Below are 115343 nucleotides of genomic sequence, written 5' to 3' on the forward strand. Positions count from 1 at the left end.
CCGTGATAACCACCGCAAAGTTCGGCACAAACTACGGGATATGTACCTGGTTTAGTGGCCACAAAACTCAGTTGAGTGGGTATACCAGGAATTGCGTCTTGCTTGATGCGGAATTGGGGAACCCAAAATGAGTGAATCACATCCTGTGCGGCAAGATTAAGTTGCACAGCCGCACCAACAGGAACGTGTAACTCACCCGCAGAAACGCCCTGATGGGGATAGTCAAATAGCCAAGCAAACTGCATACCAGTGACATTCACTACCAAATCGGCCGTTTTAGCTGGATGATTAGGAGCTGTACCGATGCCAATGCTGGGAGCAGTTTGAGTTGTTGAAGTATTGTCTAGGGTAGCAGCAATGGCTGTTCCAGAAGCATGAGCCACATGGGATGTAGCATGGGGATGGCTCCCTGGCTCTAAACCTCCCATTTGGTTATAGACATCCACACTGTAAATCCCCAGGCAAATCACAATCAATGATGGAATTGCTGTCCAGAAGATTTCTAGGGGAACATTCCCTTCTATGGCTACACCATCAGTGTTGTCACCGCGACGACGACGATATTTGATCAAAAAAATCAAAATCGTGCCTTGCACTACTAAAAACAGTGCGATCGCAATGGTAAACATAATATTAAAAAAGCCGTCTACCAAAGGTGCTTGTTGTGACGCTGCAACTGGCAATAATGTGTGATGTTGACCCATCCAAAGACTGACTCCTCCAATTACTATTCCAGCAATCAGAGTCCATAGTGAAACAGGAATTTGTTGCATACATACTACCTAATTTTTTAGTTATAGGTATTGGGTACTAGGCTTTGGCTATTGGTTATAAGTAATTAATATTACCTATTACTTATTCCCTCATCACTAGCTCCCAGATCCTAGTAAATCCTGCGCGATTGATATATACCTATCGGCTTTTACATTTTCACAGGATAGTTTTTGGATTTCACTTATTAACGTTTTAACTTACTGCCATAAAAATTGGGGGATTTTTTCCAGATATCTTCATATCTGTCCCCCAAAACTTAACAATAGATTTTCCATCTTTAACAAGGAGGTTTTTGCCTTATAAAAGCTTGTAGCATCATTGAGAACACCATTAGTTTTAACAGCAAGTATGAGTTTGTTAATAATTAACAATTAGTGATTTACACATTTGTTTACCGTGAACTTTTAAGCTACGGTAAATATCTAAATATTCCCCTCTATTTACCTTGCTGAGTATATTTTTTACTGCTAACAGTGTTCTCTGATGAAGATTCAAGGCTTAATTTTCCAATGCAGCGTGAGTGTAGCAATTCTTAGGACAAATCCGCGCACAAGCTTCACAACCTACGCAGTTTTCTGGATGGGCAACTACCATAACTTTGCGCTCGATTTCATCATCATCTTCATCATCTACAAATTCACCTTCTTCATTAAGTGCTTTTAGATCCAGTACAGGATGACCACATACTTTAATACATCTGCCACATCCGATACATTTGTCTTTGTCAATTGATTGAGCAAACTTAGGTGTCCAAGTTTTGCCTCCAAAGGTCACTCCTGTGAGTACGGCCATGAAATAACTCCCGGCTATTCTGCCAATAAACTTGTTGGTACTTTGAACATTATCTTACTTTAATTTTATCTACCAATTTTGTTATTCAGCGATTAATTTTTGGGACTAAAAAATATGTTTTTATACAAAAAATATTGAGAGATAACCATATTTGCCAGTAAATGAAAATCTTTATTATTAATAAATAATAAGCCTCGAATTCAATAAAATATCGATGTCTATTTGTTGATACATTATTCTCAATATTAAACTTATATAAATATTTAATTGCCGCAACCCCTAAGTTTATTAATGTTTAAATCGATACTTTTAATTACCCAAAAAACCTCCAGATAGCCATATTTTTCCAAGTTTTAATGATATTAATTTGCAACTAATTGATATTAATTAACTTGATACAAAATAGTATTCATATATACAAATAATAGTTTTTGATATTTATACCTTTATACTTTTCTTTCGCTTGATTTTTGCTAAGTAATTATACAAGTTAACTTATATTGATTACTAAAAATTTTGAAAAATAATGGTTATATCATCACCAATAAAGTTTGTAGCCGTTATAACAGATTATTAATTTGGGTTAAACTTTAAAATTATTAATAAACCCAATAAAGAAAATAATTATGGTCATGAATATTCAACAAAAATCCTTTGGCTAAGGTTTTAAGGTGAAATGAAAATGTTCGTAAACTAAGTATTTATTGAATTATTAAAAACATTTTCTAAGCTCATTGTGAACAAATTTATAAAAATATTTATGAAATCTTTATTTAATGAAGAAACTATTTTGGGTTCCTATTAATAACCTAAAACAGCTTCCGATTGGGTGCAAAGTCTAAATATGGATGTGGAAAATTATTGCAGCAAGAATGATTTTTCTTTCTCAATAAATAATTGGGTAGCCAATGAAAAATACACAGGACACATCCAGGGGAGACTTAAGCCGAACATCTCAACGATTCCAGTGGGAAAAGAGCCATATGCCTTACACAATTCCTAACAACAGTTGCGTTGGATGTGACAACTGCCGTCCCCAATGTCCTACGGGTGCAATCAAAATAGAAAATAATGAATATTGGATAGATCCTTTACTTTGTAATAACTGTGAAGGCTACTATCCTGAGCCAAAATGTGTCATTGCTTGTCCAACTAAATCTCCCATACCGTGGCAGGCGAAGAAAGGGAGATGTAAAGTTGAGCCGAGAGATGCTACCAGTCCGGACTTGTTTTCTAATGGCAAAAATAACCCATTTGCTTCTGCAATTGTTATTTGGGAAGCTTGCAATGTACTAGCGCAACGTACATCATTGAATTGGGAAACCGACGCAACAGGCTACCTATGCCATAGCAGAAAAGTCAACCAAGGAAAAGGTGCGATCGCCTTTCACATCCAAGATCCGTTTCAAGTCAGCGAATTTGCCAAAGATATCAGTGCAATTGAAGTGCTGGATATTCGAGCCGCTTGTATCCACTTAATTTTTGCTGCCCATGCTACAGCCTTGGATCAGCCCTGGGAACAAGAATTTGCCATTGATGAACGACAGCTAGAGAAATATTTAGGGCTAGAAAAACGTAAAGACTTAAATAAAACCGCTAAACTAGCCTTAATGAAAAACCTTGTCCAACAAGCTTGCTCACTCAGTATTTCTATAGACTGGCCCCAACAAGGTAGAGTCAAAGGATTTTCCGTCCAAAATAGCCGCTTGTGGCACTTAGTCAACATTCAACATCACTTTCAAGAAGATGATCTAGGCTGCAAATATCTGATTGGACTCACCTTCAAAATTCGAGCCGGGATATGGGCGCAGCACTTCTTGAATAAACAAGCTTGTAAGGAACGTAACGCCTTCTATCAATATGGCAGTCTGCCCAAAACCTTATTAACTACAGTCATGAGCATTTGGCAGCAACACGAAGGCGCAGTCAGACTCATGCTGTGGTTGCTGTTTAAAACCAAAATGGGTAAGGAACAACGCATCACTATTCCTACCTTGCTCCGCATTGCCTACGGCGAAGAAAAAGTTACCCTTGCTTCTAGGCATAGAGAAGAACGCAAGCGCCTATTAAGAACGTTTGAAAATGACTTAGAAATCCTTAATCATCTGGGAATTAAACCTATTTTTGATCCAATTACCTATCCTCTAGAAATTCAACCCCTGTGGGCGAAGTTAATGGATATTCCCGAAGATCCAGATGAAGCCTTAGAGTTTTGGATTAATGATGCTGGTGGAGAAACTCGCCTGACAGATAGCGGCCCTCGCGGTAAATGGAATTTGTTAATGAATGCACGGATTTTAGCTTTTGAATTGCCTCCAGAATGGGAAAGGCAAATATCTGAATCCGAAAAAAAACAACGGCGAACTGCTAGAGTGAGACGTAAATCTCCAACCACAGGTGATTTAATGGGTGAGCAGATTTTGCAGGCACGAAAAACTTTAAATCTCTCTCAAAGGGAGTTAGCAAAGCTCACAGGTAAAAGCCAAAGCTGGATTCGAGATGTAGAAAATGGTCGCTTAAAGGCTAAGTCAGAGGATCAAGCAATATTACGGAAAGTGTTAAATATTGCTTAAATTGTCGGAATGATTTTATAGTTTATCAACCGCCGATATATAAATAATTGGTGTTAATTGATTAACCTTAATCGGCGGTTACAGTTGTTTCTTGTCGGCAAATTTGAATTTTTACTTGATACCGTTTCTTTATGAAGATGCAATTTATAGGTTGTTGTAGAGACGTTGCATGCAACGTCTCTACAGAGTTTATTTGGTGCAGCTTCTCATAGACTTGGTATGAGTCAATAGATTAATTTTAAACGCGGAGTGGCGCAGAGGTTTACGCGGAGAAACGCAGAGTATTTGGTTGTTAATTTTTATTCGTCAAGCTATTAGGATTAATATTAATCAATGGTAGGGAAGCATTTCCGCCCATCACCATTGGAAACTTGCCATCCCATTTCTCTATTGCTTGCTTTTGTAATAATTCCGATGTCAAAGTTAACCTTTGTAATCGTTGTGCCTCAGCTTGTCCTTTAGCTCGATTGATTTCTGCTTGGGCTTCCTGAGTTGCCTTCTTAGCAATAAATTCGGCTTGTTTAGCTTCTTGTTCAGCTATTTGTTTAGACTCAATTGCTCTACTAAATTCTGGAGAAAAGGAAAAGTTTACTAAAGAAACATCATCAACTATCAAACCATAAGCTTGTAGCCTATCTTTCAAATTATTATCAATTTCCGCCTTTAATTCTGTTCTCCTGGTGATAATTTCTTCTGCTGTTTTTTTGGCAGTTGCAGCCTTTAAAACTTCAGATACAGCAGGAGTAATGATACCTGTAACTATCTGTTCTTGATCCCCAACTTGTTGAAACACTTTATTCACTTTCATGGGGTCAACGTGCCAGTTGACAGCTAATTCAGTTTTGACTTGTTGCAGATCTTTAGAAGCAGCATCAGCTTGAAAAGTATTTTGTTGCACCCGCACACTAATTCTTCTTACTGATGTCACAATGGGCATAACGGTATGTAGTCCCTCATCTAAAACCTGATCTTGGACTTTGCCAAATTGCATAACTACGCCACGTTCGCCAGCATTAACAATTGTAAATGGACGAAACATCATGGCTAATAATAGGAAAATTATCCCTCCAGTCAGATAAAAACCATACTGGAATTTAGTGGCAGCACTATTTTGGAGATTAGGCATATTCTTATTCACTGATTGATATATAAACAAAATACACTTTCTGGAGAAAGTACAAACAAATTACAATTAATCACAACAGTAGATACACAGTCATCTCTAACTTTTTCAAAAATAAATTTTTAATTATTACTTAAAAACATGAAGATTTATCAACCTCATGCTTGGCCTCAAACTTTAGAGGAAGCTATAAATATTCAAGAAAAATTAAGGGAGCAAGTGATCACAAATGATCAACTTCCACAACCTGTGAAGTATGTTGCTGGCGTTGATATGGGTTTTGCAGCTGATGGTACGATTAGCCGTGCAGCTGTAGCGGTGCTGAGTTTTCCTGATTTGCAAGTTATTGAAACTCAATTAGCCTATCGTCCAACTTCATTTCCTTACATTCCTGGTTTCTTATCATTCCGAGAAATCCCAGCCATACTTGATGCTTTAGAAAAAATTCAAACCACGCCAGATATCATCTTGTGTGATGGACAAGGTATTGCTCATCCTCGCCGTTTGGGTATAGCTAGCCACTTAGGGGTGATTATCAATCTACCGACGATTGGCGTAGCTAAATCATTACTTATTGGTAAGCATGAAGAATTACCAGATACTAAAGGCAGTTGGCAACCATTAATCCATAAAGGTGAAACTATAGGTGCAGTTTTACGGACTCGTGCTGGTGTTAAGCCTGTATATGTTTCCAGTGGTCATAAAATCAGTTTACTGACAGCAATTGATTACGTACTGCGTTGCACACCCAAGTATCGTTTACCAGAAACTACCCGCGTGGCTGATAAACTAGCATCTAATAGATGAAAAACTGGGCTTTTTACTCCCCTTCCCTTGTAGGGAAGGGGTTGGGGGTTAGGTTTGAGAGAAAGTTGCACACGGCGTGGGATAGGGAATTGGTACTGAAAATACCTCATGTCCATATTGCCAGATTTAACCCTGAGCAATTACACTGAAATTGATTAAGCTTCTCAGGGTTTATACTCATCTTGAACACGCTGGCGGGACGCTACGAAATCATCAAGTTACTAGGTGGCGGTGGTTTTGCTGTCACATATCTGGCTAGGGATAATTTCCAACCTAGTAAACCTTTGTGTGTTGTTAAACAACTACGTCCCAACCAAACCGAAACCCGTGTTATTGAATTTTTTGAAAAAGAAGCCGCTATCCTCGAAAGACTAGGGAAACATCCTCAAATTCCGCAACTACTGGCACACTTTAACCAAGACCAGAATCTTTACATAGTACAAGAGTTTATCGAAGGACAGGATTTAAGTCGAGAAATCTTCTCTGGTAAGCGACTGAGTGAAGGTTATGTCACCAAACTTTTACAAGATGCCCTAGAAATCCTCTCCTTTGTCCATCAACAGGGAGTAATTCACCGCGACATCAAACCCCAGAACTTGATGCGTCGCCAAGATGGCAAGATTATCTTAATTGACTTTGGCGCAGTTAAAGAATTAGGGACATTAATGATTAATAGCCAAGGTGAAATCAATTCTAGCGTGGTGATTGGTACACCTGGTTATATGTCTTATGAACAATATCGCGGTAAACCTTGTTTTGGTAGCGATATTTATGCGTTAGGGGTAATGGCTATTCAAGCCTTGACTGGTGTTTTGCCTTCAGAATTAGAAGAAGACAGCCAAACAGGGGAAATTATCTGGCAAAATCGAGTCCAGGTGAGCAATCATTTAGCTGAAGTGTTAACTAAAATGGTGCGTCATCACTTCAGTATGCGCTACCTTAACGCTACAGAAGCATTACAAGCTTTAATCTCAGTAACAGCACCATTACCAGCGACAGTTTTATCTGAGGTTAACAAGGAATTATATCTGCAAGAAGTTACAAGTCGCGCCCAGGAAAGCCAGGGTAATTTTTCTGTGTTTGCCTTGAGAATATTAGAATCAAGGCGCGTTGAGTTGGGGTTATCGGAACAGGAAGCCAGAGAAATTCAACAGCAAGTTTTGCAACCTTATCGTGAGTATCAACGCAAGTTACAAGAGTATGAACAGGCGTTAATTGATGCGGTGAAGCAAGAATATCCCTTTAGCCAGCGAACCCAAAAAGATTTACAAGACTATCAGCAATATTTGGGACTGCGGAATGAAGATATTGCAGCGATAGAAGCACGGGTGTTTGCGCCACTACAGTCAGAATCACAACGACAGCAGCAGGAAACTGAAAAATTACGTCAACAGCAGCAACGACAACAGCAAGCTGAGTATTTTAGAGAAAACTTAGGTAATGGTGTTGTTTTAGATATGCTGCCAATTCCTGGTGGTAAATTTTTCATGGGTTCACCAGAAAATGAACCAGGACGATATGATTCTGAAAGTCCACAGCATCAAGTTAATGTAAAACCCTTTTTCATGGGTAAATTTCCTATCACTCAAGCTCAATGGCAAGCTGTTGCTGGTTTTGCTAAGGTGAATATTGATCTAAATCCCAAACCATCGCATTTTAAAGGTGCTAACCGTCCGGTGGAAAAGGTTTCTTGGGATGAGGCGGTGGAGTTTTGCGCGAGATTATCTCAAAAAACTGGGAGAATTTATCGTTTACCGAGTGAAGCGGAATGGGAATATGCTTGTCGCGCGGGGACGACTACTCCATATTACTTTGGTGAGACAATTACCAAAGATTTAGCGAATTACGGCAATATTTACCAACAAACAAGTGAAGTGGGGGCATTTCCTGCAAACCCCTTTGGTTTATTTGATATGTGTGGTAATATATGCGAATGGTGTCAGGATGAGTGGCACGACAATTATAATCCAGCCCCTAATGATGGTAGTGCGTGGGCTAGTAGTAGAAGTAAAGATAGGGTGCTGCGTGGCGGTAGTTGGGATCGAAGTCCCAGGAATTGCCGTTCTGCCTATCGCGGCTGGTACGCGCGCGCGATTTGTGTCAACTATGTTGGGTTTCGTGTGGTGGCGGTGTCCGTGGCGTGAGGATTACTTACCCTTTACACTGTTGCCCTTTTGCTCTCTACATTTCTTTCTCTTTTCTCTTCTTAAACCTTAGCGCACAGCGCGATCAGGTTTTTTCAATTTTTTTTATAAATCAGTGTTAGCATACACCATAACAAAAATTATAGCAAGTAGTATAAAAAAATGTAAGGTGCGTCAGTGCGAGAGAACCTAACTATACCGAGAAATTATTCATACTGACGCACCCTACCAAAGTGTAAATATGGGTTGAGGATGCGATCGCGTAACTGCCCAGGGTAGCTGATCACCTAAAATTTAAATAAAGATATATCTTTTGATTATGAGTCCAGTAGACATAATTCGTACAGAACGAGGTTTAGCGATCGCAGGGACACGCATCACGATTTATGATGTGTTGGACTATGTAAAAGCTCATTATCCGCCTAAGTTCATCAGCAGTTTATTGGAATTGACAGATGAGCAAATTAACGCGGCTCTATCTTACATTGAGGAAAATCGTCACACAGTCGAAGCAGAATACAATATTGTTCTCAAACAAGCCGAAGAAAATCGCCAATATTGGGAAGAACGCAATCGTCAGCATCTAGCACATATGGCAACGATATCACCCCAGCCAGGCAAAGAGAAACTTTGGGCTAAACTCCAAGCACAAAAAGCTAGACACGCAGGCGAGACATGAATTTTCTCATTGACCATAATTTGGGAGGACACGCACAAATACTATTAGGTAATATTGCTACTCAAGGCTGGTTAGAACTGCTACCAATTCGGTTTTTTACGTTCAAAGAGATCAATTTATCAATTGATAGCAGTGACCGTGTTGTTTGGCAAATTGCTCAGAATAATCAGATGATTTTGCTGACAGCTAATCGAAGTATGAAAGGTGAAGATTCGCTAGAGCAAGTTTTACGTGAGGAAAATAAACTCAATTCGTTTCCTGTGATTACAATTAGTAATCCTGAGCGATTTTTAGAAGACCGAATTTATCGAAATCGATGTGTAGATCGTATTTTAGAGATTGTAATTGACATCGAAAACTTTATGGGTATGGGTCGTGTTTTTATCCCATAATATAATTTGATGTAGCATAAAGTTTGTAGAAATCTAAGGTGCGTCAGTGCGAGAGAAGCTAACTATACCCGGAAATTATTCATACTGACGCACCCTACCAAACTGTAAATATGGGTTGGGGTTGCGATCGCGTGACCGCCCAGGGTAGCTAATCGGCTAAAATTTCAGACACTCATATCATCATTTGACGAATTTTAGATGGCGAGATAAGTATAAATTCTACATCTTCCCCAGCCACGCCAGTCCGCACCCCTTCGGGGAAGCAAGCTACAAGTCGGGAAACCCGCCCACGCGGCTGGCTCCCCAATCCCCAATCCGTATTAATTTGTTGAAGTTTGTTCTCAAAACTTGCCTGCTACCACTTAATCGTGTTAGGAATCGCACAGAGAAAAGTTGAAGTAGCTAAATTAAGAGATACCCAAGTTAGACCAATGAACGCACTAACTTTACAGTGGCACGATGCAGGTCAAAATAAAACTCAGCAAATTTACGAACAACAGCGCAGTAAAAATCCTGGTACTGTCCGCATCGGTAGAGATCCACTCCGGTGTGACATTGTTTTGACTAACCCGACTGTATCAGGTCTGCACGTAGAAATATTTTTTAATTCTCAGCAACAAAGTTTTTATATCAGAAATTTGCGATCGCCAAATCCCCCACTTATAGATGGACAACAACTCATCCAGGGAGAAAGACCGCTCAATCAAGGCAGCATCATCTACTTGGGACAACTACAACTCCAAGTGACTGCTGTTAATATTAATACCATTGCTGCCACAGTTTTAACCCCACCCCAACCATTCACACCCTACCAACGACAACAGCCAGCCAATCAAAATAACTCAGTAACATCCCCTGTACATAACCATCCACCAACACCAGTACAAGGAACTTATGGTTTAGAGTGTCCTAAATGTCATAAAGTATCCCCAGTGGAAGATTTACAAGTAGGTTGCCGTTGGTGTGGTACATCTTTAGCTGCGGCTGTCAGCGTGTTGGTAGCACCGGGGAATTGAGGATGAGGAAGCAGGGGAGCAGGGGAGAAAAACCATTGCCTATTGCCTAATTGCCTATTGCCTATTGCCTATTAACTAATCATGACTAACATACAAATTCAATTAACTTGGGAAGACCCAACAACGGGGGAACGGCGAGAACCAAAGTTAGATGTACCTATAGCTTTTGGTCGAGAATTTGCTCGTTTACCTGCGGAAGTAGACGGACAGCGCGTGGCGCGGATGCTGTTAAACAGTAATGAAGTATCTCGCTATCATGCTTTAATTACCTGGGAAAACAATCAACTTGTAGTGATTGACCAAGGTAGTGTGAATGGTGTGATTGTTAATGGTCAACGTCAACCGCGCAGTGTGATTAATAACGGCGATACGTTGCAAATTGGCCCCTATATCATCATGGTGACGCTGGCTAATCATGCCACTCCCCCAATCAGCAATCCCCCTTCTCTAATTCAATTTAACCCTAATACTAATCTCCCTGATCCCAGCTTAACGCCAGCTCGTGCTGTCACACCTTTGGGAAGTAATTTCCCACCTTCAGCATTTCAGGCAGAACAGGTAGCTGTCCAAGCACTTCATGCCACAGGTTTACCTGTAGATGAATGTGATTTTTTAGCAGTTGGGGGCGGACTAGGAAGTTTTATCTGGTCTGATTTACTACGAATTAGTGGTGTGCGTGCGGAAAAAATTGTGGCTTTGGGGTTAGAACCAGAACCTTACGCCCGTTATAAGCGCCTGTGCTTGAATTCCCAAATTCCTTTACATGAAAGACTGCGGTCTAATTCTGATTCTTGTCCTGATAATATTTGGGGTTGGCCTAGCTATGCTTGGCGAGAAGCTTGGCACGACTTAAGTAAAGGTAAACCTGATACAGCCTTGCGGTATTTATGGCAGGTATTTGGAGAACCCACCTTTGCTGAAACTTATACTCCCCGTGCGAGTAATGTGTTCGATTCTATTGACAGAGAAGCCAAGCGGATTGGCTGGAGTCAAATTTATCGTTATGGACGAGTGAGGGCAATTCGCAAAACCGATGATGGTCGATATTGTGTAGCCTATTCTCGCGGACAAGGTAATCACGCTTTCTTCGTGAGTCGTTATTTACATTTAGCTACTGGCTATCCGGCGATTCAGTTTCTTCCTGATTTACAAGCTTATAGAGAAAAATATCAAGATTTTAAATCTGTCGTGAATGCTTATGAAGCGCACGATCATGTATATGAACAATTAGAACGTCAAGGCGGAACAGTATTAATTAGGGGACGAGGAATTGTAGCTTCCCGGATTGTGCAGCGTATTTATGAAGCCAGACGCAAAAATACTAATATTACAGTTTTACATTTAATGCGATCGCCTAAACCCCAAGGCAACAAATTTCAAAAAGCCACACGGTTAGTCAAAAATCATTACGAATTTCAACCCTTTAACTGGCCTAAATCCTGTTGGAGTGGTGAACTGCGCGTTATGTTAGAACAAGCTACACCAGAAGAACGCCAACGCCTACTCACAGATTGGGGTGGTACAACCACCGCCGACCGCTACGACTGGCAAAAAATTACTGAAGACGGCTTAAAAGAAGGTTGGTATCAAATCACCTTTGGGGATGTGTTGTCAGTAGAACGAGATGCACAAAATCGCACTATCACCCAAATCAAAGAAAAAGGTTTTGGTGAAATGAAACTGGTGGCTGATTTTATTGTTGATGCCACAGGTTTAGATGCCAAAGTACAAGCTAATCCCCTATTAGATGATTTAGTCAAACATTACAACTTACCCCTGAACTACCTGGGGCGCTTGGCTGTTGCCAACAACTTTGAAATCCCAGAAATGCGAAATGGTAAAGGTCAAATGTATGTAGCTGGGGCAATTACTCTTGGTGGCCCCTACGCAGCCGTTGATAGTTTCCTGGGTTTGCAATACTCCGCCTTAGTCGCCGTTGATGGACTTGCCGCCGCCCGTGCGCCAGGATTGCGTCCTTTAAATCCCTTCAGTTCTTCTGCACAGTGGTTAAAGTGGGTATTTAATCAATCGCCATAGTGACTGTTGAGTTGTGTTAACAGTAGCAGGGTGAGACTTGGAGCTTCTGCCCAAATCAGCTAAAGCTACATCCCCCTCATCTTCCCAATCCCCAATCCCCAGTCCCCAGTCCCCAATCCCCAATCCCCAATCTTCATGCCAAAATGCAGAAAATATACTTGTTAATGGTGTAGAAATGTATAGAATCTTGTAAAGATATAAAATAAACTCTTTTAAGATGCAAACATTACCAGTTCATTCCTCAATGCAGCTGTCTTTATCACCAAATCAATGTCAGCCTTTGAAGATTGTCGCACTGGGGGATAGCTTAGTATATGGTTTTGGCGACCCCGACAAGGGAGGCTGGGTAGAACAATTGCGGCGCTCTTGGATGTTGCCGAATAGTTCTGGTCACGTCCTGTACAATTTGGGAGTAAGAGGCGATCGCACCCAGCAAGTAGCACAAAGGCTAGAAGTAGAATTTCGCCATCGCGGTGAATTGCGAAATCGTGTCCCCGACTTAATTATCCTCTCCGTAGGCGTAAATGATTCACCACGTTTAGGCCGTCCTGATGGAAGACAATATACAGATTTTGCCGTGTTTGAATCAGAAATTGCTGCCCTATTAGATCAAGCACAGCAACTTTGTCCTGTCTTATTCATTGGTATGGTTCCTGTCAATGAAACCAAAATGCCTTTTCTAGATTGCTTGCACTATAATCATGTGGATCAATATCGCTATAAAGAAGCGACTAAAATAGCTTGCAATCAACGACAAATCCCCTATTTAGATATTTTTGACCGATGGATAGCACGCGGCGAAACTTGGCGAAACCTGCGCTTAAGTGAAGACGGACTGCATCCCAATACATTAGGCTATCAGGCTTTGTTAGAAGATGTAATTCATTGGGAACCGCTAGCAGCATATCATGCCCGACCTAGTTATCAGCTCATGTGATTATCACATTAAATCCAGCAAACATCACATCTGTAATTTTTGTAAGAGTTCAGTGCTAATTGGTGATGTTGCTAAAATTTGATGCTTAATACCTCCCCAAACACTACCATTGTGGGCGCGGTGCAAAGCTAAAATTTCAGGTGTGTGCTGGGAGATGAAAACTTTTGGTGGAGCAAGTTGACCCAGCGATCGCGCCCGATGATAATGATGTGATTGTGATAGAGCCTGATCTAGTTGTTGAGCAAGAATTTCTGGTGTTTCTTGTGCAGTATCAAGTAAAAGAATATACTGAGGTGGATCAGCGATAGGAACTAAACTTTTAAAATGAGTCCCTTGTAAGTTAATGCTATTCAAAGCTTGATGCACAAAATTTTCTTGCAACTTTTCACCCACTAAATCACTAACGGCTGGATGTCTTCCCAGAAATTCTAAACAGGGTGTATTGTGATAGTAATGAGTCACACGGATGCGATCGCCAATTCGATAACGATACAAACCGCCTTTCTGTGACAAAATGATTGTGTATTCTTGACCAATGCTGAGTTCGTGTAATTTATACAAAGAACCAGTATCATCTTCAAACTCAAAAAACACCTCATCTAAAACCGGAACATATCCCTGTGCTGCAATCAAGGGAATTGTCATTGGTGCTTCAGTTGCTAGCAGTCCCTTACCTTGAATTAAAACATTGGGGAATTGCGATCGCAATCCCTTGGCTTGGTCAGCGGCGTTAGCACTATCCCAGCAGGAAATCAGCTTTAAGCTTGGCCAGAGTTGCGTCCAGGGTATATTGTCGCCGAGAAGTTGCAGGCGATCGCGTGATATTCTGCCTTGTAATTCCCCACGCAATAACTCATGATTTTCTTGAATATATTTTAAATGTACTTGTAAGAAACTCGGACTCCAAATCGAAATAATTTCTAATGTCTCAGCCTGCAATAATGCCAAGGCTAACTGATGTTTAAATTGTTGCGGATCATGCAAACGATTTAATCCATTAGGCATCACCAACCAAGGACGCAAAAACCAACGCAGCCAACCATCAAGATAATCTAAATCATCTTGTAAAGATGGAGAATTCGATTGATTTAATTGTGGTGAAATGCAGGCGTAAAGCTTACCCGTGGAGAATTTCGGCCCATTAGCAATTAAATCATGCGCCCAGACGCAGAACATTTGATTAAATGATCGCCGCAAGGATTGAGTGTAAGGAATCCATTTGACTGCGCCACTACTACCAGAAGTTTTTTCATAGAATAAAATCGGTTCGGGTGTGAGTGAAATTGACTGACCTTGGTGATGTTTTTCGGGCTTGCCAAACCAAGGTGCAAGGGTGTCGTAATCAACAATTGGAACACGTTCCCAATCAGCTATAGAATTAATTCCCAAGGCTTTACCGTATGGGGTTGCAATTAGGCGATCGCAAATTTCCCTCTGCACAGATGTCTGCATTGATTCAGGGTCATCCAATGCTTGATGAAACCGTCGCGCAGTTGGTGCGAGGAGTTGCCCAAAAAGCTGAATAATCGGACGCATCATACCAAAGTAAACCAGTATCATTACATCCTATATTATTTTTTCATAGCCTCGTTGACGATAAGAAAGTAGCTAAAGGTATATCGGAGCGATCCCCGTCCTTCCGTGAAGAGTATTTACACTGAAAGATGCTGTATAATATCCTAGAAACAGGTGTTATACAAAAAATTTGTTTATATGGTGGCAAGAGTTGCCTGTATAGTTATGCGTGATATTAAAAGAGACGGTAAATGATAAATTTTAATATTAGCGATATTAGAAGAATGACAAAGATGCTTGTACCGAAAGCAGACTTTGACGGTTCTTTTACTTTTTACTACGACGAAACAAATAATTTGAGAAAATTCTATGTAAGGGAAATTGACTTTAATTACTCTTTTACTGCTAATTTTGTTTTAGGTGGTTTAGTTTACGAAGGAACACAACCTGATATTAAACCGTTATTTGATAAGCTTAATTTACAAAAAAATATTAAAGAAGTAAAACTTAAGCATATTGCTAGAGGTGAGTTTATTGACTGCTTGAAATCTGGAAAACTGAATTTATTTTTGGAATACCTCTTCGGCAATAATTTATATATTCATTATTCAAGTCTAAATATTCTTTATTGGTCTATTGTCGATATTGTTGATTCTGCAATTGTGAACTCAGAAGTAGCAATGCAGTTGAAACCAAGCTTCTGGAATTACCTGAAAAATGACATATACAAGCTTGCAAAACTCGAAATTGAGTCTGTAATTGAACTATTTTATAACTTTGAATATCCTAATATTAAAAAGAAATCAGTTTTAAAATTCATTGAAGAATTAATTTGGATATTTGATAAATATATTGAAACAGAAGAATTTCCCTTCGGATTAGAATGCCTCAGACAAATACTCAAAGAAGTAACAAAACATGAATCACTTCCATTTATAATGGACGAAGAAGACCATATTTTGATAAATAACTTTTCGCAATTTTATCTAAGACCTATTTATTTATTCAAAAATTCAAGTCATATTTTTGATAATGAAGTTGAGATTTCGGAAATCCTTTCAGACTACAAAATAATTGATGATGATAAAGAAATCAAAAACTATTCTTTTGTTGACTCACAAAGCAACTTACTTATTCAAGCTTCTGACATTTTTGTCGGTTTAATGGGTAAACTTGCTAATTATATAAACACTAATTCACGAGAAAAAATAGCAAATGATTTTGCTTCCTTCTCCGATAAACAACTGAAAAACATTGACTCGCTTCTAGACTTGATAGATAAATCCCATAACAAAAATGTTGCTTTTTTACATTCGATAGATAGTTATGAAGAATTGACAAAAATGAACTTAATACGTGAAATTAGAAATAGAAACTACGCATAACAAGTCTCTGCACCGTAATGCCATAAAATAGCGTGATCGCTAATCTCGTTGGGTGCGTTGCCACCGTAAACGCACCGCCTCAAATAAATGAATTAATGCAGTTCTAAACAATGAAGATTAGGCTTCTCTAAAAGTTCTTGAATTGCTCCTTGTCCAGCACGGATGAGAGATTCAACTTGATGAGTAGGCGCATTTCCACATCTTAACCATACTACTTTCGGCGGAGAACCATACAATCGACTTCTTTCTGCAAAATCTGCATCTTGAGTGACAATGCAGAAATCGTTCAACTTAGCAAACTCCCAAATCTCTGTATCTGTTTTCTCAGCTAGTTCATAAAACTGTACATGGCTAGCATTGGGGAAAATATCAGCCAAGCGAGTAACTAATTTTCGGCTGAGGTTTTGATCAAATAGTAGTTTCAAGCGACACTCACCGAAGCAACTAGACGATGATCGCGATCAGCCGCAAACTCTAGACAGGCTCTAATGTCTGTTTCTGTCAATTCAGGAAAGTCGTCAATAATCTCAGCAATAGACATTCCAGCAGCTAGCCAGCCAAGAACATCATAAACCGTAATCCTCATCCGTCGGATACAAGGTTTGCCACCACGTTTATCCGGTTCAATAGTAATGATGTCGCGATAGCTCATAATATAGACGGGTTGTTAGGTTTATATTTAAGTCTAGAGCAGGCTAACTTAGTTATAGCTTAAGAGGGTGTTTGAAAAGTCAGGTATGTTGTAAAAAAGCTCTCTCAGTATACGCTGTGAATAGATAATCAACAGCACCGAGAGAGCGACATGAGTAAAGCTTACCCCAGTAACCTGAGCCTCGCACAATATGAATTTCTTAGCGACTTGATTCCAGAAGGGAAACCGGGTGGTCGTAAGCGTGAAGTCGATATGTGGGAAGTCCTGAATGCAATTTTTTACATCCTGCTAGAAGGAGTGAGATGGCGATGCCTACGGCGGGCTACGCCTACGCTACCTGGGGACTTTCCTACGAGAGCAAACAGTGTACACATATTTCCGAAACTGGCGTAAAGACGGGACATGGTTGCACATTCACGATAGTCTCCGAGAGTGGACGAGAATCGAAATTGAACGTCATCCGAGTCCATCGGAAGCGATAATTGATAGCCAAAGCGTCAAGAGTGCGGCAATGGTGAGTCAATCAGTAGGCTTTGATGCTGGCAAGAAAATCAAAGGACGCAAGAGATTTATGACCGTTGATACCTTGGGGTTAGTGCTGCGGGTTTTGGTAACAGCAGCCAATGTCGGTGAGCGAGAAGGAGGCAAACAAGTTCTCCAACGAGTTAAACAGTCTCAGCCACAATCTCGGTTAACCACCATCTGGGTTGATGGTGGCTTTGATGGGGAACCGTTCATGCAGTGGGTCATGAATTTTTGTCGCTGGATTGTACAGGTGGTGCTGCGACCAGAGCAAAGCAAGGGCTTTGTTTTACTCAAAAAACGTTGGGTGGTGGAACGCACTTTTGGCTGGTTCATGGGATGTCGGCGATTGGTCAGAGATTATGAATTATTGCCCGAAACCTCAGAAACTTTTATCTATCTTGCAATGATCCGTATTATGGTGAAGCGATTGGCTTAATTTTTGACTCCCTAAAACTTTTCAAACATCCTCTAAGATCAGAGTTACTCCTGCTATACCGGATAACTTACATGACAGCCGCAAAGCGTGTTATTCATAGTGACCCTGACATCCTGGGAGGAACTCCTGTTTTTGTTGGAACTCGTGTGCCAATGAAAACTTTGCTTGATTATCTCGAAGCAGGCGATTCACTCGATGAATTCTTAGATCATTTTCCCAGTGTTAGTCGTGATCAGGCGATCGCCGCCCTTGAATTAGCCAAGGAAATGCTGACAGCCTATGCGAATCCTGCTTGATGCGATCGCAAGTTATTTCCACTCCACAACCTTACTATTTAATAGTATTGGTAGTAACCAAAAGACTCTAAATAACCTGTAAAATCATGGACTGGCAAACTCGAATAATTCTCGATCCCAATATCTTGGTTGGTAAACCCATTATCAAGGGAACACGACTGGCTGTTGAATTTATTATTGATCTTCTTGCTCAAGGCTGGACTACTGATGAAATTCTTCGTAATTATCCAGGTATTACCATGACGGATATCCAAGCCTGTCTCAGTTACGCCAGTGCTGCTCTCAAGTCTGAAAAAATTTACGCCATTCCTACCTAATTCATGCGTTTCCTTGCTAACGAAAACTTTCCCCTCGATGCAGTTGAAGCACTACGACAAATTACTGTACCTGCTGGTTAGGATAAAGGTTTGTGGCAGCCCCAATAAAGGTATTATCAGCAATCACTACACCGGGAGCAAGATGAGAGCCAGCACCGACAAACACATTGCTACCTATCTTCACTTTTTTGACATACAACATTAAGTCATGCTTACGGGGTTTGATGACATGGGAATAAATTCCGACACGATGACCGATAACCACGCGATCGCCTATTTCTATTAAACCGCGATCGGCAATTTCTAATCCCGGTGTCCAGTAAACATCTCTTCCTACTTTCGCACCCCATAAGCGCAACCACATCGAAAACGCGCCAGGAATCAACCGCAGCACTGCCTCCAAAGCTGGGATTGCAATATAAATGGACTGGATTTGATGACTACCCCACCAAGGACTATATTCTTTACTTAGTAAATAACTAATACCCTCCTGCACAGGATACACCCATTGATGGCAGCGATAAACTAGCACAGGAAAGCCGTAAATAGAAAAAAATACAGCTATTAGGCTGAAAATACTGGGTGAATAGGCAAAATAAAAGATTGCAGTCCCAGTGAGCATAAATACTAGGGTAGGAAAAAATAAGAGAATCTTACTTAGAAGTGTCATGAAAAGGGAAAGAAAAGTTTTTGAGTCAAAGTTAAGGAACTAGAAATACCTATCGCCGATGGTAAGGCGTTACTGTGATAATAAGTGCCATGTAACCTGTCCCAAAGTTTCAGATTAGCACCATAGTTGCAATGATAATTTTCACTGCAATGATGCCAAGCATGATCCTGGGGTAAAATCAACCAGGGAGACACAAATTGATACAGCCAATGATTGGTAGGAATAATCAAGCGGCTATGTCTCCATAAATCTAGGGCAGAAGTGAGACTGACTCCTAGTAAATAACCTGTGGGATCAGCTAATAGATATAGAAATAAAGTGTGTACCCATAAATAAATAATTAGTAAGCTTGTCCAGATAGTGTTTCGAGAAGTACCTAAGACATCCATCTGTGTGACTGTGTGATGCACTTGATGCACTTGCCAAAACCATTTACTATGCAATAAACGATGATTCCAGTAATATAAATAATCAGCCACAACAAAGCTAATAATAAAAGATAAAATTGGTGATAAGTTTAAATGTCCATGTTGATTTGGTAATAAATATTGGTAAATATTATAAACTAAAGTTACTTGTAATAAGGGAATTAAAATCCCTTGAATTGTTAACCCAAGAGTATCTATTAACCAATCTTCTCGGCTTTTAATTTTTAGTTGAGTGCGTCCAAATTGATTACTAATTGTCCAGCCAACTAAGCCAATAAATGCACCGAAAATTATCAATTGTGCCAAGTTTTGTATATTCACAAGATTAAACCCAAAATGTCACCTTCACAGATTGCTTTGGCAATAATCGTGGGTCTTCTCCACGAGCGATCGCTGCTCTAATGGACTCAACAAACACATGAATTGTGTCAGCCGGAGTATGAGCAAATTGTGTACCGTATTTAGCAATTACTTCACCCTGAATCGCCAAAATTTCTACATCTTGGCGGATAATATGTTGCGCCGTCCACCAGACAAACGGACGCGCTAATTTATTCCAAATGCCGTAGTTATAAGTAACATCAGTGTAGACCAAAGTGGAATTTTCGGTTTCGGGGATAGATTGACTGGTAATAAATAAATGGCGATCGCGTCCCATTTGATATTCCACAGAGGTAATATTGGGCATATAAAAGCGATCGCTATGTTTAATCTCTGCGCCTTCTCGATTTAAAAACCGCGTGTACCATCCCAAATTACTGTTTTCGTTACGATATTCCACCAACACCGCACCATTTTCACGCTCAACCGTCATCTCTAACTTTTGCTGGCGCGAAGTCCGAAAAACACCAGGATGTACAAAAGCTGTATGAGGAATATCAATAAAATTTTCTGCACAATTGGTGACGTTATTCGCAAACCGATTAATTACCCGCACCGTCTCCCAACCAGCTTCTCCATAGTGAGGCATAGAAAAGGGTGCAAAGTCAACGCTGGGGTTTTCAGCTAACCGCACATATACATATCCGTCTTGTTCCTTAGTCGCGTAAGCTTTGGCTTGACGCTGCTGCGAAGGTTGAAAATCAACACCCTCAGCCGGAACAGCAATTACTTTACCATTGCGATCGTATACCCAACCATGATAGGGACATTGTAAAGCACCTTGACAGACATTTCCTGCCGACAAACGACTACTGCGATGTAAACAGCGATCGCGCAACGCCACAGGTTGTCCATCTTCACCGCGAAATATTGCTAACCACTCGCCTAAAAGCGATCGCGCCAGCACCGTGTTAGATTTTAGCTGCTCACTGAGTGTGACAATATACCAAAAATCTGCAAATTGCATAGTAGATGATATTATTGAAAGCCATTTCTTAAATATGACTACATTACTGTATCTATAAAATTCCAAAAGAGCTAATTTACACAGAAACATCAAGCAAAAATCATGTAAATGAAAAATCTCAATCATGCTAATTTAAATTGATACAAATGTTGCTATTACAATGGCGAATTTATATTTATTTAAATAAATATGTTTTCTGATGTGCTTGAGAATATAATTGTATCTGAGTAGTATAGGTTAGGAGCAGAGGTAAAACTATGACTTTGGAACAAGCAGTTTTAAAAACCTTCCGAGAATTGCCCACAGATAAACAACAAGAGGTTTTAGATTTTATTCAATTTCTCCAATATAAATTATCAGCTATAAAAACACTTGCTATATCTGATAATCAAGAAAATTTAACAGACAATCAAGAGGTTAATGATTTTTGGTCAGCTTTACAAGACTTTAGACAAAGGGTGGATTTAGAAAGTATTGATGATGATACTTTTGAAAATTTGCGGGATAGATCACCAGGAAGAGAAGTTAATTTATGAGTCTAAAGTATTTGCTAGATACTAACATCTTGTCTGAGTCTAAACGACCTCAACCCAATGATAAAGTAATGGGAAAGCTAAGGTTATATAGACAAGAGATAGCCACAGCTACAGTAGTTATCCATGAGATGTTATATGGTTGTTTGCGTCTTCCTATGTCTAAAAAACGTCAAGATATAGAAGACTATATCAACAATGTGATTTTAGCACAACTTCCTTTATTTGATTATAATCTCCAAGCGGCACAATATCACGCCCAGGAAAGAGCAAGGTTATCTAAAGTTGGTAGAAAACCTGCTTTTGTTGATGGGCAAATTGCCTCTATTGCAGTTACCAATGATTTGATTTTAGTAACAAATAATGTGACAGATTTTCAAGATTTCGAGCTTCTAAAAATAGAAAATTGGTTTTGTTGATTTACTAAAATTAAAGTGTTAATAATCAGTGGTGAAAAGAAACAATTTTAGGAGATGTTTTTATATTCTAATAGAGATTAAAATTTATAGCAAACAGGGTTTAAAAGTGGCCAGTTGCACCTGGAAACTTAGAAAAAATTACTCCTCAGTGAATCAGAAGTTTACTTGTATTACAGTGTGCGGATAGTCACATTGTCTGTAATGTCTATTTGACAGGCTAATCGTGCATTTGGATGATTTGGGGCAAATGTATCTAACATTTCCTGTTCATCAGGTTGAGGAGGAGGAATATCACCAATTACCTCAACCAAACAAGTTCCACAAATACCAGTCCGACAACCAAATAAAACAGGTGAATTTTGAATAGTCAAATGCTCAGATAAATTTTGGTGACATTCCAGAACCAAAGATTCATAAACACTACCCGGAAAAGAAATAGTACACAAATTAGACATAGTATTTAAGCCAAACTCTTGCGTTCTTCTTCGCGCCTTTGTCTTGAAAAGTTCTGATCGGAGGAAACCTCCGCTCAGACTTTTCGCTGCGCCTTTGCGTGAGACAAAAACAAACCCTCCAACTCCTCACGACAATACCCTTCAAACCTCCCAAAAGCCCTTTTTTGCATCTCCAAACATCGAGAAATAGAATTACCCCCCATCAAAGACATCTCCCGATTACGCCGCCAAAGATAATCTAACTTTTCCACATAAACCTTATAAGATGCCATCGCCTCCTGATGAGTTAAAAAACTTCGATTTAACCCTTCCGACTCCTCCGTAAAACAGCGACGCATCATTTCCTTAGCGTCAGTGTCACCCATCTCAAAAACAGGCGATCGCAACACATAATAAATCTTGCTATACAACGCTGGATCATACCAAAAAATCCCGTTAATCGCCGCCGAAAAATGAAAGTGATCACGCTGACATCCCAACAACCCCAAATTCGCTACTAATTGCTCAAACGCAGTTGGCGAAGGAAGATAGTTAATCACATCATGAGAAATAATTGTAGAACTATTGAAGTGAAAACTTTCATCTAAAAAGTGATAATAAGAGATTTTCGCCGGAATTGGTGCAACCTCTGGCTGAGAATGTTTCTGATAGTAATTGCTGAGTTTGTGCTGTACTAATTTTCCGTTTAGTGTCCGCACTCCCCGGACTGTAAAATACTGACAAGCTAAAAAAGTATTATTTGCAGATATCAACCCGAAGTATTGCAATTGAATTTTTTTCCACCAAGTTTTCAGAGCGTTAGTATCTGCATAAACCATCGTTTCTGTAAACGGGCCGCGCATGGGATATGTAAAGATGAGTTTACCAAATAAGGCTTGCTCAACTTGTTTGGCTATGGTGCGGAAAGCGTTAATATGCGCTCTTTCTTGGGAGGATTCTAAGTCTAAGGTATCGCAGATTAAGCGGAAGTCTTCTTGAGCATATAAACCGGCTGCACTGGTTTGATTAAAATAGATGGTTGCAATCTCGGCGGAGACTATTTGTGAGTAGTAGGCTACCCAGTAAAGATGGTTTAAAATTATACGTTGGTGCGGGGTGGATTGTTCCCAGAGGGGTGTACCGTAAAGTAGGGAAAATTCTTCTGGATTCCAATATTCGTTTTGACAATCTTCGTAGCGGAAGTTGGCGGCTGTTTCTTCCATTACAGCCGTGTGATCTTGCTGTTTGTTGCGGGTGTGGTTGATTTGGAGTTTGCGATGGGTGGTTTGGTTCATAGAAGTTTCGCGCAAAGGCGCAAAGGCGCAGAGAGAGGGTTTATACGCATTGGTGAGGGGGGAGGGGTGTGAATGATCTTTGTGTTTCTAATGTTTGAACTATTACATTTGCGGTGGTTTTTTGCATGAGCGATCGCAGTATTTGTAATCTTGTAGCACTGTGGGTTTGTGTGTCCAGTTGTTCGAGAATTTGGATTTTTTGCGATCGCGACAGATGTCCTTTTACTTGTTCGATGGCTGATAATATGCTTTGTGGGCCGATTTGTATCATGAAGAGAAATTTGGTTAATACTTCGAGGATGGTTGTTTTACTGTCGGGTGTCATAGGAGTTTGGTTAAATAATGTTGAGCCTGTGCTGTGATGACGGGCTTCTGCGTCCAGAAAACTGGAGAATAGTTTTGCTAAGGCTGGATGCTGACATGATTTAGCCAAGCGGCGATAATGACTCAAACCCCATCCTTCTAAGACAACCTGAAGCACAAATAACAATACTGTTTTGTCTGCACTTTCCACGACTTCTGCTAGTAACCGCAGAAATGGATCGTCAGTGTGAGTTTGTTGTGTTTCTGGTAAAAAATGGCTGATTTGGTTTAAATGGGTGGCTTCATCGGCTGTAAACATGGCGTAGAGCATTCGCTCTTCTATTGTTTCTGCTAACATCACCATCTTGGCCATGTAGCCAACGCCTGCTTTTTCAATAAAATAGGATTCTGTTAACAAGCCGCGATTGAGGAGTTGAAGTATAGCTAACTGTTCGTTTTCACTGGCTTGTTGAAAAATTTGAACTTGATGCAGATTAAAAAATGTTGCATCCCAATAATCGTATTGAGGATGTAAAGAATTCTCGCTTTGATTTGGTAATGCTGCTGTCAGTATGCGCCGCAAACGATTATCAGGATCTATATGTGGTAAGTCAAGTCCAGCAACTTGATATTTTAAATTTGTATTAATCATTCTATTGCATTGAAAAGTTAGTTTAATAATGTCTGTCTAGAACCCTTACCCTGCAAAAAGAGGAGAGTTTTGCTCCCCATTCCCTTGTAGGGAAGGGGGTTGGGGGGTTAGGTTTTTATGACTAAATTGATGTTCTACCGTCTCTGTTGCAGAAACAGTTTCCCAAGTTCCCCAAGTTAAAGCTTGTTGCTGATTAACGTGTTGGATAAATTGCAAAATAGAATGATCAGCTTTGGTGGGAGTCTTCAAATCAAACTTAATTGTCTGAAATACCTGTGTATCACCTTTGGCGAAGTAATTACCAACTTGCTGAGTTAACCACAGCAAGCCACGATTGACAACCCATCCCCACCATCCCCGACGCTTGGGAGTGACTAAGATTGTTTGTCCTTCGGTTTTGCCACCTTCAATCATTCGCAGTGCAAATATGATGTAAAAGTGCAGAAAATCTGGCCCCAGTGTGACAGTCCCAGTGCTGCCATACCAATAACACATACTATAAGTAACTTCGTTGCGGTATAGAGGGCGAATCAGGCGAATCAACCAGGAATCATCTCCGCCTCGTGTGGTGTTGCTGAATGTAATAGCGTTGGCGTTGAGGTTTTGACAATCAAATACAATCTCTAAGGGTAAATTGTGTACTGTATTAAAGTGATGAGCATCGATCGCATTAATCAGTAAGACATTGGGATGGCAGTTTTTCACAAACCGAGTTCCCAACAGATAATCACACTCTACCTCTTCCAGTTCTGGGACGAAAGGTAACGCGGTAGGTTGTTCTTCTCCTACCCACACCCAAATTAAACCGTACTTTTCGGTTATCTGCCAAGTTTTGATACAGACTGGCAAGGGTTTTCCCTGAGAAGGTACATCTACACAAATTCCGCGATCGCTATACTTCCAATTATGGAAAAAGCAGCGAATCCCATCACCTTCTACTTTACCCTCCGCTAAATGCGCCCCCATGTGAGGACAATAAGCATCTACCGCCACCACTTGACCACTAACTCCGCGATAAATTGCGAGGTTTCTCCCCAGTAGTGTGACAGCTTTTACCTTGCCAACTTTTAATTGTTTGGATGGTAATGTCCAATACCATCCGGCTATGAATTGGGTAGAATTGTTAAAGTTTGCGTGTTGGCTGGTAGAAGACATAAGCAATGGGGACTGGGGATTGGAGACTGTTGTTTAGTTAATTAAAGGCGTTGCTGATTGAGAATATGAATTTTTCTCACGCATACCGCCTCTGGCGTTCCCGCAGGGTAGGCGCAAAGACGCAAAGGAACAAAGAATAAAAAACTCTTTCTTCCGCTACACCCCTATGGGAAATTCAAAATTCAAAATTAACATCCTCTTACTTTTGACTTTTGCCTTTTGACTTTTGATTTTATTTCGCCCCTACACCCCTATCATGGACAAATTCTAACAACGATTCTGACTGCCACATCCGTTGTCCAGCGTGGGTGAGATTTTCATAACTGATTTCAGTTAAACAAACCAATTCATCGCCTAGACGATAGCCTGGGTTTGTTTCTTCAAAGAATTTGATATGGGGATTCGTCTGTCGTCCTGTGGGGATTTCAATTAAACCCTCACGCAGAATTTGAGGATTGGGGAAGCGAACAATACCAGTTGCTTCTTGATAACACTCACCGTAGTATTCCTGTGCCAGATTTGTTATAAGATTTGCGATATCAGAGGGTGTAGCGGTATCGTAGCGGGGATAGAACTCTTGCCAAAAGGTGGGGAGAAAGCGGTAGGTACGAAAACCGGAGCAAATTAGCAGCCAGTAAAGTTTATTATCCGCATAGTATTGACGCAGAAAATTTACAGCAGCAATCCAGGTGCGTGGTAGGGCTGTACTCGACCAAGCACTGGGATCAACAATCGTATCACCGGAATAGACTACACTAATGCGTTCTCCAGCAAAATTTGTCTGACGTAACATCAGGGTAGAAAACCCTTTGAGGGTGTTTGTGATTTCTTCTCTCAACAGCAACACCCAGTTTTTGCGTTCTAAATCAGCCTGGAATCCTTCCCATGTGACACCTTGAAAGTGATTGTTTAGTAACGCATACATGGCGATGCGATCGCTTGCTTGCAGCTTTTGAACAGGGACTAGCCAATTCTTCATTATTCGGCAATTACCTAAACTCGGTTTGTGGGATGTTTATAATTAACACGTTATCGAGCCAAACGGTGAAATTACGGTGTCATGTGACAGATGCGAGAATGGATACATCAAAGAGCATAAGCATTCTCACATAGCGCATCTAAAAATTAACTTTTATTAACTTTATTTTTAACTTTCTACCTTGTTTACAGTAAAATATTTTGAATTATTAATTTCTCCCAAATTTCTTGACCATTTAGATGGTTCTAGCTGATTCACATACTCCATATACTGCGCCAATGGTTGATCAATTCTTAGCAGTAACTTGGGATGAAATTGAATATTATCGTAAATTTTACCGTCCTCATCTCTGAGCATATAGTAAGCTAAACGAGTACAAAAAAGTAAAAACTGACTAATTAGATATCCTCCTATTCCTCGCCGTTTTTCTGCCACATAAATCGGTTGAATCCGTGTTCTTCCAGGTGCAATGGGAGTGTAAGCATATATCATGTGTAATGGCGGAAAGAGTTTGACATTTTTCATCATTGTTAACAAGCCGATACAACCATGAGCATATCGCATGGAATATTCATAAGTAGCACCCAGAAATTTTTGACCTAATCTTTCTCTCCAAGTTGAACTAGGAAAATTTCCCTTCATTGTAAAGTCAATTTGTGTACCTAATTGATTGCGATGTAGGGACAAATCCATTTTGATATCTAAACGATGAATTGTTCTTAAATGTTGCGCGTCAATCCCATTCATCATACAAATATGATGATGGCAACTTCTTTCAAATGGAGTGTCAGCTTGGGTGACAATTTCTTTACCCAACAATTCATCAAAATCAGCTACATTTTCCGGTGCTTCAGTATCAGGATAAATCCAAATAAAGCCATACTTTTCAGATATTGCATAAGCTTGTACTTTAGCTTTAGCCGGAATCTCTATTTGACAGGGAATATTTTGACACATTCCTGTCTCATCAAATGCCCAATGATGAAATGCACAGCGAATCCAATTCCCGTCAACATGACCAATACCTAAATCTGTTCCCAGATGTGGACAGTAAGCATCTAAAGCCCGTACTCGACCATCTTCACCCCGAAAAATCACAATTTTTTGTCCACAAATTTCTATAGATTTAGCTGTGGTGTGGCGTAATTCACGGCTAGGACAGGCAATATACCAACCCTTAGCAACAATATTCCAGTTATTAAAGATTTGCATAATTCTTAGACTGATAATTGTTTAATATCTCTTGTCTTTGGTGAATATCATCTTGATATTTCCCCATTAAAACCCTGATGAGCATTTTACCTAAACAGTAAGAAGCTCGCCAAGAAAATACAGCATCTTGTAAATCTATGTGGCTACGCTCAAATAATAAATGTCCAGTTAATCCAATTAACTGAGTTAAAGGTAATCCCAAGAGCAACCAAAAGTTATGTAATTTCCAAACAGCAAACAGTAAAGCATAAAAGAAGAATATCCCAACAATATGGAGAGAAATATTAATAGGATGTTGATGTTTAAGAACAAAAATATCCCAATAATCTGTAAAAGGATGCTCCAAAATTTGATGATTAATTCGATTTCTCAACTTTTGTCGGGAATCAGAATTAGTTTTATCCATAAAAAACTATTTTAAAAACTGCTAATCAATAATATTTACACCATACTGATATCAAGTAAGCTATTTTCTGACCCCATACATATTAATAATTGTATGGGGTTTTTAGCTTACACAGCTAAATCATAATCTTCATCACCACTCATGGTATAGTTTCTCAACATAAAATAAGATTTCCTCTTTTGGCAGGCGAATCTTTGGTTTTTGTGGTGGGTACAAACTTGCAACTGCTCCAGAATCTTGTTCAACCACTTTAGCTATAGATGATAACAGCGATCGCTCCAGCGCATTCCTGAATCCGGGGATGTGGAAAAGGGGACTGTGCAAATTTCCATAACAAAGCACAAAGGTTCGCGTTTGATGCTCACTTTCCGGGTAAAGGATAAAAAATTGTAAAATTTCGCCGAGGGGGAGTTGGGCTTTAAATAAAGTGGTGGAAGGAAAAGAATACTCCAACTCGTTTTTGATTTGTTGGGGTAGAGTCAGCAATGATGGGTTTTTCAGAATCTCGCTGAAAGAATTCCTTTCTCTGAGGAAAGTTTGCACAACTCTAGCCTCAAATCCGTTCGGCTCAAATGATTCAACTGGGTTCTCTCGAATTCTAAAAATCTCTCGATGAACGCCATTTTGATGATTAAAGTCATAGTTGATTTTGATGGAATTCAGAAATGCAGCCGGGATACTGGTGCAACCCACAACCCCTAGAAAACGCAGTCCTTGCGATCGCTCAGAAATGAGATCAGGAATCGGTAAACGTGGTTCATTCCCTCCATAAGTCCAGATGAAATCGCCTTGAACCACTAGATTTAACTTGTTGGCGATAGGTTCTCCTTTAGCTTTACCATCTTTTACAAGTCTTCCTTCTCCATCAAATTCCAGCGCATGAAAAGGGCATTGAATCGAATTGCTAGCTTCACAAATCCAGCCATTTGAGAGCGGAGCTTGCATATGAGGACAGACATTTTCCAATGCAGAAATCTCCCCTTCACGGTTTTGCCAAAGTACATAATCCTGCCCATTGAGGGTAAATTTGTAAGGTTTGTTGACTCCTAACATTGAGCGATGAGCGATTAGCCAAGGTGCGCCAGGAAGGATAGGCTTCATTCAGATACTCTCCAATACTGTTTGATTTTTAACCTACCTGTTGACTTTGCTTATTGCATTCACCTTGGTTAAGAAAAGGTTTTTTCGTAGACTCTTCGCTTTAAGCGACTGAGAGATTGCGGTTCAATTCCTAAATAAGATGCCAGGTAATATTGGGGAATACGCTGCAATAGTTCCGGCTCATTTTGTAGCAGATTGATATATCTTTCTTCAGGAGTATCTAAAAACAGAGATAAAACTTTGTCTCGCAGTAGAAACGCCAAATCCTCCGCAACAAGCCTTAAAAATCTTTGCCCTTGGGGAGTAGTTTCAAAAAATTGCATTATCTTATGGTCAAAGATAATCACTTCTGAATCTTCAACAGCTTGAACTGTAAAGCGAGTAGGTTGACGCTTTTGAAAACTCTCATAATCTCCCAATGTCTGTCGTTCAACGTGAAAGAAAAGCGTGTACTCTTTTGCTTCTTTTAATACAAAAGTCCTGAGACAACCTTTAAGAGTAAAACCCACAAATTCACAGATTTCACCTTGTTGAAATAAGAACTCCCCTCTGCATAACTTCCTAGACTTTAGAAGAGATTTCAGAAGTACAAAATCAATTTTGAAATCTGGAAAAAGCTGCTGGATGAATGCAAAAAACGACTCATACATTTAAAAACCATTTTTCAATAAACAAAGCACCCACATTTATTGTGAAGTCTTATATTTTTAATAGTTTAACATGAGTCAATATATGCTAAAATTTGATTATTAAGAGCATACGCTTTATTTATAACTCCGATAGTTCTGCAAAAACGGTTTCTCTCCAGAAATTAATACGATTCTCTCGTGTTACTGGTTTACTTATGAGTTTACGCCAAGTACCATTTGCTGCACCACTGGGATGAGGAAATACAAGGTGTTTGTGTTGTAATTTTATACTGCTAACGCCTATCCTTGCTTCTTGCCCCCATGTAATTACCGCTATTGGCTTGAAAATTTCTAACTCCGCCTTCAGCACTTGAATGAAACGAGTATGATCTTGTTTTGTCAGAGGAAGACGGCGATCGCAATCCTCCTTACTGACAAATACTTTAAAAATATCGGTGAGGTAGACTCTGTATCCTTCGTCTAGCAAGATTTTAATCAAATCGAAATATCGCCTTGTAGTATGCAACTTTTCCCGGCAATTTTTCAAGTGTAAAGCGTAGGGCGTTGCAATAGAAATTTCTTCTACTCTTGTATCACTGTGTCGTAAAGGGTCTTGTCCAATGATAGCCACTGTTTTCTTGTTTAAAATATTGTTGTCTTTTTCCAGGATGCTGGGAATATCTACCCCAACAACTAAAGCTTCCTCGTAGCGTTTTTGAAAGCTTGAATTGTGAGAGTGAAAAATATTTCTGATTAGAGTATGTTCGGGATAACCTTCCAATTCAAATTCTTGCTGCATTACCTCATAGAGAGATTGTAGTTGGCATTGGGAAATATCAAAAACTTTAGATAACTCTTGATGCAAAGCTGCAAATTCTTTGGCTTTAAACTGGGAAAACAAGTAATTTGGCATAAATGTAGTAACTATATCAACACACCATTAATATAGTTCCCACAATCTTTAAGTAGATTGAGATTAAAACATAGACATTAAGCTACGGATAAAGACCAATGCCGCTAAAAACAGACTAACCAGAATTAGACACAGGGTAAAATATTTTACTCACATTCCAGCATAATCGCTAACTATCTTCTCTTTCCCTCAAATCACAATGTTGTAAGATAAATAAAAGCTAAAACCTAACTCTGTACTTATGAGTGTCCATCCCCTCTTGAAAGTTGACATTTCTGAACTCAGCGTTGCAGAACGTATTCAACTTGCTGAAGATTTATGGGACAGTATCTTAGATAAGCCAGAAGAACTACCGTTAACTGAAGCACAAAAACAAGAACTAGATCGACGCTTAGAAAATTACCATAGAAACCCCACAAACGGTTCTAGTTGGGAAGATGTTAAAAAACGTTTAGGCTTCTCCCAATGACGTATAACCTGATTATCCAACCAGAAGCAGAATACGATATTCAGGATGTATTTGAGTGGTACGAATCTCAAAATCTAGGTTTGGGTTCTGAATTTGTCCGTGCTGTTGATGTTTGTTTGTCGGGAATTGGACGAAACCCTCTGGCTTACCAAGTCATTTACAAACAGGTTAGAAGAGCATTAATTCGTCGATTTCCATACATAATTCTCTACGTTTTTGACCAAGATACAGTTTCTGTAATTGCTTGCTTCCATGCAAAACGTGATCCGAAACAATGGTTAGGGAGAATCTAATCAAACTGTGAATAAATACTATCCTAATTAACATGGAGATAAAACAGTTCCCAATTTTTCACATCCCAAGCGATCGCTCACTTTTCCTTGATCAACCACCTGTACCCCATTAATATACACTGTGGTGACAATCTCATCTGAACCACGCTTCACCATCCGGGGTTCACCATCCAAAACCGGATCTAATATTTCCATTTGGGGGCTGATGGGCTGATTTAAAGCACTGGGATCAAGTAAAACGATATCGGCTTTCGCGCCAACTTTCAAAACTCCTGTATCTAGGCGAAACCATTGGGCGGGTTCTCCCGTAACGCGATAAATCGCAGCCTCCGGTGACATAAACTTGGTAGTAACTGCTTGTTTAAGTAGAGACAAAGCTCCATCATAGTAGCCGAGATTACGGACGTGTGCGCCAGCATCCGTAAATCCTGGTAAAATATAGGGATGCTGCATTAATGCTAAACGGGGTTGTAAGCGGTCATTTGCCCCTGTCGCTACCCAGCGTAAATCTGTATCGTATTCCTGTAAAGCTTCGATAAAGAAATCTATGGGTTCTTGTTGGTGTTGACGGGCAATTTCCGCAAAACTCAAGCCCTCCCAACTCGCTTGGGGAGACTGTACAACTTCCATCAAATCTAAGTCACGATGAAATGATTTCCGCCTTTTATTCAGCCATTCTTGACGAAATTGGCGGCGAAAACCTGGAGATTGCCATAATTTTTGTCTTTCCTGTCGGGAATCACAGCCATTGAGTTGTGCGCCTGTGGAAAATTCTTCAAATAAGGGTGTGACACAACCATCCGAGTAAATGGTGAAGGGTTCAGTCAAGGTTTGAAAGCGTACATTCCCACCCAGTAAATGATTCCAGATGTTCAGAATCGGGGAAAATACTTTCCAGAGGTTGCGATCATGGACGGCATCTAAAGCAGAGAGGACAGTTAACCTGAGTGGACGTTTACCTATGCCTACACCCATCCGCAGAATATCGAGAAAGGAAGCTAGGCGTTGTAAATTGGGGGTGACTTGAAAAACGCGATCGCGCCTTCTACACAAATCCGCCAACATCGCATATTCTTTAAACTTGGCGTGTTGTGAGGGAATTGTGTAACCCCGCCATTCTCCACTCATACGATGCCAAGGAAACATATCAATAGAAACCCCTACAAAGCCTGCATCTAAAGCATCGGCGGCAATGCGCTGCATAACATTTAGCTCGAATTTGCTAGGCTGAACCTTTAAACTGCGTTCTAATCCCATCACCTCAGCGCGTAAGGCACTATGTCCAAGCAAAGGTGCAATATTCGCCCCCAACGGTAACTGCTGCAAATGCTGTAAATACTCGGCTGGAGTCTGCCAAGAAACCGATGTTTGCAACCATTTGGCAATTAACCGATGGGAAAGCGTCTCCACCCTTTGAAAAATATCAGCTAGCATTTGGGGTTCACCGATTGCGATCGACAAACTACAATTGCCAATAACAACGCTAGTCACACCATGACGCACAGATTCACCCAGTCCCGGCGCAATTTCTACTTCTAAATCATAGTGCGTATGAATATCAATGAATCCTGGTGTCACCCACAACCCAGAAGCATCAACCACCTCACGCGCTGGGATATTTAATGATGGTGCAATGGTGACAATCTGTCCATTTTGAATCCCGACATCTCCCCGCACAGGTACAGATCCTAAACCATCAAAAATTAACCCATTTTGAATTAATAAATCTAACATGACTTTTTAGTTTATTTGTGATCATTCTACTGTCCACTAAACAGCCTAAGTTTATCTCGAAAATAGCAGAAACTTGGTGATTGATTGTTGTCAATATCCATCAAAGGAGATATTCTTTCTGCCCAAGTTGCCTTTTCTTTTCCGATTACTTGATAACCAAGCTTAGACAACTTGTGACAACCACCAGAATATAGTGCATCAGCTAACTTTTCCCATGTACCACAAATCTCATCATTTGTGTAAGAATTGAGAACGGCTTCTTTCGCACTCGGATAAGCATTTTTCACGGCTGCTAAATCACCCAAGTACCATGCTTCTCCTTCCTCAATAGCGATACAAAATTGTGTTTTTGGCTGAGGATGACAAGAATTTAGTATCTCAAGTAATTCTTTCCGAAAACTACTAAGGCATCGGTCATCAAGGTCACAAATGACAATCAAAACAGCCTGATAATCAGAGGGATAACTGGCAAATGTATTACCATAGCCTCTAATAAGTCTTGGCAGTTGGTCGAGTAAAATTCGTTTTTGGGGATCAGAGTTAGATTTTAAATTTTTAGGAATATGTCCTATTCCTTTGTAAGCATGAATATTAAATGTATGTTGTTCGGTATTTAGAATTTTTGGGACAAGAATGTCAAGAGCCTTTTTACTTGAAATATCCTCAACTAGGATCTCAAAGTGCATATACCTACCTTGCATCTAAATAGTCACTGTACCAAAGTCCACCAAGAGGTAAGCCTTCAGAAACAAGGTTATTGATCAGAGGATCTTCACTAGCCCGCCTAATTTTTGCAAATCCATCTTCACCCTTTTCCAGAACCCAAACTTCTTCAGGTTCAAGGGCATCTACAAAATATGGTTGATGCGTTGTGACAAATATTTGTGAACCACCTTTTTGACTTGTGGCGTGTTCTCGAAACTCGCGCGCTAGGGTTTCTAGAAGTTTATGATAAAGTCCATTTTCTGGCTCTTCAATGCACAAAAAAGGTGGTGGTGATGGGTCTTCTAAAAGCAGGAGATAGGCGAATACTTTAAGTGTACCATCTGACATTTGTTGAGCATAAAACGGGTCTTGAAACCCCTTGTCATTGAAACGAAGCAGGAGTCTGCCGTCTGGGCTTTTTTCAGTGCTAATCTTATTAATACCTGGAATTTTACTAGATATCTTGTCTAGTATGGATTTAAACTTTTGAGGATGTTCTCTCTCCATAAACTGAACTACATTACCCAGATTATCTCCATGAATATTCAGATGTTTTTGTGGACCAGCTAGAGGTAAACTTCTTGCCGCATCAGGCGTAAAATAGCTTAAATACCATCCTTCAATAAATCTACGAAACATAGAAATTCTTGGGTGTTGTTTCAGTGAACCCAAAGTGGCGATTCCCAGTTTTCGCTTATCGTCAAGTTCGACTATCTCCGTTTCTTTACTTTCTTCTTCTGCTTCACCTCTTTGAATTTTTTCTATTAAATTTGACAAATTTAAATTCCCTTCCTCCTCTTCAAATTGTTTACCGCCTTGTTCCCCTTTCCACGCGACTCCTCTACCTTCATTGAGAATTAGGAAAGAGAAAGGTTTTCCCTTATCTTGTCCCTTTCTTCGTTGTCTAAGTCTTTCCCGTTTGACATAAGGTCTTCCATATGTGTCAATATCTATGGCTAACTCATACGTAATCGGTCTAGCATTACGATGCTCTTTATAATAGATATCAAACTCGATACTTCCTTCTCGTCCTTGTGAACGAATCCTCTCAAAACCACCACGACCACGAGAATCACACGCTTCCTCTACACCATTTTTTAAGCAGTCTGCAAGAAAGCCAAAAGTGTCGAAAATCGTACTTTTTCCTACTCCATTCTTACCGATGACTGCCGTCATTGGTGCTAGTGGCTTGGCATTCTGTGTATTCCATAACTTCCCTAAAGTTATATCGCGAAGAACTCTGTAATTTCTAACTCTAAATCCTTCTACTTTCGACATTTATTCCTCTCTGATCAACTCATAATCATCCTATCAATATTAATTACTCTCATAATTTATGAATTTTGTTTTTATCATCTGTTATTTGATTTAATTGTACACAACATTGTAATTTATTTTTTATCATAATTATAGCGAGAAGTTATACCACTATGCTCAGTTTTTACCCAGCGCGATCGCCTGTTCTGCACACACATCTTAAAAGTAGTCACAATCATCACCGGAATCCAATGCACCATATACACAGAACCTTGAATGGTTGACCACAACAAACCCCAACCACGTAAATTTTGATACTGATAAATTCCAGCCATCAAAGCCACTGTCAGAATGAGACTCAGTAGCGTTTGCAGTGGTAATAAAACTGGGGTATCTCTATAAATAATTGTCCACAGTAAATCAGGAATCAGTCCAATTGGGAGGATAAATTGCAAGAGAAAAAATAATATTAAATCAATTTCTTTCGCCCAACCCAAAGTAAAAATTTGCGGAAAATAATCAAGGAAACGCTGATAACCACCTTCAGCCCAACGGCGGCGTTGATGCCAAAGATTTATCCAATTAGTTACACCTTCTTCTTGAATGGATGGACTGGGTAAAAATTCAATTTCAGCTCCAGCTAAATAAATCCGAAAACACAAATCTAAATCATCGGTGACAGTGTTCTCATTCCAACCTTGGCACTTTTCTAAAAGTTCCCGCCGCACTAACATACCATTGCCGCGCAACTCAGACATTCCACCTACAGCAAGGCGATGGGTTTGCAGAAAGCTATCACAATTCATTTCCATTTGTTGGCAACGAGTTAAAAAGTTGATATCTGCATTGGTTATTGCTTTCCGTACTTGCACCGCACCAATATTTGGTTTTTGAAATAGGGGTACTGTTTGCCACAGGAAATTCACAGGAAGCTGGGCATCAGCATCACAAATTAAGATAATCTCTCCTTGGCTGTAGGGGAAAACCGCATTTAACGCGCCTGATTTAGCACCTTTTAATTCCTCTCGGCGATAAACTTGGAGTGCGGGAAATTTGATTTGTAATTGACTTAAGATTTCAGGTGTGGCATCGGTACTACCATCATCAACTACCCAAATATCTAAGCGATCGCGAGGATAATCCAGTTGAAATAAACTATGTACTAGATGGCTAATGACGGCACTTTCATTTTTAGCTGCAACTAAAATTGAGACTGTTGGTGGTTCAGTGAGACTTGTAATGACTGGTGTAGCTGGTTTAGCCATCAACATTCGGATGCTTTGGATAGCCAAAACCGTCGTTAATCCCACCATGAACCACCGTGTTTCCGATCGCCAGTGTAGCAAACTCACAGCACCCCAAATCAGCATTACTACTAGGATTGCCTGAAAACGGCGCGTAGGAATTCGCTGATCGGTATTTCCCATTGTAGTTTTCTACCCTTTTGCTTCTTTGCTGGGTTGACGACGAAATATTAACATTGTGACTACACCTAGTAAGAAACCGCCTACTCCGGATGCAATCCCGATAGTCTTTCCTAATCCTTGGGCTGCACTCAAAACAGGATTATCTAAGAGATTAGAAGAGAAATGCAACGATTGAATTGTCCATTTATCTTGGAGTTTTTGCAACACTGCTGTCCAACGCATCGCCATATCGGCGGCTTTGCCATCTTTAAAAGAGAAAGTAGAGATTGCTTCTCCCGATGAAACTACTGTCTCTGGAGATAGAAACGTTCTCACAGTTTCGCCTGGGAGATTCATTTTGATATTTTGAATCGAACTAGAAAATTGCTGATTCCAATACTTTTCAAATTCAGGTACTTTGTGAAAAACTTGGTTGTCAACTGTGGTAATCGTAAAGCTGGGGTGTAAATATGGTTGAATTTTGGAAAAATTGCGGTTGTTAATGGCTTCTAGGGCTACTTCTCGTGTTTTAAGAATTGAATTTATCTCTTGTTGGTTATCTGCCAAAGCAGCTTGGGGTAAACACCAAATTGCCAGCACTAGCAGGACACTCCAAAGTAGCTGAGTGCATCTGTATCCGTTTGCCCATCTCTGTTGCATCATGTAAAAACCTCTACTTTGAGTTACACTTATGGGTGATTTTTTTACGTTAGCCAACATGATGGATTTTAAACTGTTATCTCGTCAAGCAAGTATTAAGTTCTGTCAAATTTAGGAGAAAAACGGGACTTACGTATTATGTACCTATCTGTCATTACGATCAAAACTGTAGTGTAGGGAAGTAATCCCAAATTATTAAATACAATTTCTTACTTCATAAGTCTATTTTAGATGCTTACCAAAAGACAGATTTTGGGGAATTATAAAATATTTTTTCTTCCTAATTAGGTAGTAATTAAGAATTTACCTTGAGTTTTTTATTTCTGGCGATTGTTAGAATGGTATAAGGCTAATGCAAGAAATAAAGTTATGGTGACGAACAAATTTGAACATACATTAGCTGCGATTGAGTTAAATGCAGCTAGAAAGTTGAACTGGGATTATGAGAAATTCAAAAACTGTTTCAATTTTACAGTAAATCAGGAGGCGATTGAGATATCACCCAATAAGAATACACTCAAAGAATCTGATTTACAAACTTTGAAACAAGCCTTGTTAGACTATGGTTTTCAATACAAAAAAACCGTAAATGATTCCATATTAGTGTTTGAGCAAGATGTTGAATTAAGATAGATTCAACAACAAAGGCATAAAGGGGGAAAGCTAGCCTTTTTGATGGGTGAAAAGAATTGCTGCAAGTGCGATCGCACTCCCGGCAATCAAGCCATCTATCTTAGAACTCTCTCAATATGGGATGGACTGCTGGCTCCATCCCATATTAAAATTGCTTAACTCCGCGCAATCCCTTCTTCGCGGGCTGCTTGTTGCACCGCCGCAGCGACAGCAGTGACGACACGCCCATCAAACACAGAAGGAATAATGTGTTCTCGATTTAACTCTGAGGGGCTGACTAAAGCCGCGATCGCATGGGCTGCTTGTAGATACATCGTGGTAGTGATTGTTTGCGCCCGACAATCTAAAGCCCCCCGGAACACCCCAGGAAAGGCTAAAACGTTATTAATTTGGTTGGGGTAGTCACTGCGTCCAGTAGCAATCACAGCCACATCTTTAGTAACTAATTCCGGCTGGATTTCTGGAATGGGGTTAGCCATTGCAAACACAATCGGATCTTTTGCCATAGATTTCACCATCTCCGGTGTTAACACTCCTGGCGCACTCACCCCAATAAACACATCTGCACCTTGAACTGCACCGGCTAGAGTACCTTGAGCTTTGACAGCAAATTCTTGCTTTTCTTCATTTAAGTCGGTGCGAGTAGTCGAGATAATTCCTTTAGAATCGCACATCCAGATTTTTTCGGCTCCAGCCTTCCGCAACAGACGAGCGATCGCTACCCCAGCCGCACCAGCACCGTTAATGACAATGCGGATGTCTGCAATGGATTTTTGGATCAATTTCAGAGCGTTAAATAATGCTGCTAAGGTAACAATTGCTGTACCATGTTGGTCATCATGAAACACAGGGATGTCTAATTCCTGACGCAATCGCTGTTCAATTTCAAAACAACGGGGAGCCGCAATATCCTCTAAATTTACACCCCCAAACACCGGGGCAATATTTTTAACGGCTTGGATAATCTCATCTGTATTTTGGGTGTTCAAGCAAATAGGAAAGGCATCAATACCCGCAAATTCCTTGAACAGCATGGCTTTACCTTCCATCACTGGTAAAGCTGCATGGGGGCCGAGATTACCCAAACCTAAAACTGCACTACCATCGGTGACAATAGCTACCGTATTTTGTTTGATAGTTAAATTATAAACCTCTGCGGGGTCTTGAGCGATCGCTGTACACACCCGTCCTACTCCCGGAGTATAAGCCATGGCCAAATCAGACACACTTTTGAGAGGAATACGGCTAGCAATGCTAATTTTGCCACCCCGATGTAAATTAAAGGTGCGATCATACACACTTATCACCTGAATATCAGGAATAGCCTTAACAGCTTGCACAATAGTTTCAGCGTGTTCAGTGCTAGCAGCATCAACATTCAGGTCACGAATTGAAACGTGACGAGTTTGCTCAATTAAATCGATTGTACCGATATTCCCGCCGGTAGTAGCAATAGCTTGAGCGATCGCCGCCAACATCCCCACCCGATTAGGAATCTGCAACCGCAGCGTCACACTGAAACTAGAATTAGGAGTTAGATTTGTCATTGTGATTAGAGATTTGAAATCTTAGATTGTATATTGAATTCCTAAGTAAAAATCGAGACGAAACCTAAAATCTCAAAAAAACGCCCTCCAAATCAGAGAGCGTTTTTAATTTACAACAATTCCTAACAACTTCTCCGCGCGACTCTGCGCTTACCTCCCTTCTCTACGAGAGGCTACGCCAACGGGTTCACCAGTCGTCTACGGAGGGAAACCCTCCTACAACGCTGGTTCACCGCGCCCCTCTGCGTTTATTTAACCCAAAGGTACAACCTCACCGCCAGCCAAATCTAGTGGGAAATTGTGAGCATTCCGCTCGTGCATCACCTCTATACCCAAATTGGCACGGTTCAGCACATCAGCCCATGTATTAATCACACGTCCATGAGCATCTAGTATCGAATGGTTAAAGTTAAACCCATTCAAGTTAAACGCCATCGTACTAATCCCCAAAGCCGTCAACCAAATCCCCACAACAGGCCAAGCTGCCAAGAAAAAGTGCAAAGAACGAGAGTTGTTAAAACTAGCATATTGCCAAATTAACCGCCCAAAATAACCGTGAGCCGCCACAATGCTATAAGTTTCCTGTTCTTGCCCAAACTTATAACCGTAGTTGACAGACTCAACTTCTGTTGTCTCCCGCACCAGCGAAGAAGACACCAAAGAACCGTGCATGGCAGAGAACAACGCCCCACCGAACACCCCCGCCACACCAAACATATGGAATGGGTGCATGAGAATGTTATGCTCGGCTTGGAAGACAAACATGAAATTAAAAGTGCCGCTAATCCCCAAAGGCATACCGTCCGAAAAACTACCTTGACCGATGGGGTAAATTAAGAACACAGAAGTTGCAGCAGCTACAGGTGCAGAATAAGCCACGCAAATCCAAGGACGCATCCCCAGACGGTAGCTTAACTCCCATTGTCTACCCAACCAGCAAAAGATACCAATGAGGAAATGCAAAATAATCAATTGATAAGGGCCGCCGTTGTATAGCCATTCATCCATTGATGCCGCTTCCCAAATGGGGTAAAAGTGCAAACCAATGGCATTGGATGTGGGTACAACAGCACCAGTAATGATGTTATTGCCGTACAACAAAGAACCAGAAACAGGTTCCCGAATCCCGTCAATATCGACGGGTGGCGCAGTAATAAAGGCAATTACAAAACAGATGGTAGCTGTTAACAATGTGGGAATCATCAACACCCCAAACCAGCCAATATATAGCCGATTGTCGGTGCTAGTAATCCATTGACAGAAACGATCCCAAAAGCTACCGCTTTCCCTTCTTTCTGAAATTGAGGTCATGGCTATGGTATTGATAAAGTGCGAACAACAATCCTTCTCAACTTGAAAAACTTGAGAAATCAGATGTTTTTAAAGACTTTCTCCAAATACCTTCTCCCCTATCACCGGGATTCTGCTCACTTGCCTCACACTCAAAATCTTGCTAATTAATTTCCCCAGGGAGATGGTAAAATCATGGGGAATTTTCCCGGCTCTATAAGTCCGGTTTTACATTAATTATTTATCTTTTTCCATAAACTTAGATTAAGTTTGACTAACCAGTCGTAATAATAACCTGTTGCTGACTTAATTTTCTCTCTGTGCCTTTGTGTCTCTGCTGACTTTTCACGGTATCTAGAAAACCCCTCTCCATAGAGCGAAGCTCTTCTCGTAGAGTACCTCTCCCCTGCAAGGAGAGAGGCTTTGATTGCTCCCCCTTCCCTGGTAGGGAAGGGGGCTGGGGGGTTAGGTTTGGCGTTGACTTTTCCACATGACGTAAAAAGTCAGGTGTCTCTATGGTTAAAAAATTTTCACCTCAGAGACACAAAATTAACTGTAAAATCTCACACCGTTAAACCTTGCTGTTTAATATCCTAAAAAGCAGAAGCGATCGCTAATTCTGCGTGCTGCACTAATGTATTTTTATCTAACATTTGTACAGCATATTGGGGAGTGACTGCTAATAACTGATCAATTCTCTCTTTAGCTGCTTCTACCACAGATTCAGCCAACGTACCTTTATTTAAAGATTCCAGGAAATCTTCAGCAATTTGATAAGTACGCTCAATAGATGATGAATGGATGTTACGCGAGACAATAAATAAATCACAGCCAGCATAAAACGCCCGCGCCACTGTACCGCTTTGAATAAACATATCTGAGACAGCTTTCATATCCAAGTCATCAGATACTACTATGCCCTCAAATCCCAATTCTTCCCGCAGAATGTTTTTGAGGATAGCTCTTGATAGGGTTGCAGGTAAATCAGGGTCGATTTGCGGAAACAAAATATGAGCCGTCATGATGATGGGAATATGTTCCGCAATCAAGGCTTTGAAGGGTATGAGTTCTCGAATGCGTAAGTCTTCTAAACTGAGATTAAGAATTGGTAACTCAACATGAGAGTCCTTATTAGTATCTCCATGTCCAGGAAAATGCTTGGCGCACCCCAAAACTCCTGATTCCTTGAGTCCCAGGTAATATTCGATGATAGCTTGAGTAGCCGTTTCCGGCGTGCTACCAAAGGCGCGAGGCCCAATGATGGGATTTTGGGGATTAGAATAAATATCCGCTACCGGCGACCAAGACAAGTTAATGCCCAAGGACTTTAATTCAATACCCGTAGCTTTTGCTACTTCCCGTGCGTGCGATCGCAACAGCAAAGCATGAGGAAATCTGGTAATTGGTAGAGGTGTCCGCACCACACGCCCCCCTTCATGATCTAAGGTAAAAAACATGGAAGGGCGTTCAGCATATTCTCTGATTTGCTGGCTCAAATGCTGAAAACTTTGCAGCCATACTTCATAGGGGACACCATCCTGAAAATTTTTGGCAAAAAAGATGACTCCAATTGGTTTGAGTTCATTAAGTGCGCGTTTATCATCATCACTTAACTGAGTACCGGAAATGCCAAGAATCAGATGATGTCCGAAGCGTGCTAGATTCCGTAAGACTGGCATAATACTTTACCTGGGATTGTGTAGCTAACGACTTCAATGATTAACCTACAGAACACAGCCTAAACTTTCAATAGTAGTGAGTGACATCAACTAAAGGGAGTAGGGAGTAGAGAGGTAGGTAGAACTTTTATCCAGTCCCCAGTCCCCAATCCCCAATCCCCAATCCCTACGCAGAAGTTTTTTTAGCAAAGCGATCGCATAATTACTGCCAAATGTAACGGATTGCAACGTATAATGAGAACGGCAAAACAATTAAGAAATATTGAAGAACAGTAGGTTTAAATGCGAGTAGCGATCGCGGGCGCTGGTCTAGCAGGACTTTCCTGCGCGAAATATCTCACGGACGCAGGTCACACTCCCATTGTCTTAGAGCGTCGAGACGTATTGGGTGGATTAGTGGCAGCGTGGAAAGACTCTGACGGCGACTGGTATGAAACTGGGTTGCACGCCTTCTTTGGGGCATATCCCAATATGCTCCAGTTGCTCAAGGAATTGGGCATTGAGGACAGACTCCAGTGGAAAGAACATACACTAATTTTTAATCAACCAGAGAAGCCAGGAACATACTCACGTTTTGATGTGCCGGATATCCCCGCTCCTTTCAACGTGATTGCGTCGATTCTGCGTAACAACGATATGTTGACTTGGGAGCAGAAGATTCGCTTCGCTATTGGCCTACTACCAGCCGTGGTGAGAGGTCAGCAGTATGTCGAAGAAATGGACAAGTACAGCTTCTTAGAGTGGTTGGAAAGACAAGGCGTAGGTGAGCGCGTCACCAGTGACGTGTTTATCGCTGCTTGCAAAGCACTAACCTTTATCAATCCCGATGAAGTTTCGTCCACAATTCTCCTCACAGCCTTAAATCGCTTTCTCCAAGAAAGATACGGCTCTAAAATCGCATTTTTGGATGGTTCACCTACAGAACGACTATGCCAACCCATCGTTGATTACATCACCGAACGTGGTGGCGAAGTCCGACTCAATGCCCCCTTAAAAGAAATTTTGCTTAACCCGGATGGTACAGTAAAAGGATTCTTGCTGCGGGGGTTAAATGGCGAACCAGATGAAGAGATTACAGCAGACTGTTACGTGTCAGCCATGTCAGTTGACCCGTTAAAAGTCATGTTGCCAGAACCTTGGAAGCAAATGGAGTTTTTCCAAAAGCTAGAAGGTTTGGAAGGTGTGCCAGTCATTAACCTGCATCTATGGTTTGATCGGAAATTAACAGACATTGATCACCTGTTATTTTCGCGATCGCCCCTCCTCAGCGTTTATGCTGATATGAGCAATACCTGCCGTGGATATGCTGACCCCAATCGCTCCATGCTGGAATTAGTTCTAGCACCGGCCAAAGATTGGATTAGCAAATCTGACGAGGAAATTGTGGCTGCAACTATGACTGAGTTGGAAAAACTCTTTCCTGATCACTTTGGGGGAGAAAATCCCGCCAAATTGCTCAAATCTCATGTAGTGAAAACGCCGCGTTCTGTTTACAAAGCGACTCCTGGTCGTCAACAGTATCGTCCACCCCAACAAACTCCCATTACCAACTTCTTTCTTTCTGGGAGTTACACCATGCAACGCTATTTAGGCAGTATGGAAGGGGCTGTACTTTCTGGTAAGCTAACAGCGCAGGCGATCTGCGAATCACTGCCGATGGCAAATGCCTCAAACCTGCAAACGCTAACCCGACCGCCTGCAACGAATGCTGCAACTGCCTGATTCCAAAGCGCGCATGAAAACGCTGGTCTCTGTAGATGAGTCCTACAAACTTTGTCGGCATCTCACCGCCAAGTATGCCAAAACCTTTTACTTGGGTACTTTACTGATGAGTCCGGCAAAACGCCAAGCCATCTGGGCAATTTATGCTTGGTGTCGCCGGACAGATGAATTAGTAGACGGCCCCGCAGCTGCCATTACCACACCAGAAACCCTAGACCGATGGGAACAGCATCTGGAGTCACTGTTTGCGGGTCATCCCATAGAAAACTACGACGTAGCATTGGTAGATACTCTCCAACGCTTTCCCCTAGACATTCAGCCCTTTCGAGATATGATTGCTGGGCAGCGTATGGATTTATACCGTAGTCGCTATGAAACCTTTGAGGAGTTATACCTCTACTGTTATCGCGTCGCTGGCACCGTTGGCTTGATGTCAACAGCCGTGATGGAAGTAGACAAAACTGCTAATGCAACACCGTGGCAACAGGATAAACCACCATATATTCCCACAGAAGAAGCGATCGCCCTCGGAATTGCCAATCAACTCACTAACATTCTGCGGGATGTGGGAGAAGATGCCCGACGCGGACGTATCTACATACCTCTAGAAGACTTGGCACGTTTTAACTACACCGAGCAAGACTTTTTTAACGGTGTGGTAGATGAACGCTGGCGGGCGTTGATGCGCTTTCAAATTGACAGAGCGAGGCAATTCTATATCAAGGCAGACAAGGGCATTACATATCTAGCACCCGATGCTCGCTGGCCAGTTTGGGCAGCATCCATGCTTTACGGACAGATATTGGATGCGATTGAACGCAACGATTACAACGTCTTTAATCAGCGTGCCTACGTTCCCCAATGGAAAAAGCTACGCACCCTACCCATAGCTTGGATGCGATCGCAAGTGTTATAAGGTTTAGTCAATAGTCCACAGTCAATAGTCATTGGGCATTGGGAATTAGGCATTGGATTTTTCTTCCCCTGCCTCCCCTGCTTCTTAAAAGTTCCGTGTCACCTGTTCCCTGTTTTCAAAATTAACTGTTGACTCTTTAGAAAAAAACTGCTAACATTAATCTTCGTGACCGTGGAGAGGTGGCTGAGTGGTCGAAAGCGGCAGATTGCTAATCTGTTGTACGGCAGGCAACTCCGTACCGAGGGTTCGAATCCCTCCCTCTCCGTTTTTCGACTCCAGAGAATCCAGATTTTCTGAATTGTAAAAAAATATTAATCCTGGCGTAAAATCTTTTACATCTAAAGGTAGATGCTATTATTTAACCTTTAGAGTCTTGATAAGATCAAGCTAACCTAAAAATCTAGTTTGTATCTCACTTTCAGGCTCCCACATATTGGAAGAGTGAAAGTAATTATGCCAAGAATTAGTGCTGCCCTTGCCCTCAGTTTAGCTACTGTAGCAACCGGGTTCTTCATGGCAGCTTGTACAACAACCAACACTACTGAGAATACAGCGAACAATGCCACCGCCACCCCAGCAACTAACACCACATCTGGCGGTGGTACAGGGTTAAAAATAGGTTCCCTACTGCCAACTACGGGTGATTTAGCATCTATTGGACAGCAAATGGCACCAGCCGTTCCTCTGTTGGTGGAAACAGTTAATGCTTGTGGTGGTGTGAATGATCAACCAGTGACTCTAGTATCTGTAGACGACCAAACAGACCCCAGAGCGGGTGCAGCCGGGATGACTAAATTAGCAACCATCGATAAAGTTGCTGGTGTCGTTGGTTCTTTTGCTAGCAGTGTTTCTACAGCTGCTGTTTCCATAGCTGCTCAAAATAAAGTCATGCTGATTTCACCGGGTAGTACCAGTCCCGTCTTTACCGAAAAGGCGCAAAAAGGTGATTTTAAGGGATTTTGGGCGCGTACAGTTCCCCCCGATAGCTACCAAGGCCCAGCCTTAGCCGAACTTGCTCAGAAAAAAGGTTTCAAACGTGTTTCTACCGTAGTGATTAATAATGACTACGGGGTTGGTTTTGAAAAAGCATTTGTGCAAGCCTTTGAAAAATTAGGCGGTACTATAGTTAATAAAAATAATCCTGTACGCTATGACCCGAAAGCTACTACTTTTGAAACAGAAGCAACAGCTGCTTTTGCGGGTAAACCAGATGCAGTCTTGGGTGTATTTTATGTAGAAACAGGTAGCCTACTTTTGAAATCAGCATATCAGCAAGGTCTGTCTCAAGGTGTACAAGTCATGTTGACAGACGGCATGAAATCAGACGAATTCCCAGCTCAAGTCGGTAAAACCAATGATGGTAAATATATTGTCTCTGGAGTGATTGGGACAGTACCAGGTTCTGATGGCAAAGCATTAGAAGCTTTTACAAAACTTTGGCAATCTAAAAAAGGTGGTTCTCCAGGGGAATTTGCTCCCCAAGCTTGGGATGCTACGGCATTGTTAGTCTTAGCAGCACAAGCCGCCAAAGAAAACACAGGTGTTGGTATCGCTAATAAAATCCGGGAAGTATCTAATGCACCGGGAGTAGAAGTAACTGATGTCTGTGAAGGTCTGAAGTTACTCAAAGAAGGTAAAGATATTAACTACCAAGGTGCTAGCGGTAACGTAGATGTCGATGCTAATGGGGATGTTGTCGGTGTTTACGATGTGTGGACAGTACAAGATGATGGCAAGCTGACAGTAATTGACAAAGTTACTCCTAAGCAGTAATTAAAAGTGCTGAGTAATGAGTAATGAGTGGGTATCTCACTTATTACTTAGTCTGTAGGGTGCGTCAATCTGACGCACCCTACAAATTTGTGATATGTGGTTCAAATTAATTAGAAACCAGAGAAATTGTAGCCAACACCTAATAATAAGCCCACATCAGTTTGATCAAAAAATCCGGCATTGATAGCAGCTGTGGCGGTAAATCGCGAGTTTAGGGGGAAATCAAGACCACCGGATACTAAAAAAGCGGTTTTGGAGTCATCGCCAGTTTTGATAGCTGCACCAACCCCTACATAAGGTGCGATCGCTAGGGGTTCATCAAATGGATCTACCTGTCTAAACCGAAAATCGTAGGTGACAGGAATCAGAATAGTCGTGTTATCCCCAAATACAGCCGAAGGTCTGATAGAAATTGCGTTAGTGAGTCCAATCTTGCTGACAGCTGCAAAATTACCATCACCCAAAGATGATTCACCCCCGTCTATACCAATGTTACCTGCAACACCAATGTAGCTTCTGCCACCACGGGTAGCCCTACCCACATTAATATCTGATTGTGCCACTCTGGTATCAGTTGCTTGAGCAGCAGGCTGTGTAGACGCTGGAACAGCTTGTGTAGACTCTGGAGAAAAAAGAATTGCGGATGAAGTCGCTACTGTTCCTGGGATGGGTGTAACTGTGCGGCTAGTAGTATCTTGGATAGCAGCACTAGGAAACTGCTGTATTGCAATTACATCATCAGAGGCAGAGTTGGGAGTTGTTTCACTGGCAAAAGAGAAGTTTTGGTGTTCAGTCTCTAGTTCAGCACTCAATGATTCTGAAGACACTGCATTGCTAGCAACTTCAACTGGAGGTAGTGTTTGAGCATTAGCAGGTAAGCCAGTACCCACAACCGCCACAGTCGCTAAACTGGATAACCAAGAAAAACCTTGACGAACAAAAATAGTATTCACATTCACTCCTAACAAAATGTTGCCACAGTAGATAATTTCTTTATTGGTGGATTAATTCCAGAAATTTTGACTTTTTGGGGCAGTATCCACACTTTAGCATCATAAAATCCCTTATTACATCCTTAAACGGACGGAAAAAGAAGAGATGAGATCAGCAAAAATGAACAGATAAATTATCCTGATTTTGACGGAGGAGTAGGTTTGGGCGTACCCCTAATTTTTTTTGTAGATTTAAAATTGGTGATCATTCCAAAATAACTGATGCTGTACAGACGATTCGGACGCACAGAATTACAGATACCGGTGTTTTCCTGCGGCGGTATGAGATATCAATATAAATGGCAAGATGTTGCTCAATCAGATGTTCCTGCGGATAACCAAGCCAATTTGGAAGCAACTATTCGCCGAGCAGTTGAATTGGGCATGAATCATATTGAAACTGCCCGTGGGTATGGTAGCTCAGAAATGCAATTAGGGAAAATATTACCCAAGTTTCCCCGTGAACAGTTGATTGTGCAAACGAAAGTCTCTCCTGTGGCAGATGGGAAGGAATTCCGCAAAACTTTTGAAACATCACTGCGCTATCTTCAGCTAGATTATGTAGACTTACTAGGTTTGCATGGTATCAATAATGCCGAGTTGTTAGATTACAGTATCCGTCCTGGTGGCTGTTTAGATGTAGCAAGACAATTGCAAGCAGAAGGGAAAGTGAGGTTTGTCGGCTTTTCCACTCATGGTGCTACAGATGTGATTATTGATGCCATTAATACTAATCAATTTGATTATGTAAATCTGCATTGGTATTACATCAATCAATGGAATTGGCCAGCCATTGCAGCCGCTACTCGTCATGATATGGGGGTGTTTATTATTAGTCCCTCCGATAAAGGGGGAAAACTATATAATCCACCAGCAAAGTTAGTGAATCTTTGTGCGCCTCTGAGTCCGATGGTGTTCAATGATTTGTTTTGCCTGAGTCACCCACAAGTGCATACTTTGAGTTTGGGCGCAGCGAAACCCCAAGATTTTGACGAACACCTGAAAACATTAGACTTACTAGACCGAGCAGCAGAGATTTTACCGTCAATTTTAGCCAAGTTGGAAGAGGCAGCGATCGCCACTTTGGGAGAAAATTGGGTAAAAACTTGGCACGTCAACTTACCTCAATGGCAAGACACACCAGGACAGGTAAATATCCACACCGTTCTATGGCTGTGGAATCTAGCAACTGCCTACGATTTGGTAGACTATGCCAAAATGCGTTACAACCTGCTGGGTAACGGTAGTCATTGGTTTCCTGGCAACAAAGCCGATAAAGTGAATGAACTAGACTTCAGACAATGCCTTGCTCACAGTCCTCACGCTGATAAAATCCCACAATTTTTGGCTCAAGCTCATCAGATGTTAGCTGGGGAAGAAGTGAAGCGTCTATCGAGGACTTAGGGGTTGGGGATTGGGGGTTGGGGATTGGGGATTGGGGATTGGGGTAGAAACTTTCACCTCTACTCGCTGATATCCCCCAAATCACTGCTAATATCGGCTGGTTAAAATTTAGATATCTAAATCGTTCAAAGCTAGCCGAATTTGCTCTAAACGCCTGCGGTTGACACCTAAATCTGACTCTCCGATGCGAGATGCAGAACGCATATGAATTACTGACTCATTAGCAGGGAAATAAAACTCTACATCATCAGTAAATTTGAAGATACGACTTTTAGAAAGAGCATGGATGTAATTATCTGTCTGTTCTATCACCTCGGTTCGGGGAAGAACGGTGAGAACTTTTAATAATGTTTCTCGTGCTGTATCGCGATCTACATGATAAACAATTGGGTCAATGGCGTGTTTGGGATCAGCATCTTGACTAACTACACAGTTAGGGGAAGGTGGACAAGCACTCAGATGACTATGATCAACTCCAACGTCAGAGGATTCAGCCCAAGTAGCGGTAGGAAGTATTAAAATTACCGTCAGGATCAGGAATATTACCAAAGTGATACTTTGCAAAAGTCGGTGTGCGATCGCTCTCATTAGACTGGACATGATCAATCTACTCCTAAAAGTTTCAAAGATTACAATAGCACTTAGCTATTTGCGATCAATCTTCCTACTTAGGACTGGCGCATAGTGGGGTGCGTCAGATGTCCAAAATATGTCGTTTTTACCAAATTATTTCTTCTGACGCACCCTACAAGAGACTAGAAGAGATTTCTGTCTAGCTTTTAGCCTCTATTTCGTCTCCTTGATTAACTTTCGGCACAACTAGCACCTTATCGACGCGATTACCGTCCATGTCCATGACTTCAATCCGCATACCTCGCCATTGAAAATGATCGGCGGCAGTGGGGATACGGCCTAGATGGGTGATGACAAAACCTCCTAGGGTTTGATAACTACCCCGTTCTTCAAATTCCAATTCCACCATCCCAAACAGTTCCAAAAATTCTTCTACTGGTAACATCCCATCCAATAGCCAAGAACCATCTTCTCTCTGTACAGCTTGGGGTTCATACTCTCCTGGGGTAGCTGGAACATCACCCACAATTTCGCTCATAATGTCATTGAGAGTTAATAATCCTTGAATCACGCCGTATTCATCTACAACTAACGCCATGTGAGTTGCAGTTTGCTTAAATAACTCCAAAACTTTTAAGCCACGGGTGCTTTCTGGGACAAATACAGGCTGGCGTAGTCCTACTGTTAAATCTAGATGTTCTCCGCGAAAACTCCTAGCGAGTAAGTCCGTAACTGGGATCATACCTAGAACATTGTCCAGTCCCCCCTGACAGACAGGATAACGAGAATAAGCATTTTCACTTAACTTTTGCCGATTTTCTTCTTGAGAATCGTCCAAATCTAACCAAACAATATCAGGACGAGGGGTCATAAAAGAATTAACAGGGCGATCGCCTAGACGAAAAACTCGCTCTACCATATCTTGTTCGGCTGCTTCAAAAGTTCCCGCCTCTGTCCCTTGCTCAATCAGGATTTTAATTTCTTCCTCAGTCACTAGCGGTTCCTCAGAAGGTGTAATCCCCAAAGTTCGCAACACCATTTCTGTAGAAGCACTCAACAGATGCACCGCCGGAGAAGCTAAGGCAGCTAAAGCCCGCATCGGAATAGCAACAGTTGCAGCAATTCGTTCTGGGTTGTTTAAAGCCAGACGCTTTGGCACCAATTCACCAACAATTAAGGATAAGTACGTAATAATCAAAACTACTATTCCAAAGGAAATTGCTTCACTATAAAGTGCTAAAAAAGGTATGCGTCTTATGTGTACGGCTAATCTGCTGGCAATTGTAGCTCCCCCAAAAGCACCAGTCAGGATACCGATGAGGGAAATACCTACTTGAATTGTAGAGAGGAAATTATTCGGAGATTCTGCTAACTTCAGGGCTGCTCTGGCCTTAGCGTCGCCTTGATTGGCTAGCTGTTGTAGCCTCACCTTCCGCGCTGAAACAATTGCCATTTCAGACATCGAGAACACACCGTTGGCAATAATTAATACCAGAATAATTAAAATTTCAAAGGTTATGGAAGACATATTATGAATTGCCGCTATTCAAGAGCGAACTTCGCTTAATCCTTAGTATGTAGTATGAAAGTTCTCTAATAAAGATACTGGGGATTGGGGATTGGGGATTGGGGATTGGGAAGATGTAGCTTTAGCTTCTTTTACGATGGCGTAAGCCTACCCGCAGAGTGGAGGAAAGAGAAAACTATTGATCTTAAGGGTTCGATAGTTGCTTTCCGACGCAAGGCGACAGAAACGCACTATCTCACTATTGACTATTGACCATTGACTTACCACTCAGCACTTAAAATGGTGAACATAGCCGTCACTATACTTTCTAAATCAGGAAAGACTTCCTCCGCTAGTAGAACTTATGGCATTTTCTTCTATTGTGCGTGCCTTGGGGCGATCGCCACTCACCACTGAGTTACTTTCTAAGTTAAATCGTCAACAAGATTTGCGATTAAACGGTATTCCTCGCCTACCTAAAGGCTTGGTAGCTTCAGCATTAGCTCAAAATTCTAACAGGAATTTGTTAGTAGTTTGTGCGACTTTGGAAGAAGCTGGGCGCGCTTATGCACAGTTAGAAGCAATGGGATGGCAAACTGTGCATTTCTACCCTACATCTGAAGCTTCTCCTTACGAACCCTTTGATCCTGAAACCGAAATGACTTGGGGACAAATGCAGGTGTTGGCGGATTTGGGGGGTGGAGACTGGGGAGTGGGAACTGGGGACAGGGAAGAAAAAAGTCTGTCTAGTACCCAATCCCCGCTCCCTAATTCCGGAGTGCAGCGATCCTTGGCGGTTGTGGCTACTGTGGGTGCATTACAACCGCATTTACCGCCGCCAGCAGCTTTTACGCCATTATGTCTCACCCTCAAGCGGGGGATGGAATTTGATCTGGATTCCTTTAGTGAAAAAATCACTCTTTTGGGGTATGAACGCGTACCGCTAGTAGAAACAGAAGGTCAATGGAGTCGGCGCGGTGATATTGTGGATATCTTTCCTGTGTCTTCTGAGTTGCCAGTCCGGTTGGAGTGGTTTGGCGATGAAATTGAGCAAATCCGGGAATTTGATCCGGCAACTCAACGTTCAGCCCTTGACAAAGTTGCACAAATTACCCTCACCCCTACAAGCTTCACTCCTATTATCTTAGAAGCACTCAAAGATAGTGCGGAGTTCCAAGTGCTGAGTTCTGAGTTGAGTTCTGGCTCGGAAATTGCTACTCAGGACACTGCTCAACTCCCGCTTCCACTCACAGGAATTATAGAAGGTAGTCGGAGATTTTTAGGGTTAGCTTATGAGAAGCCGGCTTCGATACTGGATTACTTACCAGAGGATACCCTAATTGCCATTGATGAGCCAGAACAATGTCATGCTCATAGCGATCGCTGGGTGGAAAATGCGGAGGAACAATGGTCATTAGGAACTGGGGAATATGAGTTGGGTTCGCTGCAATTACCCAAAATTCATCGTTGTTTTGATGACTGTCTCGTTGATGTTACTAGATTTAAAACTTTATACCTATCAGAAATAGCCGAGGAAAATGGCGGAATTAATTTAGCTAGTCGGCCTGTACCTGTGACACCGCATCAATTTGCCAAACTCGCGGATACACTACGCCAAGAACGCGATCGCAATTTCTCGATTTGGTTACTTTCTGCTCAACCTTCCCGTTCTGTCTCCCTCTTACAAGAACACGATTGTCCAGCACAGTTTATTCCTAACCCCCGCGACTACCAAGCCATTGACAAGCTGCAAATCAATCATGTCCCTGTAGCTTTGAAATATTCGGGACTGGCGGAACTAGAAGGTTTTATTTTACCGACTTACCGCTTAGTTATCGTCACCGACCGAGAATTTTTTGGACAGCATTCCCTCGCCACACCCAGCTATATCCGCAAGCGACGCAAAGCCGCATCTAAGCAAGTTGACCCCAATAAGCTGCGTCCAGGGGATTATGTAGTTCACAAAAGTCATGGAATTGGCAAATTCGTGAAGTTAGAAAGCTTGACGATTAACGACGAAACCCGTGATTACATTGTAGTGCAGTATGCTGATGGTCTTCTAAGAGTCGCCGCCGATCAAGTAGGCTCATTATCTCGCTTTCGCAGTACCGGCGATAAAGCCCCAGAACTGCATAAAATGACGGGTAAGGCTTGGGAAAATACTAAAAACCGCGTCCGCAAGGCCATTAAGAAATTAGCGGTAGACTTGCTGAAATTATACGCCAAGCGATCGCAACAAGAAGGTTATGCCTACCCCCAAGATATGCCTTGGCAAGAGGAAATGGAAGATTCCTTTCCCTATCAACCCACAACTGACCAGCTAAAAGCCGTGCAGGATGTGAAAAGAGATATGGAAAGCGATCGCCCAATGGATCGTTTAGTCTGTGGTGATGTCGGCTTTGGTAAAACAGAAGTCGCCATCCGTGCTATTTTCAAAGCCGTCACTTCCGGTAAACAAGTCGCCTTACTTGCACCAACCACCATTCTTACCCAACAACACTATCACACCCTCAAAGAACGGTTCGCCCCCTACCCCGTGAACGTCGGCTTACTTAACCGTTTCCGCACCGCCGAAGAACGCCGTGATATTCAAAAGCGTTTAGCTACAGGGGAATTAGATATAGTTGTCGGGACACACCAAATTTTAGGCAAGGGTGTAAACTTCAAAGACTTAGGGCTGTTGGTAATCGACGAAGAACAAAGATTTGGGGTGAACCAAAAAGAGAAAATTAAAACCCTGAAAACCCAAATTGATGTTTTGACTCTCTCCGCTACTCCTATTCCCCGTACCTTATATATGTCTCTATCGGGGATTCGGGAAATGAGTTTAATTACTACTCCACCCCCTACCCGCAGACCAATTCAAACTCACCTTTCACCGATGAATCCCGAAAGCATACGGAGTGCTATTCGTCAAGAGTTAGACAGAGGTGGACAGGTATTTTATGTAGTTCCACGGGTGGAAGGAATTGAAGAAACAACCTCTAAACTGCGAGAAATGATCCCTGGGGGAAGATTTGCGATCGCTCACGGTCAAATGGACGAGAGCGAGTTAGAATCCACCATGCTCACCTTTAGTAATGGTGAAGCAGACATCTTAGTCTGTACCACAATTATTGAATCGGGTTTAGATATTCCTCGCGTCAACACTATCTTAATTGAAGACGCGCACAAGTTCGGTTTATCGCAACTATACCAATTACGCGGACGGGTAGGACGTGCAGGAATTCAAGCCCACGCTTGGTTATTTTATCCCAAACAACGGGCGTTATCTGATGCCGCACGGCAACGGTTACGGGCGATTCAGGAATTTACACAACTGGGTTCTGGCTATCAGTTAGCAATGCGCGACATGGAAATCAGAGGCGTGGGTAACTTACTCGGTGCAGAACAATCCGGTCAAATGGAAGCTATCGGTTTTGATTTATACATGGAAATGTTAGAAGAATCAATCCGAGAAATTCGCGGTCAAGAAATACCCAAAGTTGACGATACACAGATTGACCTCAACCTGACTGCATTTATCCCGGCTGATTATATTCCCGATATTGATCAAAAGATGAGTGCATATCGTGCAGTAGCCGCAGCAAAATCCAAAGAAGAGTTAACGCAGATTGCAGCAGAGTGGAGCGATCGCTATGGTAATTTACCAGTTCCCGCAAATCAACTATTGCGCGTTATGGAACTCAAACAACTAGCAAAACAATTAGGATTTAGCCGCATCAAACCAGAGAACAAACAGCACGTTGTTTTAGAAACCCCAATGGAAGAACCAGCTTGGAATTTATTAGCCGCGAACTTACCAGAACATCTCAAGACGCGTTTCGTTTACTCTCCTGGTAAGGTGACTGTACGTGGTTTAGCAGTGCTAAAAGCCGACCAACAATTGCAGAGTTTAATTGATGCTATGACCAAAATGCAAGGTGCGATCGTAGAAGCGGCTGTTGTTTAAACAGTCAGTTACTGAGGAATTTTTCTATGAATATTAAACTCTACTTGCAGATACAGGAGATAAATAATTATGGCTTCTATTACTATTGATATTCCCGATAATCAATTACAAAAGTTACAAGAAATAGCTAGTTTCCACGGTATTTCTTTTGAGGCTTTGTTAAGTGCCAGTATAGAAGAATGGTTAAGTGGACAAAAAAGCGATTTTATTAACGCAGCAAATTATGTGCTGAAAAAAATGCTGAACTATACCGACGTTTGTTGTGATGTGCTATTTTCATTAGTGAAAATATTGCATAGTCAAATTTTTGGACAGTCGGGAGGAAAATTAGGGATGTGTGATTTGCTTAGTTTAAAATTTCTTATAGCTCAACCTCGCATGCAATTCGGTAGAGAGGGTTTATCTCTAACATCACTAATAACATAAAACCTAGAATCAAAGCTAAATAGAAATCTTAATATAGCCTTTCTTATCCTATTAAAGTACAAATGACAATAATTAAACGCAGATGAACACAGATAAATGCGGATAAATTTGTACCTCAGCAGACTAGGAAACGCCATAAAATGTTAACATTTATTTGTCATCACAACTAAAAGCCACCTTTTTATAACAGATATAGTTGAGATATTTAATTATAGTGATATTAAATACATAAAATGAATATGAATTTATCAGAATTTGCTTTTAGAATTATTTTCATTTTTATTCCAGGGCTAATCACTTTTAATATCATAAGTAAACTGACGTTTCATAAAGAATTTAAGACATCTGATATTCTGCTGGGTTCATTAACATACGGGTTTGTTTGTTATTTAATTTATTATTTTATATTTATATTAATAAATAACAAACTCACTTTTTTGAACACTCAAACCTTTTATTTTGTGGAAAGTCTAACTAATTCTCAAGCAGAATTAAATTTTAACGAAATAGCTTTAGTAACTTTGCTAGCAGTCCCTGTAGGGCTTACTTCAGCATTCTTGATAAATCATAACCTTCTGTTTAAGCTAGCAAATAAACTAAAGATTTCTGATAAATTAGATGATATAAGTCTATGGAACAAAGTTTTCGATTCTCCCTTGAATCACTGGATTGTTATCAGAGATATTCAAAATGATCTAATGTATCGAGGGTGGGTTGATTCTTTCTCCGATGGTCTAGGTAAAAATGAAATATTGCTTAGAGATGTGGAAGTTTATAGAAACTCAGAACAAGGAATTCTATATTCCGTGCCAGGATTATATATCTCCTTTAATAAGGAGGAGAATCTGATGATTGAGTTTCAATCTTGGGAGTTTACTGAAAATATGCACAATAATATTATTGAAAATTCATTAACCCAGCAAAAGGAAAATCACCATTAATGAACAATGAACAAAGAGAGGAAAGAAGAGATGGTGCTAAAGGAAAAGCTAGACCAGTTCCTCCTAAGCCTCCAGCACCACCTCCTCAACCACCTAAAAAGACCAACTCCTAACTAGCTTCAAAGCCAGAAACCTGAAGTAATAAACTCACTGAAATAAGAATTGCACTTATTTCAGTGGAATTATAGCGATTGCTTTATATAGAAACTTCTCAGTTTTAGTAGTGATCAGGGGCTTGAAACAACCCGTCAATTTTGATCATAATTTTAGTGCGATCGCCTTCACCCAATTTCGCTTTCACACCAGCAGCCTCAATACTCAAATGTACTAAAATTGAGATGCCAACCTCTGTTCGAGCGTTTTCGTATGTCCTTGCAAGAACTAAAGGAACAAGCCTGTAAACTACCTTTGAGCGATCGCCTCGCTCTGATTAGTGCTGTCATCCAATCCCTGCAAGACGCACCTCAGATGGACAACTGGCAATACCTAGTTGCTCGTCCTCACACTTGGCGGAAACAACTTTACATTAAAGGACGTAAACTACTCGCCTCAACTGTTTGGCAAGACATGATGGTAAATCAGATGTCACCAGAGGAAGCAGCCGAAAATTGGGATTTACCCATATCTGCCATTTACGAAGCGATTAGTTACTGTGAAAGTCATCAAGCACTATTGAAATTAGAAGCTGATGAAGAACGCCATCGCCTAGAAGCAAAAGGAGTCTCTCTTGAGTCTACGAATGCTGCTTGACGAAGACTCTCAAGCAAAATATTTAGTCAATCTTCTTCAAGCCGCAGGTCATGATGTAGTCACGGTCAATTTAGTGGGTTTAATGAATCGTCCTGATTCAGTCGTACTAGACTATGCCAGACAAGATCAACGAGTGCTACTTACACGTAACTGTGATGACTTTCACGAGTTGCATCAAACTAACCCAATACATTCAGGGATTTTGGCTGTTTATCAAAATTCTGATGTTGCTAAAAATATGAGTTATCAGTTAATAGTCAAGGCAATAGCTAATTTAGAAGCGGCAGAATACAAACTAAATAATCAATTTGTGATTCTCAATCAATGGAATTATTAACTTTGGTGTGTTGCCCCTACGCTCTTAAAATAACCCTCAACTTTGATCATAATTTAGTGCGATCGCCTGCACCACAGTTGAGTGCAAACAGCTATGGTTGTTAGCATATTCTCAAAACCTAACTTAACGAATGTATGAAAATCAGAGCAATTATTCATCCAGCAGAAGAAGGTGGCTATTGGGCAGAAGTTCCAGCACTTCCCGGTTGTATTACTGAGGGAGACACAATAGAAGAAGTGATGGCTAATTTAAAGGATGCTATTGAAGGTTGGCTGGATGTTGCCAATAGCTTTAATGCAATTGAATCAACAGATCAGGTTGTCGAAATTGCTGTATGAAATCTATTTCTGGTAAGCAACTTTGTCAGATTGTAGAGCAGAAAGGTTGGGTTTTGCGAAGAATTACAGGCAGTCATCATATCTACGAAAACCCTGACCTAGACGAAATCCTCTCAATTCCTGTTCATCGCAATCAAGATTTAAAAATCGGAACGTTGAAAGCTTTGATGAAAATAGCCCAACTATCTGAGGAAGATTTACTCTAATATCCTCAACTTTGATTATAATTCAGTGCGATCGCACTAATGATATAGGGTGAAAATAGAGAGAAAGGATTAGTCAAGGTAACTTAAGATAGCTATGACTGAGCTACTGGAATACGCAATATCCCGATTACAAACTTTACCTGCTGACGAACAAAATGCGATCGCTGCAATGATTCTGGAAGAACTAGAAGATGAACACCGTTGGGATGAAGCTTTTGCCCGTTCCCCAGACTTACTTGCCAAACTTGCAGGCGATGCTATGGCTGAATTCCGTGCAGGAAAAACTAAACAGTTAGATCCAGATAAATTGTGAATTCACGTATAACTGCTTAGTTTCGGCAAGCATTTGCTGATTTACCTGAGCAAATTCAAGAGCAAACCCGTGAAGCATACCGCCTCTTCAAACAAGATCCCAACTATCCCAGCTTGCGCTTCAAAAAAGTACATCCAGAACTACCAATTTATTCGGCACGGATTAGTAAAAGTTACCGCGCAGTTGGACAGTTAGAGGGAGATACAATGATTTGGTTTTGGGTAGGTTCGCACGCAGAGTATGACAGACTGCTCTCTCTGTTTTAGTGATGCAGGGCGATCATCGCCTTGACCCCATTTCGCTTTCATACCAGCAACCCCAATACTCATTGCCAGAACTGAAGGAAAAAAATTGTAAACTTTCTGTGAGCGATCGCCTGCACTAAAGTTGGGAGAAAACATCTATGGTTGTTAGCAATATTCTCAAAACCTAACTTAACAGGTATATGAAAATTAGAGCTTAGTTACAAAGTCGATTAACAATTACTTACGTTCCCAGGACTTGATTACAGGATTAGTAGTATTTAGCAGTTGTTCTAAGCTTTTGTATGCCTCTGGTTTTTGGCGAACATAAGTATCGATAAACAAACCGATGATTTCTGCCATCAGCAAACGGATGTTTTCTGGGGATTGGGTAGCGGGGAAATCGAGAAAAGGTCTACCTGTAGTAGAATCAAAGCCATCAACCATTGAGAAGTGATTAGCTCCTTCAAGCAGTACCAGATATTTATCGTTGCGTTCTCCAGCGATCGCTTCTCGAAATGTACGTATGATGGGGGTTGTAGCATCTCCGGGATTTATACCATAGCGATCGCTACTATTGGCAATTACCCCATCACAGGTTCCGCCCATCAGTAACATCGGTAATGAGTCTGGCAAAGGTAAAATAGTACCCGCTTCGTATCCTGACATCACTGTTCCAGCACTATGTGCGCCGTAGGCAAAAGATGCTGTCACTTGAGAGAAAAAATTGGGGTTAGCATTTTCGATCGCTACTCTACCACCTGCCGAGTGTCCACCTAAAATGATCCGTTGCAGATCCAGCATTCCTGCCAGAATTCCCTGTTGCTGTAAGAATTCCAGTTTAGCTAGTAATGTCGATAAAGCTGAAGCGGTAGGTGCAGTACCGTAGATTTTGGGATGCCACTTAGAAATATCCACACCTGGGGTAAGAGCAGTAATCCCTGGTAGGTTTTGTGCAATCCAGTTAAACAGAACTACCACCAAACCACGTTCAGCCAGTTTAACTGCTAACCATTGATATAGTTGTGCATCACAGTTAACGCCATTAAAGAAAATCACTACGGGAAAGGGAGCCAGTTCTGGATTCACGGGTACAACTCCCTGATCCTTTTCTAGATGTGTCCCTGACATCTTTGCCGGATAGAAAATTTTCAGGTGAATTACATCATAAGGAGATTGGGCATTTTCAACACTAACAGCCTCAAAAAATGCACGAACTGTCATCTACAGGTTCCTATTAAGACTTCAAGAAAATATTAGTATTTTTTCCTGATGTAAATCACACCATATTCAATATATATGGACAATACTGTTAGTTGTTTGATTGAAAATCAATACGGCATAAAATTCATCAATATGCTTATATCTAAAGGAAGATATTGATTAAGAATAATATATTTCTATAGTTAAAAATAAAACACTCTCAAAGTATGAGGCGTTTATTTATTTATTGAGAGAAAAATAAAGTTAGATTATTTATATATTTTTAAATATTGCAGTGCTGTTATGTTCTCCATTGGAGATTATGTATTTAATCAACACACTGGGCATTTAGGAAAAGTTGTTGGTTATGGCAACTACCTCATCAATAATGTACAGACAGTAACGTTAAAAGTCCTTGTAGCCGAAAGTGCGAATTCGCAAAAGCGAGTATTTGTAGTAGAAGATAAAGTGTCAGCATGGAGTAGGTGGTCAGTAGCATAATATTCCCACCTGTAAAGGAGCATAATAATGGTGCGAGATTGTATTTTTTGTCTACAAGAAGCAACTTTACAATTAGTATTTAAAAAGAATTTACCCCCTAAAGATCCGTCTGAATGCTTTGTGAATCCGCCTTGTGGATGTCTAAATCCAGGGAAAGAACTAAAGTGTGAAGACTGTCCCCATCTTGAAGCTTGCTTGTCTAATTGTAAGCAAGTAGGGAGTAGAAAGTAGGGATTGGGGACTGGGAATTGGGGATTAGTAACAATTGCTCTTAATCCTGAATGCTTTTATAGTAAGCTAGCAGAATTAAGGTCTAAAAATAGATTTGCTTGTGCTTGTTGACGCAGAATCGAAGCGGGACAATCTGTACTAATAGACCCTTGCAACATACTTTTTACTATTTGTGCCTTGCGTGTTTCTGGTGCTAGGCACATGATTTTTTGTGCTGAACAAATCAAAGGCAAAGTCACAGTAAAAGCGTACTGAGGAACACTATCAAGACTGGGGAATTGCCCTGTATTGACTTGTTGTTGGCGATTAGCTATATCTAGTTTCACCAATTTGACGCTGTAAGGGTCTTGAAAATTGGCTACTGCTGGATCGTTAAAAGCCAAGTGACCATTTTCGCCGACACCAAGACAGCATAAGTCTATTGGTTGTGATTGCAGCAATTTAGTGTAGCGATCGCATTCTGCTAAGGGTTCCAATGTATCACCTGCAATATAGTGAAATTTGTATGGATGCACCCGCTTTTCTACACGTTCGCGCATATATCGCCGAAAACTAGCGGGATGATCAGCACTAATTCCTAAATATTCATCCAAATGAAATAAAGTAATTCGTGACCAATCTAATTCACCCAAAGCAATCAAAGCATCCAAAAATTTAAGTTGGGAATTACCTGTTGCTAATATGACAGCAGCTGTATCTTGTTGTTGCAGAACGCTTTGTAAATACTGACGGACAATAACTGCAACATCCTGAGCCATATCAGCTTCAGATTGATAAATCTGTACTGACAGATGATCGACTTGAAAAAAGTTTGTAGCGGCTACCATTTGCTTACATAGAAAGTGGTCATGAAGAAGTTTTCTCCTACTCCCTGTTCCATGCTAAACACCCACAGGCGATCGCGCCCACAACAAGGGTATGAAAATTCCCTACTCCCTATTTTCAACTTAGCAGTCATGACTAATCACCAAAAACACTGTAAAGTATGTAAATTAAGTTAATAATTATTTACATTCACCAAAAATTATGCTGGCTGCAATTCTCTTTGATTTAGACGGTACTATTGTCAATACTGACCCCATACACTACCAAGCTTGGCACAAAATGCTGTTGAGATACAGCATAGAAATTGATGAAACATTCTACAAATCCCGGATTAGTGGGCGATTAAACCCAGAAATTGTCAAAGATATTTTGCCAGAGTTATCAGCCCCAGCAGGGCAAGAATTCGCCGATGAGAAAGAAGCACTATTTCGCCAACTTGCTTCCCATCTTCAACCATTAAGCGGTTTTTCTGAGCTAATAGCCTGGACACAAACACATCAGCTAAAACGTGCTTTAGTAACTAATGCCCCCAGATTAAATGCAGAGTTTATGCTGGATGTTTTGGACATCACAGAAACTTTCCATCAAGTTGTGTTAGCAGATGATTGTATAGCAGGTAAACCTGATCCAGCACCCTATCAAGTTGCCTTAAGTAAATTAGGAATTCCAGCAGAACAAGCAATAGCTTTAGAAGATTCTCCTTCTGGTATTCGTGCGGCTGTAGCTGCTGGTATCCGTACCGTTGGTATTGCGTCTACCCACAATCCACAAGTGTTGCAAGACGTTGGGGCATTTATGGTGATCCCAGATTTTACCGATTTGCAGCTATGGACATTCCTAAATTCTTTAATAGAGGCAGATTTGAGTGTGGTTAGCACATGATTATTGAGTCAGATTTAGTAACAAGTTTGGGCAAGTTTGTTGATTGTTAACCAAAATCCCTGTCCTTTTTATGGGCGGGGAAAGTCAATCATCAACTTTTAAAAATCTGTATTTTACCTATAAACATCAAAAGTTTTGATGTCATAACCTTCAGAAAGGTTGGTACTGTAGTCGTGATAATATTCATCAAGTTTGTACAAAGCCATTTCAAATGTATCCTTGAATAGCGATTGATATTGATTTTACCTATTACCAACCTTAAATCTTTAGTTTTTCAATGCTATCTAACTCAAGGATGAAAGATAAGTAAAACTATTACTGATGTAGTCATGTTTAAATGTTGAATTTGTTATCAACATAGATAGTTGATTCAAGATAATTTTTGGTTTATTAGAGATTGATTGTGGTTATTATTAAAAATAATTCAGGATGAATTACATACGATAATTTAAGACGGATAACCATTATTTACGTCGAAAAATATCCAATTAATATGCAGCCAAGTGTATTTAAAATTAAAAAAACCGGTTTCTTCAAAAAACCGGGTTTATAGTTTTGTGTGGATAAATGTTTTTTTCTAAATTCCGAGCTTCTGCCCCTTGTCGCTCAGACGTTCCTGTGGAGCTTGCCTCTGTCTAGGAATAACTTCAAATTCAAAATTACCAACAAGGCGGTCATCAACATATACGTGTATTATATGTTTACCGGGTGGATCACCGGGTGTGATCGTCCAAAAATTCTCAATCACACCATCTTTAGCTAATTGTGTGCGATTGGAAACAGCTTCAGAGCCGTCTGTAGATAGTTTGAAGTTTTCACCGTTATCTGTAGCCCAGGTTTCTGGAGGCTTTGGCAATCGGAGAACTTCCCGCCATGTGACTTCACCCTGAACGTTTTGTAGTTGAATTCGCCAGCCATATTTACTACCTTCCTCTAAAGGGATTCTAGTGGTAGGAGTAAAGTTAAATTTACCCTGAGAGTCAATTTTGGCGAAGCCAAACTCAGCTTTAGTAACGTTAATCTGTTGAGCTTTATTTGACTGGGGTTGAGAGATTGACTGAGAAGGTGTCTTAGCATTGTTGGCGAGAACTGAGGGATGAAGCACCCCAGCGATTACCAAAGAAGAAGTGAGTACAACTGTCGCAGCCCAAATTCTCATGAGCAAAATTTTTAAGTCAATTACTGGTACTTATTCAACTACTTTTTGTCACCTTCCGGTAGGGCTTTGATTGATTTTGATCATTGTCTGCCCATCCGAAAAATAGGTAAGAGTGATTGATGTTAATAGATGATACTTACGTGGGTGACTTCTATGGGGCAAAGAATATCTTTAATTGTGGCGATCGCTACCATTTTCATCTTAGCACTATTGTCATTATTTCCTTACATTGCTTGGTCTTGGCCTCTAGAACTGATTACTCATTTCCGTTACCAGTATTTAGTTTTATCGTTAATAGTTAGTATTATTTTATTTGGCTTGTGGAAAACACGCCTTATCAAACATAAGTTATTAATTTTTATAGCTTTAGTATTGCTAGGAATCAATGTAGTTGAAGTGCTACCTTGGTATTTACCTCATGCTCAACAAGTAGTAGATAATTCAGGTCAAAAAATTAGATTATTATCTTTAAATATTAATATTCAAAATAATTCTACCAATGAAATCATTGATATAGTACAGGCTAATCAACCTGATATAGCTTTATTGCTGGAAATTGATAATAAATCATTTGAAAATCTACGCTGGCAATTCCAAGACACCTTACCTTCTGCTTTTAGAAGTTCTGGGGGTGGGTTGGCTATTTTTAGTCGCCTACCCTTGCAAGATGTCAAGGGAGATAATTTTAATAAGCAAGGTAATCATAACTTAATAGCCACAATTGAAATAGATAAACAGCCGATTAAATTTATTGGTACTCATCCATTAGTTCCGACAAAACCAACAAATTTTCATAGTCGCAATCGTCAGCTAGCAGCACTAACTAAATATATTCAACAACTTCAGCAACCAGTGATTTTAGCGGGAGATTTTAATCTAACACCTTGGTCTCCTTATTACCGACGGTTGATTAATAAAACCAACTTACATAATACCCGCTTAGGTTTTGGGATTTTACCTAGCTGGCCACGGCCTGCTACTCATGTACATTTGCCCTCATGGTTGATTCCACTGATAAATATTCCGATTGACCATTGCTTAGTGAGTAAACACTTTCAGGTTGCGACAACTTATACTGGAGCTAACGCTAATTCTGATCATGCAGCATTAATTACAGACTTAGTTTTACTTAGAAAAAGCTAATATAGGAATCATATTTGATTTTTGTTGGCGTAGCCTGCGCTAGCGCATAAAAACTCAGTATACCCCTACCCCCCTCTTCTTTCCTATTGCCTATTGCAAGAGTGCCTATTGCCTACCTACGCAAATCATTTCATTAATCAAACCGGATTCCTATATATCAGTTAACAGTTATCAGTTAGCAGTTACCAGTCAAAATACATAGTTGAGTGATGTAAATATGAAATACTTGCCTATAACTTTATTGATTGTCATGGGTGCGATCGCAGCCAGCCAAAGCGCCTATGCTAATCTAGAAAATCCCATAGAAATAGCAGGCGATCGCCATGAAGCTGCGGCTTTATTCACAGAACCAGTGACAATAAATAGTACCTGGAACAATGCTATCAACCAAAGTAATCATCTCCAAGATACAGCCAGTTCGATTTCAGTAGTACAAGAAGCAGGATGTCGCAACATCAATCCCCTGGAATTCCTCGAAAATGCCGATGCTATTGTCCAGAAATGTCAACAGATAGCCAATCAACAAATTCCGCAACGCACTGAACCAGTTGACTATCTCAAAGTACCTCGACTTGATTCTGGTTTGCAACTAACAGTGACTAAATTTTAAATACAAGGTAGACAAAATAAAAATAAGTTTCGCGCATTAAAAATGGCATTTGACTTTGCCAACTGCGATAGCGGGTGGTTGGTGTAGGGGATGGATAAGCATCCATTCCCAAATCTCGTGCCATTAATACGGCTCGCTTGAGGTGCAAAGGGTCACTGACAATGAGAAACTGAGATAGTTTCTGATGGGATGCTACTTCCCAAGCATTTTTAAGATTTTGGTGAGTTGTGCGTGACTGTGTTTCCGTGAGAATATCGGCTGCTTTTACCCCTTGCTGCATAGCGTAGCTTTTACCAACTATCGCTTCAGCCAGTTCCTGACTTTCCCCAACTCCACCAGTAAAAATAATCGTATTCACATTACCATTTTTATAGAGATTAACGGCATGGTTAATACGTTCTCGAAACACCGGTGATGGTTCTTCTCCCCACACAGCCGCACCCAAAACAATTGCTGCATCGGCTTTGAGATTGTGGGGATGACTGCCATAGGAATAAATGCCGATAGCTGTAGAGGTGATCGCCACCAGCAACGCAGATGTCACAGTCAGTAAAATTAAGACAAACCATTTTTTGGACATTTTTTGGGGAAGGGAATAGGCAATAGGCGAAAGCAAGGAGATATATAGATATATAAGGGTTACTAAATTTTTATGCGCCAGCGCAGGCTACGCCCACAAAAATCGAATAAGAGTCCTACTATAGAGGAAGGAAGTTAAAATTCCCAATGCGCCCAATCCCTAACCTTCCACCAAAGTCCAGAAATAGCCATCTGGTGCCACAAAGGAGAAACTTTTCTCACGAAACTCATTTTCGACAATGTTAGTAAATTTTGGTACTGGGCTAGCCTTAATGCGATCGCAATATGTTTCTATTTCTCGCACACGGTAAGTATAAAGTGATATCCCCAAACTACCCGGTTGCGCTGCTTCAAACCGTGACTCTATATTCATCCCACTAGGAAAGCGAATCACATACAATCTGCCACTACGCGCCGCCATCAAGTTATCCTTGGAGGAACGAGGATCATCAAAGGTAGTAACAATAAACTTTTCCCCAGGTTGCAAATCAAAAATATCTCTACCTGCTAACGAAGACTCATAGCTAGTTTCCACATCATCACGCACCCGCAACAAACCCAAAACCTCTTCATAAAATTTCAGGCTTTCCTTAGTGTCATCCTGAACAATAATCCCCATGTGGGTAAACTGGCTAGTCTTAAAAGCGCAGCCGTGGTTGATTTCTCCGTAATTGGGGATGGTGTAGCCGAACCTTTGAAACAAAACCTGTCGAGTTAATGGTTGCAATAGCAGCATTTCTCGCACCCCAACCACCACATCGATAAAAGGACGGTTTTTCTTCTCCTTTTGATAAATTACTTCCCAGTAAGGGTTGGTGTAGCGGATAGCCCTTCCTGCGGCTTTTGCCTCCTCGGCATGATTTAAGATGCTTAAGACATCAGCAGTTAAAGAAGTTGCCCAACGATTACCTTTAATTTTCATTGAAGCTAACCCTAAACCTGGATTTGTAGGGTTTTGCCAAACCATCAATCTAATCAAACCATGATCTGCATTTTGGTGGTAGAGGCGAATCGAGCGTAAACCAGAGTTCACCCCATACAATTGATAGGCTGCACCGGGAGATAATTCACCCATTTGGCCGATGCGATAGCCAAATTGTTCCCAATATTGAATTGCAAAAATCGCATCGGGAACACCAATACAAACTTCATAGATGCCTTCAATTGCTGTTGTTTGCCCCTGAGTCATGCCAATTTTAGAACAATGCTGAACTAATCTAGTCTACAGGAATCGCCTAATAATCTCTCTTTCCTGTTACCTGTTACCTATCACCTGTTACCTGTTACCTGTTACCTGTCACCTGTTACCTGTCACCTACCTCAGCAAATAAATTAAAAAATCCAAGCGAATATTACATCTGATTTAAATCTTGCAAGACAGCAGCAGCCGATTGATAGCGATCGCTAAAATGATAGCTCACCATTTTATCTAAAATTGCTGCTAGTTCTGCACTGATATTTGTTGTTTCTCGCCACATCACATTACCTGTTTCTGGATCTGGCTCTAGTTCTTGGGGTAATATGCCAGTCAGTGCTTGAATCCCCATCATGCCCAAAGCATAAATATCACTGGCTAAACGCGGATGCCCGGCTAATTGCTCTGGGGGTGCATATCCCCGCGTACCAATAGCAACAGTGGCTAATTCTGTTTGCTCACTACTGGGTGGTTGCATTAATTTCACTGCACCAAAATCAATTAATACAAACCGATTATCTATAGTGGATCTAATAATATTTGTCGGTTTAATATCTCGATGAATTACCCGCTGCTCATGTATGAATGCCAAAACTTCTAAAACTCCTTTGAGCATTTCAATCACAAAAGCTTCGTTTTTTATCTCTTCTATAGGTGGTAATTCCTCATGCAAAGTATGCCCAGGAATATATTCTTGCACCAAATAAAATTCTTCATTAGTTTCAAAATAAGCAAACAGTGTAGGAATTTGTGGATGTTTACCCAATACTTCTAAAATTTCTGCTTCCGTATTAAATAACCGCCGAGCAACTTCTAAAAATTTGGTATCCCGACGTGCTGGCATTAATTTCTTCACCACACAGCTAGGATTACTTGGTCTTTGAGTATCTTGAGCTAAATAAGTGCGTCCAAATCCTCCCGCACCAATGACTTTAGTAATTTGGTAACGGTTATTTAGAAAGAATTCGCCATTGCTTTTTTCCGATGTAAAAGTAGCAGGAGCATTGTGGGAATGTTGGTCATACAGTGCTGTAGGAATTGCGGTAGATGTGGTTTCTTGTAATAAGATATTTAATTGCTCAATTGCCTCTTGTTGTTGTTCAACTTGCAGGAGCATCAACTGAGCTTGCTGCTGAGTTCTATATGTGGTGTAGCTCATGACACTCACACCACTGATTACTAAAGCTAAAGCTGGTGGAATCACAGGAATCCAGCCAGCTTGTAAAAACACAATCGCACATATCCCTACTAACCCTGTTAGGGTGATACTTCCGATGAATGCTAATAATATGGGATGACGCACTCGCCACGCTAAAACACTACCTACTAAAGACCAACCCCAAATCCACACCAGTTCAACCCAGTCAGGCCAATACCAAATCAGGGGTCTTCCATCTAATACTGTACTGAGAAGTTGACTAGCTATTTGGGTGTGTATAAACACAGCAGGTGTTCTAATTGGTTGTCGTGCTGCCGAGCTATAAGGTGTATATAAACCAGGATGAACACTGGCGGCTGTTGTGCCGATAATTACTAAACGGTCTTTGACTAAGTTGGGGTTAACTTGATTGTTCAGAATTTGTGTGAGGGTGACAGTTTGAGCTAAGTAATCAGGATGGCGATAATTTAGCAGTATTTGATAACCACCCGCATTCAACCTTTGATAGCTGCCAGAATTAGCTGTCAAGATAGGGAAGATGGTTTTACCGAGATAAAAATTATGTTTTTCAATGAAATCTACATTAATACCTACTTGTTCTAAGTAGTTAATTGCTACTAAAGCCGCAAAAGAAAATTCTGTGGCACATTTACTATCTGTGGATTCAGCAAATAATAAAGCCCGGCGAATAATTTGGTCGTCTGCACTATCAGGAATTAAATCGTTATAGCCAATATTATGAATAGGAAAATCTGGCGGTGGTGGAATTTCCGACCTACCTCTACTACTGAATAAACAAGTGCCAATGATTTTATCAGGATTTTCTAGTTTATTAGCTAAATTATTCTGTTGAGGTCGGTAGAGATTTATACCAATTATACGCGGTTGATAAGATTCTAGTTTGGCTAAGAGTTGGTTGATAGTATTATCTGATAACGGCCATTTGTTGATTTCTAAATCTTCTTCAGTGATTTTGACTACTAAAATCCGTGGATCTGGTAATTCCACAGGACGCGATCGCAGCATCTGATCATAAGCTTTCAACTCCCAAGACTGCAACCATTTCAATTCCCGCGCTCCCCACACTAAAGCAGTGGCTCCCAGGCTAGTAACTAGAATTATTTGCCACCAGTTTTTATTAAAACCAGTGTCATGGTAAATTTTATCTTTGATAAAGGCGGCTCGGAGTTGATTTAATATTCCATTAATCACGGCATTGGGGAGATAGCCTGAATTTTGGTAACAGGGAAGAAAACTAGGCTGTATTTAATTTAGCAAGTTACTGATTGCTACTGCTTGATTAAAAACCCACATTTGTCAGTACCTTTTCCTCACCTCAGCCTAAACCTGTTTCTTGCTGTTGAGTATCTTCTACAGAACTGGCGGCTGCTAAAGGAACGGCGTTAGTAGATGGTGCAAACGCTTCTAATTGAGACGGTTCTAGTGATGCGTCAACCGTGGTATCGCTGCTGAAATAGTAGCCAATAATCTTGTCATAGTTAGAAGCTACAGCTAAAAAAGCCCCACCTAAAATATAAATAGGCAATGGTAGAGAAAATCCTTTGAGCCAGTCAAATAGTTCTGCTAAGGCAAACAATACTAAAAAGCAAGCCAGCCAGATTCTCATGTTTTTATCTCCGATGTACAAGCTACTACTAATAGGGTAAACGGCTTGCATGATACTTGATGTCCAATTTAACCACAAAATTCACAGGGAATGGATACACACTGAGACTTGAGTTCATTACCTTCGCCTGCTTTTACGCCGATTTAAGGCATACTGCCATCAAAATTCAAATAAATGGACAGAATCATCGCCATCCTGACGATGATGAGGTATATTTATTTCATGTAATTGCTTCTCCTTCTGGAAAGCACACAGTCGATCAATCTGATCGGCAATGGTCGCAAACAATCTTACAAAGATACGACCACACAAGTTTTAGATCATCAGGCGCATCTGACATATTCGGCACACCATTTGCTATTTTTATAATTGAGGACAAGGGTAATACTCTTGTCCTTTATTTTTTGGTGTTACCTAACCAGAAATATCAGCAAATCTTGATAAATTTCTCTAAGTCATATCCAAATAATACGGTAATTCGCTCAACTTTTTGCGGTATAGAATAATTTATATAGAGCTAATAAGGTTTATATCAGCTTGTTGCCTCTCCCCTTGGTGCGCTAGGGATAGGCGTTTAGTCGGCTGGGAAGTCCCTGAAATTAGATCAGGATGAAGCAAAATTGATTAGTTAAACAATTTACTCAACAATTAACAGTTAAATTTTATTATTAATAAACATTAATTTTTGCAGATAATATCTGTATTTAAAAGCTAAAAAAAAGGATGTAGGATGAAGATTAAACCGTGAAAAGCTTTTTTATTTCTATAAAAACCACCCATATATTTTTTTATAAAAAACTCTATTAATTAAATATTAAAAAACTGTTTTACCTTTGCAATAATTCATGAAAACTTAAGTATTGTATAGGAAGGGAGATTGGCATAATGTCACCCATTTAGATATTTTTACCTGATGATTGCTAATTGATTTAAGTTGCAAATCATAGATTTGTGGTGTATCGCCATTAATTAGAAAGATTAAATGTTTTGACTAATACTAGCTTGATTTTAAACCAGTAGATTCTGGTTTGAAATTGAGCGATCGCCTTGCGGTTGAGAGCCAATTTCATCCCCAATTGCTTTTACCTCACACGAGAAGGAATTAGTAGTAATGGCACATCTATTTGAACCATTCAGAATTCGTGAAGTCACCTTTCGCAACCGCATCGCCATGTCCCCCATGTGTCAATATTCCAGCACCAATGGATTTGCTAATGACTGGCATTTGGTTCATTTAGCTTCTCGTGCTGTTGGTGGTGCAGGGTTAATCATTACAGAAGCGGCTGCTGTTGAACCTCGCGGTCGAATTACTCCTCAAGATTTGGGCATTTGGTCAGATGAACACATCGAATATTTAGCCAGAATTGTTGGATTAATCCACAACTTTGGCGCTGTGGCTGGTATTCAACTCGCCCATGCAGGAAGAAAAGCCAGCACCGCCAAACCCTCTAAAGGAGGAAAAGCCCTAGATGAATCTCAAGAAGGATGGCGGCCTATAGTTTCCAGTAGTGCGATCGCTTTTAGTAAAGACAGTCCAGTACCCGAAGCCCTAAGTTTAGAAGGAATTGAGCAAATCATTCAAGCCTTTGTCCAAGCAGCGCAACGTTCCTTACAAGCTGGCTTTAAAGTTATAGAAATCCATGCAGCCCACGGCTACTTACTACATCAGTTTCTCTCACCTCTGGTTAACCAACGTCAAGATGATTACGGTGGTAGCTTTGAAAATCGTACTCGTTTACTCCGAGAAGTCGTAACAGCCGTCAGAGAAGTATGGCCGCAAACTCACCCTCTATTTGTCCGCATTTCTGCCACTGATTGGGTAGATAAAGGGTGGGACGTTGAACAAAGTATTACCTTGAGCCAAGAACTGAAAACTTTGGGTGTAGACCTAATTGATTGTTCTTCCGGGGCAATCATACCCGGTATCAACATTCCAGTCAAACCCGGATATCAAACCCAGTTTGCCCAACGCATTCGTCAAGCAGCCAATATTGCCACAGGTGCAGTTGGCTTAATCACCTCCCCCGAACAAGCAGACAAAATCATTCGCAATGAAGTAGCTGACATGGTGCTTTTAGGGCGTGAACTCCTCCGCAATCCCTACTGGCCTCACTTAGCCGCCAAACAACTAGGATATGAAAAACATTGGCCAGTACAATATGACCGAGCCTGGTAATAATTTTAGCCCTGCTTGTAGAGACGCGATGAATCGCGTCTCCCAAAGAATGAGTAGGCTGGGCTGGATGTTACGATTAGTTAATATATTGTGAATTTCTCAGCAGTATGGATGACACACTTTTACACCGGATCACTCTAAATCCTAATATCTGTCACGGAAAACCTTGTATTAGAGGACTTCGTTATCCAGTTGAGTTTATTTTAGAATTGCTGAGTTCTGGCATGACCACTGAGCAAATATTGGCGGATTATGATGACTTAGAATCTGAAGATATTCTGGCTGTTTTATTATTTGCAGCTCGACTTAGCCAAGTCAAAAGCATTCATAAAATCGCCTCATGAAATTTCTTATTGATGCCCAGTTACCAGTTCGTCTAGCAAATTTTCTTAGATCATTAAATTACGATACCATCCATACCAGAGACTTACCAGAGCAAAATGCTACGTCAGATATTGAAATTAATGCCATATCAATTCAACAAAATAGGATTTTAATCACTAAAGATTATGATTTTGTCAATTCCTTCGTAACAGTTCAGCAGCCCTACAAATTACTTTTAATTACGACAGGTAATATCAGTAACTCAGAACTAGAAAAACTTTTTGCAAGTAATTTTCCATATATAGTTGAACTATTTCAACAGCATTCCTACATTGAAATGAGTCGAGAAGTTTTAATTGTACATCAATAAAATTAGGAGTTGCCTTTAAATACGGCAAAGATAGCCGAGGATATAAAATGGCTGGTGGTGTTGGCAAAAACGATGCCTTCGGTAAACTGCGCTAACGCATCCGCAAAAGTGCAGCTACTCGCATAAAAATACTAGCGGAAGAAGCTGCTAAAGAGAATGTGCAGAGCGCGTAGACAATGCCAAATTAATCTGCTTGATCATCATTTAGAAACTAGAACCGCGACTTTTTAGAAAAATCGCGGCTCTAGTTTATCAAGTTATTGCTATTAAATCCCTGAACTTAAACCCACACGAAAAGTAAACCCAGGACTATAAATTCGGTTCACTCGTTCGTATTGTTCACCCAGTAAATTTTCTAAGTAAAATGTCAGTCCCAAACCTCGATTTAAAGGGATGCGACCACTCAAATCAAAATTCACGTATGATGGTGAAAAATCTGTATTCCTATCACTTGGGTTGAGAAACAAAGCCCGACGAGCGCCACTATTATAAGTAGCGTATAAATTAGCTTGCCATCCGTCTTTTTCATAGCCAATCCCCGCTTGCAAATTAGAATAAGGAATTAAACCTAATTGCAAACCACGCTCTGTTCCTGTTTTAATTTGGGCATCGGTATAAGTATAGTTAAAAAATGTTGACCAATTGCTAGCCAATCGCCACCGCAATGCAGCTTCAAAGCCATTGGTATCGACTAGCCCAATGTTTTGCCATTGGCCTTGAATAATTCCTAAACGATTATCTAAACTGCTGCCAAAGTAAGTAAATTGTCCCGTTAAATTCTGGGAAAAGTTAACATCTACTCCCCCAGTCCATGATGATCCTGTTTCTGGTTTTAAATCTGGGTTAGACAACCAACCATGCACCGTATCATACAGATATAACTGGTCTAATCCTGGATTACGTTGTCCACTAGCCCAGCTACCGCGTACAGCCAAATTGGGAGACATAGCATAACGCAAGCCAACACTGGGATTGAGATAATTACCAAATTGAGAATCAAAGCTTTGTCTTAAACCTAAATCTACCAGGAAGCGATCGCTAATATTCCAAGTATTGACGGCAAATAATGCGGTATTTAAGACACTACGATTTTCGACTTCATTAAAAGCGATTCTATTGGGGCTGGTACTGTCAGTAATCCCATCTAAATTAGTGTTTTTTAAATCTAACCCCCAACGTAGCCGATTATTACCAGTAATTTGCCAATCATGATCTACTCTAGCTGTTAGATTTTGTGTGTCTAAAGTGCCAGTGCGATAGAAGGTATTACCTTGAAAAACAGTAGGGCCATAGGTGTTAAAGAAATCTTGGTTATAACCTAGTGTAGTTGTGAGATTAGAGCCTTGGGCAAGTTGCGATCGCCAGGATAAACCAATATTCAAACCATCATGATCTAATCTATCTCTTTGCAAAGGAAACCCAAAATAAATTAAACCCCGCCGACTACTGAGTTTTTTTACATCCAAACTCAAAGTATTTTGGGGATTTAAATCAATAGCAAAGTTGCCAAAATAAGTGCTAGTAGCTGTATCCGCATTAAATAAATTACCGCTAGTATCACGGTTGGCTGCACCTTGGGGAACTTTATAACGATTATCAATAAAAAATCGTTCAAAGCTCAAATTATATCTAAAATTTCCACTACCACCGCTAAAACTTGTCTGTTGATTATTTAAATTCAACGAACCAAATTCTGCTGCTGCATTAAACCTGGGAGTGGTGCTACCTTGTTTCGTGATAATATTAACAATTCCACCAAAAGCTGAGGAGCCATATAAAGCTGTTGCCGCACCACTATATAGTTCTACCCTCTCAATAGATTCTACAGGAATACTATTTAAATCTGTAGCCCCATGATAGGTACTGACATCATTATTAATTGGTCTACCATTAATCAAAAAAACTGACTGATTAATTGAGTGTCCACGATAGTAAGTTCCGGTATGAATATCTGCACCATGTCCAACATCATTGATAGCAAATCCCGGCATTCTTTTTAAAACATCAGCCACACTCGTTGACCCTTGTTTTTGGATTTCTGCTTGATCAATAATGTAAGTCGGTGTGGATTGAGGTAGTTTATCTTGTGTTCCTATTACTTCTAAATCAATATCTGTATCCTCTTCTAAGGATGTATTATCTGATTCTAACTCTTCAGTTTCTATTACTTCTTCATTATCATTTTTTTCTAATGCCTGCGTCAATAATTGCGCCTCTGTAGAATGTAGAGGAATTTCACTTAAATGCAGAATCTTAGCATTGATCTTGTGAGGATTTTGCTTAATATCCTGACTGCCAATTTTAATTTCTAACGCCAAAGAAGGTGAAGCAATAAATGTACTTAATAAGCTCAACGGCAGCAAATACAAGTTCTGCTTCATCTATTTACTCCAAAAATTAAATTGTTTATTGCATGTAATATCCAAACAAAACACTATCGAGAAATAACAATATATGTCAAGCTTTTTTTGTATGTTTTTTACTTTGACAGTCTGTCATACTAAGTAAATTCTCTTGCATACAAGTTTGACAAACTGTCATATACAAATATCCTAACAATTATAAAACCAAAAATATGAGTTATTTTTAATACATTTTTATTTTAAGCATAAGAGCAATAGCTTCTATTGACTCAAAAGTAAATTCTCAAATACGACTAATGACAAATATTATTTTTCTATGCCCCATTACCTACTCCCAGTTCCAATGCTTCAAACTGGAGGTGGATGTAAATGATACTCTGCTTTTATACTGTCTTAAGAAGTGTAGTCTAAACTAGGAGCATATACTCATGCTTATATTGATGCAAGCGGCTGATGCAGTAGCAACAGGCGGCTCTCATTTTCCTTTAGCTTTTACATTGGTTTATGTAGTTGGTTTTATTGCTGCTGTTACCATCGGTTCCATTGCTTGGTATAACTCTAAACGTCCTGTAGGTTGGGAAAGTAAAGAGCGCCCTGACTTTGTACCTAAAGTTGAAAAAGAAGAAACTCCGGGTCTGGGTGAACCGAAGTCATAAATCGTGATTAGTCATTAGTCGTTAGTCAAGATCAATAGACTATGGACTTTTGACTATGGTTAATTTTGAACTTCAACCCAACGACGGTAAAGCTTTTTAATTTGTTTGAGCAGTGCAGTCTGTGCTGACTGATTAGACTCGTTGGGTTTGGTTAGCTCCTGCAATTTTGTCAGGAGTCTTGCCTCTTCGATCGCGACTTCACCATCACTGTAAATTAAACCACTGATGGCCTCAATGAGATTTTCGCAGTCTTCGGTACTGGGGCGATCGCCTAAGTATTCATTCACCCATGTGTAACATTCGTTTGGTTGTACAGCCACTAATTCATATAGCCAAGGCTTAATTTCTGGATCATTAGCCAAACCTTTAGCTTGAGCGATTTCACGTAAATATTGCCGTTCTTCAGGCTGGATTTTGCCATCAATCCAAGCGGCTCCTATCAGGATTTTAACTAAATTTTTGACATTGGAATCAGTAACCATTGCTGCCTCCTCTGGGAGATTCAGGCTTTCATCAAATCGTACAATCCCTGATCGTATTCACTCGGAATTGTTGGTTTTTCTTAAGCGCACCATGAAAAAGCCATCCATATCCTCACAATGCGGCCAAACTTTTAACCAACCTTGGGGTGTTGCATAGCCAGCATAAGGTGAATCAAGACTGGGGGCTACAATTTGCCAATCGGGATGCTTTGTTAAAAATTCTGTGATCACATCTTCATTTTCGGCTGGATGTAAAGTACAAGTAGCGTAGACTAACACCCCACCGGGTTTGACAAAATTTGATGTTTGTGACATGAGTTCTTTTTGGAGTGTAGAGAGTTCAAATACAGATTCTGGTGTTTGTCGCCAACGCGCATCAGCATGGCGGTGTAAAGTTCCTAAACCAGAGCAAGGAGCATCTAATAAAACTCGGTCAGCAGTGTGATTAAACTGCGATAAATCACGGCTGTCACCAGTGCAAATTTGAATTGAGTGTAAACCCAAGCGTTGGGCATTTTCTTTCAGTTTACGCAATCGGGAGGCGGTGCGATCGCAAGCCCAAATTTTTCCTTGATCCTCCATCAATTCAGCCATGTGAGTAGTTTTCCCCCCAGGCGCAGCACAAGCATCAACCACGACTTCGCCTGGTTGGGGGTCGAGAAAATGACTCACTAATTGGGCGCTAGCATCCTGTACAACCCACCAACCTTGACTAAATCCTGGTAAATTCTTAATCGGGCCAGTATTGCCAATTAATCTTAAAGCTTGGGGTAAATTAGGTATCCACCTGGCTAAAATCCCCGCCGATGTTAACGATGTCTCTACTTCCTCAATGGAAGTACGCAAGGGATTGATTCTCAGGTCGATGGTGGGTGTTTGGTTCATCCATTCACAGAGTCTTTCTGTTGCCTCTAAACCCAGTTGTTCTAACCAGACTTCTATAATCCAGTCAGGAAAACTGTGTAAAATGCCCAAACGTTCTACTGGATTTTCTGGTAATTTCAGGGGGTCTGGTAATGTTTGAGCTAAACGAACATATTGACGTAACAAACCATTGACAAAACCTGTAAGTCCAGCCAAGCCATTTTCCTTAGCTAATTGGACTGTGGTATTAACAGCAGCCGACTCAGGGATACGTTCTTGATAACGCAGTTGATAAAAGCCTAAATGTAAAATGCTGCGGAGATCACTTGGCTGTTGATGAGATTTCTTAGTGGCAAGTTGGTCAATGAGAGCGTCAAGGGTGCGTTGCCTGCGAACACTACCATATACTAATTCTGTAACTAGCCGACGATCAATATCAGACAATTTAAATTTTTGCAGCACTCTATCTAATGCAACATCAGCATAAGCTCCTTTATGCACATCTCGTAGGGTAATAAAAGCTATTTGACGTGGGTTGGTCATGAAAATTTTTCAGTGAGTATAGGATTAAATTTTAATTTTTTCAGACTAATTTACTTAGATTTTGATAATTTTTGTTTTGCTCAACCCATCAAATTAACAGTAAAAGCAATCAGTAACAGAGATAATTTTATATATATGGTAGTAGGCATATAGATTAGGATATCCAACAATCCTAAAACCTTCACAATGAAAGACTTTTAATTCTGTCACCCCTAAAGGGGTTCGCCACTTGCTATATGCCGGGGAACCCGTCCACCGCAGTGGCTCACCTGTCACCTATCACCTGTCCCCTGCTATAAATCATAAATCAGAACCCTAGTTTCTCACAGAAACCAGGGTTCTTAGCTGTCTCGAATAATTTAGCTGACTAGGAAATAAACAACTATTATCGAGACATATATGGATCTACACTACTGATTTCAAATTCACAGGCTCTAGAGACTAATTCTGCTGGCAATTCATCAAAACTCACTAAAGATAAATAATTGCGGTCTTTGATGAGTTCTTTAGCCAATAAGAAACCAGCAATTGTCCATGTTTGATATTTTCTGGCTTGCTTACCGATGAGTCTCCCTTTCTTGCCATCATAATATTCTGGCCATTCATCTTCAAAAATGCGTGTTTGAGCAATTTCAATAGCCTTAGCTACCAGATAAGGTTTATTAGTTTTGATAGATGCTGCGCTTAACATCCACATGAGAACGGGCCAACTGCCAGCATTATGATATGACCAAGGTATATTTTTAGGGTCGCATCCTGTGACAATTCTGTATTCTTCATTTTCTAAAGCTGGATAACAGATTTTCATGGGCATATCTCCCACTAAATCTTCCCATCTTTCCTCAATCAGAGTCATGATGGCTTGCGCTTGTTCTTCGGTAGCGAGGTCGGAAATAATTGCCATCAAGTTACCTAGGGAAAAGAAACGAGTATCTAACTGGGATGGCCCGACATTACCAGCTAAATAACCACCTTTTTTTGGTAGCCATTTGTCTAATTCATAGTAAGGAATAGAGTCTACATAGATATTAAATAAATTAACTGCGGCTTTACCGTATTCTTCACTTTTGAAACGGTAAATAGCATTGAGGCGATTAATATCTATCCAATAATGCTGACGGATATGGGCGCACAATAGAGGTAAGCGATTATCAATTGCTTCTACAATATCTTGATTACCCTGACAAATTAACATTTCACGAGCAGCCCGCAATGCCGCATAAAATAAAACTTGTAATTCCAGAGGATGTCCATAAATCCCCATTCTTCGGTCAATCATGCAAGCGCCATCTGGAACTAACAGCGTCGGGTACATATCAAAACGATTAGCCAAGCAGATTTCCATAATCAACCTGATACCAGTTTGGAATTCAGGCTGATAGGCTAGAGATATATCTTTGGTGGCAACCACATAAGCACGCAATAACAGAATCCACCATAAACAAGAATCTACTGGCGTAACTCTAGCGATCGCGTGTTCACCAAAATCTGCTTCTAAATACTCTGCACCATTATCTGATACTACTTTAAAACTAGCTGGAATTAAACCCCTACCCGGCTTATAGGCATCTAATTGTCTTTCTTTAGGCTGTAACTTTAAAGTTTCTTCTAAAAAGTTGCGGACAATATCTGTTCTGCCTTTGATCAGAAAAATCAAAGCTGAAGAAACAAAATCCCGAATAAAACATTGGTCGTAATTCAGCGCCTCTACAGAAATATCAAAAGCAGCTACTGTCCCGACTGGGCGACCTTGATAATATAAGATAGATTTTTCTAGTGCTTCCCAAGCTGATGCTTCTATGCTTTCATCTGTTAGTAATTCATTGATTTTTTGCATCGCCAGACTAACTCCATTGAGGGTGTAAATTTTTGTTGGTAGATGCGCTTACTTTGTCTAATTTTTTGCTATTTATCAGTATATAAAGACAGCCTATGTCGCAATAGCAAAAATCATCCCACACCAACAGCTTGATGTTAAATTACAAGCTGCTACTACTTTGTATGATGCGTCATGGACAATTAATTAACCTTTAATCAATTATTATTGTGGTAAGCTACAGCTAGCTGTGATTTCATACCCCAACTAATAATATGATTAATACATAACAGTTATACAAGATATATTTTTAGATTACTTTTCGCTCTTTTTTCGTGTGCAGAGCTTTCCTTTACCAAAGAAAAATATATTTGTCTAACTGTTTAAGGTTCCTATAAAGAGAAGTATCTAAGACTTCTAGTTATCTTTACTTAGTTAGGATTCTGTTTTCAAAACTAACATTCCCCTACAAATTAATAATTTATAACGTTTTTTAAAAATTTGCAATATGAATAATTGCAAATTCTAAGATGTCAATACCTTCAAAGGATTATATATCTTACACTACAGAAATAGTAACTGGTGTGACGATTGAATTGTAATCAGCAATTAACCATCAAAAATTTTAGTAAGTACAATATTGTAGTTGTGCTTTAACATACAAAAAATATTAAAGCGTCACTGTCGTATCATCTTCGAGATAATAGCATAAGCTAAAAAGTTAGAATGAGATAATGGTGAAATTACTCAAGTAAAATTGAGCATTTTTCAGTAAAATTGCCAAAATTTATTGTTAATAGCATCCTAGACATAAATTTGCTAGTTCAGCATTGATTTGTGCAGTTTTTGCGTGCAAAGCTAATAGATCAGCTTTTTTGAGAGAATGACTGAATCTAACGACTCAAATATATAAAGTAGTTTAGTATTAAGCCTAGGACGTGATAGAACAACGAAAAGTTGCGATCGCCGTACTCGCAGAAAATCGCAGGAAAAGTGGGGCGTAGCCCATTGCCTACGGTAATTTCAGAGCATTAGACTGTTGTTTTCCCGTCACCATTAACGAAATATTGTTTCTAGCTAAGAAATTTGATGTAGAGTGCAGGCTTCCGCTATCTTAAATTTTGAGATAACAAATTGCGCTTAACATGACCTCGCTTTTCCCTCACCAAAAAGCCAAAGCCCTAAAAGCTGGTAGCCGTCGCCCTGCTAAAGAACTATGCAGCGAGTGCGGACTATGCGACACATACTATATCCATTATGTCAAGGAAGCCTGTGCGTTTATCACCCAGCAGATAGACACCCTGGAAGAACAAACACACACTCGTTCTCGGAATCTTGATAACCCCGATGAACTCTACTTTGGTGTACATCAAGACATGATAGCGGCACGAAAACAGCAACCAATCGAAGGCGCACAATGGACGGGTATAGTCAGCACCATTGCTATCGAAATGCTCAATCGTGGTTTAGTTGAAGGCGTTGTCTGTGTCCAAAACAGCAAAGAAGACCGCTTTCAACCCATGCCCGTAATTGCCCGCACACCAGAAGAAATACTAGCAGCACGGGTAAATAAACCCACACTCTCCCCCAACCTTTCCATTTTGGAACAGGTAGAACAATCAGGGATGAAACGACTGTTAGTAATTGGCGTTGGTTGTCAAATCCAAGCACTCAGGGCAGTAGAAAAAAAATTAGGTCTAGAAAAGCTGTATGTTCTAGGTACACCTTGCGTAGATAACGTTACCCGCGCCGGACTGCAAAAATTCTTAGAAACCACCAGCCGATCGCCTGAGACAGTAGTACATTACGAATTCATGCAAGACTTCCGCATTCACTTCAAGCATGAAGACGGCTCAATTGAGAAAGTTCCCTTCTTCGGCTTAAAGACAAACCAACTCAAAGATATCTTTGCGCCATCTTGTATGAGTTGCTTTGATTACGTCAACTCCCTAGCGGATTTAGTCGTCGGTTATATGGGCGCACCCTTTGGTTGGCAGTGGATTGTTGTGAGAAATGATACAGGTAAAGAAATGCTGGACTTAGTGAAAGACCAGTTAGACACTCAGCCTGTGATGTCTGAGGGAAATCGGAAAGAAGCTGTACAACAGGGGATTCCTGCTTATGACAAGGGTGTAACTTTACCCATGTGGGTAGCGAAACTGATGGGGGTGGTGATTGATAAGATTGGCCCTAAAGGTTTAGAGTATGCGCGATTCTCAATTGATTCGCACTTTACAAGGAATTATTTGTTTGTGAAGCGGAATTATGGGGAGAAGTTGGAGGCGCACGTTCCGGAGTTTGCCAAGCGGATCGTTGGGCAGTATAAGTTACCGGAGTAATGTTTCGCGCCAAGGCGCAAAGACGCGAAGAAGGAAGATGAGATGATGGAGAATGAGATCGCTAAGGAGGTTGTTGATGCTGCATATAAGATTCATACAAGGTTAGGGCCTGGTTTGTTTGAATCTGTTTATGAGTCCGTTCTGGCTTATGAGTTAGAGAAGCGCGGATTGTGGGTGGTTAGGCAACAGACTATTCCTGTGATTTACGAAACTGTACGTTTGGAAGAAGGCTTTCGGGCTGACCTGATTGTTGAAGATAAAGTAATCATTGAAATCAAGTCTTTAGAAGCAATACATCCAGTACACAAAAAGCAACTGTTGACATACCTCCGCCTGACAGACAAACGCCTTGGCTTGCTAATTAACTTCGGTGAAGAACTAATCAAAAACGGCATCACCCGACTTGTCAATAACTTGTAAAATCAACATTCGCGCAAAACGCAAAACCCCTTTGTGCCTTTGCGCCTTTGCGCGAAACAAATCCTAAACTCTCCCCACCGCGTCGATCGCCGCCTCAAGAGCGATCGCCACATGAGTCCAGTGAGTCCCTCCTTGGCAATACACCACATAAGGCTCACGCAAAGGCCCATCCGCCGAAAACTCCAAGGTACTCCCCTCAATAAACGTCCCCCCAGCCATCACTACCTGACTCTCATACCCCGGCATAGCATCAGGAACAGGGTCAAGGTAAGAACCAATGGGAGAATGCTGTTGTATCGCCTTACAAAAGGCAATCAGTTTTTTCGCTGAACCCAATTTAATCGCCTGAATCACATCCCCACGGGGCGCAAGAGGTGCAGGATTGACCGGATAACCCAACTTGTCAAATACATACCCCGTGAGATAAGTCCCTTTCATCGCCTCCCCTACCATCTGCGGCGATAAAAATAACCCTTGGAACAACAGCCGATTTTGGTCAAAGGTCGCCCCGCCATAACTGCCAATCCCAGGGGCAGTCAGGCGACAGGCGGCCGCTTCTACCAAATCAGCCCGACCAGCCACATAACCCCCTGCGGTGACGATAGTACCACCGGGATTTTTGATTAATGACCCTGCCATTAAATCAGCACCGACGTGAGTGGGTTCTTGGATATCGATAAATTCCCCATAACAGTTATCAACAAAGCAAACTGTATGAGGATTTTGTTGTTTAACTAGATGTACAATTTTCTCTATATCGCTAATTAATAAGCTTGGTCGCCAAGAATAGCCACAAGAACGCTGAATTAACACTAAACGGGTGTTCTCAGTAATGCTAGTGCTTAAAGCTTCCCAATCTACAGTTCCCTGGGGTGTTAGCTCCAATTGGCGATATTTTATGCCAAACTCAATAAGAGAGCCTTGACCTTGACCCCGTAAACCAATTACTTCTTCGAGCGTATCGTAGGGAGAACCAACCACTGCTAGCATTTCATCCCCAGGACGGAGTACACCAAATAAAGCGCAAGCGATCGCGTGAGTTCCCGAAACAAACTGCACTCGCACAGCCGCCGCTTCTGCACCCATCACTTCCGCAAAAACTTGATCCAAAGTTTCTCGTCCCAAATCATCATGACCGTAACCACTTACACCTGCAAAGTGATGCGCCCCTACACGCTGATTGCGAAAGGCATCCAGCACTCTTTTCAGATTATGCTTGACCTGAGCGTCAATTCCAGAAAAAATCTCTAACAGTGCCTGTTCTGCTTGCCGCAGCTGTTCCAAGCTGTTCATTGCTTCCTCGTTAAAAAAATATATAAATATGCGGATTTTGGGTTCGCGCAGATTAGGCTGAACAATTTCAATACAGGTTACTGCATGACAATTGCTACTTCAACTAAACCTCAAATCAATTGGGTCAATACCCTATTTTTCCTCGGTCTACACATCGGCGCTCTCTTTGCCTTTGTTCCTGGTAACTTTAGCTGGGCAGCAGTTGGTGTAGCTTTCTTTCTTTACTGGGTAACTGGTGGTTTAGGCATTACCCTAGGATTTCACCGCCTCGTCACCCATCGCAGTTTCCAGACTCCCAAGTGGCTGGAGTATATCTTGGTATTTTGCGGAACTCTTGCTTGTCAAGGAGGACCAATCGAATGGGTCGGTACACATCGCATTCATCATCTACATTCCGATACTGAACCAGATCCCCATGATTCCAATAAAGGTTTCTGGTGGAGTCACATAGGTTGGCTGATTTATCACTCTCCTGCTCACGCTGATGTTCCTCGTTTTACCAAAGACATTGCCGAAGACCCAGTTTATCAGTTTTTACAGAAATATTTTATTTTTATCCAGATTGCTCTGGGTTTATTGCTGTTATATCTGGGCGGCTGGTCTTTTGTAGTCTGGGGAATTTTCGCTCGCATCGTTTGGGTTTACCATTGCACCTGGTTGGTGAACAGTGCTACCCATAAATTTGGCTATCGCAGCCATGACTCTGGTGATAACTCCACCAATTGCTGGTGGGTAGCTGTGCTAGTGTTTGGCGAAGGTTGGCACAATAATCACCACGCTTTTCAATACTCGGCTCGTCACGGTTTGGAATGGTGGGAAATTGACTTAACTTGGATGACAATTCAATTGTTGCAAGTGCTTGGCCTAGCTACTAATGTAAAACTTGCAGACAAAAAACAATAAGTCATTTATGATTAGTCATTAGTTTTTTACCAACAACTAATGACTAAAGATTTTTTTGGCAAATATCTAGTCGATTCTGCAAGAAAATACAAAATCTAATTACAGCTGTGTTTGTGTAACTTAGATTGCTATAATCCAGAACGACCAGTGTAAAGAAACTTTGCGGCCAGTTACTAAAAAGTAGCTTGGTGGACGATTCTGTTCGTTTTTCAGGTTTTCATGACTACATCAATCATCAAGAATCAAGAAATAAGTAATAACCTTGGTAGTTCCGAACTAAGGCTTAAAGATATTATCAAAACTTTGCCAAAGGAATGTTTTCAATTAAATCCTCGTAAAGCTTGGACACAAGCTATCATCAATGTTTTGATGGTCGGTTTAGGCTACTATAGCTTGACGATTTCTCCTTGGTTTCTCTTACCAATCGCTTGGATTTTTACAGGAACTGCTTTAACAGGTTTTTTTGTTATTGGTCATGATTGTGGACATCGTTCATTTGCCAAACGTCGTTGGGTAAATGATTTGGTGGGACATATATTCATGATGCCCTTAATATATCCCTTTCATAGTTGGCGGATTAAGCATAATCATCATCATAAACACACAAACAAGTTAGATGAAGATAATGCTTGGCATCCCATCAGACCAGAAGTATTTGGCAGTTGGGATAAAACTCGCCAATCTGCATTCGAGTTTTTTATGCGTAAAAAACTCTGGTGGGTTGGTTCAGTTGGACATTGGGCTGTTGTGCATTTTGATGCCAGAAAATTCAAACCTCAAGAGCGAGCAGATGTTAAACTTTCTGTAGCTGTAGTAGTCATATTTGCCGCAGTTGTTTTCCCTGTTCTCATCGCTACCACTGGTATTTGGGGATTTATTAAATTCTGGTTTATACCTTGGATGGTTTATCATTTTTGGATGAGTACCTTCACCATTGTTCACCACACTTACGCAGATGTACCTTTCACAGCAGCGCATAAGTGGAACGAGGCGATCGCACAGTTATTTGGTACGATTCATTGTGATTATCCCCGTTGGGTTGAATTCCTCTGTCACGATATTAATGTCCACGTTCCGCATCATATTTCTACTGCCATTCCCTCTTATAATTTGCGGCTAGCTTACAGCAGCATCAAAGAAAACTGGGGTTCTTATTTACATGATGAATTAAAGTTTTCTTGGCCTTTGATGAAGAAGATTACCAACGAATGTCAACTTTATGTAACTGATGTTGGTTATCAAACTTTTGATGAATATTACGCAGGAAAATAAACACTCTGACAACGAGTAACCCTATATACTAGAGTTACTGATTATCCTGAAAAGTAATACATATTCTGGCAATTTTCTCCTTGATGATTGCTCTATAAATTGCCAGAATTACTTTTTGCTTGTGCATTAACATTGCAAACATCATCGAGGCGAATTGAAATCCGACCTCAAACATAGTCCGTATTTACATCACCACTAAAGAATCAAGTGCAATCAACGACCGTTAACTTCGATAATTCTCATCTCAGTGAAGCCTCTCAGGACAACAATTCACTTCCCTTTACTCTTCAGGATTTAAAGGCTGCGATCCCCGCAGAATGTTTTCAACCTAATGTGAGTAAATCACTATTTTACTTCTTTCGCGATATCCTAATTATTGGTCTACTTTATGCAGTAGCTCATTACCTGGATTCTTGGTTTTTCTGGCCGATTTTTTGGCTGATGCAAGGAACAATGTTTTGGGCTTTGTTTGTAGTTGGGCATGATTGCGGACATCAATCTTTTTCTAAGCATAAATGGCTGAATGATTTGATTGGTCATCTATCTCACACACCAATCTTAGTGCCTTATCACGGTTGGCGTATTAGTCACAGAACCCATCACAAAAATACTGGCAATATCGATAATGATGAAAGCTGGTATCCTGTGACAGAATCGCAGTATAAGGAAATGCCTTTATTGCAAAAGATAGGCCGATATTATGTGTTTTTACTGGCTTATCCAGTGTATTTATTTAAGCGTTCTCCTAATAAGGAAGGCTCTCATTTTTTACCGAGTAGCTCACTATTTAAGCCTTCAGAAAAATGGGACGTTATTACTAGTACCGCGCTATGGGTTGGTATGGTAGGTTTATTGGGATTCCTTACCTACCAATGGGGTTGGATGTGGTTGCTGAAATACTATGCTGCACCCTACATTGTATTTGTCATCTGGTTAGATTTGGTGACATTTCTGCATCACACCGAGGCTGATATTCCTTGGTATCGTGGCGATGATTGGACTTTCCTTAAAGGTGCAATCTCTAGCATTGACCGCAATTATGGTTTAGTCAACCATATTCATCACGATATCGGTACTCATGTAGCTCACCACATCTTCTTGAATATTCCTCACTACAATTTGCTGAAGGCGACTGAGGCGATTAAACCTGTGATGGGTGAATACTACCGCAAGTCTGAAGAACCTATTTGGAAAGCTTTATGGCGTTCTTGCGTTAGCTGTCATTTTGTACCAGATAATGGCGGTAAAGTTTATTACACATCGAATCATAAATAAGTTTCTCTTCTTGGAAGTTTGAAACTAAACAAAAGTTCGTCTAGCTTTCCTGATGGAAGTCCAGCTACGCGGACTTTTTTTTGACTCATAATACAATTTGCAGCCTTTCAGCTTATTTCCTGTTGAGAACTTAGGTTAACATAACTGTAAAGTTAAATTTATCTGAAAAGTTGTATGACTCTGACTATTCAAGATGTCGAAAGACTACAACAAAAGCTACAAGAAGAACAGCAGGACTATCAAGTAGAACTGCAAGAGGGAAATATCTTAGTTATGGGGCCATCAGATATCGAATCTAGTGAAATTGGGGCTGAATTAATCAGGTTATTAGGTAATTGGATCAAACCCCGTAAACTTGGGCGGATATTCGACTCAAGCGGCGGGTTTATTATGCCGAATACTGATTTACGCGCCCCAGATGTTTCTTTCGTAGCAGCAGCAAGATTAAAACGAACTGTGAGAGATTTTGCTCAGTTAGTACCTGATTTAGTTGTAGAAATTAAATCGAAAACAGATAGAATTTCTAAGTTAGAAGAGAAAGTAAAATTATTTTTAGATTTAGGTGCAAGGATAGGAATATTAATAAACCCAGATGAATTAACTGTAAGTGTATATCGTCCTAATGGTGATGTGAAAGTTTTCACCGATGAGGATAAGTTAACTATTAATGAGTTATTTCCTGGTTGGGAGATTGCGATTTCTGAACTATGGCCACCTGTATTTGAATAATTTTAGTTATGTGTTTTAGAAAAAATAGCGTGGAAGATTGATTACCTCCTGACGTTGCGTTTCATTCAGCAGTCCTTTATTGCCTTTGTATCCTAACTTGAAACCATCTACTCCATTTTTAAAAAAGGCTTTTTTCCATGTACTGATGAAATCACTAAAGACTCCTAATATTGGCATGATTTCTTCATGGTTGTAACCACATAACAGCATTTTGACTGCTGTCGCTCGCTGGATTTTGCGCTTATCCTAACTGTTTTTGATAAACCTTTCTAGCAATTTCATCCACTTGGCTACACTTGTACTTAGTTATAAAATATGCTTTACGCTTCTATGTATTTTCTCATGAATGATTCAAGATTACTATAGTTTGTTTTTATTATTAATTTATCATAACCACTATGGGAGAGCCACAACCTCTTAGGCATCCAGATGCTCACACCCATTCAAAAAGGGACATAAATGTTTTATTTAAAGTACAAAAAGAATATCTGGAAGTATTGTTTCAATAAAACTAATCAAGTTAAATGTTATCCAGGTCACTTTATTTTGTGAATCTTTAAGGAAGTATTGGAGAAAAATATGGCTGATATCAAAGTAAACAATCTTCAACCAATGGCAGAATATGAAGAACTGTCAGATTTGGAATTAGAGTCCGTAGTCGGTGGTATTGGTCCGTTGGCTTTTGCGGTAGGCATAACGTTAGGGGTAGGTGTGTTACCAGTCTCGCCTCTGATTTTATTAGCGGCTACCAGGAAATAAATAGACAATTAAAGCAGACGACAGCTAAAAAATATGGCTCTCCTAGACTAGCTATGTAAAATTAATACTTAACACCAGCTTTAATTATTACATAGCAAGGGATTCAAGGAAATAAAGCGGATTTTTATGAAATCTCTTATTTTGTATTACTAAAATCTTGCTATAGCAACTACTTTAGCCTGGTTTGATTATTAATTTATCATAACCAATCTGCGAGAGCCAAAAACATTTGGACTAGAAAAAGCAATATACCTATCCAAATTAGGATAATCTGTTTTTACAAATATGAAATACTCTAGGCAATGTTATCATTTGTATTTCTTATCAATTACCCCTGAAAAATCGGTCATTTTTACATAAATTTACAAGGTGCACCTGGTGACACGAACCTTCTATTTTCGCCAAATTGGCAAAATAGATAATGAAATAGTAGTGGTAACAACACATCTATATGATGGCAGAAAAATCTTACCATAGGCTATATTTGGGCTTGATTTTTGTTGAAGTCCCGTTAGGTAATTTATAAAGAGAAGTAAGTGTTTTATTGATGTATAGAAAAACATATAAACATTATTATTAGATATATAGAGTTAAATATATCCATAACTAAGAAATGTATAACTATCTCATTCTAGAGAATAAAACAGCAGCTTCTTACGAAAACTTAACTTATCCTATTTTTAGGACACGCTTAAAAACATTAGATTCTGATGAGTCTATAATTGCTTTGGCTGTAAACCTGGATTCAAAACCAATTGGACTTGCTTTAGCTGAAATATTAACAGTAGAAAATAAAAAAATAGCCTCAATTCTTTCGTTGTTTGTAGTACCAGAACACCGAGGATGTACTATAGGTAAAAACTTATTGATTCATATTGAAGATATACTTCGTCAGCAGGCTTGTTCACTAATTAGTGTGATTTATGTTAATAATTCCACAAACCCATATTGGGAAAAAATATTAAAACAACTTAACTGGTCTACTCCACAAATACGGAGGTTCATTTGCTCTGGCTCGATAATTAATATTAAAGATGCTGCTTGGTTAAAAGTAGCTAATGCCTTATCTCCTAAATATACCATTTTTCCTTGGGTGAAGTTGACTAAACAAGAACGAGATTTAATTCAAAGACAGCAAGCTGTTGCCAATTGGTATCCAGAAGAACTTTCTCCTTGGGAAGAAGAAGAGAAGATTGAGCCATTGAACAGTTTGGGCTTACGCTTTCAAGACCAAGTGATTGGTTGGATAGTAACGCACAGAATTACTATTGATACAATCAGATACAACAGATTGTTTGTCCGGCAAGATTTAGAACCTTTAGGTCTTGGTGGTGTATTGTTAGCAAAAGCCATTCAGCTTCAATTAGAGAGTATGAAAGATAGCAAAGCGGTTTTTGTTGTCAATACCAATAACACACCAATGGTTAAATTTCTCCATAGACGATTAGCTCCATATCTTGATTCTCTACGCCAATCTTGGGAAAGTTTCAAAGTTTTGGATTGATTAGTTGTTGCGACTGGAACGGTGCTACAGTCAAGAGCTAGAAAGCAAAATTAAGTGTTAGACGGAATTTTAAGCCTTGTGTGTACACTATAGCTTTTTAAGGGGGATTTAGAGGGATCTGAAAAGTTTTGCTACCAATAACAGGACTTTTCAAACATCCTCTTAGGCATCCAGATACTCACACCCCTTTAAAAAGAGACATAAATGTTTTATTTAAAGTACAAAAAGAATATCTGGAAGTATTGTTTCAATAAAACTAATCAAGTTAAGTGTTATCCAGGTCACTTTATTTTGTGAATTTTTAAGGAAGGATTGGAGAAAAATATGCCTGATATCAAAATAAACAATCTTCAACCAATGGCAGAATATGAAGAACTGTCAGATTTGGAATTAGAGTCCGTAGTCGGTGGTATTGGTCCCTTTGCTTTTGTGGCACTGTTTGCGGCAGCAGCTTGTTTCTTGAGAGAAAAGCATGAATTATGAGTATTGCCTTTATACGGGTTTTTTATCGTAAGAATATTTACCGCTATTTTCCATAAATGCGATCGCCTATTTTCGGTAAAAATTCCATAAATATATTATTTCCGCATATTGTTTATTTAAGTATATTTTCTGACGTTAATAATAATGATTATTGCTTACCCTAAGTATAGTATTTGAACTTAGAGTAAAAATGTCACTATCAACTACTGACCAAATAAACTACCAGTTTTTACTCCTCACCCATATGGTGTGTGCTGACGGACAAATTCACAGTGAAGAATCAAAAGCACTGCAAGATTTGGGACAGCAAGCCAAAATGGGAACACGTACCCTTGAGGAGATGGAGAAAATACTCAATCAAGATAAAGGTTTCATATCTCTTGAAGAGGTAGCGCGTCACATCCCCACCAAGGAGAAAAGTGAGGCGATACGACAAATACTAGCAATTGCTTATGTTGATGGTTACTGTTCACCTTCAGAAAAGGAAATGGTTAACTATGTTGCAAAAATTTGGAATTGGTCAGACACAGAAATTACAAACTTGCTAGAAGGAGCAAAAAAATTTAGCACAGTTCAAAATATTTATAGCGATATCGAAAAATACGAACTATCTGTAGGTGCGCGTCTTTTAAAGGGGGTAGATTCACTTTTATCACGCGCTATTGTGGATAATTTAACACAAATTGCACCTAAGAATCTCGGAGATAAAGTAAAGAAACTGCGGAAAGAAATACTACTATCTGGGGCTGAATATGAAAAAGCTACTCAAAAATGTAAATCAATAGCAACTGAAGACTACAAATATACAGATAACTCACTTCACATTGCTTATACTACTCTTGAAAATCTAGTAGAAAATATTCAACAAACTACTGAATCAATACATAAAACAACAAGTAATAAAGGACAAGCTAATACAGCTAAGGAAGTAGCACAACAGCTTGAAGTTACAAAAAATGCTCTCTCGGCTGAAGTTATCAAAAAACTGGAAGGAGTACGTGAATCACTCCGATCAAAACAACGTGCTTTAAATTATTTTAGTATCGCCTTTATGGGCAAAACTAAAGCTGGTAAAAGCACTCTCCATGCAATTATTACGGGCGATGGTTGGGAAGCAATTGGTGTTGGTAAACAGCGTACTACTCGTTTGAACCGCGTTTATGAATGGAAAAATATTCGGATTATTGACACTCCTGGTATTGGTGCGCCTGGTGGAGCAAGTGATGAAGAGATTGCTGAAAGAATTATCGAAGAATCTGATGTTATCTGCTATGTAGTTACAAATGATAGTGTTCAAGAAACTGAATTTAAATTTTTAGAACTTCTAAAGGAAAAAGCAAAACCACTGATTATCTTATTAAATATTAAGAATAATCTCCGTGACCAGCGCAGATTAGATTATTTCTTGCAAGATCCAGACAAGCTATTTGTTATGGATAGTAGTAGTGGTTTAGGCGGACATATTGAACGCATTCGTCGCTACGCCAAAAATCATTATGCTAATGATTATTTTGATATTATTCCTGTGATGCTCTTAGCTGCACAAATGTCACAAGAACCAGAGCATCAAGACAATCAAGAAAAGCTGTTTCAAGGAAGCCATATACAAGAGCTTCTTGATGCTATTCGAGTGTCGTTAGCCGAGCATGGAGTGATTCGGCGTTCTCAAACTCTACTTGGTTCTACTGTTAGCGCAATTGAAACTCCAAATGAATGGGTGAATGAACAGATAAAAGTTTATCAAGATTTGATTAATAATTTAAAAAATATGCGTGATAAGTTTCAAAAAGACATCGCAAAAGCAGCTAGAAAGAATCACGAATACTTATTCCAACAAATTAAAACTACCTTTAAAGAGGTATTCGATATAATTCAACCTTTTGCAGAAGAAAATTGGAATGTTGAACAAAGCCAGTTGAACTCCAAATTGAAAGATAAACCCGAAATATTAAATATTGAAGGAAAATTAAATATAGCTTTTAAAGAATGTGAAGAAAAATTTAATAAAGACGTGCAAGAAATACTAAGGGAAATAGGTAATGAATTGCAAAATATAGCTAGATTAAAGTTCGGTAATGTTAACTTAAACGAGCAAGACAGTATCCCCTATAAAGATATGCTACGTTTTAGTGGTAAATTATTAGGAGTATTAGGAGCGTCGGCATTTTTATTTGCTGCACCTGTTGGAATTTTTCTAGGAGTTACTGGTGCTTGTTTACATTTAATTTCTAATTTTCTCAAATCTGAGGAGCAAAAACGCCGTGAAGCTGTAGAAAATATTCGTAACTCTCTAAACAATCAATTCAAAAGTGAACTAGAAAAAACTCTGAAAAATGCCGAAGAGTCTTTCAGTAAATATTCTAAGGATGTAGAAAGTAATATTAGCAATTACTTCAATGAACTAATTGAAAGCTTAGAAGTAATTATCAAGCATCTAGAAAATACTCAAAATAAATTAGATGGCTGTGCTGAAAATCTTAATCGTGCTTATGCCAAACGTATTGTAGATTGGTGTGCAGATAAATATGAACCGTTGACTGATGAAGGTATTCTCACAACTATTGCTCAGGTAGATAGAGATTTTGGACGAAACATCAAAATCCAAACTAAATCTGAGTTTAAGTCTAAAAGATTCCAGAAAATAATTAACCAGGTTTTACAAGAAGACATCTCTATTATCTCAGTCAAGTCTTCTGAACAAACATTTGGCAACCTACAGCATAAAACCTAAATATTAGTTAATGACACTATAGGAATCTGGTTTGACTTGTGAAAGGTTAGTAGTGAGAACTTTAGTTCTCTCTACGAGATGCTCCGTGAAAAAAAGGACTAAAGTCCTTACTACGAACTGAATCCTATGATTTTTACATTGCTTCACATAGTTTAGTTTTTTCTAGTCGTTCTACTTATGTTTTGTTGCACAGTTCTAAAAAGGAGTTAAAAATGGTTCAAAATAATATAGTTTTTAATGCTGCTGAGATCGCTAATAAATTTAGTGAAGCAAGCCGTCGGTTTGATAATATCTTAGTTGAAGCAAAGCATCCTGAATTGACAGCTATTCGTCATAAACTTCATGATGAAACCAATAAATATCGTGAAAATGGTATGATGACTGTAGCTTTTATCGGTCAATATAATGCTGGTAAATCAACAACTATCTCTGCACTAACAGGAAAGCGTGATATTAAGATTGATTCAGATATTGCAACTGATAAAACTACTAGCTATGACTGGAATGGTATTAAGTTAATAGATACACCAGGATTATTTACAGACCGCAAAGACCATGATGATATTACTTATGATGCAATCAATAAAGCCGACTTATTAGTTTTCAGCCTCACTTATATGCTTTTTGATTCAATCACAGTAGAAAATTTTAAAAAGCTAGCTTATGAAAAAGGCTATCGCTGGAAAATGATGCTGCTCATCAATAAAATGTCTGATGAAGCTGGAGACGAAGCACAAAAAATTGCTAATTATCGCCAAAGTTTAGCTGATGCACTTAAGCCTCATAGTCTTGATGAATTTCCTGTGTGCTTTATTGATGCTAAGGATTATTGTGAAGGTATAGATCAAAAAGAGGATTTTTTGATTGACATTAGCCGCTTTCCAACATTTATTGATGCTTTAAATAATTTTGTTAAAAGCCGTGCTACACTTGCCCGTTATGATACACCAGTCAGAATTATTTTAGCGACTTTAGACGAAGCTCAATTAAGCTTTACACGCAATTCTAATCAAGACACGGCATTTCTAGAAGTAATGGCACGTTTGTCGCGTACAGTACGTAAAGAGAGAGAACGTCTACGAATCAAATTTAATAGTATAGCCCTAGCAATGTCTTCTGCAATTTCTCAAGAGGGCATTAAGTTGGCATATTCCGTGGGAACAATGACTCAGGAAGATTTTGAAAAGCTGAATCACCAAACTGAGCTAAATGTAGAAAAACACTATACAGATGCTACAGAACAACTAAAAAACTTAGTCGAATCAGCAATTAAAGAGATTAGTCAAGAAGTAGAAGAAGTGTTACAAAGTAATCTTGTGCAAACTTTTATAACTTGCTTGGACAATACTGAAAGACTATCGGCTAAGAATGTTAATAATAATATAAGTATTGAACATCTACAAAATCAAGTAAAGTCTCTGCAACAAATTGGTGAACTGTTAGGTGTTCATTGGGAAAAATTTACTGCTGGGAGGGTAGCGGCTAGTGGTCAAGGTTTTTTAAATGCCTCAAATGTAGCTGGTAGTAATCTCCATCATGTAGTTTATGGTGTAGGAAAATTTATTGGTGTAGATTTCAAGCCTTGGCAAGCTGTTGGTATCGCCAAAGAATTTGCTAATTTTGCTATGTTTCTTGCACCTATAATAGCAGTAGTTGGTGTGCTTGCAGATTTTCATGCTATGCAACAAGAAGCTGAAAGACAAGAGAAAATGGCTGAAGCTCGTCGAGAGATTACTAGCTATTTTATGAGTGTTGCCAAGAGTCTTGAAAATCAAATAGATAGTATATTTAGGGATGTAGATTTACAAATCTACGGAGAAATTGATAAGCAAATTTTTGCTGCACGCCAACATGAAGAAAATGCGATCGCACTTTCTAACACTTGGGTAAAACAACTCACTCAAATTCGTCAAGATTTTGAGTCTATTCTTCGCTACATTAACCAAGTGATGGAAAATCACCAAGCCTGACATCATCAACTTTTAAAACCGTCCATTCCCTTGAATAATATGTTTGGCAGTAGTCAGAGTCTCTAAACTAATAAATCCCCGACGGTGGCCTTTTTGATTGGACATCCCTAAAAATACTGAGTCTCCCCGTGAAGGGTTACGAGAAAACCGGGGGGATGTGTTGATATAAGTTGATGCACTGTGAACACCTAACGCAAACTGCCTACTTTCTTGATAGGATTCAGTGGCAATTGAGTCAGCATGACCGCTACTATATTGATTAATCCAAGCGATCGCACCTTCTAGGCTATCCACCAATTTAAATGCTACTGTCTTGGTTAAATAAGCACATCCCCATTCATTGTCTTTTGCTAGCTGTAATTGTGGGAAGGCTTCTACTAATTCTGCGTCACCTTTGAGTTCAAAGCCTTTTTCTTTCAAACTATTCCATAGCACTGCCAAGGATGATGGCATGGCTTGACGGTGAATCAACACTTTTTCAATCGCATTAACGGGATCTGGTTCGCTGTCATGGCTATCAATAATCATCCACCGCACCATCTCTAGACTGCCATTGAGTGACCAGTAAAGGTAACAATTACCCATTGCTGACTTTAACACTGGACAGGTGGCTTGCCGCATTACCTGCTGTACTAAACTAGAACGGCCGTAGGGAATGGCTAAATTGACATATTGGTCTTGGGTAACTAAATCACGAATGGAAGCCCCATGTTCTGCGGTAATTAGTTCTATACAACCTGCTGGTAAACCAACTTCCGCAAGTGCGTGTTGTAAAACTTCAGAAATAGCAGCGTTAGAGTGACTAGCTTCTGTACTGCCTTTGAGGATGATACTATTACCAGTTTTAATACACAAAGCCGCCGCGATCGCGCCTAAATCTGGAAAGGCTTCATAAATAAACCCAATCACTCCCAAGGGCATTAATTGGGAGTAACTTTGAGAGTCTTCTGGTTGATAGTCGGCGTTTCTGACGCGCCGTAGTGGATCTGAAAGTTCTCCCAACCTTTGGAGAATTTCTACGGTTGTTTCTAGTCTTGTGGGAGTTAGCTTCAGCCAATCCAAAATCAATTCTGGCACTGCCATTTCCCGACTAGCTTCCAAATCCAAGGTGTTGGCTTCTAAAATGTCGTCAAATGATTGCTCTAGAGCCTGTGCCATTGCTAACACAGCGCGACTGCGATCAGTTCCCTTAGTAGTGCCTAACTTCAGGGACGCTTGATAAGCGCGTTTGGCGCTTTTCATGGGTTCGGGTGAATCATCCAAAGGTGGAACAGTCATTGAATTATCGTCTGTAGGTAAGCCAGACCATGAGTGCTGGCAGGATAGCCAACAATACTGCCACCATTGCCCAAGCAATAATGCTAGAACCATTTGCTAGTCGCAGTGCTAATGGTAGCCATATAATCACTAGCACGAAAATAACGCCTAATGCTATAGGTAAATAGCTTTCTGTCAATTTGGGATGAACAACATTCCAGCTATTCCCTGTCCAGCGCCAAGCACGCTTATAGGGATAGGTAGTGGAAAGTTGTTCTAGCACATGGCCATTCTCTTCTACGACAAAGATTTGCTGACAGCGATCGCAACCAAATGCTTCTGTCAGCGTAATCGGAACTAACCGTCCCTTGCGGCGACAGGGACAGGGATACTCGGAGTTAAAATCGATTTTTTCGGGTTTTTTAGATTGCACAAGCGTTCTAATTACTTGAGCGTGGTTTCTAGAAGTTTTGAGAGTCTAATCCCTGGGTAAATTCTGAGGGTTTCTCTCTGATTAACTGTTGATATTAAGTCACAAACTCAGGCACATACAGCCAATTTTTGTAGTAGCGAATGTAGCTAACTCATGGTGTTGTGTCTGTTGTGGGAATTTAGCACTGTTGGTGTTCCGGCTGTTCTAGTAGTAATCTTGTTTAAAAATTTCTGTAGTTTCATCTGAATGTTCAAATTTAATGTATCTGCATTTTTTGAGCATTGACTACGTTGGCGAGTTTGATATATTTCTAAGCTTACGTGGCAAACACTCTGAAGACAACCCATTTAGTTAAGATGTATCCAAGAGCTAACCATTGGTTTGGCTGAGAAATTTCTCCTCAGTTATCTCTGGAATAACTCCAACTCCTTGTTCTATTATCAAGGTTCTTTGTAGTCTTCCTTAAGTATTGTGATGCAATCCCACTCACAGATTTTAGGAGAATTTTGGTCAGCAGGTATTGTTTACACATCCGCCAATTTCTGCACTTCTTTCCCTAGATAGATTTTGGCTATCTTGACTACCAAAAAACAGAATTCTGCACCTGACAACACTGTTAATTGAAGCTACTTTGCATCCAGTGCAATACACTATCCAAAGTCTGGTGGCAAGATCATAGGTTGTCAGTTTGCATTGCCACTTTGAAACGAGACATTAATCTCAGAAGCGGGTAACGCGATTCGAACGCGCGACATTCACCTTGGCAAGGTGACGCTCTACCACTGAGCTATACCCGCAAACCTCACTTTATTAATATCTCAGAATTTTTGAGATTTGTCAACTACTGCCACACAAATTTTTGATTGCTGAGTTCTCTAGCATCAGAATTCAGCAATCATCACACCTGTCAACTCACTTCTTCAGACTCAGAGGTTAATGTGCTGACGCTGGACTTGGGAAAAGCTGCTGGCAAAGATTGGGGATTGTGAGCGTAGGCATCTGTCAAGTTAGAGCGCAATTGCCGCATCAAGCTGGCCATTTCTAGGGCATTCATGGCATAATCCCAACCATGATTACTTTTGATCCCAGCCCTTTCTAGAGCTTGCTGCATAGTATCTACCGTCAAAATCCCAAAAATCACGGGTACTCCAGTTTGAAAACTAGCAGCCGCAATTCCTTTAGCGACTTCGGAAGATACATAATCAAAATGGGGCGTTTGTCCGCGAATGACTGCACCCAGACAAATGACTGCATCATAACGGTGAGAAAGAGCTAGTTGACGAGCAACAAGAGGTACTTCAAAACTGCCAGGAACCCAAACATAATCTACCTGATCCCCGTGAGGGTTAGGATCTACACCATGACGCTTCAAGCAATCTTGACATCCTTCTAGCAACTTTCCGGTTACAAGGTCATTGAATCGACCGATAACCACTGCCAAACGCAAAGGTTCTGCTTGAGTGAAAGTTCCCTCAAAAACTGCCATGACTGCCTCTTATCATTAACTATACTCTTGCCAATATACATTTCTTCTCTAAAAGTAGAAGAGCAGGAGGACACAATTAGGTACAAAGAACCAAGAAAAATGGGTCAATTCATCTTGTATCTTTATACCTGTACTGGTGGCTCTCCTGCCCCTATTGCATTGTTGCTACTAGATGTGCTACAGCGAGATGTTCTCTTAAACCACAAAAAAGTTTAATAGTCCCACCAATAGCACCAAAGCGATCCAAACTCCAGAGCCTAGCCAGAGTAGTTTTTTAGATTCAACCCAGTTTTGGGGAGTGGCATAGGCAACAGGTACGCCAACAACCAGGACAAAAGACATTAGTACAAGAGCTACTAGAGCAAATTGGAATATTATGGTCATTTTTACTTCTCCCAAGACAGCAAAATACTGAAGGAAATTCTAAAGATAGAATAGCCTAAAGGACGACACTGACATTTTCCCTTATTTGTAAGCTATCAGAAATTGTCACAATTTAGTTAATAGTCCATAGTCAATAGTCCATAGTCAATAGTCCATAGTCCATAGGTGTTAAGATTTGTAACTCTTGATCGGTATGGTCATGAGGCATTGCTTAATTTTCTATGTTCTATCCCCAATCTCAAAACACAAGTCTGTTATTGACTATTGACTGTTGACTGTTAACTGTTGACTATTGAATATTGACTATGGATGTAATTCTTTGTCACACTACCGCCGATTTTGATGCTTTAGGGGCAGCCGTCGGGCTAACTTGTCTACTACCGGGCAGTAAAATTGTGTTAACAGGTGGCGCTCATCCACCTGTACGGGATTTTTTGGCACTGCATCGAGATGAATATCCACTGATTGAAAGACGTTCGGTAAATCCAGACAAAATTCGTTCGGTGACAGTTGTTGATACCCAACAGCGCGATCGCTTGGGTAAAGCTGCTGAGTGGTTAAATTTACCACACATTAAAAATATTACAGTCTATGACCATCACCTCGGTCAAGAGTCTGATATTCCGGCTCAAGAGTTTCACATTGCTGATGTCGGAGCAACCACAACTCTGATCGCCGAGAAATTACAACAAAATCATATCTCTCTCACTCCTGCTCAAGCCACGGTGATGGCTTTGGGGATTCATGTCGATACTGGTTCTCTTACCTATGACCAATCTACGCCACGGGATGCGGTGGCTTTGGCTTGGTTGATGCAACACGGAGCTAGTTTATCGGTAATCTCTAATTATCGTGATCCCGGCTTATCTCGCCAATTACAACAACTGTTAACTACAGCCTTAGAAAAATTAGAATATCTGTGTTTACGTGGTTATACTATTGCTTGGGTAACTTTAAAGACAGAAAACTTTGTACCAGGTTTATCAAGTTTGGCATCGCAACTGGTAGAGTTAACCGAAATTGATGCTTTACTATTGGCGGCTGAATATCCCTTAAGTGAAGATGAATCAAGGTTGACAGTAATTGGGCGATCGCAAATTCCTGGTGTACATCTTGACTTATTATTTCAAACATTTGGCGGTGGAGGTCATTCCCAAGCATCATCGCTCAACTTACGCAAAGTCAATACACAAGATGTCTTGCAAACACTCCTAAACGGCATAAAAACTAGTATCCCTCATCCCCAGACTGCCAGAGATTTAATGTCTTCCCCAGTCCGCACGATTCGCCCAGAAACCACCATTGCCGAAGCACAAAGGATTTTGTTGCGTTATGGACACTCTGGCTTATCTGTAGTTGATACCGCAGATCAACTTGTAGGAGTAATTTCTCGACGGGATTTAGATATTGCTTTGCATCACGGCTTTAGTCATGCACCAGTCAAGGGTTACATGACTACAAATTTAAAGACAATTACCCCAGATACAACGCTGCCACAAATTGAGTCCTTAATGGTGACTTATGATATTGGACGCTTACCAGTGTTAGATAGTGGGCAGCTAGTCGGTATTGTCACTCGTACTGATGTCCTGAGAGAATTACATCAAGCCCATGAGGAAAGAGACAGATGGGAAGATGGTGAGACAGGAAGATGGGGAGATAGGGAAGTCAGAATTCCCACATTAACAGAATTGCGCGTTCGCCTAACTCCCCAGCTATGGGAATTACTCAGCACAGCCTCCCAAGCCGCAGAAAAACGCGGTTGGCATCTCTATTTAGTAGGTGGTGCGGTACGAGACTTACTCTTGGCAGAAGCAGCAGCCGGGAGTCTCATGATTACAGATATTGATTTAGTAGTTGATGGTTTTCATCAAGCCGCAGATGTAGGTGCAGGTGTAGAACTAGCAAAAGCACTCCAAGAAATTTACCCAACCGCCCGCTTAGAAATTCATGGTGCTTTTCAAACGGCGGCTTTGTTGTGGCACAAAGATCCCGAATTAGATTCCTTGTGGGTTGATATTGCCACCGCCAGAACAGAATTCTATCCTTACCCAGCAGCCAATCCAGAAGTAGAAGCCAGTTCTATTCGTCAAGACTTATATCGTCGAGACTTTACTATTAATGCCCTAGCTTTGCGCTTGACTTCTCCCCGTGCTGGTGAACTACTCGATTTCTTCGGGGGGTTGCTGGATTTACAAGCCAAGCAAATTCGAGTGCTGCACGCTAACAGTTTTATCGAAGATCCCACCCGTATTTATCGCGGTGTCCGCTTTGCTGTGCGTTTTGGATTTAACATTGAATCACGCACCGAAGAGTATATCCACTATGCTATCAACAGTGGTGTTTACGATCGCACCGCCCAAACTAACAACAAAACCCCAGCCCTACAAACGCGACTCAAAGCCGAACTGAAACACATCCTCGAAGCACCCTACTGGCAACCAGCTTTACAATTACTCGACAATTTAGGGGCTTTACAGTGCATCCATCCCACCCTCAAACTAGATCATCAACTTATCCGACAATTACGTTTACTAGAACGCTGTTTGCAAAAGTTTGATACTGCCCAAACTTTCACGCCTTGGCAAATGCGTTTAGAAGTATTAATTGCCCATCTAGCCCCCAAATATCGGCATAAAGTAGCGAAAAATTTACAATTGCAAGATGACAGTATCAAACGCTTGCAAAACTTAGCCACAGCTGAAACTGAAGTAATTACGTCTTTGCCTGAATGTGAACGCCCCAGTCAAATAGTGCAGCTACTCCGCAAATACGATTTAGAAACGTTAATTTTAGTTGCCTTGCAGAGTCAGAGAAAATTCAGACAGCAAATCTGGCATTATTTAACAGTTTTAGCTCATGTCCACCCAATTATTAATGGTAATGACTTAAAGAAATTAGGTTACAAACCGGGTCCACAATATCGACAAATGCTAGATGATTTACTCGCCGCAACATTAGATCGTGTGGTTAAAAACCAAGCAGAAGCAGAAGCATTTTTATCCGAAAATTATTAGACAATCTTTGTTAAGAAAATGTAGAGACCTTGCATACAATGTCTCTACATTTTCACTTTGAACTGTAAATAACACCTTAAATTAAATCTGGGTCGATATTTAACTCCCGCAGTTTTGCCGCTAAACGTTCTGCCTTTTGTTGTGCTTGTTGTGCATTTTGTTGTGCTTGTTGTGCTGCTTCTTCTGGTGTCGGGACTATTTCCCCATCTGCTGTGAAAAATCGCAATAGTCCCTGATGAATTCCCAAATACAACCCTAATTGTTGACTCCACAAATGTCCTTGTTCATTCGCTTGCAGAGGTTCATACTTGCCATCTACTAAATGAAAACCTGCAAATTCTAAGGTGTAGGGATCAAACTAAAAATAATCAGGCGTGCGAAAGGTATCTTGATATATTTCTTTTTTTAAACATCTGTCAGTATTTGCAGTTGAATCTGATAGAATCTCTAAAATAAAATGGGGATATTTGCCGTCTTCTTCCCAGACTACCCAACTTTTGCGAGTTTTGCGTTCTGTTCCCAACACTACGAAAAAGTCAGGACCCCGAAAGTATTCTGACTTGCGTTGGTGGGGACTATAATAAATCGTCAGGTTTCCTGCTGCATAAAAATCATTTCTCTCTCGCCACAGCAATTCTAAGCAGGTTAACAGCAAGATAATTTGTCTGAGATGCAGTTCTGTTTCCAAGGGAGGCTCGTCACTGTATAAATCACCAGGGGGAAATGTCACATCTGGACAGATGCCTGTTTGAGATTCTAATTCTGGAGCTATGGTCATAGAATGTATACGGCATCAAGTGTTTATGGGTTTATTTTAGCAGTGTTCTAGGAGGCGATAAGTAAAGCTTAAGCCTACGGCTATCGCTAGCTTTCCGAAATGCCTGTGTGTTACAATCTAGTCTAAAATCAAACCTCAACACACCTCACGGCGAGATAGCTGCAATGAAGTAGTATCAAACCACTGTTGCACTTCAGCAACAAATATCAACATCACATCAACACATCAGTTTGACAGGTAACTTCACCACAGTCATGAGCTAAAGATATTCTCATCAATTGTCTCTATATATAGCCGATTGCTAATAGACTACGGCTGAGTTTTTGTGTGCATAATTTACCCGTAAGTGTTGCTGTATTAGCGGGTGTAATTTGGCGATAAAGGTTTGATAATCATGCAAAAAAAATCAATATTATTAGCTGAGAATTTAGCCTGTAAACTCAGCTTAGAAAGAACTTTGTTTCAAGGTGTAAATGTCAGTATTGACGCGAGACATCGTATAGGCTTAGTTGGTCGCAATGGAATTGGTAAATCAACTTTGTTGAAAATGTTTGCTGGTCAAATTAATCCTACTATTGGTTCAATTTGGCGACATGGAATTGTCTACTATTTACCCCAAACTAGCACTATCAAACAAGAATTACAAACAGAAATCGTGATAGATTTTTTAATGTCTATTGCTGAAGACTGGTGGCAAATTGACGACATATTACAGACAAAATTACAGACAAAAATTGACCTATCACTACCAATTGCTAGTCTCAGTGGTGGAGAATTTACAAAACTATTTTTGGCTATCGGTTTATCTCAGCAGCCAGATTTATTGTTACTCGATGAACCAACCAATCACATGGATTTACCAGCTTTAGAAAGTTTGAAAGAATTTTTGGTAAGTTTTTCGGGTGCGTTTGTGATTGTTTCCCACAAGCCATTTTTCTTAGACCAAGTGGCAGATATTACTTGGGAACTTACACCCGCAAGTATCAAGATTTATGGAGGGAATTTTTCTGATTATCTGCAACAGAAGGATCTAGAGTTAGAAGTAGCATTGCGATCGCACGAACTAGCCAGAAAGGAACTTAAACTTGTGCAAACTGCGGCGCAGCAAGAACAGCAACGCGCAGCCCAAACTCACCGCAATGGTAGAGCCAAGTGCTTAAATGGTAGTATCGACCGAATGTCAGCTGGACTAATTAAAACTAGAGCAGAAGCATCAGCTGGCAATGCCAAAAAGAAACATGAGGTTGCTGTAGCTAAAGCTACACAACAGTTAGCAGACACGAAAGTTAAAACCACCAAGGTAACAACTATCCAGCTAGAAGAGAAAAGCCACAAGCGCAGAAATTTGATTGATATTCAGGGTGCAAATCTTTGGGTATCAGAACGCCTACTAATGCAAAATATTCAGTTGCATATATGTTCAGGCGATCGCATTTCTATTATCGGTGCAAATGGTTCTGGTAAATCTAGTCTAGTCAAAGCTATTCTCGGCACAGATACACAAGTAGCTGTCTTAAAGTCAGGAGAGGTTTCTCTAGCAACGGGAATCACATCTGTATATCTTGACCAAAGCTATGAACTGGTAAATCGTCAGCAGACAGTTTTAGCCAATATGCAGACTGCTAACCCTAGTCTCAGCTATCAGCAGTTACGCCAACAACTAGGACATTTTTTGTTTAAATACGATGACGTGTATAAATCTGCTTCTGTATTGAGTGGGGGTGAGTTGGCAAGACTGGCGATCGCTATGATTAGTATTTCACAAATTGACCTGTTAATTCTTGATGAGCCAACTAATAACTTAGACATTGACACAGTTGAGCAAATGGTGTCAGCTATTAACGGCTATCAAGGTGCTATTTGGGTAATTTCCCACGATATCGATTTTCTCAGCCGCATTAACATTACCCAAAGTTTTTACGTTAAAGACCAATACTTACAAATGACTATTCATTTACCACGCACTCACCAACAATATTATCAAGAGTTACTCAGCCAAATACCACGAGGATGTTGAGATTTTCTCAATACTGAATTGCCAATTAGTATTTTAATTACTAATTAGATATATAGTTATATCAATATATCGCTAAATAGCTAATTTGTTAACCCAATTGCACACTTTCAGAAAGAAGCCGCAAAGCATACGGGCAAGTTATAATTCTCTTGCGGACAAGCGTAACAAAAATTTATGAGTAATCCCCTTTTACAAGCCTTTTTTGTCGGCAGAGCCTTAGCAGAAGTAGTTAATGAACGCCTAGAAGTCGCTTTGACTGATGCCTTAAGTGATCTGGGTAAATTTGATGCAGAAGCTAGAGAGCAGCTACGCCAATTTACCGAAGAAGTTATAGAACGGGCAAACCGAGCAGCAACTGCGGCTGAAGCAGGTCAAAGCACTACAGGTAGTGGACAATCTGTTGCCGAGTCAGTAGACTTGCAAGCCACAATTGATGAACTGCGGGCAGAGATTGCCTTTTTACGCAACGAATTACAGCGTTATCGTAATCCTTCAGTATAAATTTAGTCATAGTCAATAGTCACAAATTATTGACCAATGACCCTTTGTGAACAATAGTTTAGGGATCAGAGTGTCTGTTCTTCCAGGTGATTCAGTAAAAAAGCAACGGTACGCACAACCTATGGAAACCAGTTATTCAGATAAAGCATACCGTTGGAATCGTGAAAACTACTCTAGTAAGCGACGCTTTGTGGACATTTGGGGTTTTGTCTTGACCTTGATGTTCAAACTTTGGCGATACAACAAACCTTGGAGTTATCCTGGCGGTGTGACTGAAGCTAAACAGGCTGCACGACGTAAAGCTCAAGCAGTCTGGATTCGCAATACCTTGCTGGACTTGGGACCAACCTTTATCAAAGTCGGGCAATTATTTTCTACCCGTGCCGATATATTCCCCAGTGAATATGTAGAAGAGTTGGCAAAACTGCAAGACAAAGTACCTGCTTTTAGCTACGAGCAAGTAGAAAAGATTGTTGAGCAAGAACTAGGTAAAAAAATTCCGGAACTCTTTTTGAGTTTTGAACCGATTCCTTTGGCAGCTGCTAGCTTGGGACAAGTACACAAAGCTGTGCTACACAACGGTGAATCGGTTGTGGTTAAAGTACAGCGTCCTGGATTAAAAAAGTTATTTGAAATAGATTTAGAGATTCTCAAGGGGATTGCTCGCTATTTCCAAAACCATCCCAAATGGGGACAAGGGCGAGATTGGATAGGAATTTACGAAGAGTGTTGTCGAATTCTTTGGGAAGAAATTGATTATCTCAATGAAGGACGCAATGCTGACACCTTTCGCCGTAATTTTCGCGCCTATGACTGGGTAAAAGTCCCGAAAGTTTATTGGCGTTACGCCTCACCACGGGTACTGACTTTGGAATATCTGCCAGGAATTAAAATTAGCCAATATGAGGCTTTAGAAGCAGCAGGTATAGATCGTAAAGCCATTGCCCGTCAAGGCGCTCAAGCCTATCTTCTGCAATTGCTTAATGATGGCTTTTTCCATGCTGATCCCCATCCAGGAAATATTGCTGTGAGTCCCGATGGCTCGCTGATTTTCTACGACTTTGGCATGATGGGGCGGATTAAATCCAATGTCCGGGAAGGGTTGATGGAAACCCTATTTGGCATTGCCCAAAAGAATGGCGATCGCGTTGTCCAGTCTCTCATAGATTTAGGTGCGATCGCCCCCGTAGATGACATGGGGCCAGTGCGGCGTTCTGTGCAGTATATGCTAGATAATTTCATGGATAAGCCCTTTGAAGCCCAATCCGTGGCCGCGATCAGTGATGATCTATACGAGATAGCATATAATCAGCCATTTAGATTTCCAGCAACTTTTACTTTCGTGATGCGGGCTTTTTCCACCCTCGAAGGAGTAGGCAAAGGCTTAGATCCAGAGTTTAACTTTATGGAAGTTGCCCAACCATACGCAATGCAGCTTATGACCAATATGAATGGTTCAGATAGCAATAGTTTTCTCAATGAATTAAGCCGTCAAGCGGTGCAAGTAAGTACCACTGCCTTCGGATTACCACGTAGATTAGAAGATACATTAGAAAAATTAGAACGAGGAGATATGCGCCTGCGCGTGCGTTCTATAGAAACAGAGCGTTTACTCAGGCGACAGAGCAGTATTCAACTAGGCATAAGCTATGCTCTGATAATCAGTGGATTTACCCTTTCAGCCACAATTTTATTAGTTAATCATTATGTATGGTTAGCATTACTGGCTGGTTTAATTGCCGCAGCCGTCTCAGTAATACTGATCCGATTGCTTCTCCGCCTCGACCGTTATGACCGTATGTATTAATTTTTGCAGTGAAACGCTATGAAACTTAACTTCACGGGTCTTAGTGATCCGGGACTTGTTCGTTCTAATAATCAAGATAATTATTACATTGACCCGGAAGGACGATTTTTTATTGTTGCCGATGGTATGGGTGGTCATGCGGGAGGAGAAGAAGCAAGTCGCATTGCCACAAAGGAAATTCAAGAGTATTTACTGGCTAACTGGGATGCTCCTGAGTCAGAAGAAAAATTGCTAGAGCAGGCTTTATGGCGGGCTAATGAAGCGATTTTACAGGATCAGCAAAATCATCCTGAACGCGCTGATATGGGTACAACCGTCGTTGTCGTCATTTTTCGTAATGCGCCTTGGTGCGCTCATGTCGGAGACTCTAGGCTGTATCTTTTCCGGGAGTCGCAACTGCAACAAGTGACAGAAGACCATACCTGGGTAGCTAGAGCCATCAAAATCGGCGACATTACTGCCGAGGAAGCGCGGGTTCATCCGTTCCGCCATGTCTTATCCCGTTGCTTAGGTCGGGAAGATTTACACCAAGTTGATGTCCAACCCCTAGATGTTAAAATGGGCGATCGCCTACTCTTATGTAGTGATGGACTGACTGAAGAACTGGTTGATCAAAAAATTGCTGATTATCTTTATAACATCCCCTTATTGGATAAAACTGCTATATCTCTGGTAGAAGCAGCTAAAGAAGAAGGTGGACACGATAACATCACTATCGTCATCGTCGCGATCGAATAGTCAATAGTCAACTGTCAATAGTCAACTTTCAGACTATTAACTGTTGACCATTGAGGTATTGCTAGGGAATTTTGACGTTTTGTAGTAAAAATACTCAGCAATTTGTTCAATCTGAGCATTTTTCATATTTGCAACTTGATACAAATACTTTTAGTCACCAAAATTTCCCAATTGGCGGCTCGGTTTACATAATTTAGTTGGTTGACATCTTGCACCATTTAATGTAAGCCGCATATAATGCGATCTTAATACCTTTTATTTCTCACCTTTGCCCGGACATCTCCCCCCTGGAGAAGTTTCCAGATAAAGGTCGTCAATGGAGGTATACAAAGGTATAGCACCGACCTCTAAGCAACCCAAACACTGCCCAGGCACACTTGGGTTATATGTCAGTAGGTTCAGGTGCAGAATATCAAAGCAGGATTTTACCCACTAAGGATATGGGCAATCTGTCAAATAATTGTTATCTTTCTTAATACAGATACAAATGTAGGAGAGATACTAAAATTAAGCCCTATTCGTGTAGGACTTCTGCTACCAGTATCAACCTTACGCGTTGCCTTTTTAGGAGTCTAATTATGAATCAACCCATCCAACTTTCTTTGGAACAGCAATTCAGCATTCGTTCATTTGCCACTCAAGTACAGAACATGAGCCATGATCAAGCTAAAGACTTCTTGGTTAAGCTGTATGAGCAAATGGTCGTGCGCGAGGCAACTTATCAGGAACTACTTAAGCACCAGTGGGGCTTAGATTCTGGCTCCACTATGGCATAGAGTAGATTGTGTGTCGCAGTGGGCGACCTCCTTCTCTTGCTCAGTTCCAGAGAGGAAAAGAGCTGGGGATGCTGGGGCGTCAACTTTAAACAAAGATAGCTCAACTTAGTGAAGCTTATAACCCAGACTAAAACACGAGAAATGGTTTAGCTGCAATTCCCATGCCTTTTTAACTTACTTTTGACTTATTTGTCAAAACAGTAGTTGCTAAGAAGACAATTTACTCACTAATTAACAAATGCTAACCCGTACTTAACTTAACACTTACTTTTCAAATGTCATAAGCAAAAATAACGGCTTACTGATTTTCTACTAAGCATTATTTCACAGCTAGCACTGATGAATATTATATTTATTCCCAATAGTGCTTACAACCTAGATATATACATTTTTTATAAAAGTTTACATTAACTAACAAAAAGTAATTTTTGATACTCCACAACTAAAGCACACCTGGAGAAAGGGACTTCCAACTAAGAAAAATATACAATCGCTTTGGTGAGCAGGAGAGGAAAAATCCAATGATCATATTTGCTCTGACTCATTGAATCATTTATTTTCTGTAAGTCCCAAAGTATTCTCTAACCAGAGATATCAAATGCAGAATCGGTGTCAATTGCTTCTAGCTTGGCTAGAATTTGAGGCTTAATCTTTTCATATTCCTGTTTCAGCAGATTTTTACTCAGTTGGGGATCGGCAGTACAGGTAAAGGTTTTGGCTGCGGTGAGCCACTGTTGCAGTCGGTGACGTTGAGCAGTAGCGATACTAGCCATGAGGAAATGAGAAGAGTGATTGGGTGATTCTCGTGCAAAGAATAGCAGACGATAGTAGCCTACTTGAAAAAGTAAGCTGATGATATCTTGACCAAGACTGGTTTTGAGATCAAGGTAATAAGGCAACCACTTAGCGCCATGTTTGCGGTTGTAGAGAACAGTAATCCACAACAACATGGGGTGAGGAGCAGTGATAAACAAAAATTGATTATAGCGGCTGCAAACAAAGCGTTGAAGAATTTCCTGCTGTGATAACATCACCCATAGAGCAGGTACAACCTCTCCACTAACATTTATGGGTTGAGGAAAAACAATGTCAGCAATTGGTTTATTTTGAGGCCAAGAAGTTGTAGAAGTAATTTCATGCTTGGCTGGAGCTAACTGCAACGGCAGATTAACTTTTGTCTTCGGCTTGGGTTCAGATGGAATAGTAATGGTATTAGTATGTTGATAATGCTCGTGTTGAATAGGGCGGGTTGGATGATGCTGTCGTTCTATATTTTCGAGATTCTGAAGAATGTCACTAATACTTTGAGGACGGTCTTTGGCTTTTTTGGCTAAACAACTCATCACTAAGTTTTCCACTTCTTTCGGAATGACTAAGCTAGGAGCAACCTCACTAAAATTCCGTGGTGGTTGTTGGTGATGTGTTTTGTACCATGCACCAAACGAATGAGTGGGTGCAACTAATGGCATTTTGCCAGTCAGCATTTCAAACATCATCACACCCAAACTGTAGATATCAGAACGATTATCTAGTTCTTTGCCATCCATCTGTTCGGGGGATGAATAAGCCAGCGTTCCCAAATAGAATTTTGTGTGATCACCATTGGTTTGTAGTAATTTAGCAATACCAAAATCTAAAATTTTGACCAATTCCCCAAAACTGGCATCTTGAATCACCAGCATATTACTAGGCTTAATATCACGATGAATAATAGGGTAAACTGAACCATCAACTGGGATGCCATCATGAGCGCACTTTAAACCCAGACAGATTTGCCGTGCCATACTCACAAATCTGGGTAAAGATAGGTGTTTTTGTCGGATGACTTGGTTGAGGCTGTGGCCTTGGAGATACTCCATGACATAAAAGGGGGTTTTATGTTCATCTACGCCATAGTCCATGACTCGAACAATATGAATACTTTTTTGCCCAAGTAAGGCACAGGTTTTTGCTTCTCGCTCAAAACGTTCTTGCAATCGCATCTTTTCATTTTGCATGGATAGAGCAAGAAACTTGATAGCAACAGGTACACCTCCCAACAAAACATCTTTGGCACGATATACCTTACCCATTGCGCCAGTACCAATTAACTCCTGCAACTGGTAGCGGTTGCCAAGAAAACGACCAATGTTGGGGTCTGACATAGAAAATTCGACTCCAATGTTCAACAATTATGGATGACTCCTGCCTCACAGTTAGGTGGTATGACAGGGGACAGGTGACAGGTGACAGGGGGCAGGGGACAGGTTACAGGTTACAGGTTACAGGTGACAAACTCCAAAGTCTCTTAGCGTAAAGGTTTTATGATTGCTTGATGTCCTAATCTATATGGCAACTGCTATAAGCACTGGAGTTCAGAAATGCCATCAAAAACAGAAGTGGCTAGTATGGCTATACGCAAGTTACCAGTCAAAATTTCAAGGACTGATGTTTGGGCGTTTTAACTGTTGGGAATATTGGTATTATTCCGCCTGATTGTGGTAGATGTATCCTGATCTTTTGTACTTGGGTTGTTAATGTAGTTTTAGTTTGCCCAATTTTGAGCAACTAGATAACTGGTTTTCCATATATCCCTATGTGGACTGGCGTTCTAAGCTGGCTTCCATTGTACTGGTTAAAAAATGACCTGCCATGACACCGCTACTGAGATAATATGTTTCATTGGAAATGCGGTGCATGGTTTCAAATCCACTACGACGTTGCCGATCGCTGATCACCCAGTAACGCTGCACAATTGTATCTAAACCAATCCAGCCTTCGCCTTCAACCTGACCCAAAATACTGTGCTGAAGTAAAAAAGTATATTGACGTTCTCCCTCCAAAAGTCTTCCCTTGTACTGTAAAGAAATTTCTTGGCGATCGCTGCCTGGAAATATCAGCTTTGTAGCCATCGTAAACCAGTTATCTCGATTCCAAGCTACTAAGGTCATGCCCTTGAGACTGATTGGCAGCCCATGACGTTCTAGCCAACTGCCTTGAATTGTCCAGCGTCCTGGTTCCAATAAAAAAGTATGAGCCACCTTGTATGTTCCTTGCCTTGAACGAGTAGTTCTTAGACTACAAAGATATATTTGGAACTGCAAAAATGTCAGGGGGAAAGTGAGTAATGAGTGCTGATTGGTGAGTGCTAAGTAGAGTTAGTCAGGATGAGTTGTTGGGTGAATTTCTCCTAATAGGACTTCACGGGGTGCGCCGGTGGCGGCGGGTAAATTGCCAGGGATACCTAGTTGTCGCCAGTAGGCTAAAACAGCGAAGGCGATCGCTTCTTTAAAATTGGCATTCAAGCCGACATCATCGGTAGTTAAAACTGGTATGTCTCCCAACAGTACCTGTAATCTTTGCTGTAAATAAAGATTACGACTCCCACCCCCACATAAAAAGACACGGTTTGGCATTTGTGGTAAAAAAGTGTGGTAACTGTGAGCAATGGAAGCCGCAGTTAGTTCTGTAAGTGTAGCTAGCATATCAGCTGGACTCAATTGATATGGTGCAGCATCTTGAAAACACTGATGCAGGTAATCTACACCAAATAACTCCCGACCAGTGGATTTAGGCGGATGTAGCTGGAAATATGCTTGAGTGAGCCATTGTTCTACCAAAGGATAGCAGGGTGTACCACTAGCTGCCCATTTACCACTTTCATCGTAGGTTTTAGCACCGTCTGTTAATTGCTGTACTGCTAAATCCAGCAAACTATTACCAGGGCCAGTATCCCAACCGCGAATTTTCTCTAGCCAGTCATCCCGGCGAGGGGGAATATAAGCCACATTGCCAATCCCGCCCACATTTTGAATGCAACGTCCCTCCTGGGGATGACTGAGTAAAAACGCATCAACCCTAGGTACAAGCGGTGCGCCATGGCCACCAACAGCAATATCCGCCACCCGAAAGTTGCTTACAGTGGTAATTCCTGTAAGGTGGGCAATCAAAGCACCCCGACCCAGTTGTAAGCTATAACCAAGGGAGTGAGTAGTAGTTCTACTCCCTATTCCCTTACTTTCAGGCGGTCGATGATATACAGTTTGACCGTGAGAACCAATTAAAGTTGCTGGCTGGTGGTCTTTTTGAATATTTTGGGCGGCTTGGGCAAAATTTAGGGCGATCGCATCATCTAATTCTGCTAATTCTGCCATTGAGATGGCTGCACCAGCACAAACTGCTAAGATTCTTTCTCTCAGTTCCCCAGGATAGGGATAGGTTTCTCCTGCTAGTAACTCAACTTGCAGATCCACATCTGTACCAGAAATTTCTACCAAAGCGGCATCTATACCATCGACAGATGTGCCACTGATTAAACCAATCACGCGGGTAGGGGCAGCAGTTTGTTGAGTTTGGTGCATAAACAGAAGCTCTTGTGTGGCTTGCAAGGGGTAGTTTAATTCATGCCATCGTCAGTGTCAAAAAGTTCAGTTGTTAATTTGCCATGATTATGCAGTTTTGATTGCTAGTGACGTGTCCTGATGAGGTTTATCTGTTGATGCCTTGAGTTTTCATTTATGGGTAGTTTTTTCACTGCCTATAATATGTAAATCGATATTTTTCAGTAATCGCATCAATTTTTGAGTTAAAGAGCCTTTGAGGAGAATTTGCCAACGAGAACGCTGGCTTTCACCAATTACAATTTGAGTAATCCGATTTTGTTCGGCAACTTCAGCGATCGCTTTGGCTATGTTATTGCTATTAATACGAATAAAAGTCCCGCCGAATTCTTGACATAACTTTTCACAGGTATCGATGTGTAGGCTTTCTTCCTTCGTCAGAAAGTGATCAGGATCAGAAACAAAGACTACATAGAAGGGGGCATTCATGTAGCCTGCGAGTCTAGCACCACGACGCAACAATTGTACTGAGTTGGGATAAGTAGATACACACACCAGAACCCGTTCTTGAATATTACAGAATTGCCCGTTGGGGGTATTAGCGATCGCCTCTTCTTCTATGTTGTCAGCAACTTCACGTAAAGCCAATTCCCGCAAAGCAATTAAATTTCGCCGTTGGAAAAAGTGTTCGAGGGCTTGCTGAATCTTGGCTGGTGCATAAATCTTGCCTTCCAATAATCGTTCCTGTAAAGTTTCTGGGGTAACATCGACTACAACAATTTCATCGGCTGCTTCTAGAATGCGATCAGGTACGCGTTCTCTGACGACTACACTTGTAATTCTTGCTACCACATCATTGAGACTTTCTAAGTGTTGTACATTCATGGTGGAGTAGACATCAATCCCGGCTGCTAATATAACTTCCACATCTTCGTAGCGTTTGGTACGTAGGGAACCGGGGACATTGGTATGGGCAAGCTCATCAATTAACACTAACTGGGGCGATCGCTGTAAAATTGCGTCTGTGTCCATTTCTGTTAGTGTCAAATCCCCCCGCACAATTTGCCTGCGTGGTAAAATTTCTAGTCCATTTGATTTATCTGCCGTCTCTTTACGTCCGTGGGTTTCTAATAACCCAATAACAACATCAATTCCTTCTTGTTTGAGTGCTTTTGCTTCTTCTAACATTTGGTAGGTTTTACCCACCCCAGGAGCCATACCAATAAAAATTTTGTGCTTACCCCGTCGTGTTGCATACATGGAAAAAAGCTAGGAATTCAATTTAATTTGGTAGGGTATATAATGCCGTTAGCTGACGCACCCTAGCAGTTACTAATACCCAATTACTGTAATTACTTTTTCACCAGAAAATAGGCATTAGCATACTCAGGTAACTGTCTGATATATCGGCGAAAAGAGTTTTGATTTGGGAAAATACCTGCTAAAAAATCGAGTTGATATAGATTAGGTAAAAATGCTCCGCCTGTATCTGCAATTACTCCCATTTGTAGTTGTTTACGTCCTCCTTGGTTATGCTCAATGATCACTATTCTGCCTAAACCAATATTTAAGACATCACCAGCAAAAGTTACACCTGGTTTAATAGAAATTTTGGCATCTATTTTGTGTCCATAGCCTTTGATGGCATCAACTTGTCTAAAATACCAATAACGCTTTTGTGCTGTTGCCTTTAAACCTCGAATATAAGAAATTCCATTATTTCTATCTACGTTAAAAAATCCTCTAGAACCATCTGTAAAATTGATGAGAATCGTTCCCTGCATTAATGCTTCTTCTAAACCATTACGTGTTAAATAAGCTAATGGTTCAACTTTGCCAAATTCTTTACCACCGGGTTCATAAATACCTGATAAAACATCTTGCTTTGTATATCTGGTGTAGAATTTATCTGCGGCTGAGTTGTCTTTTAAACTATAGATGGGTGTGTTATAGGTTGAGGTTCTCTTGCGTGAGCCTGGATGGGTAAAAACTGCATATTTGGTAATGCGTAGTTGCTTTTGATTAGGATTTTTCGGATTATATGCTGACCATCTGATAACTCGAAAATTTCTATTGATAAAATTGGGATTTTGTAGACGAGTAATGCGATTTTTAGCAATGTCCTCTTTGAGAACATCAATCATAAAATCTAGAGTCTTAAGAATATCTTCTGTAGTAACATTTTGTGTACTCAGAAGTCCTGCCCGTAAAATATCTGGGTCATTGGCACTGTGTTCGCGAAAATATTTTCTAGTATTGATCAATACAGTTAATAAATCTGATTGATTAACATTAACTTTAGTTGTTGGTAGTTGTGCAGGTGATAAAATCTGACTACCATTGACACTAAATTTATATTTTCGCCACTCATCAATAATGGGATATTGAACAGATGTTGTTGCTAAATTTTGATCAGACTTGGGTGTATTGTATTGATTGGCACTTTCCCTGGATTGAGATGACTGAGTAATGAGACTATTTTGCCAAAAATTTGCATTGAAA

At 40.4% G+C, this 115343-nt stretch carries 105 protein-coding genes, 2 tRNA genes and 3 pseudogenes (2 of these 110 running past the window's edge); 56 read left to right on the forward strand and 54 right to left on the reverse strand.

Annotated elements, in window-relative coordinates; genetic code table 11:
* Both NOS7524_RS22730 and fdxB read right to left on the reverse strand, forming a co-directional pair.
* Positions 1 to 773: the 5' portion of a cytochrome c oxidase subunit II gene (locus tag NOS7524_RS22730; protein WP_015140823.1), read on the reverse strand. 199 nt of this gene lie to the left of the window's left edge; 773 of the gene's 972 nt are visible here — the first part of the coding sequence; it begins with the start codon at positions 771 to 773; its stop codon lies beyond the left edge, outside the window.
* A 499-nt stretch (positions 774 to 1272) separates the two neighbouring features.
* Positions 1273 to 1566, reverse strand: coding sequence for a ferredoxin III, nif-specific (gene fdxB, locus NOS7524_RS22735; RefSeq protein ID WP_015140824.1), 294 nt, complete (start codon positions 1564 to 1566; stop codon positions 1273 to 1275).
* A 983-nt stretch (positions 1567 to 2549) separates the two neighbouring features.
* Here fdxB and NOS7524_RS22740 point away from each other — a divergent pair.
* The gene (locus tag NOS7524_RS22740) at positions 2550 to 4139 is read left to right on the forward strand and encodes a helix-turn-helix domain-containing protein (RefSeq protein ID WP_041555425.1); all 1590 of its coding nucleotides are present in this window, start codon (positions 2550 to 2552) and stop codon (positions 4137 to 4139) included.
* A 292-nt stretch (positions 4140 to 4431) separates the two neighbouring features.
* On the opposite strand, the gene NOS7524_RS22745 is transcribed toward NOS7524_RS22740, so the two are convergent.
* On the reverse strand, positions 4432 to 5265 hold the full coding sequence (locus NOS7524_RS22745) for a prohibitin family protein (RefSeq protein WP_015140826.1): 834 nt from the start codon (positions 5263 to 5265) through the stop codon (positions 4432 to 4434).
* A 138-nt stretch (positions 5266 to 5403) separates the two neighbouring features.
* Here NOS7524_RS22745 and nfi point away from each other — a divergent pair, with 138 nt between their 5' ends.
* The 7 genes from nfi (at position 5404) to NOS7524_RS22780 (ending at position 13274) form a co-directional block, all read left to right on the forward strand.
* On the forward strand, positions 5404 to 6069 hold the full coding sequence (nfi, locus tag NOS7524_RS22750) for a deoxyribonuclease V (protein WP_015140827.1): 666 nt from the start codon (positions 5404 to 5406) through the stop codon (positions 6067 to 6069).
* A gap of 182 nt (positions 6070 to 6251) precedes the next feature.
* Positions 6252 to 8213, forward strand: a complete 1962-nt coding sequence (locus tag NOS7524_RS22755; protein ID WP_015140829.1) for a bifunctional serine/threonine-protein kinase/formylglycine-generating enzyme family protein — start codon at positions 6252 to 6254, stop codon at positions 8211 to 8213.
* Positions 8214 to 8532: 319 nt separating this feature from the next.
* Positions 8533 to 8892, forward strand: a complete 360-nt coding sequence (locus tag NOS7524_RS22760; RefSeq protein ID WP_015140830.1) for a DUF433 domain-containing protein — start codon at positions 8533 to 8535, stop codon at positions 8890 to 8892.
* The gene (locus NOS7524_RS22765; protein ID WP_015140831.1) at positions 8889 to 9284 is read left to right on the forward strand and encodes a hypothetical protein; all 396 of its coding nucleotides are present in this window, start codon (positions 8889 to 8891) and stop codon (positions 9282 to 9284) included. The genes NOS7524_RS22760 and NOS7524_RS22765 overlap by 4 nt, the downstream gene beginning before the upstream one ends.
* 431 nt (positions 9285 to 9715) lie before the next feature.
* Entirely contained in the window at positions 9716 to 10300 is a 585-nt protein-coding gene (locus NOS7524_RS22770) for an FHA domain-containing protein (protein ID WP_041555916.1), read from the forward strand.
* A gap of 81 nt (positions 10301 to 10381) precedes the next feature.
* Positions 10382 to 12337 carry an FHA domain-containing protein gene (locus tag NOS7524_RS22775; RefSeq protein WP_015140833.1) on the forward strand — a complete coding sequence of 652 codons (1956 nt, stop codon included), beginning with the start codon at positions 10382 to 10384 and terminating at the stop codon, positions 12335 to 12337.
* Positions 12338 to 12554: 217 nt separating this feature from the next.
* The gene (locus NOS7524_RS22780) at positions 12555 to 13274 is read left to right on the forward strand and encodes a GDSL-type esterase/lipase family protein (RefSeq protein ID WP_015140834.1); all 720 of its coding nucleotides are present in this window, start codon (positions 12555 to 12557) and stop codon (positions 13272 to 13274) included.
* Between the two features lie 24 nt (positions 13275 to 13298).
* Here NOS7524_RS22780 and NOS7524_RS22785 read toward each other — a convergent pair whose 3' ends face one another.
* Positions 13299 to 14810 (reverse strand): GH3 family domain-containing protein, encoded by a 1512-nt coding sequence (locus tag NOS7524_RS22785; protein WP_041555917.1) that lies wholly within the window; start codon positions 14808 to 14810, stop codon positions 13299 to 13301.
* A gap of 230 nt (positions 14811 to 15040) precedes the next feature.
* Between NOS7524_RS22785 and NOS7524_RS22790 the strand changes: the two genes are divergently transcribed.
* Complete coding sequence (locus tag NOS7524_RS22790; RefSeq protein WP_144050903.1) at positions 15041 to 16174, forward strand: DUF3800 domain-containing protein; 1134 nt, start codon at positions 15041 to 15043, stop codon at positions 16172 to 16174.
* A gap of 92 nt (positions 16175 to 16266) precedes the next feature.
* Here NOS7524_RS22790 and NOS7524_RS22795 read toward each other — a convergent pair whose 3' ends face one another.
* A complete protein-coding gene (locus NOS7524_RS22795; RefSeq protein WP_015140837.1) occupies positions 16267 to 16599 on the reverse strand; it encodes a DUF5615 family PIN-like protein in 333 nt (110 codons plus the stop codon).
* Positions 16596 to 16826 (reverse strand): DUF433 domain-containing protein, encoded by a 231-nt coding sequence (locus NOS7524_RS22800; RefSeq protein ID WP_015140838.1) that lies wholly within the window; start codon positions 16824 to 16826, stop codon positions 16596 to 16598. The genes NOS7524_RS22795 and NOS7524_RS22800 overlap by 4 nt, the downstream gene beginning before the upstream one ends.
* 150 nt (positions 16827 to 16976) lie before the next feature.
* Here NOS7524_RS22800 and NOS7524_RS22805 point away from each other — a divergent pair.
* The 3 genes and pseudogenes from NOS7524_RS22805 to NOS7524_RS22815 all read left to right on the forward strand — a co-directional run bounded on the left by NOS7524_RS22805 (position 16977) and on the right by NOS7524_RS22815 (position 18400).
* Positions 16977 to 17787: pseudogene (locus tag NOS7524_RS22805) on the forward strand (IS5 family transposase).
* Positions 17788 to 17858: 71 nt separating this feature from the next.
* The gene (locus NOS7524_RS22810; protein ID WP_015140839.1) at positions 17859 to 18083 is read left to right on the forward strand and encodes a DUF433 domain-containing protein; all 225 of its coding nucleotides are present in this window, start codon (positions 17859 to 17861) and stop codon (positions 18081 to 18083) included.
* Positions 18084 to 18169: 86 nt separating this feature from the next.
* Positions 18170 to 18400 carry a DUF433 domain-containing protein gene (locus NOS7524_RS22815; RefSeq protein WP_015140840.1) on the forward strand — a complete coding sequence of 77 codons (231 nt, stop codon included), beginning with the start codon at positions 18170 to 18172 and terminating at the stop codon, positions 18398 to 18400.
* A gap of 61 nt (positions 18401 to 18461) precedes the next feature.
* Here the strand turns inward: NOS7524_RS22815 and NOS7524_RS22820 are convergent, their stop codons facing one another.
* From NOS7524_RS22820 to NOS7524_RS22830, 3 genes are read right to left on the reverse strand one after another with little or no spacing between them, the layout of a single operon-like run.
* The gene (locus NOS7524_RS22820; RefSeq protein WP_015140841.1) at positions 18462 to 19070 is read right to left on the reverse strand and encodes a DapH/DapD/GlmU-related protein; all 609 of its coding nucleotides are present in this window, start codon (positions 19068 to 19070) and stop codon (positions 18462 to 18464) included.
* The gene (locus tag NOS7524_RS22825; protein WP_015140842.1) at positions 19067 to 19819 is read right to left on the reverse strand and encodes a sterol desaturase family protein; all 753 of its coding nucleotides are present in this window, start codon (positions 19817 to 19819) and stop codon (positions 19067 to 19069) included. The genes NOS7524_RS22820 and NOS7524_RS22825 overlap by 4 nt, the downstream gene beginning before the upstream one ends.
* Positions 19820 to 19823: 4 nt before the next feature.
* Positions 19824 to 20846 (reverse strand): aromatic ring-hydroxylating dioxygenase subunit alpha, encoded by a 1023-nt coding sequence (locus tag NOS7524_RS22830; protein ID WP_015140843.1) that lies wholly within the window; start codon positions 20844 to 20846, stop codon positions 19824 to 19826.
* A gap of 257 nt (positions 20847 to 21103) precedes the next feature.
* Here NOS7524_RS22830 and NOS7524_RS22835 point away from each other — a divergent pair, with 257 nt between their 5' ends.
* Together NOS7524_RS22835 and NOS7524_RS22840 are read left to right on the forward strand one after the other, a co-directional pair.
* Positions 21104 to 21382: a DUF2281 domain-containing protein gene (locus NOS7524_RS22835; RefSeq protein WP_015140844.1), complete on the forward strand. Its 279-nt coding sequence runs from the start codon at positions 21104 to 21106 to the stop codon at positions 21380 to 21382.
* Positions 21379 to 21798, forward strand: a complete 420-nt coding sequence (locus NOS7524_RS22840) for a type II toxin-antitoxin system VapC family toxin (RefSeq protein WP_015140845.1) — start codon at positions 21379 to 21381, stop codon at positions 21796 to 21798. The genes NOS7524_RS22835 and NOS7524_RS22840 overlap by 4 nt, the downstream gene beginning before the upstream one ends.
* Before the next feature lie 170 nt (positions 21799 to 21968).
* Here the strand turns inward: NOS7524_RS22840 and NOS7524_RS22845 are convergent, their stop codons facing one another.
* From NOS7524_RS22845 to NOS7524_RS22890, 10 genes are all read right to left on the reverse strand, one after another.
* The gene (locus NOS7524_RS22845; protein ID WP_015140846.1) at positions 21969 to 22253 is read right to left on the reverse strand and encodes a 2Fe-2S iron-sulfur cluster-binding protein; all 285 of its coding nucleotides are present in this window, start codon (positions 22251 to 22253) and stop codon (positions 21969 to 21971) included.
* Between the two features lie 74 nt (positions 22254 to 22327).
* Positions 22328 to 23527 (reverse strand): hypothetical protein, encoded by a 1200-nt coding sequence (locus tag NOS7524_RS22850; protein WP_015140847.1) that lies wholly within the window; start codon positions 23525 to 23527, stop codon positions 22328 to 22330.
* A 40-nt stretch (positions 23528 to 23567) separates the two neighbouring features.
* Entirely contained in the window at positions 23568 to 24482 is a 915-nt protein-coding gene (locus NOS7524_RS22855; RefSeq protein WP_015140848.1) for a ferritin-like domain-containing protein, read from the reverse strand.
* Positions 24483 to 24527: 45 nt separating this feature from the next.
* A complete protein-coding gene (locus NOS7524_RS22860) occupies positions 24528 to 25637 on the reverse strand; it encodes an aromatic ring-hydroxylating dioxygenase subunit alpha (RefSeq protein ID WP_015140849.1) in 1110 nt (369 codons plus the stop codon).
* A 232-nt stretch (positions 25638 to 25869) separates the two neighbouring features.
* A complete protein-coding gene (locus NOS7524_RS22865) occupies positions 25870 to 26616 on the reverse strand; it encodes a hypothetical protein (protein WP_015140850.1) in 747 nt (248 codons plus the stop codon).
* A gap of 168 nt (positions 26617 to 26784) precedes the next feature.
* Positions 26785 to 27828, reverse strand: a complete 1044-nt coding sequence (locus NOS7524_RS22870; RefSeq protein WP_015140851.1) for an aromatic ring-hydroxylating oxygenase subunit alpha — start codon at positions 27826 to 27828, stop codon at positions 26785 to 26787.
* Positions 27815 to 28234 (reverse strand): Mpo1-like protein, encoded by a 420-nt coding sequence (locus tag NOS7524_RS22875; RefSeq protein ID WP_015140852.1) that lies wholly within the window; start codon positions 28232 to 28234, stop codon positions 27815 to 27817. The genes NOS7524_RS22870 and NOS7524_RS22875 overlap by 14 nt, the downstream gene beginning before the upstream one ends.
* A 132-nt stretch (positions 28235 to 28366) precedes the next feature.
* Positions 28367 to 29335 carry a Rieske 2Fe-2S domain-containing protein gene (locus tag NOS7524_RS22880; protein ID WP_015140853.1) on the reverse strand — a complete coding sequence of 323 codons (969 nt, stop codon included), beginning with the start codon at positions 29333 to 29335 and terminating at the stop codon, positions 28367 to 28369.
* A gap of 68 nt (positions 29336 to 29403) precedes the next feature.
* The gene (locus tag NOS7524_RS22885) at positions 29404 to 29985 is read right to left on the reverse strand and encodes a Crp/Fnr family transcriptional regulator (protein WP_015140854.1); all 582 of its coding nucleotides are present in this window, start codon (positions 29983 to 29985) and stop codon (positions 29404 to 29406) included.
* Positions 29986 to 30103: 118 nt separating this feature from the next.
* Positions 30104 to 30877, reverse strand: a complete 774-nt coding sequence (locus NOS7524_RS22890) for a uracil-DNA glycosylase family protein (protein ID WP_015140855.1) — start codon at positions 30875 to 30877, stop codon at positions 30104 to 30106.
* Positions 30878 to 31118: 241 nt separating this feature from the next.
* Between NOS7524_RS22890 and NOS7524_RS22895 the strand changes: the two genes are divergently transcribed.
* Both NOS7524_RS22895 and NOS7524_RS22900 read left to right on the forward strand, forming a co-directional pair.
* Positions 31119 to 31346 (forward strand): addiction module protein, encoded by a 228-nt coding sequence (locus NOS7524_RS22895; protein WP_015140856.1) that lies wholly within the window; start codon positions 31119 to 31121, stop codon positions 31344 to 31346.
* Positions 31343 to 31639: a type II toxin-antitoxin system RelE/ParE family toxin gene (locus NOS7524_RS22900; RefSeq protein WP_015140857.1), complete on the forward strand. Its 297-nt coding sequence runs from the start codon at positions 31343 to 31345 to the stop codon at positions 31637 to 31639. The genes NOS7524_RS22895 and NOS7524_RS22900 overlap by 4 nt, the downstream gene beginning before the upstream one ends.
* Before the next feature lie 27 nt (positions 31640 to 31666).
* Here the strand turns inward: NOS7524_RS22900 and NOS7524_RS22905 are convergent, their stop codons facing one another.
* The 5 genes from NOS7524_RS22905 to NOS7524_RS22925 all read right to left on the reverse strand — a co-directional run bounded on the left by NOS7524_RS22905 (position 31667) and on the right by NOS7524_RS22925 (position 37404).
* Positions 31667 to 33373 (reverse strand): N-acyl-D-amino-acid deacylase family protein, encoded by a 1707-nt coding sequence (locus tag NOS7524_RS22905; protein WP_015140858.1) that lies wholly within the window; start codon positions 33371 to 33373, stop codon positions 31667 to 31669.
* A 26-nt stretch (positions 33374 to 33399) separates the two neighbouring features.
* Entirely contained in the window at positions 33400 to 34059 is a 660-nt protein-coding gene (locus tag NOS7524_RS22910; RefSeq protein WP_015140859.1) for a DUF4276 family protein, read from the reverse strand.
* A 4-nt stretch (positions 34060 to 34063) separates the two neighbouring features.
* Positions 34064 to 35356 (reverse strand): AAA family ATPase, encoded by a 1293-nt coding sequence (locus NOS7524_RS22915; protein WP_015140860.1) that lies wholly within the window; start codon positions 35354 to 35356, stop codon positions 34064 to 34066.
* A gap of 113 nt (positions 35357 to 35469) precedes the next feature.
* Entirely contained in the window at positions 35470 to 36762 is a 1293-nt protein-coding gene (locus tag NOS7524_RS22920) for a glycosyltransferase (protein WP_015140861.1), read from the reverse strand.
* Positions 36763 to 36771: 9 nt separating this feature from the next.
* Positions 36772 to 37404 carry a YybH family protein gene (locus NOS7524_RS22925; RefSeq protein ID WP_015140862.1) on the reverse strand — a complete coding sequence of 211 codons (633 nt, stop codon included), beginning with the start codon at positions 37402 to 37404 and terminating at the stop codon, positions 36772 to 36774.
* Between the two features lie 366 nt (positions 37405 to 37770).
* Between NOS7524_RS22925 and NOS7524_RS22930 the strand changes: the two genes are divergently transcribed.
* Positions 37771 to 38034: a hypothetical protein gene (locus NOS7524_RS22930; protein ID WP_015140863.1), complete on the forward strand. Its 264-nt coding sequence runs from the start codon at positions 37771 to 37773 to the stop codon at positions 38032 to 38034.
* A gap of 155 nt (positions 38035 to 38189) precedes the next feature.
* Here NOS7524_RS22930 and NOS7524_RS22935 read toward each other — a convergent pair whose 3' ends face one another.
* The 3 genes from NOS7524_RS22935 to nagZ all read right to left on the reverse strand — a co-directional run bounded on the left by NOS7524_RS22935 (position 38190) and on the right by nagZ (position 42550).
* Positions 38190 to 39581 (reverse strand): NAD-dependent malic enzyme, encoded by a 1392-nt coding sequence (locus NOS7524_RS22935; RefSeq protein WP_015140864.1) that lies wholly within the window; start codon positions 39579 to 39581, stop codon positions 38190 to 38192.
* A gap of 252 nt (positions 39582 to 39833) precedes the next feature.
* The gene (psbA, locus tag NOS7524_RS22940) at positions 39834 to 40892 is read right to left on the reverse strand and encodes a photosystem II q(b) protein (protein WP_015140865.1); all 1059 of its coding nucleotides are present in this window, start codon (positions 40890 to 40892) and stop codon (positions 39834 to 39836) included.
* Positions 40893 to 41464: 572 nt separating this feature from the next.
* Complete coding sequence (nagZ, locus tag NOS7524_RS22945) at positions 41465 to 42550, reverse strand: beta-N-acetylhexosaminidase (protein ID WP_015140866.1); 1086 nt, start codon at positions 42548 to 42550, stop codon at positions 41465 to 41467.
* Positions 42551 to 42832: 282 nt separating this feature from the next.
* On the opposite strand from nagZ, the gene pds reads away from it, so the two are divergent.
* From pds to NOS7524_RS22965, 4 genes are all read left to right on the forward strand, one after another.
* Complete coding sequence (gene pds, locus NOS7524_RS22950; protein ID WP_015140867.1) at positions 42833 to 44272, forward strand: 15-cis-phytoene desaturase; 1440 nt, start codon at positions 42833 to 42835, stop codon at positions 44270 to 44272.
* Positions 44256 to 45188, forward strand: a complete 933-nt coding sequence (gene crtB, locus NOS7524_RS22955; RefSeq protein WP_015140868.1) for a 15-cis-phytoene synthase CrtB — start codon at positions 44256 to 44258, stop codon at positions 45186 to 45188. Before pds ends, crtB begins: the two co-directional genes overlap by 17 nt.
* Positions 45189 to 45361: 173 nt before the next feature.
* Positions 45362 to 45453 (forward strand) — tRNA-Ser (locus NOS7524_RS22960).
* 188 nt (positions 45454 to 45641) lie between these two features.
* Complete coding sequence (locus NOS7524_RS22965) at positions 45642 to 46961, forward strand: ABC transporter substrate-binding protein (protein WP_015140869.1); 1320 nt, start codon at positions 45642 to 45644, stop codon at positions 46959 to 46961.
* Between the two features lie 110 nt (positions 46962 to 47071).
* Here the strand turns inward: NOS7524_RS22965 and NOS7524_RS22970 are convergent, their stop codons facing one another.
* A complete protein-coding gene (locus tag NOS7524_RS22970) occupies positions 47072 to 47914 on the reverse strand; it encodes a hypothetical protein (protein WP_015140870.1) in 843 nt (280 codons plus the stop codon).
* Between the two features lie 261 nt (positions 47915 to 48175).
* Here NOS7524_RS22970 and NOS7524_RS22975 point away from each other — a divergent pair, with 261 nt between their 5' ends.
* A complete protein-coding gene (locus NOS7524_RS22975) occupies positions 48176 to 49357 on the forward strand; it encodes an aldo/keto reductase (protein WP_015140871.1) in 1182 nt (393 codons plus the stop codon).
* A gap of 108 nt (positions 49358 to 49465) precedes the next feature.
* Here the strand turns inward: NOS7524_RS22975 and NOS7524_RS22980 are convergent, their stop codons facing one another.
* Entirely contained in the window at positions 49466 to 49957 is a 492-nt protein-coding gene (locus NOS7524_RS22980; RefSeq protein WP_015140872.1) for a DUF1499 domain-containing protein, read from the reverse strand.
* A 172-nt stretch (positions 49958 to 50129) separates the two neighbouring features.
* Positions 50130 to 51458, reverse strand: a complete 1329-nt coding sequence (locus NOS7524_RS22985; protein ID WP_015140873.1) for a hemolysin family protein — start codon at positions 51456 to 51458, stop codon at positions 50130 to 50132.
* Positions 51459 to 51801: 343 nt separating this feature from the next.
* On the opposite strand from NOS7524_RS22985, the gene mfd reads away from it, so the two are divergent.
* The 9 genes from mfd to NOS7524_RS31230 all read left to right on the forward strand — a co-directional run bounded on the left by mfd (position 51802) and on the right by NOS7524_RS31230 (position 58966).
* Positions 51802 to 55389 carry a transcription-repair coupling factor gene (gene mfd, locus NOS7524_RS22990; RefSeq protein ID WP_015140874.1) on the forward strand — a complete coding sequence of 1196 codons (3588 nt, stop codon included), beginning with the start codon at positions 51802 to 51804 and terminating at the stop codon, positions 55387 to 55389.
* A 69-nt stretch (positions 55390 to 55458) separates the two neighbouring features.
* A complete protein-coding gene (locus tag NOS7524_RS30820; protein WP_015140875.1) occupies positions 55459 to 55815 on the forward strand; it encodes a hypothetical protein in 357 nt (118 codons plus the stop codon).
* Between the two features lie 233 nt (positions 55816 to 56048).
* Entirely contained in the window at positions 56049 to 56756 is a 708-nt protein-coding gene (locus NOS7524_RS23000; protein ID WP_051039209.1) for a DUF6338 family protein, read from the forward strand.
* A 366-nt stretch (positions 56757 to 57122) separates the two neighbouring features.
* Positions 57123 to 57506: a hypothetical protein gene (locus tag NOS7524_RS23005; protein ID WP_015140878.1), complete on the forward strand. Its 384-nt coding sequence runs from the start codon at positions 57123 to 57125 to the stop codon at positions 57504 to 57506.
* On the forward strand, positions 57496 to 57843 hold the full coding sequence (locus NOS7524_RS23010; protein WP_015140879.1) for a DUF5615 family PIN-like protein: 348 nt from the start codon (positions 57496 to 57498) through the stop codon (positions 57841 to 57843). Before NOS7524_RS23005 ends, NOS7524_RS23010 begins: the two co-directional genes overlap by 11 nt.
* Positions 57844 to 57977: 134 nt before the next feature.
* Positions 57978 to 58181, forward strand: a complete 204-nt coding sequence (locus NOS7524_RS23015; RefSeq protein ID WP_015140880.1) for a type II toxin-antitoxin system HicB family antitoxin — start codon at positions 57978 to 57980, stop codon at positions 58179 to 58181.
* A complete protein-coding gene (locus NOS7524_RS23020) occupies positions 58178 to 58387 on the forward strand; it encodes a type II toxin-antitoxin system HicA family toxin (protein ID WP_015140881.1) in 210 nt (69 codons plus the stop codon). Before NOS7524_RS23015 ends, NOS7524_RS23020 begins: the two co-directional genes overlap by 4 nt.
* A 94-nt stretch (positions 58388 to 58481) precedes the next feature.
* Positions 58482 to 58700: a hypothetical protein gene (locus NOS7524_RS23025; RefSeq protein WP_015140882.1), complete on the forward strand. Its 219-nt coding sequence runs from the start codon at positions 58482 to 58484 to the stop codon at positions 58698 to 58700.
* A gap of 53 nt (positions 58701 to 58753) precedes the next feature.
* Positions 58754 to 58966 (forward strand): ParE family toxin-like protein, encoded by a 213-nt coding sequence (locus NOS7524_RS31230; RefSeq protein WP_083882630.1) that lies wholly within the window; start codon positions 58754 to 58756, stop codon positions 58964 to 58966.
* 216 nt (positions 58967 to 59182) lie between these two features.
* Here the strand turns inward: NOS7524_RS31230 and NOS7524_RS23030 are convergent, their stop codons facing one another.
* On the reverse strand, positions 59183 to 60166 hold the full coding sequence (locus NOS7524_RS23030) for an alpha/beta hydrolase family protein (protein WP_015140883.1): 984 nt from the start codon (positions 60164 to 60166) through the stop codon (positions 59183 to 59185).
* A 282-nt stretch (positions 60167 to 60448) separates the two neighbouring features.
* On the opposite strand from NOS7524_RS23030, the gene NOS7524_RS23035 reads away from it, so the two are divergent.
* Positions 60449 to 60646, forward strand: coding sequence for a hypothetical protein (locus NOS7524_RS23035; protein WP_015140884.1), 198 nt, complete (start codon positions 60449 to 60451; stop codon positions 60644 to 60646).
* Between the two features lie 287 nt (positions 60647 to 60933).
* Here NOS7524_RS23035 and NOS7524_RS23040 read toward each other — a convergent pair whose 3' ends face one another.
* Positions 60934 to 61704 (reverse strand): glucosamine-6-phosphate deaminase, encoded by a 771-nt coding sequence (locus NOS7524_RS23040; RefSeq protein WP_015140886.1) that lies wholly within the window; start codon positions 61702 to 61704, stop codon positions 60934 to 60936.
* Positions 61705 to 61903: 199 nt separating this feature from the next.
* Here NOS7524_RS23040 and NOS7524_RS23045 point away from each other — a divergent pair, with 199 nt between their 5' ends.
* Positions 61904 to 62584 carry an HAD family hydrolase gene (locus NOS7524_RS23045; protein ID WP_015140887.1) on the forward strand — a complete coding sequence of 227 codons (681 nt, stop codon included), beginning with the start codon at positions 61904 to 61906 and terminating at the stop codon, positions 62582 to 62584.
* Positions 62585 to 63161: 577 nt separating this feature from the next.
* Here the strand turns inward: NOS7524_RS23045 and NOS7524_RS23050 are convergent.
* Positions 63162 to 63743, reverse strand: a complete 582-nt coding sequence (locus tag NOS7524_RS23050) for a hypothetical protein (RefSeq protein ID WP_015140889.1) — start codon at positions 63741 to 63743, stop codon at positions 63162 to 63164.
* 153 nt (positions 63744 to 63896) lie between these two features.
* Here NOS7524_RS23050 and NOS7524_RS23055 point away from each other — a divergent pair, with 153 nt between their 5' ends.
* Together NOS7524_RS23055 and NOS7524_RS23060 are read left to right on the forward strand one after the other, a co-directional pair.
* Positions 63897 to 64886, forward strand: coding sequence for an endonuclease/exonuclease/phosphatase family protein (locus NOS7524_RS23055; protein ID WP_015140890.1), 990 nt, complete (start codon positions 63897 to 63899; stop codon positions 64884 to 64886).
* Between the two features lie 217 nt (positions 64887 to 65103).
* Positions 65104 to 65496, forward strand: coding sequence for a hypothetical protein (locus NOS7524_RS23060; protein ID WP_015140891.1), 393 nt, complete (start codon positions 65104 to 65106; stop codon positions 65494 to 65496).
* Here NOS7524_RS23060 and NOS7524_RS23065 read toward each other — a convergent pair.
* From NOS7524_RS23065 to NOS7524_RS23080, 4 genes are all read right to left on the reverse strand, one after another.
* Entirely contained in the window at positions 65486 to 66076 is a 591-nt protein-coding gene (locus NOS7524_RS23065; protein WP_015140892.1) for a YdcF family protein, read from the reverse strand. The genes NOS7524_RS23060 and NOS7524_RS23065 overlap by 11 nt on opposite strands.
* Positions 66077 to 66235: 159 nt before the next feature.
* Complete coding sequence (locus NOS7524_RS23070; protein WP_015140893.1) at positions 66236 to 67264, reverse strand: VOC family protein; 1029 nt, start codon at positions 67262 to 67264, stop codon at positions 66236 to 66238.
* 163 nt (positions 67265 to 67427) lie between these two features.
* On the reverse strand, positions 67428 to 69641 hold the full coding sequence (locus NOS7524_RS23075; protein WP_015140894.1) for a CHASE2 domain-containing protein: 2214 nt from the start codon (positions 69639 to 69641) through the stop codon (positions 67428 to 67430).
* Positions 69642 to 69765: 124 nt separating this feature from the next.
* Positions 69766 to 70056, reverse strand: coding sequence for a hypothetical protein (locus NOS7524_RS23080; RefSeq protein ID WP_015140895.1), 291 nt, complete (start codon positions 70054 to 70056; stop codon positions 69766 to 69768).
* A gap of 1111 nt (positions 70057 to 71167) precedes the next feature.
* On the opposite strand from NOS7524_RS23080, the gene namA reads away from it, so the two are divergent.
* From namA to NOS7524_RS23100, 3 genes are all read left to right on the forward strand, one after another.
* The gene (gene namA, locus NOS7524_RS23090; protein WP_015140897.1) at positions 71168 to 72232 is read left to right on the forward strand and encodes an NADPH dehydrogenase NamA; all 1065 of its coding nucleotides are present in this window, start codon (positions 71168 to 71170) and stop codon (positions 72230 to 72232) included.
* A gap of 107 nt (positions 72233 to 72339) precedes the next feature.
* Positions 72340 to 72576, forward strand: a complete 237-nt coding sequence (locus NOS7524_RS23095) for a DUF433 domain-containing protein (RefSeq protein WP_015140898.1) — start codon at positions 72340 to 72342, stop codon at positions 72574 to 72576.
* Entirely contained in the window at positions 72573 to 72926 is a 354-nt protein-coding gene (locus NOS7524_RS23100) for a DUF5615 family PIN-like protein (protein ID WP_015140899.1), read from the forward strand. The genes NOS7524_RS23095 and NOS7524_RS23100 overlap by 4 nt, the downstream gene beginning before the upstream one ends.
* A gap of 266 nt (positions 72927 to 73192) precedes the next feature.
* Here NOS7524_RS23100 and NOS7524_RS23105 read toward each other — a convergent pair whose 3' ends face one another.
* Positions 73193 to 75307 carry a TonB-dependent receptor plug domain-containing protein gene (locus tag NOS7524_RS23105; RefSeq protein ID WP_015140900.1) on the reverse strand — a complete coding sequence of 705 codons (2115 nt, stop codon included), beginning with the start codon at positions 75305 to 75307 and terminating at the stop codon, positions 73193 to 73195.
* A gap of 410 nt (positions 75308 to 75717) precedes the next feature.
* Between NOS7524_RS23105 and psb35 the strand changes: the two genes are divergently transcribed.
* Positions 75718 to 75945 carry a photosystem II assembly protein Psb35 gene (gene psb35 / locus NOS7524_RS23110; RefSeq protein WP_015140901.1) on the forward strand — a complete coding sequence of 76 codons (228 nt, stop codon included), beginning with the start codon at positions 75718 to 75720 and terminating at the stop codon, positions 75943 to 75945.
* 59 nt (positions 75946 to 76004) lie between these two features.
* Here the strand turns inward: psb35 and NOS7524_RS23115 are convergent, their stop codons facing one another.
* From NOS7524_RS23115 to NOS7524_RS23125, 3 genes are all read right to left on the reverse strand, one after another.
* Positions 76005 to 76427: a tellurite resistance TerB family protein gene (locus tag NOS7524_RS23115; protein ID WP_015140902.1), complete on the reverse strand. Its 423-nt coding sequence runs from the start codon at positions 76425 to 76427 to the stop codon at positions 76005 to 76007.
* A 57-nt stretch (positions 76428 to 76484) separates the two neighbouring features.
* Positions 76485 to 77834, reverse strand: a complete 1350-nt coding sequence (locus tag NOS7524_RS23120) for a 16S rRNA (cytosine(967)-C(5))-methyltransferase (RefSeq protein WP_015140903.1) — start codon at positions 77832 to 77834, stop codon at positions 76485 to 76487.
* A gap of 385 nt (positions 77835 to 78219) precedes the next feature.
* Positions 78220 to 79671 (reverse strand): glycoside hydrolase 100 family protein, encoded by a 1452-nt coding sequence (locus NOS7524_RS23125; protein ID WP_015140904.1) that lies wholly within the window; start codon positions 79669 to 79671, stop codon positions 78220 to 78222.
* A 1124-nt stretch (positions 79672 to 80795) separates the two neighbouring features.
* Here NOS7524_RS23125 and NOS7524_RS23130 point away from each other — a divergent pair.
* Both NOS7524_RS23130 and NOS7524_RS23135 read left to right on the forward strand, forming a co-directional pair.
* Positions 80796 to 81989 (forward strand): Coenzyme F420 hydrogenase/dehydrogenase, beta subunit C-terminal domain, encoded by a 1194-nt coding sequence (locus tag NOS7524_RS23130; RefSeq protein ID WP_015140905.1) that lies wholly within the window; start codon positions 80796 to 80798, stop codon positions 81987 to 81989.
* 42 nt (positions 81990 to 82031) lie between these two features.
* Complete coding sequence (locus NOS7524_RS23135; RefSeq protein ID WP_041555430.1) at positions 82032 to 82409, forward strand: GxxExxY protein; 378 nt, start codon at positions 82032 to 82034, stop codon at positions 82407 to 82409.
* A 63-nt stretch (positions 82410 to 82472) separates the two neighbouring features.
* On the opposite strand, the gene NOS7524_RS23140 is transcribed toward NOS7524_RS23135, so the two are convergent.
* Positions 82473 to 83702, reverse strand: coding sequence for a methionine gamma-lyase family protein (locus NOS7524_RS23140; protein ID WP_015140907.1), 1230 nt, complete (start codon positions 83700 to 83702; stop codon positions 82473 to 82475).
* A gap of 84 nt (positions 83703 to 83786) precedes the next feature.
* On the opposite strand from NOS7524_RS23140, the gene NOS7524_RS23145 reads away from it, so the two are divergent.
* The 4 genes from NOS7524_RS23145 (at position 83787) to NOS7524_RS23160 (ending at position 87881) form a co-directional block, all read left to right on the forward strand.
* The gene (locus NOS7524_RS23145; protein ID WP_015140908.1) at positions 83787 to 84605 is read left to right on the forward strand and encodes an acyl-CoA desaturase; all 819 of its coding nucleotides are present in this window, start codon (positions 83787 to 83789) and stop codon (positions 84603 to 84605) included.
* 219 nt (positions 84606 to 84824) lie between these two features.
* Positions 84825 to 85877, forward strand: a complete 1053-nt coding sequence (locus NOS7524_RS23150) for a fatty acid desaturase (RefSeq protein WP_015140909.1) — start codon at positions 84825 to 84827, stop codon at positions 85875 to 85877.
* A gap of 207 nt (positions 85878 to 86084) precedes the next feature.
* A complete protein-coding gene (locus NOS7524_RS23155; RefSeq protein WP_015140910.1) occupies positions 86085 to 87152 on the forward strand; it encodes a fatty acid desaturase in 1068 nt (355 codons plus the stop codon).
* 174 nt (positions 87153 to 87326) lie between these two features.
* Entirely contained in the window at positions 87327 to 87881 is a 555-nt protein-coding gene (locus NOS7524_RS23160) for a Uma2 family endonuclease (protein ID WP_015140911.1), read from the forward strand.
* Between the two features lie 39 nt (positions 87882 to 87920).
* On the opposite strand, the pseudogene NOS7524_RS30260 reads toward NOS7524_RS23160, so the two are convergent.
* Positions 87921 to 88115 (reverse strand): annotated as a pseudogene (locus NOS7524_RS30260) (IS630 family transposase); the annotation flags it as partial.
* Between the two features lie 345 nt (positions 88116 to 88460).
* Here NOS7524_RS30260 and NOS7524_RS23170 point away from each other — a divergent pair.
* From NOS7524_RS23170 to NOS7524_RS23185, 5 genes are all read left to right on the forward strand, one after another.
* Positions 88461 to 88640 (forward strand): class IIb bacteriocin, lactobin A/cerein 7B family, encoded by a 180-nt coding sequence (locus NOS7524_RS23170; RefSeq protein ID WP_015140912.1) that lies wholly within the window; start codon positions 88461 to 88463, stop codon positions 88638 to 88640.
* Positions 88641 to 89253: 613 nt separating this feature from the next.
* On the forward strand, positions 89254 to 90144 hold the full coding sequence (locus tag NOS7524_RS23175) for a GNAT family N-acetyltransferase (protein ID WP_015140913.1): 891 nt from the start codon (positions 89254 to 89256) through the stop codon (positions 90142 to 90144).
* A gap of 324 nt (positions 90145 to 90468) precedes the next feature.
* Positions 90469 to 90627: a class IIb bacteriocin, lactobin A/cerein 7B family gene (locus tag NOS7524_RS29670; RefSeq protein WP_015140914.1), complete on the forward strand. Its 159-nt coding sequence runs from the start codon at positions 90469 to 90471 to the stop codon at positions 90625 to 90627.
* 190 nt (positions 90628 to 90817) lie between these two features.
* On the forward strand, positions 90818 to 93358 hold the full coding sequence (locus NOS7524_RS23180; RefSeq protein ID WP_015140915.1) for a GTPase: 2541 nt from the start codon (positions 90818 to 90820) through the stop codon (positions 93356 to 93358).
* Positions 93359 to 93570: 212 nt separating this feature from the next.
* Positions 93571 to 95328 carry a GTPase gene (locus NOS7524_RS23185; protein ID WP_015140916.1) on the forward strand — a complete coding sequence of 586 codons (1758 nt, stop codon included), beginning with the start codon at positions 93571 to 93573 and terminating at the stop codon, positions 95326 to 95328.
* Positions 95329 to 95340: 12 nt separating this feature from the next.
* Here the strand turns inward: NOS7524_RS23185 and NOS7524_RS23190 are convergent, their stop codons facing one another.
* The 5 genes from NOS7524_RS23190 to psbZ all read right to left on the reverse strand — a co-directional run bounded on the left by NOS7524_RS23190 (position 95341) and on the right by psbZ (position 98888).
* Positions 95341 to 96606, reverse strand: coding sequence for a glutamate-5-semialdehyde dehydrogenase (locus NOS7524_RS23190; protein WP_015140917.1), 1266 nt, complete (start codon positions 96604 to 96606; stop codon positions 95341 to 95343).
* A gap of 4 nt (positions 96607 to 96610) precedes the next feature.
* The gene (locus NOS7524_RS23195) at positions 96611 to 97018 is read right to left on the reverse strand and encodes a hypothetical protein (RefSeq protein ID WP_015140918.1); all 408 of its coding nucleotides are present in this window, start codon (positions 97016 to 97018) and stop codon (positions 96611 to 96613) included.
* 725 nt (positions 97019 to 97743) lie between these two features.
* Positions 97744 to 97815, reverse strand: a tRNA-Gly gene (locus tag NOS7524_RS23200).
* A 110-nt stretch (positions 97816 to 97925) separates the two neighbouring features.
* Entirely contained in the window at positions 97926 to 98504 is a 579-nt protein-coding gene (gene ribH / locus NOS7524_RS23205) for a 6,7-dimethyl-8-ribityllumazine synthase (RefSeq protein WP_015140919.1), read from the reverse strand.
* A gap of 195 nt (positions 98505 to 98699) precedes the next feature.
* Positions 98700 to 98888, reverse strand: coding sequence for a photosystem II reaction center protein PsbZ (gene psbZ / locus NOS7524_RS23210; protein WP_015140920.1), 189 nt, complete (start codon positions 98886 to 98888; stop codon positions 98700 to 98702).
* Positions 98889 to 99193: 305 nt separating this feature from the next.
* Between psbZ and NOS7524_RS23215 the strand changes: the two genes are divergently transcribed.
* Positions 99194 to 101905 (forward strand): CBS domain-containing protein, encoded by a 2712-nt coding sequence (locus tag NOS7524_RS23215; RefSeq protein ID WP_015140921.1) that lies wholly within the window; start codon positions 99194 to 99196, stop codon positions 101903 to 101905.
* A 76-nt stretch (positions 101906 to 101981) separates the two neighbouring features.
* Here NOS7524_RS23215 and NOS7524_RS23220 read toward each other — a convergent pair.
* Positions 101982 to 102683 (reverse strand): annotated as a pseudogene (locus NOS7524_RS23220) (Uma2 family endonuclease).
* A 394-nt stretch (positions 102684 to 103077) separates the two neighbouring features.
* On the opposite strand from NOS7524_RS23220, the gene abc-f reads away from it, so the two are divergent.
* The 5 genes from abc-f (at position 103078) to NOS7524_RS23245 (ending at position 108522) form a co-directional block, all read left to right on the forward strand.
* Positions 103078 to 104700, forward strand: a complete 1623-nt coding sequence (gene abc-f / locus NOS7524_RS28065; protein WP_015140922.1) for a ribosomal protection-like ABC-F family protein — start codon at positions 103078 to 103080, stop codon at positions 104698 to 104700.
* Positions 104701 to 104874: 174 nt separating this feature from the next.
* On the forward strand, positions 104875 to 105201 hold the full coding sequence (locus tag NOS7524_RS23230; RefSeq protein ID WP_015140923.1) for a DUF6825 family protein: 327 nt from the start codon (positions 104875 to 104877) through the stop codon (positions 105199 to 105201).
* 121 nt (positions 105202 to 105322) lie between these two features.
* Positions 105323 to 107008 carry an ABC1 kinase family protein gene (locus NOS7524_RS23235; protein ID WP_015140924.1) on the forward strand — a complete coding sequence of 562 codons (1686 nt, stop codon included), beginning with the start codon at positions 105323 to 105325 and terminating at the stop codon, positions 107006 to 107008.
* A gap of 18 nt (positions 107009 to 107026) precedes the next feature.
* Complete coding sequence (locus NOS7524_RS23240; protein ID WP_015140925.1) at positions 107027 to 107746, forward strand: Stp1/IreP family PP2C-type Ser/Thr phosphatase; 720 nt, start codon at positions 107027 to 107029, stop codon at positions 107744 to 107746.
* A 578-nt stretch (positions 107747 to 108324) separates the two neighbouring features.
* Complete coding sequence (locus NOS7524_RS23245; RefSeq protein WP_015140926.1) at positions 108325 to 108522, forward strand: NblA/ycf18 family protein; 198 nt, start codon at positions 108325 to 108327, stop codon at positions 108520 to 108522.
* A gap of 581 nt (positions 108523 to 109103) precedes the next feature.
* On the opposite strand, the gene NOS7524_RS23250 is transcribed toward NOS7524_RS23245, so the two are convergent.
* From NOS7524_RS23250 to NOS7524_RS23270, 5 genes are all read right to left on the reverse strand, one after another.
* Positions 109104 to 110666: a serine/threonine-protein kinase gene (locus NOS7524_RS23250; protein ID WP_015140927.1), complete on the reverse strand. Its 1563-nt coding sequence runs from the start codon at positions 110664 to 110666 to the stop codon at positions 109104 to 109106.
* Positions 110667 to 111095: 429 nt separating this feature from the next.
* Entirely contained in the window at positions 111096 to 111542 is a 447-nt protein-coding gene (locus NOS7524_RS23255) for a hypothetical protein (protein WP_015140928.1), read from the reverse strand.
* Between the two features lie 117 nt (positions 111543 to 111659).
* On the reverse strand, positions 111660 to 112862 hold the full coding sequence (locus tag NOS7524_RS23260; RefSeq protein ID WP_015140929.1) for an anhydro-N-acetylmuramic acid kinase: 1203 nt from the start codon (positions 112860 to 112862) through the stop codon (positions 111660 to 111662).
* Between the two features lie 150 nt (positions 112863 to 113012).
* Positions 113013 to 114101 carry a universal stress protein gene (locus NOS7524_RS23265; RefSeq protein WP_015140930.1) on the reverse strand — a complete coding sequence of 363 codons (1089 nt, stop codon included), beginning with the start codon at positions 114099 to 114101 and terminating at the stop codon, positions 113013 to 113015.
* A gap of 92 nt (positions 114102 to 114193) precedes the next feature.
* Positions 114194 to 115343: the 3' portion of a hypothetical protein gene (locus NOS7524_RS23270; RefSeq protein WP_015140931.1), read on the reverse strand. It continues 212 nt past the right edge of the window; the window shows 1150 of its 1362 coding nt (coding positions 213-1362); its start codon lies off the right edge, out of view — the gene reads right to left on this strand; its stop codon occupies positions 114194 to 114196.

This window comes from Nostoc sp. PCC 7524 (assembly GCF_000316645.1).
In the GTDB taxonomy this organism is placed as follows: Bacteria; Cyanobacteriota; Cyanobacteriia; order Cyanobacteriales; family Nostocaceae; genus Trichormus.

What these genes read in the sequence shown, in the direction of transcription:
- NOS7524_RS23215 (WP_015140921.1), top strand. Translation starts at nt 99,194, where the DNA reads ATGGATGTAATTCTTTGTCACACTACCGCCGATTTTGATGCTTTAGGG.
- NOS7524_RS23035 (WP_015140884.1), top strand. Translation starts at nt 60,449, where the DNA reads ATGTTCTCCATTGGAGATTATGTATTTAATCAACACACTGGGCATTTA.
- NOS7524_RS22985 (WP_015140873.1), bottom strand. Translation starts at nt 51,458, where the DNA reads ATGTCTTCCATAACCTTTGAAATTTTAATTATTCTGGTATTAATTATT.
- NOS7524_RS22930 (WP_015140863.1), top strand. Translation starts at nt 37,771, where the DNA reads ATGGTGACGAACAAATTTGAACATACATTAGCTGCGATTGAGTTAAAT.
- NOS7524_RS22775 (WP_015140833.1), top strand. Translation starts at nt 10,382, where the DNA reads ATGACTAACATACAAATTCAATTAACTTGGGAAGACCCAACAACGGGG.
- NOS7524_RS22800 (WP_015140838.1), bottom strand. Translation starts at nt 16,826, where the DNA reads ATGAGCTATCGCGACATCATTACTATTGAACCGGATAAACGTGGTGGC.
- NOS7524_RS22810 (WP_015140839.1), top strand. Translation starts at nt 17,859, where the DNA reads ATGACAGCCGCAAAGCGTGTTATTCATAGTGACCCTGACATCCTGGGA.
- NOS7524_RS22900 (WP_015140857.1), top strand. Translation starts at nt 31,343, where the DNA reads ATGACGTATAACCTGATTATCCAACCAGAAGCAGAATACGATATTCAG.
- NOS7524_RS23010 (WP_015140879.1), top strand. Translation starts at nt 57,496, where the DNA reads ATGCTGCTTGACGAAGACTCTCAAGCAAAATATTTAGTCAATCTTCTT.
- NOS7524_RS23135 (WP_041555430.1), top strand. Translation starts at nt 82,032, where the DNA reads ATGATGGAGAATGAGATCGCTAAGGAGGTTGTTGATGCTGCATATAAG.
- NOS7524_RS22855 (WP_015140848.1), bottom strand. Translation starts at nt 24,482, where the DNA reads ATGATTAATACAAATTTAAAATATCAAGTTGCTGGACTTGACTTACCA.
- NOS7524_RS22840 (WP_015140845.1), top strand. Translation starts at nt 21,379, where the DNA reads ATGAGTCTAAAGTATTTGCTAGATACTAACATCTTGTCTGAGTCTAAA.
- NOS7524_RS22915 (WP_015140860.1), bottom strand. Translation starts at nt 35,356, where the DNA reads ATGTCGAAAGTAGAAGGATTTAGAGTTAGAAATTACAGAGTTCTTCGC.
- NOS7524_RS23140 (WP_015140907.1), bottom strand. Translation starts at nt 83,702, where the DNA reads ATGAACAGCTTGGAACAGCTGCGGCAAGCAGAACAGGCACTGTTAGAG.
- NOS7524_RS23175 (WP_015140913.1), top strand. Translation starts at nt 89,254, where the DNA reads ATGTATAACTATCTCATTCTAGAGAATAAAACAGCAGCTTCTTACGAA.
- NOS7524_RS23230 (WP_015140923.1), top strand. Translation starts at nt 104,875, where the DNA reads ATGAGTAATCCCCTTTTACAAGCCTTTTTTGTCGGCAGAGCCTTAGCA.
- NOS7524_RS23070 (WP_015140893.1), bottom strand. Translation starts at nt 67,264, where the DNA reads ATGACTCAGGGGCAAACAACAGCAATTGAAGGCATCTATGAAGTTTGT.
- NOS7524_RS22760 (WP_015140830.1), top strand. Translation starts at nt 8,533, where the DNA reads ATGAGTCCAGTAGACATAATTCGTACAGAACGAGGTTTAGCGATCGCA.
- NOS7524_RS22770 (WP_041555916.1), top strand. Translation starts at nt 9,716, where the DNA reads ATGAACGCACTAACTTTACAGTGGCACGATGCAGGTCAAAATAAAACT.
- crtB (WP_015140868.1), top strand. Translation starts at nt 44,256, where the DNA reads ATGCTGCAACTGCCTGATTCCAAAGCGCGCATGAAAACGCTGGTCTCT.
- NOS7524_RS22820 (WP_015140841.1), bottom strand. Translation starts at nt 19,070, where the DNA reads ATGACACTTCTAAGTAAGATTCTCTTATTTTTTCCTACCCTAGTATTT.
- NOS7524_RS22965 (WP_015140869.1), top strand. Translation starts at nt 45,642, where the DNA reads ATGCCAAGAATTAGTGCTGCCCTTGCCCTCAGTTTAGCTACTGTAGCA.
- NOS7524_RS22785 (WP_041555917.1), bottom strand. Translation starts at nt 14,810, where the DNA reads ATGCGTCCGATTATTCAGCTTTTTGGGCAACTCCTCGCACCAACTGCG.
- NOS7524_RS23150 (WP_015140909.1), top strand. Translation starts at nt 84,825, where the DNA reads ATGACTACATCAATCATCAAGAATCAAGAAATAAGTAATAACCTTGGT.
- NOS7524_RS22865 (WP_015140850.1), bottom strand. Translation starts at nt 26,616, where the DNA reads ATGAAGAATTGGCTAGTCCCTGTTCAAAAGCTGCAAGCAAGCGATCGC.
- NOS7524_RS23180 (WP_015140915.1), top strand. Translation starts at nt 90,818, where the DNA reads ATGTCACTATCAACTACTGACCAAATAAACTACCAGTTTTTACTCCTC.
- nfi (WP_015140827.1), top strand. Translation starts at nt 5,404, where the DNA reads ATGAAGATTTATCAACCTCATGCTTGGCCTCAAACTTTAGAGGAAGCT.
- NOS7524_RS23160 (WP_015140911.1), top strand. Translation starts at nt 87,327, where the DNA reads ATGACTCTGACTATTCAAGATGTCGAAAGACTACAACAAAAGCTACAA.
- NOS7524_RS22885 (WP_015140854.1), bottom strand. Translation starts at nt 29,985, where the DNA reads ATGTATGAGTCGTTTTTTGCATTCATCCAGCAGCTTTTTCCAGATTTC.
- pds (WP_015140867.1), top strand. Translation starts at nt 42,833, where the DNA reads ATGCGAGTAGCGATCGCGGGCGCTGGTCTAGCAGGACTTTCCTGCGCG.
- NOS7524_RS22740 (WP_041555425.1), top strand. Translation starts at nt 2,550, where the DNA reads ATGCCTTACACAATTCCTAACAACAGTTGCGTTGGATGTGACAACTGC.
- NOS7524_RS22815 (WP_015140840.1), top strand. Translation starts at nt 18,170, where the DNA reads ATGGACTGGCAAACTCGAATAATTCTCGATCCCAATATCTTGGTTGGT.
- NOS7524_RS23060 (WP_015140891.1), top strand. Translation starts at nt 65,104, where the DNA reads ATGAAATACTTGCCTATAACTTTATTGATTGTCATGGGTGCGATCGCA.
- NOS7524_RS23240 (WP_015140925.1), top strand. Translation starts at nt 107,027, where the DNA reads ATGAAACTTAACTTCACGGGTCTTAGTGATCCGGGACTTGTTCGTTCT.
- NOS7524_RS23130 (WP_015140905.1), top strand. Translation starts at nt 80,796, where the DNA reads ATGACCTCGCTTTTCCCTCACCAAAAAGCCAAAGCCCTAAAAGCTGGT.
- NOS7524_RS29670 (WP_015140914.1), top strand. Translation starts at nt 90,469, where the DNA reads ATGCCTGATATCAAAATAAACAATCTTCAACCAATGGCAGAATATGAA.
- NOS7524_RS22745 (WP_015140826.1), bottom strand. Translation starts at nt 5,265, where the DNA reads ATGCCTAATCTCCAAAATAGTGCTGCCACTAAATTCCAGTATGGTTTT.
- ribH (WP_015140919.1), bottom strand. Translation starts at nt 98,504, where the DNA reads ATGGCAGTTTTTGAGGGAACTTTCACTCAAGCAGAACCTTTGCGTTTG.
- abc-f (WP_015140922.1), top strand. Translation starts at nt 103,078, where the DNA reads ATGCAAAAAAAATCAATATTATTAGCTGAGAATTTAGCCTGTAAACTC.
- NOS7524_RS22765 (WP_015140831.1), top strand. Translation starts at nt 8,889, where the DNA reads ATGAATTTTCTCATTGACCATAATTTGGGAGGACACGCACAAATACTA.
- NOS7524_RS22845 (WP_015140846.1), bottom strand. Translation starts at nt 22,253, where the DNA reads ATGTCTAATTTGTGTACTATTTCTTTTCCGGGTAGTGTTTATGAATCT.
- NOS7524_RS22935 (WP_015140864.1), bottom strand. Translation starts at nt 39,581, where the DNA reads ATGACAAATCTAACTCCTAATTCTAGTTTCAGTGTGACGCTGCGGTTG.
- NOS7524_RS23235 (WP_015140924.1), top strand. Translation starts at nt 105,323, where the DNA reads ATGGAAACCAGTTATTCAGATAAAGCATACCGTTGGAATCGTGAAAAC.
- NOS7524_RS23045 (WP_015140887.1), top strand. Translation starts at nt 61,904, where the DNA reads ATGCTGGCTGCAATTCTCTTTGATTTAGACGGTACTATTGTCAATACT.
- NOS7524_RS22860 (WP_015140849.1), bottom strand. Translation starts at nt 25,637, where the DNA reads ATGTCTTCTACCAGCCAACACGCAAACTTTAACAATTCTACCCAATTC.
- mfd (WP_015140874.1), top strand. Translation starts at nt 51,802, where the DNA reads ATGGCATTTTCTTCTATTGTGCGTGCCTTGGGGCGATCGCCACTCACC.
- NOS7524_RS23190 (WP_015140917.1), bottom strand. Translation starts at nt 96,606, where the DNA reads ATGACTGTTCCACCTTTGGATGATTCACCCGAACCCATGAAAAGCGCC.
- NOS7524_RS22895 (WP_015140856.1), top strand. Translation starts at nt 31,119, where the DNA reads ATGAGTGTCCATCCCCTCTTGAAAGTTGACATTTCTGAACTCAGCGTT.
- NOS7524_RS23245 (WP_015140926.1), top strand. Translation starts at nt 108,325, where the DNA reads ATGAATCAACCCATCCAACTTTCTTTGGAACAGCAATTCAGCATTCGT.
- NOS7524_RS23185 (WP_015140916.1), top strand. Translation starts at nt 93,571, where the DNA reads ATGGTTCAAAATAATATAGTTTTTAATGCTGCTGAGATCGCTAATAAA.
- NOS7524_RS22835 (WP_015140844.1), top strand. Translation starts at nt 21,104, where the DNA reads ATGACTTTGGAACAAGCAGTTTTAAAAACCTTCCGAGAATTGCCCACA.
- NOS7524_RS22780 (WP_015140834.1), top strand. Translation starts at nt 12,555, where the DNA reads ATGCAAACATTACCAGTTCATTCCTCAATGCAGCTGTCTTTATCACCA.
- NOS7524_RS23115 (WP_015140902.1), bottom strand. Translation starts at nt 76,427, where the DNA reads ATGGTTACTGATTCCAATGTCAAAAATTTAGTTAAAATCCTGATAGGA.
- NOS7524_RS23025 (WP_015140882.1), top strand. Translation starts at nt 58,482, where the DNA reads ATGACTGAGCTACTGGAATACGCAATATCCCGATTACAAACTTTACCT.
- NOS7524_RS23030 (WP_015140883.1), bottom strand. Translation starts at nt 60,166, where the DNA reads ATGACAGTTCGTGCATTTTTTGAGGCTGTTAGTGTTGAAAATGCCCAA.
- NOS7524_RS22925 (WP_015140862.1), bottom strand. Translation starts at nt 37,404, where the DNA reads ATGATGCAACAGAGATGGGCAAACGGATACAGATGCACTCAGCTACTT.
- NOS7524_RS22790 (WP_144050903.1), top strand. Translation starts at nt 15,041, where the DNA reads ATGATAAATTTTAATATTAGCGATATTAGAAGAATGACAAAGATGCTT.
- NOS7524_RS22875 (WP_015140852.1), bottom strand. Translation starts at nt 28,234, where the DNA reads ATGGATAAAACTAATTCTGATTCCCGACAAAAGTTGAGAAATCGAATT.
- NOS7524_RS23145 (WP_015140908.1), top strand. Translation starts at nt 83,787, where the DNA reads ATGACAATTGCTACTTCAACTAAACCTCAAATCAATTGGGTCAATACC.
- NOS7524_RS23055 (WP_015140890.1), top strand. Translation starts at nt 63,897, where the DNA reads ATGGGGCAAAGAATATCTTTAATTGTGGCGATCGCTACCATTTTCATC.
- NOS7524_RS23125 (WP_015140904.1), bottom strand. Translation starts at nt 79,671, where the DNA reads ATGCAAAAAATCAATGAATTACTAACAGATGAAAGCATAGAAGCATCA.
- NOS7524_RS22870 (WP_015140851.1), bottom strand. Translation starts at nt 27,828, where the DNA reads ATGCAAATCTTTAATAACTGGAATATTGTTGCTAAGGGTTGGTATATT.
- NOS7524_RS22890 (WP_015140855.1), bottom strand. Translation starts at nt 30,877, where the DNA reads ATGCCAAATTACTTGTTTTCCCAGTTTAAAGCCAAAGAATTTGCAGCT.
- NOS7524_RS23050 (WP_015140889.1), bottom strand. Translation starts at nt 63,743, where the DNA reads ATGAGAATTTGGGCTGCGACAGTTGTACTCACTTCTTCTTTGGTAATC.
- NOS7524_RS23080 (WP_015140895.1), bottom strand. Translation starts at nt 70,056, where the DNA reads ATGAGAATCTGGCTGGCTTGCTTTTTAGTATTGTTTGCCTTAGCAGAA.
- NOS7524_RS23065 (WP_015140892.1), bottom strand. Translation starts at nt 66,076, where the DNA reads ATGTCCAAAAAATGGTTTGTCTTAATTTTACTGACTGTGACATCTGCG.
- NOS7524_RS23120 (WP_015140903.1), bottom strand. Translation starts at nt 77,834, where the DNA reads ATGACCAACCCACGTCAAATAGCTTTTATTACCCTACGAGATGTGCAT.
- NOS7524_RS22850 (WP_015140847.1), bottom strand. Translation starts at nt 23,527, where the DNA reads ATGAACCAAACCACCCATCGCAAACTCCAAATCAACCACACCCGCAAC.
- NOS7524_RS22905 (WP_015140858.1), bottom strand. Translation starts at nt 33,373, where the DNA reads ATGTTAGATTTATTAATTCAAAATGGGTTAATTTTTGATGGTTTAGGA.
- NOS7524_RS23000 (WP_051039209.1), top strand. Translation starts at nt 56,049, where the DNA reads ATGAATATGAATTTATCAGAATTTGCTTTTAGAATTATTTTCATTTTT.
- psb35 (WP_015140901.1), top strand. Translation starts at nt 75,718, where the DNA reads ATGCTTATATTGATGCAAGCGGCTGATGCAGTAGCAACAGGCGGCTCT.
- NOS7524_RS22910 (WP_015140859.1), bottom strand. Translation starts at nt 34,059, where the DNA reads ATGCACTTTGAGATCCTAGTTGAGGATATTTCAAGTAAAAAGGCTCTT.
- NOS7524_RS23260 (WP_015140929.1), bottom strand. Translation starts at nt 112,862, where the DNA reads ATGCACCAAACTCAACAAACTGCTGCCCCTACCCGCGTGATTGGTTTA.
- NOS7524_RS23170 (WP_015140912.1), top strand. Translation starts at nt 88,461, where the DNA reads ATGGCTGATATCAAAGTAAACAATCTTCAACCAATGGCAGAATATGAA.
- namA (WP_015140897.1), top strand. Translation starts at nt 71,168, where the DNA reads ATGGCACATCTATTTGAACCATTCAGAATTCGTGAAGTCACCTTTCGC.
- NOS7524_RS22980 (WP_015140872.1), bottom strand. Translation starts at nt 49,957, where the DNA reads ATGTCCAGTCTAATGAGAGCGATCGCACACCGACTTTTGCAAAGTATC.
- NOS7524_RS23095 (WP_015140898.1), top strand. Translation starts at nt 72,340, where the DNA reads ATGGATGACACACTTTTACACCGGATCACTCTAAATCCTAATATCTGT.
- NOS7524_RS23020 (WP_015140881.1), top strand. Translation starts at nt 58,178, where the DNA reads ATGAAATCTATTTCTGGTAAGCAACTTTGTCAGATTGTAGAGCAGAAA.
- psbZ (WP_015140920.1), bottom strand. Translation starts at nt 98,888, where the DNA reads ATGACCATAATATTCCAATTTGCTCTAGTAGCTCTTGTACTAATGTCT.
- NOS7524_RS22975 (WP_015140871.1), top strand. Translation starts at nt 48,176, where the DNA reads ATGCTGTACAGACGATTCGGACGCACAGAATTACAGATACCGGTGTTT.
- NOS7524_RS23100 (WP_015140899.1), top strand. Translation starts at nt 72,573, where the DNA reads ATGAAATTTCTTATTGATGCCCAGTTACCAGTTCGTCTAGCAAATTTT.
- NOS7524_RS23040 (WP_015140886.1), bottom strand. Translation starts at nt 61,704, where the DNA reads ATGGTAGCCGCTACAAACTTTTTTCAAGTCGATCATCTGTCAGTACAG.
- nagZ (WP_015140866.1), bottom strand. Translation starts at nt 42,550, where the DNA reads ATGCCAGTCTTACGGAATCTAGCACGCTTCGGACATCATCTGATTCTT.
- NOS7524_RS22920 (WP_015140861.1), bottom strand. Translation starts at nt 36,762, where the DNA reads ATGGGAAATACCGATCAGCGAATTCCTACGCGCCGTTTTCAGGCAATC.
- NOS7524_RS23105 (WP_015140900.1), bottom strand. Translation starts at nt 75,307, where the DNA reads ATGAAGCAGAACTTGTATTTGCTGCCGTTGAGCTTATTAAGTACATTT.
- psbA (WP_015140865.1), bottom strand. Translation starts at nt 40,892, where the DNA reads ATGACCTCAATTTCAGAAAGAAGGGAAAGCGGTAGCTTTTGGGATCGT.
- NOS7524_RS23265 (WP_015140930.1), bottom strand. Translation starts at nt 114,101, where the DNA reads ATGTATGCAACACGACGGGGTAAGCACAAAATTTTTATTGGTATGGCT.
- NOS7524_RS23005 (WP_015140878.1), top strand. Translation starts at nt 57,123, where the DNA reads ATGTCCTTGCAAGAACTAAAGGAACAAGCCTGTAAACTACCTTTGAGC.
- NOS7524_RS23250 (WP_015140927.1), bottom strand. Translation starts at nt 110,666, where the DNA reads ATGTCAGACCCCAACATTGGTCGTTTTCTTGGCAACCGCTACCAGTTG.
- NOS7524_RS23015 (WP_015140880.1), top strand. Translation starts at nt 57,978, where the DNA reads ATGAAAATCAGAGCAATTATTCATCCAGCAGAAGAAGGTGGCTATTGG.
- NOS7524_RS22880 (WP_015140853.1), bottom strand. Translation starts at nt 29,335, where the DNA reads ATGAAGCCTATCCTTCCTGGCGCACCTTGGCTAATCGCTCATCGCTCA.
- fdxB (WP_015140824.1), bottom strand. Translation starts at nt 1,566, where the DNA reads ATGGCCGTACTCACAGGAGTGACCTTTGGAGGCAAAACTTGGACACCT.
- NOS7524_RS22830 (WP_015140843.1), bottom strand. Translation starts at nt 20,846, where the DNA reads ATGCAATTTGCAGATTTTTGGTATATTGTCACACTCAGTGAGCAGCTA.
- NOS7524_RS30820 (WP_015140875.1), top strand. Translation starts at nt 55,459, where the DNA reads ATGGCTTCTATTACTATTGATATTCCCGATAATCAATTACAAAAGTTA.